Source organism: Pseudomonas sp. 2957 (genome assembly GCF_031456345.1).
Lineage (GTDB): Bacteria > Pseudomonadota > Gammaproteobacteria > Pseudomonadales > Pseudomonadaceae > Aquipseudomonas > Aquipseudomonas siliginis.
Window position 1 is genome coordinate 1 of the sequence record NZ_JAVDUL010000005.1, and the last position, 115,343, is coordinate 115,343.

The following is a 115,343-nucleotide window of genomic DNA, read 5'->3' on the forward strand; positions in this document are numbered from 1 at the left end:
AATTCTTCAACAACTTCAACCACTTGCGCTTCCGATCTCTCGTTAGCGGGAGGCGAATTCTACAGCGTTAATCGCTGCTGTCAACACCTCTTTTTTTCCGCTTTCGACCGAGAAGATCGAACCGTTAAAAGAACTACACATCACTGCCCTTTCAACTCCTTCCAGGCTTCGATGACCTGAAGCAAGCCGCTGTCGAAAACCGCATAACTCTTTGAATCTCAAGGAGTTTTCCGTTTCGACTGCGCCGGAAGTGGGGCGAATTATAGACCTCTGGAATCTGCCGTCAACACCTATTTTCATATTTCTGTCATATCGGTCAAAAAGCCCCGAAAACGCGAAGGCCGACCTGAAAGGTCGGCCTCCTGCGCACCCTGCTACTTATAAGCTAGGGAATGCGAACTGCGAAGCTTCATGGCTTGCACGCTGCGGCCAGCGCTGGGTGATCGCCTTGCGACGAGTGTAGAAGCGCACGCCATCCGGACCATACGCATGCAGGTCGCCAAACAGCGAACGCTTCCAGCCGCCGAAGCTGTGATAAGCCACCGGCACCGGCAACGGCACGTTGACGCCGACCATGCCGACTTCGATCTCGTCGCAGAACAGCCGCGCCGCTTCGCCGTCACGGGTGAAGATGCAGGTGCCGTTGCCGTATTCGTGATCATTGATCAGTTGCATCGCCTCTTCCAGGCTGTTCACCCGCACCACGCACAGCACCGGCCCGAAGATCTCTTCTTTATAGATGCGCATCTCAGGGGTGACGTTGTCGAACAGGCAGCCACCGAGGAAGAAGCCGTCTTCATGACCGGCGACGCTCAGACCGCGACCATCGACCACCAGGGTCGCGCCCGCCGCCACACCGTCATCCACATAACCGCTGACCTTGTCACGCGCCTGACCGGTAACCAACGGCCCCATGTCCAGACCGCACGAGGTGCCCGCGCCGATTTTCAGCGCTTTGATCTGTGGAACCAGTTTCGCCACCAGCGCGTCCGCGACCTGATCGCCAACACACACGGCCACCGAGATGGCCATGCAGCGTTCGCCGCAGGAACCGTAAGCCGCGCCCATCAGTGCACTTACCGCATTGTCCAGATCGGCATCCGGCATCAGTACCGCGTGGTTCTTCGCGCCGCCCAGTGCCTGTACGCGTTTGCCGCGCTTGGTGCCTTCGGCGTAGATGTACTCGGCAATCGGTGTCGAACCGACGAAACTCAGCGCTTTGACTTCCGGCGCTTCGATCAAAGCGTCCACCGCAGTCTTGTCTCCATGGACCACGCTCATCACGCCTTTCGGCAAACCCGCTTCCAGCAGCAACTGAGCGATCAGCAGCGTCGAGCTTGGATCGCGCTCGGATGGCTTGAGGATGAAGCAGTTGCCGCAGACGATCGCCAGCGGGTACATCCACAGCGGGACCATGGCCGGGAAGTTGAACGGAGTGATACCGGCAACAATCCCCAACGGCTGGAAGTCCGACCAGGCATCGATGTTCGGGCCGACGTTGCGGCTGTACTCGCCCTTGAGGATTTCCGGGGCGGCGCAGGCGAACTCGACGTTCTCGATACCGCGCTTCAATTCACCGGCAGCGTCTTCCAGGGTCTTGCCGTGCTCTTCGCTGATCAGTTGCGAGATGCGCGCTTCGTTCTGCTCCAGCAGTTGCTTGAAACGGAACATCACCTGGGCGCGCTTGGCCGGGGGCGTGTTGCGCCAAGCCGGAAACGCAGCCTTGGCGGCATCAATGGCTTTCTGAATGGTGGCCTGGCTGGCCAGTGGCAGTTTGTGAATTGCCTGACCGGTAGACGGGTTGAACACATCCACCGCGCGACCGTTCTCGGTCACCAGTTCGCCATTGATCAAATGCGGGATAACACTCATCGAACACTCCTGAATTCTTGTGCGCAGACGCCCGCTACAGACGCCTGCTAATTGCATAGCTATATAGAAGGAAAAATCAGTCGAGCTTGTTCAGCACTTCGCCGACCGCGTCGAACAGACGATCGAGGTCTTGCGGCTTGCTGTTGAAGGTTGGGCCGAACTGCAGGGTGTCGCCGCCGAAGCGTACGTAGAACCCGGCTTTCCACAAGGCCATGCCCGCTTCGAACGGACGCACGATGGCGTCGCCGTCACGCCCGGCAATCTGGATCGCGCCGGCAAGGCCGTAGTTGCGGATGTCGATGACGTTCTTCGAGCCTTTCAGGCCGTGCAGCGCGTTTTCGAAATGCGGCGCGACTTCGGCGACGCTCTGCACCAGGTTTTCCTTTTGCAGCAGGTCGAGTGCGGCAAGGCCAGCGGCACAGGCCACCGGGTGTGCCGAATAGGTGTAGCCGTGAGGGAATTCCACGGCGTATTCCGGCGTCGGCTGGTTCATGAAAGTCTGGTAGATCTCGGAGCTGGCAATCACCGCGCCCATCGGGATCGCGCCGTTGGTGACTTGCTTGGCGATACACATCAGGTCCGGGGTTACGCCGAAGCTCTCGGCGCCGAACATCGAACCGGTGCGGCCGAAACCGGTGATCACTTCATCGAACACCAGCAGGATGTTGTGCTGATCGCAGATTTCGCGCAAACGCTTGAGGTAACCCTGTGGCGGAACCAGTACCCCGGCGGACCCTGCCATCGGTTCAACGAACACCGCAGCGATATTGGAAGCGTCGTGCAGCTCGATCAACTTGAGCAGCTCATCGGCCAAAGCAATACCGCCCTGCTCCGGCATGCCGCGGGAAAACGCATTGCTCGCCAGCAGTGTGTGCGGCAGGTGATCGACATCCATCATCGCCTGACCGAACAGCTTGCGGTTGCCGTTGACGCCGCCGAGGCTGGTGCCGGCGATGTTCACGCCGTGATAGCCACGGGCGCGGCCGATCATTTTGGTCTTGGTCGCCTGACCTTTCAGGCGCCAATAGGCACGGACCATTTTCACCGCGGTATCGGCGCATTCGGAACCGGAGTCGGTGAAGAACACGTGGTTCAGATTGCCCGGGGTCAGTTCGGTGATTTTCTCTGCCAACTGGAAAGACAACGGATGGCCGTACTGGAAACCCGGCGAGTAATCGAGAGTGCCCAGCTGTTTCGAAACGGCTTCCTGAATTTCCTTGCGGGTGTGCCCGGCGCCGCAGGTCCACAGACCGGACAGCGAGTCGTAGATCTTGCGGCCCTTGTCGTCGAACAGCCAGCTGCCTTCAGCGCCGACGATCAGACGCGGGTCGCGCTGAAAGTTGCGGTTGGCGGTGTACGGCATCCAGTGCGCGTCCAGCTTCAGTTGACTGGCCAGTGGCGACGGCGCGTTTTCAGGCATGTTCATCGGGCAAAACCTCGCAGGGCATAAGCGTCAGGGAGATGGAAAGCGTTGTTGCAGCTAAATTGCCACGGCGATAAAGTCGGTGAAATCCAACTCTTCTAACCTTCAGTTAGATCATTGCTAAACAAAGAGAACAAAAAATGAGCAGCCGCCGCGCCGATCCATTGGCCCAGGTCAGTGACTTTGATATCCGTTTGCTGCGGATTTTTCGCAGTGTCGTGGAATGTGGCGGCTTCTCCGCAGCGGAAACCGTGCTCGGCATCGGGCGCTCGGCGATCAGCCAGCAGATGAGCGATCTGGAACAGCGCCTCGGCTTGCGCTTGTGTCAGCGTGGCCGGGCCGGATTTTCCCTGACCGAGGAAGGTCGTGAGGTGTATCAGTCGGCACTACAGCTGTTGAGTGCACTGGAGAGTTTTCGCACCGAGGTCAACGGTCTGCACCAACACCTGCGCGGCGAGCTGATCATCGGCCTGACCGATAACCTCGTTACCCTTCCGCACATGCGCATCACCCACGCCCTCGCGCAGTTGAAGGAACGCGGGCCGGATGTGCAGATCCAGATTCGCATGATTGCACCAAACGAAGTTGAACAAGGTGTGCTCGACGGGCGCCTGCACGTTGGCGTGGTGCCGCAGGCCAGCGCCTTGTCAGGACTGGAATATCAGCCGTTATACAGCGAGCGTTCGCTGCTGTATTGCGCGGTGGGTCATCCGCTGTTTTATGTCGACGACAAGCAACTCGATGATCAACGCCTCGACAGTCAGGACGCGATTGCGCCGACCTTTCGTTTGCCGGCGGAGATTCAGGCGCACTATCAGGCGCTCAATTGCACTGCCAGTGCCTCTGACCGTGAGGGCATGGCATTTCTGATTCTGACCGGGCGCTACATCGGTTATCTGCCGGATCACTACGCCAGCCTTTGGGTGCAGCAGGGGCGTTTGCGTGCGCTCAAGGCCGGCACGCGTTTTTACGATTTGAGTCTGGCATCGGTCACGCGCAAGGGGCGGCGCCCTCATTTGGTGCTGGAAAGTTTCCTGGAGAGTCTGGCCGCGACGCGATAGATAAGCGCGCAGAGCCCAGCCCGGCAGGGCCTCATCGACAGAATCCAGGAATAACCTGAGCAAGTGGACAGGTTTTTGCAGTGAAGGGCTGACTCGTCCTTCAACAAGAAGCCAAAACCATGCAGCCAGATTCCGATTCGTCCAGTGAACTGATCTACGGCCTCAACGATCGCCCCAAACCACTCGCCGCCATTCTCGCCGCACTGCAACACGTGCTCGCCAGTTTCGTCGGCATCATCACCCCGCCACTGGTGATCGGTTCCGCGCTCGGGCTGACCGCGCATCTACCGTACCTGATCAGCATGGCGCTGATGGTCTCGGGCGTCGGCACTTTTATCCAGGCGCGGCGACCGTTCGGCATCGGCGCGGGGATGATCTGTCTGCAAGGCACCAGTTTCGCGTTTCTCGGTGCGGTGCTGTCGGCCGGGTTTCTGGTCAAGCAGCGCGGCGGCAGCCCGGAAGATATTCTGGCGATGATTTTCGGCGTGTGCTTTTTCGGCGCAATCGTGCAGATCGTGCTCAGCCGTTTCATCGGTCAGTTGCGCCGAGTGGTCACACCGCTGGTGACCGGCATTGTCATCACGCTGATCGGCATCAGCCTGATCAAGGTCGGCATCACCGATCTGGGTGGCGGCTTCAATGCCCCGGACTTCGGCGCGCCGGGGAATCTGGCCTTGGGCGTGTTCGTGCTGCTGACGATCATTCTGCTCAACCGTTCGAACACGCCTTGGGTACGACTGTCGGCGATCATCATCGGACTGGTGCTAGGCAGTCTCGCTGCGTGGTTCAGCGGAAAATTAGTGCCACAGCCGTTGCCTGACTTGCCGCTGGTGAGTTTTCCTACGCCGTTCAAGTTCGGATTCAACTTCGACTGGACCGCTTTCCTGCCGGTCGCTCTGATTTACCTGATCAGCACCATCGAAACCGTCGGCGACCTCACCGCCAACTGCATGCTCGCCCGCCAACCGATCAGCGGCCCTTCTTATATAAGCCGCTTGCGCGGTGGCGTGCTTGGCGATGGCGTGAGCTGCATGATCGCGGCGACCTTCAGCGCCTTCCCCAACACGACGTTCGCGCAAAACAACGGCGTGATCCAATTGACCGGCGTTGCCAGCCGCTACGTCGGTCTGTACATCGGCGCGATCCTGTTCTGCCTCGGCCTGTTCCCGATGATCGGTGCGGTGCTGCAACAGATCCCGAAACCGGTGCTCGGCGGTGCGACGCTGGTGATGTTCGGCGCAGTGGCGGCGGCGGGCGTACGCATTCTCGCGCAGTCACCGCTGGACCGGCGCAGCATGTTGATCATCGCCACTTCGTTCGGCGTCGGCCTTGGCATCGCCGCGCAACCGAACCTGCTGCACCTGTTGCCGAAACTGGTGCAGAACCTGTTCGACTCGGCGATCACCAGCGGCGGGCTGACGGCAATCGTCCTGTGTCTTTTGTTGCCGGAAGGCAAAACCGCTGAGACAAAAAGCCCCGCGTCATTGAACAAGATCGAACAGGCGTAACTGTTTTTCCGCGCAAGGACTTGTCGGATGCCTGTGGGTGCGCTATCAACGCAACTGGTTGCACCCACAGACAATCCCGGAAGTGCCTATGACCTTTGAAGTCCCAGCCCACGGCGGCAAACCCGCCAGCCGCATTCGTCAGAAGAACGAAGAGACCATTCTCAAAGCCGCCGAAGACGAGTTCGCCCGTCACGGGTTCAAAGGCACCAGCATGAACACCATCGCGCAGAATGCCGGGCTGCCCAAGGCCAACCTGCATTACTACTTCACCAACAAGCTCGGTTTGTATGTGGCAGTGCTGAGCAACATCATCGAGTTGTGGGACAGCACCTTCAACACCCTCACTGCCGAGGATGACCCGGCCGAAGCGCTGACCCGCTACATCCGCGCGAAGATGGAATTCTCCCGGCGCCAGCCACAGGCTTCGCGAATCTTCGCCATGGAAGTGATCAGCGGCGGCGAATGCCTGAGCGAATATTTCAATCAGGATTACCGCACCTGGTTCACCGGGCGCGCGGCGGTGTTTCAGGCGTGGATCGATGCGGGCAAGATGGATCCGGTCGATCCGGTGCACCTGATCTTCCTGCTGTGGGGCAGCACCCAGCATTACGCCGACTTCGCCACGCAGATCTGCCGCGTCACCGGGCGCAGCAAGTTGACCAAGCAAGACATGGAAGACGCCGGCAACAACCTGATCCGCATCATTCTCAAAGGCTGCGGCCTCACTCCTTCTCTATAAGACGTTTATGCCTTTCACCCTCAGCGGTTTTTGCGAATACCGCGAAGAGATTCGCAAAAGCCGCTTCATCACTCTGGCGACGCCGATCAGCAGCCCTGCCGATGCACAGGCGTTTTTCGAGCAGCACAGCGATTTGAATGCCACGCACAATTGCTGGGCGTGGAAACTCGGCGCGCAATATCGCAGCACTGACGACGGCGAACCGGGCGGCACCGCAGGGCGCCCTATTCTGGCGGCGATCGAGGCGCAGGACTGCGATCAGGTCGCGGTGCTGGTGATCCGCTGGTACGGCGGCATTCAACTGGGCACCGGCGGCCTGGCCCGGGCCTACGGCGGTGGCGCCAACAAGTGCCTGCAAGCGGCGGACAAAATCGAGCTGATCACTCGCGTGCCGCTGAGTTGCGCCTGCGGATTTGCCGAGTTGGCGCTGGTGAAGTTGCGCGTGGCGGATCTCGGTGGATTGGTGGTGGAGGAAAACTTCACGGCCAATGGGGTTGAGTTGAAATTGGCGTTAGGAGAAGCGCAGATCGAAGTGCTGCAAAGTCAGTTGGCGGATCTGAGCCGTGGGCGGATTTTGTTGCAGCGTTGAGAGTGGAAGATCAAAAGATCGCAGCCTTCGGCAGCTCCTACAGGGTGATCGCATTCCAATTGTAGGAGCTGCGGAACGCTGCGATCTTTTTGGGGCATTACATGCATTCCATTTTCTGCCGACTTGCCCACATCGGCTGTGCACCCGACTGTGGATAACCTGAGCACACACGGCTGTAACCCTTCTGTCATGCGGCTTTGCGCGATTTGTTCACTTTTCGTTCAATTGATCCGACGAAACGGAAAATCAGCGTAAAAACAGATAGTTAACGTCGTTTATCACCATTAGAAGAAAACATCGCAGTGCTTATGCCCGACCTCGGCGCTTGCGCACAATTACTGTGGAACAACCTGTGGATAAGCCGTTCATGACCGTCGCTGTCGCTGGATCTGCCTAGGCCCCAAGTGATTGCTCGTTTTTTAACCAACGTAGCACGAGCAAAACTGGAGCCTGTTCAATGGCTTTGCGTTGAATTGGTGCTCGATAGAAAGACAAAACGCCCGCCGATGCGCTGCTGTCGGCACTTGCGGACCGGCTCCGCAAGCGTTCCTGACTCAATGGCCAGGAAATTGCTTTATCCACAGGCACAACTCCAAGTCAGTCGAGCCTGTCATGTCCATCGCCCCTTCCCCGCCGCGCCTGCAACTGCGCCAGATCAGCAAACGCTACCCCGGTTGTCTGGCCAACGACGCCATCGACCTGAGCATCGCGCCGGGTGAAATCCATGCCCTGCTCGGTGAAAACGGCGCGGGCAAAAGTACGTTGATGAAGATCATTTACGGGGTCACCCAGTGCGACAGCGGTGAAATGCTCTGGCAGGGGCAGCGCGTGCAGATCCGCAACCCGGCACAGGCGCGGCAGTTGGGCATTGGCATGGTGTTCCAGCATTTCTCGCTGTTCGAAACCCTCAGCGTCGCGCAGAACATTGCCCTAGCGATGGGCGCGGCGGCCGGCACGCCGAAGCAACTGGAACCGAAAATTCGCGAAGTATCGCGGCGTTACGGCATGGCGCTGGAGCCGGAGCGACTTGTCCACAGCCTGTCGATCGGCGAGCGGCAGCGGGTGGAAATCATTCGTTGCCTGATGCAGGACATCCGCCTGTTGATTCTCGACGAGCCGACCTCGGTGCTGACGCCGCAAGAGGCGGACGAATTGTTCATCACCCTGCGGCGCCTTGCCGACGAGGGCTGCAGCATTCTGTTTATCAGCCACAAGCTCGGTGAAGTGCGGGCCTTGTGCCACAGCGCCACGGTGCTGCGCGGCGGTCGGGTAGCCGGGCATTGCCTGCCGGCGCAATGTACGGATCAGCAACTGGCACAACTGATGGTCGGCGAAGCGGTGGCATTGATTGGCGAGTATCCGAAAGTCAGCGGTGGCGCGGCGTTTCTGCAGGTGCAGGGTTTGAGCTGGCACAACCCGGATCCGTTCGGCTGCTCGCTGACAGACATCGACCTGCAAGTGCGCAGCGGTGAAATCGTCGGCATCGCCGGGGTCGCGGGCAATGGTCAGGATGAGCTGCTCGCCCTGCTCAGCGGCGAGCAGCCCTTGCCTCGTGCGCAAGCGGCGACCCTGCGCTTCGCCGAGCGAAACGTCGCTGACCTGCGCCCGGACGCGCGGCGCAAACTCGGTCTGGCCTTCGTGCCGGCCGAACGCCTCGGCCACGGCGCGGTGCCGGAGTTGAGTCTGGCCGATAACGCCCTGCTCAGTGCTTTCCAGCAAGGACTGGTGAGCCACGGGTTGATCCAACGCGGCAAAGTCGAAACCCTCGCGCAGCAGATCATCCAGCGTTTCGGCGTGAAGACCCCGGACACGCAAACCGCTGCGCGCAGCCTGTCCGGCGGCAACCTGCAGAAATTCATCCTCGGCCGGGAAATTCTTCAGCAACCGAAACTGCTGATCGCCGCGCACCCGACCTGGGGCGTCGACGTCGGTGCCGCCGCCACCATCCATCGCGCCTTGATTGCCCTGCGCGATGCCGGCGCGGCGATTCTGGTGATTTCCGAAGACCTCGATGAGCTGTTCCAGATCAGCGATCGCCTCGGCGCGCTATGCGGCGGGCGTCTGTCGGCACTGCAAGACACCGGCCTTACACAACTGAGCGATGTCGGCGCGTGGATGGCCGGCCAGTTCGATCACTCACCTCGCGCCGCTTCGGTTTAACGGAGTTTCAACATGCTGCTTTCCCTCGAACCCCGTGGCCAGCAATCGCGCCTGATGCTGTGGTGCTCGCCGTTATTGGCGGCGGCGCTGACCCTCGGCTGCGGCTCGCTGTTGTTCATCGCACTGGGCCACGACCCATTGCAAACCTTGCACACACTGCTGATCGCGCCCGTCAGCGATTTGTATGGAGTGTCCGAATTGCTGGTCAAGGCGCTGCCGATTCTGCTCTGCGCACTCGGCCTGGCCGTGGCCTATCAGGCGCGGATCTGGAACATCGGCGCCGAAGGCCAACTTCTACTTGGCGCATTGGCCGGCAGTGCTCTGGCAGTGAACGTTATCGACATGCAAAGTCGCTGGGCGCTGGTGCTGATTCTGCTGACCGGCACGCTGGCGGGCGCCGCATGGGCCGGGCTCACCGCATGGCTGCGCACGCGCTTCAATGCCAATGAAATCCTTACCAGCATCATGCTCAATTACATCGCGCTGAACCTGCTGCTGTTCTGCGTGCACGGGCCGTTGAAGGATCCAGCGGGCTTCAATTTCCCGGAGTCGGCGATGTTCGGCGACGCCAGTCGTTTGCCGCTGCTGCTGGAGGACGGCCGCGTGCATGCCGGCGTGTATTTCGCCCTGCTCGCGCTGGTTGCGGTGTGGGTGCTGTTGCAGAAAAGCTTCATCGGCTTCCAGATCAAAGTGCTCGGGCTGGACAAACGTGCGGCAGGTTTTGTCGGCTTTCGCGAGAAGCGCCTGATCTGGCTGGCGCTGTTGATCAGCGGTGCTCTGGCCGGGCTCGCCGGGGTCTGCGAAGTGACCGGGCCAATCGGCCAACTGGTGCCGCAGGTGTCGCCGGGCTATGGCTACGCGGCGATCACCGTGGCGTTTCTGGGACGGTTGAATCCGCTCGGCATTCTGTTCTCCAGTCTGCTCATGGCGCTGCTGTACATCGGCGGCGAGAGCGCGCAGATGTCGCTCAATCTGCCGCAAGCGATCACCCAATTGTTCCAGGGCATGATGCTGTTTTTCCTGCTCGCCTGTGACGTGCTGATTCTCTATCGGCCACGCCTGAAACTGCGCTGGAGCCGGCGCGCCTCGACCCCTGCCGTAACCGCCGGAGCGCTGTGATGGATATCGATCTGTTGAGCAATATTTTCTATGCCATGGTCCGCTGCGGCACGCCGCTGTTGCTGGTGGCATTGGGTGAGTTGATCTGCGAGAAAAGCGGCGTCCTCAACCTCGGCCAGGAAGGCATGATGCTGTTCGGTGCGGTGATCGGTTTTATCGTCGCGCTGAACAGCGGCAACCTGTGGCTGGGTGTGCTGTTGGCGATGTTGGCCGGGATGTTGTTGTCGTCACTGTTTGCCTTGGTCGCGCTGGTGTTCAACGCCAATCAGGTCGCCACCGGTTTGGCCCTGACGATCTTTGGTGTCGGGCTTTCGACGTTTGTCGGCGCGGCATGGGTGGGTAAGCCGCTGGCGGGTTTCGAGCCTCTGGCGATTCCGTATCTGAGTGAGATCCCGCTGATCGGGCGGATGCTGTTTGCCCAGGATCTGCTGGTGTATCTGTCGTTCGCGCTATTTGCCTTGGTGGCGTGGGTAATCATCAAAAGTCGTGTCGGCCTGATCATTCAGGCGGTCGGTGAAAACCCGGATGCGGCCAGCGCAATGGGCTTGCCGGTGCTGACCGTACGCACCTTGGCGGTGTTGTTCGGCGGAGCAATGGCCGGGCTAGCCGGGGCCTATCTGTCGCTGGCCTACACGCCGATGTGGGCGGAAAACATGACCGCCGGGCGCGGCTGGATTGCCCTGGCGCTGGTGGTGTTTGCCAGTTGGCGGGTGTGGCGGTTGTTGCTCGGGTCGTATCTGTTTGGCCTCGCCAGCATCCTGCACCTGGTGGCACAGGGATTGGGACTGGCGATACCTTCGAGCCTGCTGGCGATGCTGCCGTATGTGGCAACGATTTTGGTGCTGGTGTTGCTGTCCCGCGATGCCGTACGCACTCGGTTGTATGCGCCGGTTTCGTTGGGGCAGCCGTGGCAATCGGGACATTAGTTGATGTCAGAGCGGGCCTCTTCGCGAGCAGGCTCGCTCCCACAGGGGATCTGAGTGAACGCGGGCATATGTGGGAGCGAGCCTGCTCGCGAAGGCCTCCGCACCGGCAACATCTGGAGCACGACCCACAACTATTTCTGATCAAACACCCTCGAGAAACTCAAGACGCCTGGAGTATGCTCCGGGAGCAAAGCCTGTTTTCGCCAAGCGCTGCAACTGTGGCCCGGTCAGGCGTGTCCATTGAATCCTGAATGCTGACTTTCAAGGAAACCCATCATGTCTCAGGCAAAAAACGCACTGATCATCGGCGCCTCCCGGGGCTTGGGCCTCGGTCTGGTGAAGACCCTGCTGGGCGATGGCTGGCAAGTGACCGCGACGGTGCGCAATCCGCAGAAGGCCGAGGCGCTGCAAGCGCTGGGTGACGTGCGCATCGAGAAGCTCGACATGGACGATCAGCAAGCGGTGATCGCTCTGAGCCAGAAGCTCAAGGGCGAAACCTTCGATCTGTTGTTCGTCAACGCCGGGGTCAAAGGCCCGGACGTGCAGACGCCGGGCGGCGCGACCCTGGCCGAGGTCGGGCAACTGTTTTTCACCAACGCGGTGGCGCCGATCAATCTGGCCCAGCGCTTCGTCGGGCAGATTCGCGACGGCAGCGGCGTGCTGGCGTTCATGAGTTCGGTACTCGGCAGCGTGACCATGCCCGATGCGCCGGAGCTGGCGCTGTACAAGGCGAGCAAGGCGGCGCTGAATTCGATGACCAACAGTTTTGTCACGCAACTGGGCGAGCAGAAACTCACCGTACTTTCGCTGCACCCGGGCTGGGTGAAGACCGACATGGGCGGCGAAGGCGCCGATCTCGACGTCGAGACCAGCACCCGTGGGCTGATTGACCAGGTCAATGCGTTCACCGGCAAGGGCGGGCATCACTTCGTCAATTACAAGGGTGAAACGATTGCCTGGTAAGCACTGAAAATCCCGATGTGGGAGCGAGCCTGCTCGCGAATACGAGCTGTCAGGTAAATCTGTATCGACTGGCATGACGCCTTCGCGAGCAGGCTCGCTCCCACAGGGGGATGATGGTGAATGGTCGGGTGGCGCTTGCCCGATGGGGCGATTTGTTTGAAACTGCGCGCCTCGTCCTTCGCGGCGACCCTGGATCAGCAGACAGGGCAACACTGAGCTGGCAACCCTGAACCCAACTTTCAGAGGAGCCGGCCACAATGCCTGCGACCCGTATCTGGTTAAAAAATCCCCTCGCCATTTTCACCTCCAACGAGCTTGATGCCCGTGGCGGCCTTGTCGTGCAAGACGGTGTCATCGTCGAAGTCCTCGCTGCCGGTCAGCAGCCGTCGGCGCCGTGCAATGAAGTGTTCGATGCCCGCGAGCATGTGATCCTGCCGGGCCTGATCAACACTCACCATCACTTCTATCAAACCCTGACCCGCGCCTGGGCGCCGGTGGTCAATCAGCCGCTGTTCCCGTGGCTGAAAACCCTGTACCCGGTATGGGCGCGGCTGACCCCGGAAAAACTCGCCCTCGCCACCAAAGTGGCGCTGGCCGAATTGCTGCTCTCGGGTTGCACCACGGCTGCCGACCATCACTATCTGTTCCCGGACGGTCTGGAAAACGCCATCGACGTGCAGGTCGAAACGGTGCGCGAACTGGGCATGCGCGCCATGCTCACACGCGGCTCGATGAGCCTTGGCGAGAAGGACGGCGGTCTGCCTCCACAACAAACGGTGCAGGAAGGTCAGGTGATTCTCGACGACAGCCAGCGGCTGATTCACGAGTATCACGAGCGTGGCGACGGCGCGCAGATCCAGATCGCTCTGGCGCCATGTTCGCCATTCTCGGTGACCCCGGAAATCATGTCGGCCAGTGCTGATCTGGCGAACAAGCTCGATGTGCGTCTGCACACCCACCTCGCTGAAACCCTCGATGAAGAAGACTTCTGTCTGCAACGCTTCGGTCTGCGCACCGTCGATTATCTGGACAGCGTCGGATGGCTCGGCCCGCGTACCTGGCTGGCCCACGGCATCCATTTCAACCCCGACGAAATCGCCCGCCTCGGCCAGGCCGGCACAGGCATCTGCCACTGCCCAAGCTCGAACATGCGCCTGGCGTCCGGCATCTGCCCGAGCATCGAGCTGACCGACGCCGGCGCGCTGTTCGGTCTTGGCGTCGACGGTTCGGCGTCCAACGATGCCTCGAACATGATCCTCGAAGCGCGTCAGGCTCTGTACATCCAGCGCCTGCGTTACGGCGCCGAAAAGATCACCCCGGAGCGCGTGCTGGGCTGGGCGACCAAAGGTTCGGCGAGCCTGCTCGGTCGCACTGACATCGGCGAAATCGCCGTGGGCAAACAGGCGGATCTCGCGTTGTTCAAGCTCGATGAACTGCGCTTCTCCGGTAGCCATGATCCGATTTCGGCGTTGCTGCTGTGCGGCGCCGATCGGGCAGATCGGATGATGATTGGCGGCAAGTGGCGTGTGGTTGATGGGCAGGTTGTAGGGTTGGATCTGAAAGGTTTGATTGCCGATCACAGCCAGGCGGCTCGGCAGTTGATTGCCGGCACCTGAGTCACCGCCGTTCAAAACTGTGGGAGCGAGCCTGCTCGCGAAGAGGGAGTGTCAGACAACATGTTTGTTGGATGACACACCGCTTTCGCGAGCAGGCTCGCTCCCACATGGGTATCAGCCAGCCCTAAAGGCCCAGTAGGGACAGCATGATGAATGTGGCAAACAGCACAAAGTGCGTCATGCCCTCAATGGCGTTGGTCTCGCCGTCATTGAGGTTGATTGCGCTGACGATCAGGGTGATGAAGATCATCACCGTTTGCACCGGGGTCATCGCCATTTGAAATGGCTGGCCGGTGTACAGCGCCATCGCTTCCATCACCGGTACGGTCAGAATCACCGTCGACAGCGACGCCCCCATCGCGATGTTGACCACCGACTGCATGCGATTGGCCAGTGCCGCACGCAGTGCAGTCAGAATCTCCGGCGCGGCGGAAATCGCTGCCACCAGAATCGCCGTGATCACCGGCGGCGCGCCCGTGCCTTCCAGGCCCAGATCGAGGGTCTTGGACATCACCTCGGCCAGTGCGCCGATGATCACCACCCCCGACACCAGAATGCCGACCGACAGCGCCAGGCTGACCGGTTTCGGCTCCTGCTCGACCGGCTCCTTTTTGCGACGTTTGTCCGGGTAGCTGTAGCTGAAAAAGTAACTGTGCGGGCCGACCTGCATGCGCAGGAACAGCGCGTAGAGCACCATCATTGCGCCAATGGTGAACGCCGAATACATCTTCCAGTTGGCCTCGGGAATGAATTCCGGGACCACCATCGACACCCCCATCGCGGTGAGGATCATGACGCTGTAGCTGCGCGCCGAATCGTCGTTGTAGGACTGTTCGCCGTGTTTGATCCCGCCCATCAAAGCGGCGAGGCCGAGGATGCCGTTGATGTCGAGCATGACCGCTGAATAGATCGTGTCGCGCACCAGCGTCGCCGAGGCCTCGTTGCTCATCATGATCGCCAGGATCACCACTTCGACCAGCACTGCCGAGAGTGTGAGGATCATCGTGCCGTAGGGGTCGCCGACTTTTTCCGCCAGCAATTCAGCGTGATGAGCGACGCGCATCGAGGCGGCGACAATAAAGGCGATCAGCAGCAGACCGCCGCCCAGCGCGACGATCTGGCCGCTGTGCAGCAGCCAGTGTTCCAGTGGATAAGCGACGCACGCGGCAAGGACTGCCAGCAGCAGGAAGCTTTCTTGTTTGAGGATCGAGAGCATGACGGGCCTTTTGCCGAAAAGAGCTGATGAAGCTACTGACTGCCGCGCGCCGCTAACGTTTCGTTACATCTTTACGCACCACGCGATGGCAGCTGGATTCAGGCATGCACTTTTATTGGCCTTGCCGGCCTCTTCGCGAGCAGGCTCGCTCCCACATTGAAATGCGTCCCTGTGGGAGCGAGCCTGCTCGCGAAGGCCGCGCCGCGTTTTCGAATGCGTTTGTTGTCCTTTTGGTCAGCAATTTGCATTGGCCCTGAGCACACACAACAAAATGGAGTTCGGGTTCATGCCAATACGTCCGCTGCACAAACTGCTGTACGCCGCCATCGGTCTGGGAATCAGCCTGAGCGCCAGCGCTGCCGATCCGCTGAAGGTCGGTTTCGTCTACATCGGCCCGATCGGTGACCACGGCTGGACGTATCAGCACGAACAGGGGCGCAAGGCCCTGGCGGAAAAACTCGGCACGCAGATCACCACCAACTACGTGGAAAACGTCGCCGAGGGCGCCGACGCCGAGCGGGTGATCCGCAACATGGCCAAGGACAAATATGACCTGATCTTCACCACGTCTTTCGGCTACATGAACCCGACAGTGAAAGTCGCCAAGCAATTTCCCAAGGTGACGTTCGAACACGCCACCGGTTACAAGCAGGAGAAGAACCTCGGCACCTACCTGGCGCGCACTTACGAGGGCCGTTACGTCGGCGGTTTCCTCGCGGCGAAGATGACCAAGACCAAGAAGATCGGCTACGTCGCCTCGTTCCCGATTCCGGAAGTGATCCGCGACATCAACGCCATCCAGCTGGCCCTGAACAAGTACAACCCTGGCACCGAAATCAAAGTGGTGTGGGTCAACTCCTGGTTCGATCCGGGCAAGGAAGCCGACGCCGCCAACGCGCTGATCGATCAGGGCGTCGACGTGGTGTTCCAGCACACCGACAGCCCGGCGCCGATCCAGGCTGCCGAACGGCGCGGCGTGTATGCCGTGGGCTACGCCTCGGACATGGCCCACTTCGGCCCGAAAGCGGTGCTGACCTCTATCGTCAACGACTGGGCGCCGCACTACATTCAGGCGACGCAGAGCGTGATCGATCACACCTGGAAATCCCAGGATTACTGGGGCGGGTTGAAGGAAGGCACGGTGGAACTGCCGATCAGCGACCTGGTGCCAGCGCCGGTGAAAGCCGAGGCCGAGCAGTTGATCGCCGACATAAAGAGCGGCGCATTGCAGCCGTTTACCGGGCCGATCAAGGATCAGGCCGGTGTGGAAAAAATCCCGGCGGGCGTGAGCGCCACCAACGCGGAACTGGCTTCGATGAATTATTACGTTGAGGGCATGAAGGCCGAGATGCCGAAGTAGTCCCCCGATTCACCACACAAAACCCTGTGGGAGCGAGCCTGCTCGCGAAAGCGGTGTGTCATTAAACAAAAATGTTGTCTGACACTCCCTCTTCGCGAGCAGGCTCGCTCCCACATTGGAAACACAGCGTATTCAAGGATTGTGTATGGATCAGCTTCCGATCATTGATATCAGCCCGCTCTATAGCGATGACGAAAACGCCTGGCCTGCGGTGGCCGAACAAATCGACCAAGCCTGCCGCGAGTGGGGCTTTTTCTACATCAAGGGCCATCCGATCTCGGCGCAACGCATCGACGCCCTGCTCGATCACGCCCAGCGCTTCTTCGCCTTGCCCGCCGCAGAAAAACTCAAGATCGACATCACCCAGACCCGCCACCATCGCGGCTACGGTGCGATTGCCACCGAGCAACTGGACCCGGACAAACCCAGCGATCTCAAAGAAACTTTCGACATGGGCCTGCATCTGCCGGACGAACATCCCGAGGTGCTCGCGGAAAAACCCTTGCGCGGCCCCAATCGGCACCCGGCGCAACCCGGCTGGGAAACGCTGATGGAGCAGCATTACCTCGACATGCAGGCGCTGGCGCAAACCCTGCTTCGAGCGATGACCGTTGCGCTGGGCATCGAGCGCGACTTCTTCGATACGCGTTTTGTCGAACCGGTCAGCGTGTTGCGCATGATCCATTATCCGCCGCGTCACACCGCCAGCTCCGTCGAGCAGCAAGGCGCAGGTGCCCATACCGATTACGGCTGCATCACCCTGCTCTATCAGGACAGCGCCGGCGGTTTGCAGGTGAAGAACGTCAATGGTGAATGGATCGACGCGCCACCGATTGACGGCACGTTCGTGGTCAACCTCGGCGACATGATGGCGCGCTGGAGCAACGACCGTTATCGCTCGACGCCGCACCGGGTGATCAGCCCGCTGGGCGTGGATCGCTATTCGATGCCGTTCTTCGCCGAACCGCACCCGGACACGCGCATCGAATGCCTGCCCGGCTGCCAGGACGCGCAGCATCCGGCGAAATATCCGACCACCACCTGCGCCGAATTCCTGCTGTCGCGTTTCGCCGATACCTACGCGTATCGACGTGAGCAAGAGGCGGTTTGATCGATCACCTGGTCAGGTTTTGCCAATTGTTGCGGCCAGCCTCTGTAGAATGCCGGCATTGCACCTGATGAGAAAAGACTATGTACGACTGGCTCAACGCCCTGCCCAAAGCCGAACTGCACCTGCATCTGGAAGGTTCGCTGGAGCCTGAACTGCTGTTCGCCCTGGCCGAACGCAACAAGATCGCCCTGCCGTGGAGCGACGTCGAAACCCTGCGCAAGGCCTACGCCTTCAACAATCTGCAGGAATTTCTCGACCTGTATTACCAGGGCGCCGATGTGCTGCGCACCTCGCAGGATTTCTACGACCTGACCTGGGCCTACCTGCTGCGCTGCAAAGCACAGAACGTGATCCACACCGAACCGTTCTTCGATCCACAGACCCACACCGACCGGGGCATCCCGTTCGAAGTGGTGCTCAACGGCATCGCCGCCGCACTCAAGGATGGCGAGACGCAACTGGGCATCAGCAGCGGTTTGATCCTCAGCTTCCTGCGCCACCTCAGCGAAGACGAAGCACAGAAAACCCTCGATCAGGCGCTGCCGTTCCGTGATGCGTTTGTCGCGGTCGGGCTCGACAGTTCCGAGATGGGCCACCCGCCGAGCAAGTTCAAACGCGTCTTCGATCGCGCCCGCGACGAAGGCTTCCTCACCGTCGCCCACGCCGGTGAAGAAGGCCCGCCGGAGTACATCTGGGAAGCCATTGACCTGCTGAAAATCCAGCGCATCGACCATGGCGTGCGCGCCATCGAAGACGAGCGCCTGATGCAGCGGATCATCGACGAGCAGATTCCTCTGACCGTATGCCCGCTGTCGAACACCAAGCTCTGCGTGTTCGATCACATGTCGCAGCACAACATCCTCGACATGCTCGAGCGCGGCGTTAAGGTCACGGTCAACTCCGATGACCCGGCGTATTTCGGCGGTTACGTGACCGAGAACTTCCATGCGCTGCACGAGCATCTGGGAATGACCCAGGATCAGGCCAAGCGTCTGGCGCAGAACAGCCTGGATGCGCGGTTGGTAAAACCGTAAGCAACACCGCAAAACCAATGTGGGAGCGAGCCTGCTCGCGAAGAGGGAGAGTCAGTCAACATTTACGTTGAATGACACACCGCTTTCGCGAGCAGGCTCGCTCCCACATTCATATCGATGTTCACTCGGTAAGCTCTTCCAGGGTCTTGCCCCGCGTCTCCATCCCGAACAGCCACACCACGCCCGCCGCAATCGCGAAGCACGCCGCGCCGAGCGCGAACACCCCGCCCTGCCCGGTAATCGGGAACACCAGCCCGGTCACCAATGGCCCGAGCAGAGAGCCGACGCGGCCGATGGCCGAGGCGAATCCCGAGCCGGTTGCCCGTGCGGACGTCGGGTACAGCTCCGGCGTGTAGGTGTAGAGCACCGCCCACATGCCGAACAGGAAAAACTGCATCAACAATCCGGTGCCGATCAGCAGCGCCACGTTACCGCCGAACACCGCGCTCTGCCCGTATAGAAACGCCATCACCCCGCCGCCGAGCAGGGTGACGATGCACACCGGTTTGCGCCCCCAACGCTCGACCAGCCACGCCGCCATGAGGAAGCCGGGAATCCCGCCGAGCGAGATCAGCACCGTGTAATACACCGATTGCGTCACGGCGAAACCCGACTGCTGCAGCAATGCGCTGAGCCAGGAAGTCAGCCCGTAGAAACCCAGCAATGCGAAGAACCACAGACTCCAGATCATCGTTGTACGCTGGCGATATTGCGGCGACCAGATCTGCTTGAGTGCCGAGAAGAAATTACCCGGTGGCGTCACCGTGCGTGGCAAACGAACCGGTTCCGGCAAGGCTGCACCGCAGAGCGAAGCACGCACTCGCGCTTCGATGCCGTTCAACACCTTGTCCGCGTCGACGTCGCGCCCGGCCTGTTCCAGCCAGCGCGGCGACTCAGGGATGAAAAAGCGGATCGCCAGAACGAACACCGCCGGCACCGCCAGTACCAGGAAGATATCGCGCCAGCCAATCAGCGGCAGCAGGAAGTACGAGAGTACGCCCGCCGCGACAAACCCCAGCGGCCAGAAGCCGTCCATCAGGGCGATGTAGCGCCCGCGCCGTTGTGCTGGAATCAGCTCCGAGAGCATCGACTGTGCGATGGGAAACTCCATGCCCATGCCAATTCCGAGCAGGATGCGAAACAGCGTCAGCGTCTCCACCGTTTGCGCCGTCGAACACAGGTAACTGGCCACGCCCCACAACACGATGCTCCACTGAAACACCGGTTTGCGCCCGAAGCGGTCGGCGAGCATCCCTGACAACGACGCCCCGAGCACCATGCCGAAAAAGCTCGAACTGGCCAGCAACCCCGCTTGCGCACTGCTCAGGCCGAACTCGGCTTTGATCGAGCCGAGCAGGAATGTCATCATCGCCAGATCCATGGAATCGAAGAAAAACGCCAAGGCGATGATGATGAAAATGACGCGGTGATAGCCGCTGAGCGGCAGCCGTTCCAGGCGTTCAGCCGCACTAAAGCGTTGTGTATTCATGTTGTGCTCCCCCATCCGGAAAATCCCCGGATCGAGTGTGCGCGATGGTCATACAGAGGTCGTACTGGATGCGACCTGTTCACAACCGTGGACGACGTCAGCCTTCAGCTCATCGCCGAGCAACGCTCTAGAACGCTGTTTCCAGCTCGGTTTCCTTGGCAAAGCGATGGATTTCGCGCTGGCCGGTGGCGGTCAACTGCAAGGCGCGGGAATCGTTGGGCAAGGTCAGCCAGCCGGACTGCATGAACAACTGCAACAGGGCCGCGCCCAGTGAGCCGCCCATGTGCGGACGGCGCTCGCTCCAGTCCGGGCAGGCGCAGGCGACCTGCACGTTGCGGTGGGCCAGGGCCTGGATGAACACTCCGCGCTGCGCCAGTCGGGTGGAGCCCTTGTGCGTCACCACCACCCGCTGCTCAAGCTGTTCGATCCAGCCGGCGTCGAGCAGGCGCTGATACAGGTCGGCCGCCAGGGTGCCGCCCAGATGATCGTCGCAGAACCGCGCGCGCAACAGCGAAGACGGCGCCGCCTGCGGCCTGACCATGGGAGTCGTGCGTTTCAGCGCATCAGGGATTTGCCGTGGCGCGCTGGCAATGGTGGCGCTGGCCAGTGCTTCGATCGCCGCGCCGATTTCCGGTGCCGCCAGGCGAAAGAAGCGTTTTCGCCCACGCATTTCAATGTTCAACAGCCCCCCTGCGGACAGGCGTCCCAGATGCGCACTGGCCGACGACGGCGAGAGCCCGGCCAGCAGCGCCAGCTCTTCGGCTTGCCGCGCCGAGCCATCCATCAACGCCCACATCATCGCGCTGCGCTTGGGGTCGGCCAGCAATGTCGCGATCTGGCTGATGCACGGTGCATGTTCCATATGTTCACTCCCTGTTGAATCGTATCGTCTACCGCTCGGAGACATCCTGGCCGGTTATGGGGCATCGGCCAACACGCGAAAATCGCCCGGGATCGGTGGCAAGGGATGCCATCGACACCAGCTGCTCCGGCACACAACCTGGCAGCAGAAGTAGCAACCGTCACCAAAAGCCGGCAACGCGTTACGGGGTCTGCGCGCCGGGTGTCAGTGCAGGCATGAGGCGGGCGCTAGTATAAGCGGGTTAAGCCAGACGTCCTGCGCCTGGGCCTGGGCAGGTGGCGATTGTTCCTGACAGAAATTTCTCTAATTGCCTGCGACTAATGATCAACTTTGAGGAAACCGGGAAATTGGCTACTCAATTCGGCGCATCGGCTGGCGAGCATCTCTCTCAGAAGGTTCACCGGCTTACTCAATTGTGCGCGATGGGCGCACAACAGATTCAGCGGTGCGCGCTCATACAGCAGTTCCGGCATCAGCACTTTCAGGCGCCCGGCCAATACATCGGTGCCGACGTCCAGCCAGGATTTGTAGGCAATGCCGGCACCGGCCAGCGCCCATAACCGTACTACGTCGGCGTCATCGCTGAAGCGGTCGCCGCTGACGGTCAGGCCGACTTCGCGCTTGCCATCGTGAAAACTCCAGTGGTCGTGGACGCGGCTGCCGAGCATGTACAAAAGGCAGTTGTGCTGGGCCAGTTGCTCGAGATGGCGCGGCTCGCCCTGCCGGGCCAGGTAATCGGGGGATGCGCACAACACCCGGCGATTGTGTGGGGCGATGGGCAAGGCGATCAGGCTGGAATCCTCCGGCTCGCCGTAGCGCAGGGCGATGTCCACCGGTTGCCGGAACAGATCGGCGATGCGGTCGCCAAGCAGCAGGCGCACCGTCAGCTTCGGGTGTTCACGCTGGAACGCGTCGAGCCACGGCAGCAGCAGATTGCGACCGAAGTCCGAGGGCGCCGAAAGCTGCAGAATTCCGCTGACCTGGTCCTGACCGCTGGCGAGCAGGCGACGCCCCTCGTCGAGATTGCTCAGGGCGGCGCGGGCATACTCAAGGAAGCCTTCGCCCTCGGCGGTCAGGCGCAGGCTGCGGGTCGACCGCGCCAGCAGCCGCGCACCGAGTTGCTGCTCGATGCGCTTCAACGCCGCGCTAGCCACCGCCGCAGACATGTCCATCACCCGTGCAGCCGCCGACAGGCTGCCCAGATCCGCCGCGCGGACAAACAACTGCAGGTCATCAAAACGCAGCATGTGCAGCCTCGATTATCAAAGAAATATTGAAAGAGCCTGCTCTTTTAACCGGTTTTATCGCGCAGAGAAATAGCCAATGATGGCCTCCATCGAATTCATCCCGATTCTGGAGTCCGCGCATGTCCCAGCCCTTTACCGCTATAGCCACCCTGACCGCTAAATCCGGCCAGCAGGACGTTCTCGAACAGGCGCTGCGCGCCCTCGTCGAACCGAGCCGCGCCGAGCCCGGTTGTGGCCAGTACGACCTGCACCGCGACCTTGCCGATCCGCAGGTTTTTTATGTCATCGAACAGTGGGCCAGTGACGAGATTCTTGAGGCGCACAACGCCAGCGCGCATTTTCAGAAGTTTCAGGCCAGCGCCGGCCACACCATCGAACACTTCCAGCTCAAACGCCTCGGCAAGATTGCCTGAATCCTTCTTCTATCAACTGTACGGAGCCATTTATGAAAGCCATTGCCTATTACGCTTCCCTGCCGATCAGCGACGCCAAGTCCCTGCAGGACATTGAACTGCCAGAGCCGGTCGCCGGCCCGCGCGACCTCTTGGTGGAGGTCAAAGCCATTTCGGTCAACCCGGTCGACACCAAAGTGCGGCAGAACATGGCGCCGGAAAACGGCGCGGCGAAAGTGCTGGGCTGGGACGTTGCCGGTGTGGTCAAGGCGGTCGGCAGCGAAGTCACCCTGTTCAAGGCGGGCGACAAGGTGTTCTACGCCGGTTCGATCGCCCGGGCCGGTGGCAACAGCGAGTTGCACGTGGTCGATGAGCGCATCGTCGGCCACATGCCCAAGTCCCTCGGTTTTGCCGAAGCCGCCGCGCTGCCGCTGACCGCGATCACTGCGTGGGAATTGCTCTTCGAGCGCCTGCAAATCAGCGAAGGCAGCAATGATGAGGGTCAGAGCCTGCTGATCGTTGGCGCGGCGGGCGGAGTGGGCTCGATCCTTACCCAATTGGCCAAGCAGTTGACCGGCCTGAAAGTGATCGGCACCGCTTCCCGCCCACAGACCCGTGACTGGGTCAGCGAACTCGGTGCCGATCTGGTCATCGATCACAGCCAGCCACTGAGCGAAGAATTGAAGCGCGCCGGCATCGACAGCGTGACCCACGTCGCCAGCCTGACCCAGACCGATCAGCATCTGGCGCAACTGGTCGAAGCCCTCGCGCCGCAAGGCAAGCTGGCGCTGATCGACGATCCGAAGTCCCTCGACATCAGCCTGCTCAAGCGCAAGAGCCTGTCGCTGCACTGGGAGTTCATGTACACCCGCTCGCTGTTCGAAACGCCGGACATGATCGAACAGCACAAGCTGCTCAACCGCGTCGCCGAACTGATCGACGCCGGCACTTTGAAGACGACTTTGGGCGAGCACTTCGGTGTGATCAACGCAGCCAACCTGCGACGTGCCCATGAGCTGCTGGAAAGCGGCAAGGCCAAGGGGAAAATTGTTTTAGAAGGTTTCTAAAAAAATAAAGCCTCGCAACCGCTCGTGATGCCAGAGCGGTTGCGGGGCTTTTTGCCGTCAGTCGGTTGCTTGACCCTTGTCACAATTACGCGGGTATCGAGGTCTACAATCGAAGCCTCTGCGATACATCTTTTACGCAAGGGAGGTCAGCAATGAAGATCCTGATAAAAGAAGTGGCAAAGTCTCAATGGCAGGTGCGCCTGGACCAGCACGTCGTAACCTTTCGCAGTGAAGCCGAGGCTCTGGCCTTCACTCGCACCCTCGAAGCGCGACTCTGCGCGCCCCACCGAATCCCCGAACCCAGCCAGCAGCGCGCCGCCGGCTGAGCTCCAAAGTCGAGCGTTCAGACCTGGGCTTGCGCCAACGCCCGGGCATTCTGCAAACGCCGGGTGAGCAGCGCGACGCTCACCACCAGCAAACCGCACAGGCTGATGACCATCGCCATCGGCACGGCGCTGCCATCGTGCAACACCCCCACCAACGCGGCGGCACCGGCGGCGATGCTGAATTGCAGGCAACCGAGCATTGCCGATGCACTGCCGGCACGGGCGCCCTGACCGTTCATTGCGCAAGCTGAGGCGTTGGGAATGATGCAGCCGAGGCTGGCAATGCAGATGAACAGCGGAATCAGCAACGGCCACAACGCCTCTGGACGCATCGCGCTGACCGCCAACAGCGTCAGCCCGGCGAGGAAATACACCCACACCGCGCGCACCAGCAAGAACGCCGGGCCACGCTTGGCCAGCAAACGCGCATTGACCTGCGCCACCAGAATGAACCCCGCCGCGTTGGTGCCGAACAGCCAGCCAAAATGCTCGGCGGGTACACCGTAGAGCTTGATGAACACAAACGGTGAGCCAGCGATGTAGGCGAACATGCCGGCGATGGCGACGCCACCGGTCAGGGCATGGCCCAGATAGACCGAGTCCTTGACCAGTCGCGCGTACTGGCGCAACGCACCGGACAACGGCTGGCGCGGCACGTGGGCCGGCATGCTTTCCGGCAGCCCCAACGCCACCGCCAGACCCGCCGCCGCACTGAACCCGGTCAGGACCAGAAAGATCGACTGCCAACCTGTAGTGTTGACCAGCAGCCCACCGAGCATCGGCGCCAGAATCGGCGCCAGGCCCATTACCAGCATCAACTGGGAAAACACCTTCGCCGAGCCAACCGCGTCGCACTTGTCGGCGACCACCGCACGGGAAATCACCATCCCCGCACAACCACCGAGTGCCTGGACGAAACGCGCGCCGATCAGCCATTCCAGGCTCGGCGCGTAGGCGCAGGCCAATGACGCCAGGGTGAACAGAGCAACGCCGCTGAGCAGCGGAAGTCGCCGGCCGAAACGATCGGAAATCGGCCCGTAAGCCAGTTGGCCCAGAGACAGGCCGAGGAAATACGCCGCCAGCGTCAGCTGGACATGCTGCTCATCGGTGCCGAAGGCCAGCGCCATGGCCGGGAACGCAGGTAAATAGAAGTCGATCGCCAAAGGACCGAAGGCGCTCAAGGCGCCGAGTATCAAAATCGTGCGGAAATTCATCAGGCATCCAGGTGGGCAAGTCGCAGCCCGACAGTCTAGCCGCGCCCGGACGCCTTGAACATTCCGATAGCTCGCTAACGATCAATTTCAGACGAGCTTCACCTCATAACCCTCTTCGCGAATCGCTGCGATGACCTGATCGGCACTCAGCGCGCTCTCGACGCCGACTTCCCTGGCCGCCAGATCGACGCGCACGCTGGCTGCCGGATCCAGCGCCTGCACCGCAGTGGTGATGGCTTTGACGCAATGACCGCAGGACATGCCTTGAACGTTGAACACTTGCATGGGAAGACTCCTTTGAGTGAGGTTGCCGGCAGTCTCAAGCTTGCCACGATGGCAAGGTCAAGTTCTGCGAAAAACTGCCGGGCTGGCATTCGGCGCCGCGCTCGGCCAAGCTGCATGCATCAATGACTGGAATTCAGGAGATTCAGCCATGCGCTGGTCAGCTTTGGGCCTGTTTGGCTTGCTCAGCCTTTTCGCCGCCGTCCCGCAGGTGCAAGCCGCCGGCGAGGATTACGCGGTACTGATCATTTCCCGCGAGCGCCTCGAAGTGGCGACCTCGTGCGAGATCGGCGTGTACATCCAGGACCAGCTCTCGGCGCGCCTGTTCCAGGAGCAGAGCACGTCGTTCAACCTGCCGCCGGGCAAGGTTTCGCTGCGCTTGAAACTGCTGCCGGGCCAGGCACCGGGTTGCAACCCCGGGATGCTCGCACCGGGCTCGCAGGAAGTCGTGCTGCACGCCGGGGATGTGCTGAAGTTCCGCCTGGCAATGAATGCCGAAGGCGTGTACCTGAAGCCGGCTGGCCTCGGTTACTGAGCCAAGCGCCGACCCGTTGCCGATCGTTCCCACGCTCTGCGTGGGAATGCAGCCATGGACGCTCTGCGTCCCGAAGCGTGACGCGGAGCGTCACAGGAGGCATTCCCACGCGGAGCGTGGGAACGATCAACATCTTGCGGAATGGTGCTTGACCTTGCCCGCATGGCAAGGTTGATCCTGTAGACATCCACTACAGGGAGCGCGACCGATGTCCGAATCCACCACTTTCGATCTGCCGATTGCCGGCATGACCTGTGCCAGTTGCGCCGGGCGTGTCGAGCGAGCGCTGCGCAAGGTCAGCGGCGCCAGTGCCGTCAGTGTCAACCTCGCCACCGAACAGGCGCGGGTACAGGCGCCCGGCGACAGCCTGCCGGCGCTGATGCAAGCCGTGGAGCGCGCCGGTTACAGCGTGCCCCGGCAAACCGTCGAATTGAGCATCGACGGCATGACCTGCGCGTCCTGCGTCGGTCGCGTCGAACGCGCCCTGAGCAAAGTCCCAGGCGTGAGCAGCGTCAGCGTCAATCTGGCCAACGAACGTGCGCACCTCGAATTGCTCGGCCAGGTCGATACGCAAACCCTGCTCGACGCGGTGAGCAAGGCCGGTTACTCGGCCAGCGTCTGGCAAGCTGAACGGCCACAGTCCGATGACCAGCAAAAACGCCTGCATCGCGAGCGCTGGGCATTGATCTGTGCGATCGCCCTCGCTCTGCCGCTGGTGTTGCCGATGTTGCTGCAGCCGTTCGGCATTCACTGGATGCTCCCGGCCTGGGCGCAATTCGCCCTCGCCACCCCCGTGCAATTCATCTTCGGCGCACGCTTTTATGTGGCGGCGTGGAAAGCCGTGCGCGCCGGCGCCGGCAACATGGACCTGCTCGTCGCCCTCGGCACCAGCGCCGGTTATGGCCTGAGCGTCTATGAATGGGCCAGCGCCGCCGGACGCATGCCGCATCTGTATTTCGAGGCCTCGGCGGTGGTCATCGCTTTGGTGTTGCTCGGCAAATATCTCGAAAGCCGCGCCAAACGCCAGACCGCCAGCGCCATCCGCACCCTCGAAGCGTTGCGGCCGGAGCGCGCGATTCAAGTCATCGACGGGCGTGAGCAGGACGTCGCGATCAGCGCCCTGCGCCTCGACGATCTGGTGCTGGTCAAACCCGGCGAACGCTTCCCGGTGGATGGCGAAGTCGTCGACGGCCAGAGCCACGCCGACGAAGCGCTGATCAGCGGCGAAAGCCTGCCAGTGCCAAAACAACCGGGCGACAAGGTCACCGGCGGCGCGATCAACGGCGAGGGTCGTTTGCTGGTGCGCACCCAGGCGCTCGGCGCGGAAACCGTGCTGGCGCGGATCATTCGTCTGGTCGAAGACGCGCAAGCGGCGAAAGCGCCGATCCAGAAATTGGTGGACAAGGTCAGCCAGATTTTCGTGCCGACCGTGTTGCTGATCGCCCTGGCCACGCTGATCGGCTGGTGGCTGTACGGCGCACCGCTGGAAACTGCAGTGATCAATGCCGTCGCCGTACTGGTGATCGCCTGCCCGTGCGCCCTCGGCCTCGCCACCCCGACGGCGATCATGGCCGGCACCGGCGTCGCCGCACGCCACGGCATTCTGATCAAGGACGCCGAAGCACTGGAGCGCGCCCATGAAGTCAGCAGTGTGGTGTTCGACAAGACCGGCACGCTGACCTCGGGTACGCCGCGTATCGCGCACTTCAGCGCGGTCGATGGTGACGAAAACAATCTGCTGACACTGGCCGGTGCCTTGCAGCGCGGCAGCGAGCATCCGTTGGCCAAAGCCGTGCTGGATGCAGCCGCCGAACGCGGCTTGAACGTGCCCGATGTCAGCGACAGCCAGTCGCTGGCCGGGCGCGGCATCGCTGGCACGCTGGATGGCCGGCGCCTGGCGCTGGGCAATCGGCGGATGCTCGACGAAAGCGGGTTGGGTGCCGGTGAATTGAGCTCATCCGCCGAGGCTTGGGAAAGTGAAGGCCGCACATTGTCGTGGTTGATTGAGCAAAGTCCCGAGCCGAAGGTGCTTGGTCTGTTCGCCTTCGGTGACACGCTGAAACCCGGCGCTCTGCAAGCGGTGCAACAACTCGCCGCACGGGATATCCAGAGCCACCTGCTGACCGGCGACAATCGTGGCAGCGCACGGGTGGTGGCCGAGGCTCTGGGCATCCAAAATGTCCACGCCGAAGTGCTGCCGGCCGACAAAGCCGCGACGGTGGCCGAGCTGAAGAAAACCGGCGTGGTTGCCATGGTCGGCGATGGTATCAACGATGCCCCGGCCCTCGCCGCCGCAGACATCGGCATCGCCATGGGCGGCGGCACCGACGTCGCCATGCACGCGGCCGGCATCACGTTGATGCGCGGCGATCCGCGACTGGTGCCGGCAGCGCTGGAGATCAGCCGCAAGACCTACGCGAAGATTCGCCAGAACCTGTTCTGGGCCTTTGTCTACAACCTGATCGGCATTCCGCTGGCGGTGTTCGGCTTCCTCAATCCGGTGCTGGCCGGCGCGGCGATGGCGCTGTCGAGCGTCAGCGTGGTGAGCAATGCGCTACTGTTGAAAACCTGGAAACCCAAGGACCTGGAGGAACACCGATGAACATCGGCCAAGCAGCCCGGCAGAGTGGCCTGAGTGCAAAAATGATCCGCTATTACGAATCGATCGGTCTGCTCAAAGCGGCCAATCGCACCGACAGCGGTTACCGCGTGTACGGCAGCGATGACCTGCACACGCTGGCGTTCATCAAGCGCTCGCGGGATCTGGGCTTTTCCCTGGAAGAGGTCGGCAAGCTGCTGACCCTCTGGCAGGATCGCCAGCGCGCCAGCGCCGATGTGAAAGCACTGGCGCGCCAGCACATCGACGAGCTGAACCAGAAGATCCGCGAGCTCGGCGAGTTGCGCGACACCCTGCAGGATCTGGTCGAGCATTGCAGCGGCGACCATCGCCCGGACTGCCCGATCCTCAAGGAACTGGCGTCGGGCTGCTGCGCGCAACCCGCCCGCGCCTGATCAGCGACAGCGTCACCACGCACAACGTACCGAGGGGAATGCCGTGGAACAGCATGACCACGGCCCCCGGCGTCCACCACGCATAGAACGGCGCAGCGACCAGCATGCCGATACCGAAACCGGTCATCTGCAGCAAGGTCAGCACGCTGAAAATCGGCAGGCGCAACGCCGCAGGTTCCCGTTGCAGCCGTGACATCAGGCTGACTTCGGAAACCCCGTCGCCAAGCCCGGCCGGCAAGGCGAACAGCAGCAGACCGTAGAGGCCGTGCTGCTGGAACATCAGAATGAAACCGCATGACATCAGCGCCACGCCGAAGAAAAATCTTCTTTCGAGGTGGCTGTTCTCCGAGCCCTTGAGGTGACTGGCGATGCGTGCGCCGAGCAGTTTGCCGCTGGCCCATACCGCAAGCGCCAGGCCCAAGGTCGTACTCGCCGCCTCCGGCGTGAGCAGTTTCGAAATGATCGGGAAGCCGACGTTATGCGCGGCACTGCCCAAGGTGTCGGCCATGGTCACCGCGAGCATGGCCGCGACCACTGGCGCCGAACGCAGGCCTTGCCGCAGCGCAAACCATTCACCGCGTTCCGGCTGTTCGCTGACGTGCGTTTTTTCGAAACGCAGCGGCACGATCAGCAGCGCCGCGAGCAAATAGGTCAGCGCGTTGAGGGCGAAGACCGTTTCAAAACCAAAAGCAGCCACCAGCAACCCCGACACCAGACTGCCGCCGACCATGGCGGCTGAAGAGGCTGAAGTGATCCAGGCGTTGGCCTTGAGCAACTGCGCCGGCGCGATCAAACGCGGCAACTGGCTGTTGAGGCCGATGGCGAACATCGAATTGCCCAAGCCGAGGCCGAAGGCAATCAACGGCAACAGCCACGCCTGCTGACTCGCCGGAGTGATCAACAGCAGCCCCAGCAGCGCCGCACGCAACAGATCGAACGCAATCAGCGGCGCGCGGCCCTGCCAGCGTCGGTAGAAGCGTGTGCCGATCAGGCTGGCAAAAATTCCGCCACCGACGCGGCTGGCGAGGAAAATCCCGACGCTCATGGCGCTGTTGCTTAACAGGTAAACGTAGGTGGCCAGCGCGACCATGTTGAGGAAGGCGCCGAAATCGGAGATCAGCCGGGCGGTTACGATCAGGTGGGTGTTGCGTGGGGTGGTCACATTCAGTCCTTGAGTGTGGTTGGAGCGCTGGACAGTAGACGCGAATAAGCCAGGATCCGAAAGCCCCCTCACCCTAGCCCTCTCCCAAAGGGAGAGGGGACCGATTGGGGGATATTTGGGAGATACACCGACCTGAACGTTTTTCTTTGAATCCATAATCGACTCGGTTTTTTCAGGTCGATGTATGGCTAAAGACACCTCGGTCGGCCCCCTCTCCCTCCGGGAGAGGGACCGATTGGGGGATATTTGGGAAATACACCGACCTGAACGTTTTTCTTTGAATCCATAATCGACTCGGTTTTTTCAGGTCGATGTATGGCTAAAGACACCTCGGTCGGCCCCCTCTCCCTCCGGGAGAGGGCTGGGGTGAGGGTGCTTTTTGACTCAAACAAAAAACCCGGCCGAAGCCGGGTTTTTCATCACGCGATCACTGCATCCACGGCGGTGGAGGCGGTTCTTCGGGTTTGCCTTTGGGCGCGTCGTCCGCCGCGCGAATGGCTTGCTTGCGTTCCTCGTCGAGGCGCGCCGCTTCGATTTCGCGCAGCACCCCGCCGACATCCGCCAGGTCCTCCGGATCGTCGAACTCGCCGGTCAGCACACTGTTCGGGTGCAAGGTGCCGGCTTCGTACAACGCCCACATTTCCTTGGCATATTTGGTCTTCTTCAATTCCGGCGCGAAGCGACCGAAGTACGAAGCCATGTTGCCAACATCACGCTCGAGCATGCTGAACGCGTGGTTGTTGCCCGCAGCGTCGACTGCCTGGGGCAAGTCGATGATGACCGGACCGGTCGGGGTCAGCAGCACGTTGAACTCGGAGAGGTCACCGTGCACCAGACCGGTACACAACATCAGCACGATCTGCGAAATCAGGAACGCGTGATACTCGCGCGCCTGATCAGGCTCCAGCACCACATCGTTCAGACGCGGCGCGGCGTCGCCGAATTCGTCGGCCACCAGCTCCATCAACAGCACGCCGTCGAGGAAGTCGTAGGGTTTGGGCACTCGCACGCCGGCACCGGCCAGGCGGAACAGCGCCGCCACTTCGGCGTTCTGCCAGGCGTCTTCGGTCTCTTTGCGACCGAACTTGGACCCCTTCGCCATGGCCCGCGCCTGACGACTGTTACGAACCTTGCGGCCTTCCTGATACTCGGCCGCCTGGCGGAAACTGCGTTTATTCGCCTCCTTGTAGACCTTGGCGCAACGTAACTGATTGCCGCAGCGCACTACATAAACAGCTGCCTCTTTGCCACTCATCAGTGGACGCAGCACTTCGTCGACCAGACCGTCCTCGATCAGGGGTTCAATGCGTTTTGGAGTCTTCATCAGCTTTTATTGTGGGTCCTTTATTACCAAACACGCGAATGTCACTCGTTATACGGCAATCCTCGCCCGACGGGGAGGGGTTGCCGACCTGTGAACCTTGAGGATGCACACACTGTGCCGGATCAATCGCAGCGACCCGGGCGAATCATAGCCGAGACCGTGGCATTGATTGGTATCGCTCGGCAAGGGCATTTGCGACAGAATCTGACATGGTCGGTGAACTTCAGTTGCCCTCACCCCAGCCCTCTCCCAGAGGGAGAGGGGGCCGACCGAGGTGTCTCCCGTAATGCATCGACCTGAGAGACCGCAGCGCTTATGGTTTGAATCGCATCTCTGGATTCGGTGAAGGGCGCTCAGGTCGGCGTCGATTTCAAGCATCCCCCGATCAGTCCCCTCTCCCTTTGGGAGAGGGTTAGGGTGAGGGGCTTTTTCAGCGTTCAATGATCGCGGTGACACCCTGCCCGCCCGCCGCACAGATCGAAATCAACCCTCGCCCCTTACCCGCCGCATCCAGCAGCTTGGCCAGATTCGCGACAATGCGCCCGCCCGTCGCGGCAAACGGATGCCCCGCCGCCAGCGAACTGCCCTTCACATTGAGCCGACCGCGATCAATCGAACCCAGCGGTGCCTCGAGACCCAGGCGGGTTTGGCAATATTCGGGATCTTCCCAGGCCTTGAGCGTGCACAAGACCTGCGCGGCGAAGGCTTCGTGAATTTCGTAGTAATCAAAATCCTGCAAGGTCAGGCCGTTGCGCGCCAGCAAGCGTGGCACGGCATACACCGGCGCCATCAGCAGGCCCTCGGCACCGTTGACGAAATCCACTGCCGCCGCTTCGCCGTCGCGCAGATAAGCAAGGATCGGCAAGCCGCGCTCTCTGGCCCATTCTTCACTGCCGAGCAACACCACCGAAGCGCCATCGGTGAGCGGCGTGGAATTGCCCGCCGTCAGCGTGCCCTTGGCGCTTTTCTCGAAGGCCGGTTTCAGCGCGGCGAGTTTTTCCAGGGTCAGGTCCGGGCGCAGATTGTTATCGCGGGTCAGGCCGAGGAACGGCGTCATCAGATCGTTGTGCCAGCCTTCGCTGTAGGACGCGGCGAGTTTGTGGTGGCTTTCGAGGGCCAGTTGATCTTGTTCTTCACGGGGAATATTCCAGGTCTGCGCCATCAGTTCGCAGTGCTCGCCCATCGACAGGCCAGTGCGTGGCTCGCCGTTGCGCGGGAATTCGGGGATCAGGTGCTGGGGGCGCAACTGCAAAAGGGTTTTCAGTTTGTCGCCGGTGCTCTTGGCGCGGTTGGCCTGCAGAAGAATTCTGCGCAGGCCTTCGCTGACGCTGATCGGCGCATCGGAAGTAGTGTCGACGCCGCCGGCAATGCCGCAGTCGATCTGGCCGAGGGCGATCTTGTTCGCCACCAGCAACGCCGCTTCCAGACCGGTGCCGCAGGCTTGCTGAATGTCATATGCCGGTGTCGTCGGAGACAAGCGCGAGCCGAGCACGCATTCGCGAGTCAGGTTCATATCCCGTGACAATTTAAGCACCGCGCCTGCCACCACCTCGCCGATGCGCTGGCCGTGCAGGTTGTAGCGCTCGATCAGGCCTTCCAGCGCGGCGGTGAGCATCGCCTGATTGCTGGCCGTGGCGTACGGCCCGTTGGAGCGGGCGAAAGGGATGCGGTTACCGCCGATGATCGCGACGCGGCGCAGCTGGGTCATGGATAACTCCTGTGGAATTTGCGGATTCACATGGAAACCTGTGGGAGCTGGCTTGCCAGCGATGGGGGCGGCACTCCCAACCCTTCAGCGGCTGACACTCCGCCATCGCGGGCAAGCCCGCTCCCACAGGGTCAGTGGTCTACTCTGCTAAACCAGCGTAGGCCTTATTGCGCCGATCGAACGATTGATTGCCGTAGGCAGTCCACACTTTGAACCCCAACTTCTGGAGAGCGTTCCATGTCTGACCGCTATATCGACTTCGCCAACTCATCCTTCGGCCATCGTCTGGTCGGGGCCTTGGGCCTGCCGTCGCCGGTGCGGCTGGAACGCTGGCAGGCGGGGCGTCTGCGGCCGATCGAGGGCGCCCTGTTGATCGGTGGCGGGCCGCTGGCCGAACGGATCAGCGTGTTTGCCAATCGCTTGACCGACGCGATCTACAGCTACGGCACCGAGCCCTCGCTGGCCACTGCATGGATCCCCGGCCACGGGCCGAAACTCAAAGCGGTGGTGTTCGACGCCAGCGATCTGCAACACACCGACCAACTCAAGCAGTTGCGCGAATTCTTCCAGCCATTGATGAAGAACCTCGACCATAGCGCGCATCTGGTGATTCTCGGCCGCGCGCCGGAAACCCTGCCTGATCCGTTCGCCTCCAGTGCGCAGCGAGCACTCGAAGGCTTCTCGCGCTCGCTGGCCAAAGAGCTGCGCGGCGGTGGCACCTTGCAGCTGATTTACGTCGGCGAAGGTGCCGAAGATCAACTGGAAGGCCCGCTGCGATTCTTCCTCTCGCCGAAAAGTGCATTCGTTTCCGGCCAGGTGATTCGCCTGACCGCGTGCGCCACGCCAGTGACCGACTGGACCCGTCCGCTGGCCGGGCGCAAGGCGCTGGTCACCGGTGCTGCGCGCGGCATCGGCGCGTCGATTGCCGAAACCCTCGCCCGCGATGGCGCCGAGGTTATCCTCCTCGATGTGCCGCCGGCCAAGACCGACCTCGAAGCCCTCGCCGCCCGCCTCGGCGGCCGTGCGATCACACTCGATATCTGCGCCGATGACGCCGCCGCGCACTTGATCGAACAGCTGCCCGACGGGCTCGACATCCTCGTGCACAACGCCGGCATCACCCGCGACAAAACCTTGGCCAACATGACCCCGGAATTCTGGGACGCGGTGCTGGCCGTCAATCTCAACGCGCCGCAAGTGCTGACCAAGGCGCTGCTCGACAGCGGCACCCTGCGCGACAACGCACGGGTGGTCCTGCTCGCCTCGATCAGCGGCATCGCCGGCAATCGCGGGCAGACCAACTACGCAGCGAGCAAGGCTGGCCTGATCGGTCTGGCCCAGGCCTGGGCGCCAACGCTGCTGGAACGCGGCATCAGCATCAACGCCGTAGCCCCCGGTTTTATCGAAACCCAGATGACCGCGCACATCCCGTTCGGCCTGCGCGAGGCCGGGCGGCGCATGAGTTCGCTGGGCCAGGGCGGCTTGCCGCAGGACGTCGCCGAAGCCGTGGCGTGGCTGGCGCAACCGGGCACGGGCGCGTTCACCGGGCAAGCGTTGCGGGTCTGTGGGCAAAGTGTTCTGGGGGCTTGAGCATGAGCATCGAATGGCACACGCTGGATCGCGAACCGAGTCTGCCCGCGCTGTACTCGCGGGCGGCGACGCGACGCAAAATCACCGGTACGCAACTGCCCGACAGCGGCCTGCGCTGCTGGGTTGATATCGACGGCAAGCGGCTGGCGGCTTATCGCAAGGTCTGCGGTTTCGTCGATGACGGCCTGCTGCCGCCGACCTATCCACACATCCTCGCCTTTGCCTTGCAGATGCAATTGCTCACGGCCAGGGATTTTCCCTTCCCGCTGCTCGGGCTGATTCACCTGAGCAACCGCATCCGCGTGCTGCGGCCGATGGGCGCGATGAGCCGCGCGCAAGTCAGCGTGCATGTGCACAATCTGCAACCGCACGCCAAAGGCGCGACGTTCGATCTGCTCACTACCCTGGACGATCAACTCGGGCCGCTGTGGGAAGCCGAAAGCCGGATGCTCTGTCGCGGGGTGAAACTCGAGGGCGAGGCGCTGGCACAGGACTGGCAGCCGTCGCAGGATTTGCTTGAGGTGACGCGTTGGACTGCGCCGGCCGATATCGGTCGCCAGTATGCGAAAGTCTCCGGCGACTACAACCCGATTCACCTGAGTGCAGCGAGCGCCAAGCTGTTCGGTTTTCCCACCGCGATCGCCCACGGACTGTGGAACAAGGCACGCACACTGGCGGCACTCTCTGATCACCTGCCCAAAGCCAACCTGGAAATCGCCGTGCACTTTCGCAAACCGGTGCGCCTGCCCAGTGAAGTGACATTGCTGGCCAGTGCCGCGGGCTCCAGCGGTGAGTTGCGTCTGATCGGCGCCGGCGACCTGGAACATATGGTCGGTCAGTGGCAACCGATCGCCTGATCTGGCGGGGCGGAAAAACCCGTTAATTGTGTATATATCACTTAAGTTTTTCCGCGCCCTGCCCGCTGCTTTGCAAAAAACCGAGCCTTGAATTTCAAGGCTTTTTTTTGCCCGTTTATTACCTGGGTATTAGTCCTTCGGCATAGCGCCGAGCCCTCTATATAAAGGGGTTAATACCAACTTGAGAATGGTGAAAAACCTGCCCTCGACTGAGATTACAGCCACGGACGAGGCATCGCCGACGACAGATCGGCGAGCCATCGAAGGCAACGTAACGTTGTGACAGGTGCAGGAATCTCAATCATGAAAACTCAAGTGATGTGGTCCAAATCGGCAATCGCGCTGGCACTGATTCTTTCGGTCGGCCTCGTCGGCTGCAGCAGCGGCGGTGGCGGTCATCGCAGCAGTTCGGGCAGCTCGACGGCGGACGGCACGGCGGGTACCGATGGCAGCGGTGGCGCGGGCGGCGGAACCGGCGGCGATACTGCCGGCACTGGTGGCACAGGTGGCACCGGCGGCGATACCGCAGGCACTGGTGGAACCGGTAGCACTGGCGGTACTGGCGGAACCGGCGGCGGCACCGATCCGACCAATCCGACAGACCCGACCGATCCCACCAACCCGACCAATCCCGCTGCACCTTCGCTGGTGACCACAACACTTGTTCAGGATGTCGGCAAAACCGTCAGCGGTGTCGGCGATGGCGTCGGCCAGATCGGCGATTCGCTGAGCACTGTTCCGGTCGCTGGCGGCATCGTCCAAAGCCTGGCCAACACCACCGGCAACGTGGTCAGCACCTTGGGCGATGGCGTCACTGATGGCATCGGCAAACTGGCCACTGACCCCAATGGCCTGACCACCACCGTCGCCTCGGTTGGCGGCGTGGTTTCCGATGTTGGCGGCGGCGTGTCAGACCTCAGCGTCAAACTCAACACAGCGACCCGTAGCGTTCCTGTCGTTGGCGGTGTAGTCACCCGTGTGGCGCCGCTGGTCGATGGCATCGGCGAAAAAGTCACCATGCTTGGCGACACCCTCAACACCTCAATGACCAGCGGCCCGACCAGCCAGTTGACCGACAAGGTCGGCAGCGGCCTGGTACCGGTGATCGCCATGGTCGAAAGCACCACCGACAAACTCGGCGATGCCACCGGTCTGGGTGATCCGCTCAAAGGGGTGATCTCGAAAGTGGGCGGCACGGTGAACAGTCTTGGCGGCAAAGTTACCGACGCAGGCAGTGGCAATGCCCTGACCAACACCCTCGGCGGCGCCCTGAGCAACACCGGCACGGCGGTCGGCAAAGCGGGTGGTCTGGTGTCCAATGGCACTGGCTCGGGCAGTGGCGGCATCGGTGGCGGGCTGGGCGGCACCGGTCTGCTGCAAACTGTCGGTGGTGCGGTGGTCAACGTCGGCAGCGGTCTGAATGCCGGCAGCACCAGCGGCGTGGTCAGTGCCGGCGGCGTCACCGCCGGCGGGCTGGGCAACACGATTGCTTCGATCAACACCGTACTCGGTGGTTCGGGCACACCGATTACTGCATCCACCTCGCCGCTGGCCAGCGTCGGCGCCGCTGTCGGTGCGGGACTCAATCCGGTCACCAGCGCGGTCACCACTGTCACTCAACAGGTCGGCGCCGCTACCGGTCTCGGCACTCCGGTCGCTGGTCTTACAAATCAGGTGGGCGCCGCAGTCGGCAATCTCGGCGGAGCGATTGCCGCCACCAACAACCCGGTCACCACTGCTGTCGGCGGTCTGGTTACCAACGTCGGCGGCACCGTGGCAGCGGTCGGTGGTCTGGTCAACAGCGGCACTGCCACTGGTGGCGGCACGGCAACCGGTGGTCTGGGCGGGGTACTCGGTGGCCTGACCGGCGCGTTGAGCGGCACTCAACGCTGAATTGCACCTGGCCGATTCGACGGCCTTACCTACAGCGCCTACGCTTGGTTGAGGGCGGAAGATTCCCACGAGTCTTCCGCCTTTTTTCTACGGAAAAATCTGCCCTGTGCTGTGTTCTGACCATGGAGTGTCCTATGCGCGTACTGGCATCCCTGCTGTGCCTGAGCCTCAGTTCCGCTGCCCTCGCCGACACCTTGCCCAGCTTTCTCAACAGCAACGAAACCATCCGCAACCTGCCCGTTCCCAACCTGCCCGCCGACGCCTATCGCCCGAGCGCGGCGCCGCTGCAAGTGCCGGACCCGGGTGCGACCGCCGCGCAGCCACTGCTGATGGAAACCAAGGTCAACCTGAAGACCGTGCAGATCGAAGGCGGCACGATCTACCCGCTCAACGAACTCGCGGAAATCTACAAGCCCCTGATCGGCCGTCAGGCCAGCCTTGCCGAACTGATCGAAGCCACGCGCAACATCACCCGTCGCTATCAGCAGGACGGCTATCTGTTGTCCTACGCGTTCCTGCCGCAACAGAACTTCGATGACGGCGTGGCCCGCGTGGTGCTGGTCGAGGGCTATGTGCGCGATATCCAGATGCAGGGCGACATCGGTCGGGTCAAAGGCCTGCTCGATAAACTCGCCGCGAAAATCCAGGCCGAACGCCCGCTGACGCGCAAGACCTTCGAGCGCTACACCACGCTGATGAGCCGTATTCCTGGCGTGACCATCCAAGCGCAAGTGCCGCCACCGGGCACCACCGATGGCGCGACCACCCTGGTTGCCCAGGCCAGTCGCAAACCGTTCACCAGCACCCTGAGCACCACAGAAGACAACCGTAACGGCCCGCAGGCGTTGCTCGGTGTCAGCAGCAATTCGCAGACTTCGATGGGCGAACAGTTGAGCCTCAGCGGCCTGTTCCCACCGGGTGACGACAAAGAGCATTACTACCGTCTCGACTACAGCCAGTTCCTCGATACCGAAGGCACGCAACTCAACGTCTCGGCCTCGCGTTACCGCGCCGACCCGGACACCGAAGTGCTGGTCGGCGGTGGCGGACGCCTGAGTACCCACCGCGAGAACGATCGCTACTCGATCGGCTTCAGCACGCCCTTGATCGCCTCCGCCAACGAACTGCTGACCGCCGGCTCACGCCTGTATGCGGTCGACGACAAGACGCGCTACGACGGCATCAACTTTCCCTTCAGCACCGAACTGCGCACCGACGTCCGCGCCCTGGCTTTCGAAGGCGACTGGCGCAAGGCCGACGCCCGCCAACTGCGCATCCTCAGTGCCGGCGTCTACCAGGGCTTCGACAGCCTCGGCGCACACACCAACTACGACGACATCGACCTGGATTTTTTCCGCGTGCGCTTGTCCGGCGTGCAGAGCGACAAGTTCCTCGACAACTGGCAAGGCGTGCTCTCGGCGGCGCTGTACTGGAGCGACGACACCTTGCCCGACAGCGAACGCGCCGTGTTCGGCGGGCAGAACTTCGGCCGTGGCTACCCCGACGACCAGGCCTCGGGCGACAAGGGTTGGGGCGTGGCCTACGAGGTCAACTACAGCTTCAACCGCGACGGCAACTGGGTGCGCATCCTGCAACCCTACGTAGTTGTCGACCGCTCGCGCAGCTGGTTCAACCAACTGCCGGTGCAGGCCAACAACCTGTCATCGACCGCCGTCGGGCTGCGCTTTGGTGATGCCAAGTATTACAACGTGGCGCTGGAAGTGGCGAAGGCGATGTCGGATGAAGCACTGGATACGTTCAATCGCAAGCCTCGGTACAGCATCAGTTTCAGTTATCAGTTGTGATGGTCGAGCGGTGTGTCAGTCAGGATTTTTTTGACTGACGCACCGCCTTCGCGAGCAGGCTCGCTCCCACAGATTCGGCGGTGTTCATGGTTGCTGAGTACAACCGCCGTCCCTGTGTGAACGAGCCTGCTCGCGAAAGGGTTCGGCTATTCAACTGATTTATCGCAGCGCTTAAACCAGCCGTTTAAACACACGCCCCGTTACCTCGCAACAGCCCACAAATCCTTGCGCCGTTGCCTACGGCTACGCCAGAATCCGCCGGCTTGTGCGCCTGGGGCGCGGGTTCTATCGTTTGCCTGCCACTGCTCATCAGTGGTCGGGTTTAGTCGCCCGCTTGTCCACGACGCACAGGTTCCTGTCAGCCAGGTATTGCATACCTGCACTTGATGGTGGCTGTGCGCAGGGCGCCTTCGGGCGCGCCGATTTCGTGGCTCATCGGTCGACTAACCTGCGTGCAGCTGCCTCCCTTTCGTTTAGTCGCGAACCGGTTGCGGCCCTACTCCATCAGGAGACTGAGCCCGTGAAGAAGATAACGCCCGATCCACCCCTTGCCGATCCAACCTTCGCCGACCCGCTCGTCGAAGCGCAAAAACTCAAGGAAGCCGCCGACCGCGCCATCGATTACTACCTCAACCCCCGCCTCATCAAAGACCCCGCTGCACCGCGCAAACCCAGCACCCTGTTCATCGTCGACCCGGCTGCGGACAACGAAACCCTGCTGGTGCATGCCTGCGAATCACTGGCCTCGGCGAGCATCATGGCCAGCGACCTCGCCGGATTTATCGATGGACCGCAACGCAGCTCCCTGTTGGGGATACAACAGGTGATCATGCTGGGCGAACTGGCGGTCAACCGCGTACTGGACAGGCTTGTGCCGGAGTGACAAGAGCAAGGGGCTGGTTGCGAAGGTGGTGAGACAGGCAGAGCGTTGTTGGCTGACTGGCCGCCTTCGCTGGCAAGCCAGCTCCCACAGGATTGATGTACATCAGGCAGGAATGGGTTGGCTGGCAGGCCGCCTTCGCGAGCAGGCTCGCTCCCACAGTTTGAATCGAGTACATCAGCGAGAAACAGGTCGGCTGGCAGGCCGCCTTCGCGAGCAGGCTCGCTCCCACAAAAGCAAAAGCAAAAGCAAAGCAGCGCAGCTGCCCGCGGCGAAGCCGCACCACTCAACAATGAGCGCAAGCTCGAGTGCTCTTGATCTTGATCCACCGGCGACGTCGGAAGGCTGAGTGGAGGGATTGATCCGGGCGTGGGAGCGCAGCGACCGTTCGACGAAGTCGAACACAGCGAGTGTAGGTGCAGCGAAGCAAACCGGAGCCGCTGCGCCCGGATCAGTCCCGGAGCGAAGGAACCCGAGCCTGCGAGGGCCGGACGCAGGAGCTAGCGTTTTTTGCTTACTTTTTTAGGCGCTTGTAAAAAAGTAAGTCGCCGTCAGGCGAAACCGCCAGCCGCAGCACCCGAAGCAACGGATATTCACCCAAAACCCCACCAACACGGTCGGCCCAAAGGCCGCCGAGTTCACCCACCCTGAACCTTAGGCTTGGGAAAAAGATTATCGAGAGTCTCCAACAACCTCACGTGATAAATCGGCTTGCGAAACAGATCCAGCACCTGCAACCGCAACATATCGCTGACATCCTCCATATCCGCATGCCCCGACATCACAATCACCGGCAAATGCGCCCGCGACGTATGCTCACGCAACCGCCTGATCAACGACATGCCCGACTCCTCGGGCATACGCAGATCAGTAATCACCAAAGCAATATCCGGATGCTGGGTCAACAGATGCAACGCCAGCTTCACCGACGTCGCGGTATGACAGGTAAAGCCCTCCCCCTCCAGCAACTCCGCCAACTCCAGCAACGCGTCTTCTTCATCATCAACCAGAAGCAGTTGTTGGCGGGGCGACGAAGACGCGTTCATAGGCAATACCTGAATACTGAAAGGTAAATCCAGTGTAGTGCGATATCAGCCAGGTGCAGTGTTCACAAGATCAAGGCGTTGGCCGAGTCACAGCCGTACCATCGAGCGAGGTCAGAATATTGTTGAAGATCGCCAATACCCTGTCTCCAAGCGGAGTGACGAACGCCACGACCACCACAGCCACCATCGCCACCACAATCGCATACTCGATCGCCGAAGCACCCTCTTCACTGCGGGCAAACGCGCGAGCCTTGGCGATCACATAATCAAAAGTCATACGAAACATAGGTCCACTCCTTCGCGCCTCTGGCGCCGACATCACCACCGCGGCAAGGTTCCACCGTGCCACCTGAGCATTGTCAACAAACCCCCGCCCAACAACTGTAAGAACGCATTAATCACAAAGCATTAATCCCATCGGTTTTCCGCCGTTTCCGGCTGTTAACTGGCCAACGTCATACTTTGGTACGGTTATTTCGCCTGTCACTAATGGCGCTTTTGCTTGGATCAGCTAGCTTGGAAATAGCGAAATAGTTGCATGTTCATAGCTGCCGATTCAGTCCGCCTTTCGCAAGCAAATGCAGTCGGTTGTGCAGCAGGAAAGGGAGAGCCGTCATGAACAGTCGCGTCACCATGGGCCTAGCCGCGTTGCTGTTGCTCGGCGCGGTTGTTGTCGGTTACTGGGGGCTGGTGCTCAGTCGTCAGCCCGCCCCGATTGCCGAGGCGCCCGTCGCGCCCGCGGTCAGCGTTGAACAGACTGTCGCGATTGCCGAAGACCAGACCCGCCACCCGGTGGTGGTACTGCTCCACGATGTACCGCCGTTCACGCCGTTGACCGCCGCCGATGTGACTGTGGAAAAACTGCGCAGCGCACCGGCCGGCAGCCTGACCAGCATCGAACAAGCAGTCGGCCGCACGCCTTGGCGCCACCTCAGCGCTGGCACCTGGCTGAATGACGAAAGCTTCCAGGCCGGCGGCGCGCTGGCGCGGATGATTCGCCGCGACGAGCGCGCGCTCACCGTGGCCGTCGATGAAGTGATCGGTGGCGCCGGACAGTTGCTGCCAGGCGATTACGTCGATGTGCTGCTGTATCTGCGCGAGGACGCGAGCAATCTGCAGCAGTCGGCGCAGATCGCCGTTCCGGCCTTGCGCGTGCTCGGGGTCGGCGATCAGTACGGCCTGACCAACGACGGCCAACCGGCGACGCCCAGCCTCAGCGCCGAAGAAAAACTCAAACAGGACCAACGCCGCATCGCCGCGCGGACTGCGGTGCTGGCGGTGCCGGAACAACTGCTCAGCCGCCTGATGCTCGCCACTCAAGTCGGCACGTTGCGTCTCGCGGTGCGCAGCAGCGAAGAACAGCGGCTGGCCAAATATTGGGCCGGCGAAGCGCAATCGCCCGCGCACCTGGATCGGGCCAACAGCCAGCTCTTCCAGTTCACTCAACTCGCCCTGGGCAGCGCGCAAAAAGCACCTGCCACCGCCAGTGCCGGCGCGGCGCCCAGGCCTGCGGTGGAAATCATTCGCGGCAACCAGATCAGCCAACAAACCCCATGACTGCGCAAGGATTCACGTGCATGCAGAGTCGACTCAGACCGACATTAAAACCGGCGCTCCGGGCCTTGCTGTTGTTGGGATTGACGATGGATACCGCCGTCGCGGCGGTGGGCAATTGCTCGGCACTGCCGCGCCTGCCCTCGGTGATCGAGATCGGTGAAGGCTTCCAGCAGGATATGCAGTCACCGGTGGCAATCACTCGGCTGGCAGTGGGCGACCCGAAAATTGCCGACGTGCATGCCAATGGCGGTTCGTCCTTTCTGCTCACGGGTGTCGGCCCCGGCGCGACCAGCCTGATGGTCTGGACGGCCTGCTCGGCGCAGCCGCAGCAAGCCATGGTCTTCGTCCAGGGCGCGGCGACCACGGCGCTGACCAGCAGCGTGCCGTCGGACGATCCGACCCTGCCGTCGCAAGTGCAGACCGACATCCGCTTCGTCGAAGTCAGCCGCACCAAACTCAAGGAAGCCACGGCGTCGCTGATCGGCACGCGCGGCAATTTCCTGTTCGGTTCGCCCGGCACGCTGCCACCGATCGACGGCGTGCCGCAGCCGCGCCTGCCGGTGGATAACTCGCTGTTCAATTTTTCCTGGGTCGGCGGCAAGACCATGGCGATCATCAACGCCCTGGAAACCAGCGGCTTCGCCTACACCCTGGCGCGGCCGAGTCTGGTGGCGTTGAACGGGCAGAGTGCGAGCTTCCTGGCCGGCGGAGAAATCCCGATTCCAGTGCCCAGTTCCGGCAGCGACAGCGTGTCGATTGAGTACAAGGAATTCGGCATCCGCCTGACCCTGACGCCAACCATCATCGGCCGCGACCGCATCGCCTTGAAAGTCGCCCCGGAGGTCAGCGAACTGGATTTCGCCAACGCGGTGAACATCGCCGGCACCACCGTTCCGGCGCTGACCATCCGCCGGACCGACACCAGCGTGTCGCTGGGTGATGGCGAAAGTTTCGTCATCAGCGGTTTGATCAGCACCACCAACAGCTCGCAAGTGAACAAGTTTCCAGGCCTGGGCGACATTCCCATCCTCGGGGCGTTTTTCAAGGGTTCGCAAATCAAACGCGAAGAGCGCGAACTGCTGATGATCGTCACCCCGCACCTGGTCCAGCCATTGGCGGCGGACGCGCGACTGCCGTCGTTGCCGGGGGAGAAACTGCGCAATTACGACCCGAATTTCTATCGCATGTTCTTCCTCGAGAACGGTAACTTCGACAAGCGCAGCGGGTTGTCGCAATGAGCCAGAACCTCAGTCAGACCTTCCTCGCCATCACCCGCAACAGCACCGATCTGGAATGGCTGCAAAGCGCACTCGCGCCCCTGGGCCAGGTGGTCAGCGCCGGTGGCGGCAGCCTCGACGAACTGCTCGCACTGGTCGATGTGACGTTCGCCAATCTGGTCTTCGTCGGTCTCGATCGCGAGCATGTCGTGGCGCAGAGCGCGCTGATCGAAGGTGCGCTGGAAGCCAAGCCGATGCTGGCAATCGTCGCCCTCGGCGACGGCATGGACAATCAACTGGTGCTCAATGCGATGCGCGCCGGCGCGCGGGATTTCGTCGCCTATGGCTCACGTTCAAGCGAAGTCGCCGGGCTGGTGCGGCGCCTGGGCAAACGCCTGCCCGCCGTCACTCCCAACACGCAGCTGGGCGGGCTTACCGTGATGTACGGCGTGCAGAGCAGTTCCGACGGTGCCTTGCTCGCCAATCACATGGCCATGGTGGTGCAGAAGAGCGGCCAGCAAACCTTGCTGCTCGACCTTGGCCTGCCCCGTGGCGACAGCCTCGCGCTGTTGGGGCTGGAGAGCTCGTTTCACTTCGGCGACGCCCTGCGCCATCTGCGCCGGCTCGACGCTACGCTGATCGACAGCGCTTTCACCAGCGCCGACCACGGCCTGCGCATTCTTGCCTACGCCAACACTGACGAGCCGCTGGAAACCACCAGTGCCGCCGAGCTGTACATGCTCCTCAGCGCCCTGCGCCAGCACTTTCAGCACATTGTCGTGAACCTCACCGGGCAGGCCGACAGTGAGGCATTGCGCACCTTCGTCAGCCATTGCGACAAACTGCTGTGGTACACCGACCAGAACGTACTCAACTGCCGACGCAACCTCGCCGTGCTTAACCAGTGGCGCGAGAAAGGCATGAAACTCGAGCATGGGCGCTTGCTGATCGATCGCTACCTGAGCAACGTCGCGCCGGATGCCGAGACCTTGGGCAAGACCTTCAATCTGGAAGTCATCGCCGTGCTGGCGTTCAGTCCCGACGTGCGCCTGAACGCGAAAAACCAGGGCGTCAGCCTGTTCGAACTGGCGCCCAGGGAGAAACTCACCCAGAGCCTGCGCACCCTCGGCGAGCGCTTGGCGAAACGCTCCGAAGGCCTGAGCAAACCGAAAGTCACCTGGTTCGACCGTCTGCGAGGCCACTCATGAGCGCAGAAAAACTCTTTGGCGCAACGTCGCACGGAGCGATCGGCAACAGCGACCACGAAGGCCTGAAACTGGTCCTGCACCGCTACATCATCGACGCCATCGAGGAGTCGGGGAAAAACCTGCTGGAAGGTTCGCGCCAGCAACTGGCGCAGTTCGTCACCGACAAGGTCGCCGAATACATCGCGCGTTTGCACTTGGCGATCTCGCGCTACGAAATGGAGCGCCTCGGCGAAGAAATCGTCGACGAACTCACCGGATTCGGCCCACTGGAAGTCCTGCTGCGTGACCCGTCGGTGACGGAAATTCTGGTCAACGGCCCGCACCGGGTGTTCATCGAGCGCGACGGCGTATTGCATCAAAGCGATCTGCGTTTTATCGATGCGCATCACGTCGAGCGGGTCATGCAACGCATCCTTGCGCCGCTCGGGCGCCGCCTCGATGAGTCCTCGCCGATGGTCGATGCGCGCCTGCCGGACGGCAGCCGGGTCAACGCGATCATCCCGCCGATTGCCCTCGACGGCCCGTGCCTGTCGATCCGCAAGTTCCGCAAGGACATGCTCAAGAGCACCGACCTGATGGCGATGCAGACCATCGATCTGGCGATTTTCGAATTCCTGCAGAACGCCGTGGGCAAGCGCTGCAACATCCTGATCAGCGGCGGCACCGGCACCGGCAAGACCACGCTGCTGAACATCCTCAGCCAGTTGATCAACCCGCACGAACGGCTGGTGACCATCGAAGACGTCGCCGAACTGCAACTCGGCCACCCGCACGTGGTGCGCCTGGAAACCCGCCCGCCGAATGCCGAGGGCCATGGCGAGGTCAAGGCCAGCGACCTGATTCGCAACGCCCTGCGCATGCGTCCCGACCGGATCATTCTCGGCGAGATCCGGGGCGTCGAAGTGGTCGACGTCCTCACCGCGATGAACACCGGCCACGACGGCTCGATGAGCACCGTGCACGCCAACAATGCCCAGGACGCGCTGCTGCGACTGGAGACGCTGGTCGGCCTGACCGGGCGCTCGATTGCCGAACGCACCCTGCGTCAGATGATCTGCGCCGCCCTCGACGTGATCATTCAACTGACACGCATGCCCGATGGCCGGCGCTGCGTCAGTGAAGTGGTGGAAGTGGTCGGCATTCGCGAGGAGGTCTACGTCACCAACACCCTGTTCCGCCTCGACCGCCGCACGGGGTTCGGCTTTGTGCGCGAAGCGGTCAACCCGGCCGGCGACAAGCTGCGCCACGACGCTCACCTGGGCTGACGGCGAGGAGCACGCAGATGCTGGGACCGATCATTCTCATCGCCATTTGCCTGATGCTGCTGGGGCTGTCGATCTATCTGTTCCTGCAAGGGCTGCGCAAGACCGCGAAGGAAAAAGTCCTCAATCGACTCGCCGCCGGACAACCGCAGCTGGCCGTCGAGCAGGCCAGGTGGGTTGGACTGGAACGGATGTTTTTACGTGCCGGACTGGGTCGGCCGAGCGAGCGTTTCGGCCTGTGGCTGAGCCTGTGGGCGGCGGCGATGGGCCTGGGATTTTTACTCGGGAGCTGGGTTGGTTTGCTGATCATGTTGCTCGTCCCGCCCGTGGCGTTGCGGTTGTACATCGCCATTCGCTACCGGCAACGGATCCGTCGCATGATCGAACAACTGCCGCAACTGCTCGACCACACCGTGCGCAGCCTCAAGTCCGGCCGCACCCTCAGCGACGCAGTCCTGGGCGCCATCGAAGCCAGTGAAGACCCCTTGAAAGCGGCCATGGGCCGGGTGCAGCGCAACGTGCAACTGGGGGTGAACTTGCCTGACGCCGTCAGCGATTTTGCCGAACTCTACGAGCAGGACGAACTGCGTATGTTCGCCCTCGGCCTGAAGGTCAACCACCGCTACGGCGGCAACGCCAGTGAGCTGCTGGAGAACCTGATCAAACTGATCCGCGAGAGCGACCAGGGCGCGCGGCAGTTGCGCGCGCTGACCGGGGAAACTCGCATGACTGCTTGGGTTTTGGGTTTGCTGCCGCTGATTCTGGTGAGCTATTTCATGCTGACCAACCCCGGCTACATGCTCGGCATGTGGCACGACGAAAGCGGCCAGACCATGCTGCTCAGCGCCGCCGTGTTGCAGGTGTTGGGCAGTATGGCGCTGTGGCGCATGTTGCGGAGCGTTTGAGATGGTCTGGCTCGCGGCGTTGCTGTTGCTCCTCGGTTCGCTGTTATTGCTGGGCAATCACCTGCTCACCGAGCGCCGCCGCGTGCGTCAGGTGCATCAGCGCTTGCACGGTCAATTGGTCCGGGAGAACCGTTTCGGCCACTGGCTGCGCGCGCTGGGCAACAGCCGTTTCGGCCGGGGCTCGGTGAGCATCGACAGCGAAACCCAGACCCTGCTCGGCCGCCTCGGTTGGCGCCGCGCCAACGAACGCGCGCTCTTCGCCGCCTGCCAGATCGGCACGCCGCTGCTCGCTCTGGGGCTGGCGATCTTTTTGCAGGAAGTGTTTTTCCCGCAGACCAGCCACCGCTGGATGGCGCCGATGTTCGCTGCGGGCGGCGGCTATCTACTGCCCAAACGCCTGCTCGCCTACGCCGCCGCCCGTCGACAGAAAACCATCGCCGTGGAAATCTCCACGTTCATTCCGCTGCTGCGCATCCTCTTTGAATCCGGCATGGCCGTGGAACAAGCGCTGCGCGTGCTCAGCGTCGAAGCGCAGAAACTGCTGCCGGAGCTGACCAGCGAACTGCGCCTGATCCTCAGCCGCGTCGACTCGGGTCTGGAGCTGGGTCAGGAGCTGAACAAGACGGCGGTGATGCTCGCGGTGGACGAATTCACCGACACCTGCGTGATCCTCCAGCAACTGATCCACCAGGGCGGCGGTGCGATGAAATCACTGCTGGCGCTCAAGCAATTACTGGACGACCGACGCCTGACCCGGCTGCAGGAATACATCTCGAAAATGTCGGCGAAGATGTCGGTGGTGATGATGCTGTTTCTGTTTCCGGCCCTGCTGATCGTACTGGCCGGCCCGGGCTTCACCGCCATTGCCCGCGCGTTCGCAAACTGACCTTGGCTCATGGAGAGCGTTTGATGAAAGTACTGATAGTCATGGCAAGTCTGTTGCTGCTCAGCGGCTGCGCCACGGATGGCCAGGCGCCGTGGACCTCGCTGCTGTCGCCGTCCAGCTGCAGCAAACTCACGTCGGAGCAGGAACTGTCGCTGAACCTCGCCGATGACCTGGCCAGCGACGGCAAGCTCCACGCCAGCCTCGCCAACCTGCAAAGCCTGCCGGACAACCTCAGCGAAGTGCGCCTGCGCAAAGCCAAGGTTTATCGCCTGCTCGGCCGCAGCGAAGCCGAGCCGCTTTACCGCAGCCTGCTCGGCGGCTGCCTCACCGCCCAGGCCGAACATGGCCTGGGCCAGGTCTACGCCGCCCGTGGCGACAACGGCCAGGCCCAGGCCCACCTGCAACGCGCCGCACGCCTAGCGCCCACCGACGAAAAAATCCGCAATGATCTCGGCGTGGTCTACCTCAACCAACTGCGCCTCAACGAAGCGAAATTCGAATTCCTCACCGCCATCGAACTGAGCCAGAACAATCAACTGGCGACGCTGAACATGGTCACCCTGCTGCTCTACCAGAACGACTGGCCACAAGCCGCGGAAATCGTCAGCCGCTCGAAACTGACCCCGGAACAATTCACCGAAGCGCAGCAACGCGCAGAAAAACTCAAAGCCCCGGCCAACGCCAAAGCCACACCCGGCGACCGCGTCGCCGCCTTCATCGACCCGCTACCGCCGACGCTCGAATAGGAGACAGCCATGACCATCCGCAAAGGCCTGTGCTACCTGACCCTGCTCACCCTGCCCCTCGGCGCCCACGCCATCGACACCGGCCCTGCTTCTGCGCAGCAGCAGGAAACCGAAGGCTGGCTGGTTCTGCAAAGCCGCAACAAAGCCGCCTCCCCCAAACCTCAGAGTGCAACAGCCACCGAACGCGAACTGGCGATGCGGCGCTGGCTGAAGAAATACCAGTACGAGATCCCGGATTTTTATGATCCGGATGCGGGCGGGAAGATCGAGAGCAAGAATTAGTTTGGTGGTGCCCTTGAAGGCCCCTTCGCGAGCAGGCTCGCTCCCACAGTCGACCGCGTGCTTTCGGTGGGAGCGAGCCTGCTCGCGAAGAACGATAACGCGGTTTCAACGCTGCGGATCAACCCGATCCAGCGCCCGATTCACGGCTAGCTCGGCCAGCATGACAATCTGCTGAATCGCCAACGCCGTGCTGCGCTGAAACCCGCTCAACTCGCCAGCGAAATTACTCGCCATCGCACTCGCTGACGCCAGCGACTCACAGGCATGCGCCAACAAGCTTTCGGTATCGACATTGGGCACCACCATGAACAGCGCGCTGGGCGGGTGCGGTTTTGCGGGTTCGGGGCAGAGATAGAAATCGAGCGCGCGTTTTATCGCTTCGCGGTTTTTCACCAGATCGTCGGCGCGCATGGCGTCTTCGAGCGGGGTGGTGGGGGATGGCGGTGGGTCTGGGATCAGTTTGTCCATTGAAACGGCTCTCCAAAATCTGCGGTGCGACCCAATGCCATTCTCACGGGGCAAAAGGTGGCAACTGTATGCGGGGTGAGAATACCGGTTATGGACACCCGGCCAGACCGAAGTCTGCCCGCACACAGCCGCCATGACACATTGCAGACAGCGGACAAGCTGGCGGCGATTATGCGTGCACAGATACTGGATGACCATAAGTAGCAGGGTTCTCACACCCGATCGCCGAAGATTCGACGACAGCCAGAGACTAGTGACCCGACGTCCGACGGACAACCTGAAAACCTTGTGGGAAGGTTCTGGCAAATCAGACACAGATTTAAACAATCAAAACCAAAAGCACCCTCACCCTAGCCCTCTCCCAGAGGGAGAGGGGACCGACCGAGTTGTTTGGGCGAAGTACACCGACCTGAAAAACCGAGTCGAACACAAATTTTGAACAACCCACAAATCGGCTCCCTCTCCCTCGGGAGAGGGCTGGGGTGAGGGGCGAATCCAGCGCAAAACAAAAGCCAGACACCGCATGCTTTTCACCACTCAAAACAATGAGCGCAAGCTCGAGTAGCTTTTGATCTTGATCTGGGAGCCCGTCGGCAGGCTGAGTGGAGGGATTGATCCGGGTGTGGGAGCGCAGCGACCGTACGACGCAGTCGTACACAGCGAGTGTAGGTGCAGCGAAGCAAACCGGAGCCGCTGCGCCAGGATCGATCCCGGAGCGAAGGAACCCCGAGCCCCAGCGAGCGGGCCGAACGTCAGGGCGAAGACCTTTTGGTTACTTTTGGGGCGTTTGCCAAAAGTGACCCGCCGTAAGGGCGGAACCGTAATCAGCGACACCAAAAAAAACGGATATTCACCCCAACCACCCAAAGCATGGTCGGCCCAAAGGCCGCCAAGTCAATGCGCAGTAACCCGCTGCCGCCCAGCAGATCCAACGGGCGAAAGGGCCAAAGCCAACTGCGTCCGATTATGCATATGCGTCAACCGCAACACCTGCGACACATACAGCTTCACCGTGTTCTCGGTAATCCCCAACTCACAGGCAATCTGATAATTGGTCTGCCCCTTGCCCACCAGCCGCGCCACATCCAACTGCCGGGGCGACAACTGACTGAACACCGCCGGCATCTCCACGGACTCAGGCTCACCATCACTCACCACCGGCACGGGCGAGCGCCGCACCTTGTCCAGATCCTGATAAAGGTCATCGATCGACTCGGACAAAAACTGCAACTTCTGATTCAGATGACCCAGATGCAAATTCTTCTGCCGTTCCTGCAAAGCCAGCTCCTGACGCTGCACACCCTCGAGCAACTCAGCCAGATCAATCGGCTTCTGATAGTAATCGGCAATCCCCGCACGCAACGCCTTGATCACATCCTGCTTGTCAGCGCGCCCGGTGAGCATGATCGCCTCGAACACCCGCTGCTTGCCGGCCAGCCGCTGCAACGCCTGGATCAACTCGATGCCGTCCATGTCCGGCATGTGCAAATCACTCAGCACCAGACCGATGTCCGGGTCCGCCCTGAACAGCTCGATGGCTTCAAGACTCGAGTCGCACGGCACGCAACGGTAGCCACTGCTCTCGAGAAACTCACAGAGTTCTTCGACGATCAGCGGCTGATCATCGACCACGAGGATTTTTACCGAATTAGGCTTGTTCACGAACCACTCCATTTGCTCGGCCAACGCTGACGATTCCTGCACTTTGGTGGCGTATTCGCCTGAATTGAAAGTAGACCCACTTTCCGACTATGTACATAGGACTAGTGGCACCCCGCGATCAGGTGATCCAGTACAGCGAAAGCCCTACCCCTACCCACACGAACGGCGCAAATGGCAGCTTTTTTGACTTGTCCGGGGCCAGATGACGCAGATGCGCTCTAAGCCCTTGAGCCATATGAGGCCAGACTTTTGGCGCGAGCAGCAGCCACAGCACGCTGGCCAGGCCTGCGCCGATAAACGCGCCAAGAACGAATATGCCGTTCGTCGCAAGACCCAGGGCTGTCATTAATTTCACATCACCAGCGCCCATGCGGCCGAGGAAACAACCCGGCAACGTCAGCAGCAAGGCGATCAGGCAGGCCCAGCCACCTTGCGCTGCGTCGGCGCCCAGCCAAGTGCTGCCGGTCGCCAATAACCAGACCAGCGCCAGCGCACCTACGCCCAAGGTCAACATGTTGGAAATGCGCCGCTGTCGGGCATCTTGCGCGGCGCAGATCGCCAGCCAGATCAGAACAAGGGAAATCTGCATCCGCTGAAAGCCGTCCGTTTTGCCTGATTGATTCTATGCTGATACTACGCAGTGACTGTCAGGGTAGACGCACGCATGAAAAACGGCTTTCGCAGGTCGCAAAAAGGTGCGGTGGCGATCGAATTCGCCTTGGTGTTCATCATCTTTTTCGCAGTGTTTTACGGGCTGGTCAGCTACGGCCTGCCCTTCGTAATGATGCAATCGTTCAACCAGGCCACCGCTGAGGCGGTGCGCCGCAGCGTTGCGGTGGACCCGACCACGCCGAACTATTCGACGGTGGTGGTCAACACCGCCAATGCTGCGCTGACCCAACAACTGCAATGGCTGCCCTCGGCCTTGAATCTGGTGGTCGGCACCGACACCAGTGCGGCGTACGACGCGGGGACTGGCACCCTGACCGTCAGCGTCAATTACCCGGTGAGCAAGCTCAATCAGATCATGCCGTTTCTGGTGCTGCCCGGGATCGGCACGGTGCCTAATCTGCCCACGCATCTCACCGCCCGCTCGAGCCTGCAATTTTGACCGCCGGCGATAAGCTTTTCGGACGCTTGCTCAAGCGCGCCCCCGTCGCAGCCCACGACTTGCCGGACCACCTCGGCGCGCCGCCGATCGGCCTGCATTTTTATCTGGATGGCAACGGCGATGTGTTGCAGATCGCCGGCCCGCTGCGGCATTTGCTCGCCCAGCACAAACCTCAGGGTCAGCCGCTGCCGCTTCGCGCCTATCTGCTGCCGCATAGCCTGCTGAGCGTCGAAGGCCAGCCGCGGGACTGGCACGGGCAATTGCTCGATCTGGATTTCACCGGCCTGAATGATCAGCCGCTGCACCTGCGCGGCTGGGTGCAGCCGCTGGAGGATGGCTGGCGATTGCAGCTGCTCGACATCGCCGACCTGTTGCTCGAACGTCAGCAAGCGCGCGACCGCGACGCCTGCCAGGCCCTCGCCGCGCAAGTCAGCGATCGTCTGCGCACCTGCAGCCTGACGCGTTTGCCGATGGTGCTCGGCGAACAATTGCAGGCCATCGCCCAGCGCTGGCACATCCCCTGCCTCGCCGTGGCGCTGCTCGATGAACAGGCCCAGGGCTGGCAGATTCATCAACAGTTTCGTGCCCACGACGCCCCGCAACTGTGGGAGGACGGCCAGCCATTGGGCACGCCGCTGGACAGCCTCAACGGCAGCGCGCCGCAACGCCTCGCCGGCCCGCAGGGCCGCTATGAACATTCGCGATTGCAGGCCACGTTCGGCAACGCCAACGGTTTCGCCGTGCCCTACAGCAATGACCAGGGCGTGGTCGCGTGGCTGCTCTGTGGGTTTTATACGGTCGACAACGTGGCGCCATGGCTGACCGATCGCGACTGGCTGACTCTGGCCGGTGCGCTGGCCGGACCGCTGCTCAGCCGCTTGCGCGAGCAGCGCCATGTGCAATCGATGGAGCGTCTTGATTCCCTGCAAAACCTGCTCGGCACTGGCTGGTGGGAGATCACTGCCGAAGAGCAGATTGCACTGGCGCCGACGCTGGCCTCGGCACTGAATCTCAGCGATCGCCTGCTGCCGGTAGGAGACTGGCTGTCGCTGTTTCATCCCGCCGATCGCGCCGAGTTGCGCAGCCGTTTGCGCGCCCTGCAACTGCAAGGAGAAGCGCTGACCCTGAGCGTACGTCTGCACCGCGCGGAGGTCGGCGCAGCAGCGACGTGGTATCGGATTCAGGGTCAGGTCAGCGGCACCGGTGAGCATCGGCGTCTGGTCGGATTCATGCTCGACATCAGCGACATCCAGAATCAACAACAGCGCGCCGCTGCCGCCCATGCGCGGCTGGATAATCTGATTGCCAGTTCACCGGCGGTGATCTACGTGCAGCGCTATGCAGAAGGTGCACTGATCCCGGCGTTTTTCAGCGCCAGCCTGCAACCCTTGCTGGGCTGGACGCTGGAAGATTGCGACACGACAGCGCTGGTCGAGCGCGTGCATCCCGACGACCGCGAACTGTATTTCCAGCGCAACCGCCAGTTGCTGCGCGAAGGCTCGGTGCGTGCGCGTTATCGCCTGCGCGACAACCGTGGCGAGTATCACTGGCTGCTCGATGAGGCGAAACTGCTGCGCAATGATCTCGGGCTGCCGGTCGAGGCGGTGGGCCTGTGGCTGGATGTCACCGACGCGACGCTTGCCGCCGAGCAGGTGCGGCAGAGCGAGGAGCGCTACCGGATTCTGGTAGAGGATTCGCCGGCGATGATCTGCCGTTATCGCCCGGACCTGACGCTGATCTTTGGCAACCGACCCTTGGCGACTTATCTGGAATGCACCCCGGAACAACTGCCCGGGGTTGATCTGGGTGGCTGGATGTCCGAAGAACAGCGCGCAGCGTTCGTTCAGCGCTTGAGCCAACTGACGCCGCAACAGCCAGTGAGTACAGCGGAAATCAGCCTGCAATTGCCCGGACGCGAACACGCCTGGTGGGTCTGGTCGGATCGCGGCGTGTTCGATGAGCAGGGACAGTTGATCGAAGTGCAAGCGGTGGGCCGCGACAACACCGAGGTGCGGCGCTCGCAACAACAACTCACGCAAAGCGCGAAAATGGCTACCCTCGGCGAAATGGCCACCGGCCTCGCCCACGAAATCAACCAGCCGCTCAACGTGATGCGCATGGCCATCGTCAACGTGCTCAAGCGCCTCGGCAACGGTGATGTGCAGGTCGATTATCTGACCGGCAAACTCAACCGTATCGACGCTCAGGTTCAACGCGCAGCGAAGGTGGTCGACCACATGCGTGTGTTCGGTCGCCGCTCGGAAATCGAACAACAGTTGTTCAACCCGGCCCAAGCCATCGAAGGCACCCTGTCACTGCTGGCCGAGGGCATGCGCGGCAAAGGTGTCGATCTGCGCATCAGCGAAACTGCCTTCGAGGCGCAGGTGCGCGGCTACGTCGATCAGCTGGAGCAGGTGCTGATCAACCTGATGGTCAACGCCCGCGACGCGCTGCTCGGCAAGCGCGAGCACGACCCGGCATTCAAACCGTGGATTTCAATCTACGCCGAGCGTGACGAGGAAAGCGTGCGGCTGTGGGTCGAGGACAATGGCGGCGGCATCGATCCGCGTTTGCTGGAGCGGATCTTCGAGCCGTTCTTCACCACCAAGCCGATTGGCGTCGGCACCGGCCTGGGCCTGTCGGTGAGCTACGGCATCATCGCCAACATGGGCGGCCAGTTGAGCGTGCGCAACTCCACGGAGGGCGCACGGTTCTGCATCGAATTGCCGATTGCCACGGATGATCAGATCACCAGATAGGCCTTGCCGGTCTGCCCGCAGGTCATGTTGGCGCCCACCTCGGTGTTCATCAGATTGATGCCCAGGCCTTTGAGCAAATTGTTCAACAACGGGTCGAGCAAGGGACTGATCAATCCGGTGACCACTGGCAACAAGCGGTTGCTGACGTCGCTGATCAACGAAGCCACACCGGTGACGACAGCGCCCAGCGGGTTGCTGCCCACGGGTTTGTAGACGATCAGGTTGATGCCCGACAGGGTGTTCGCCAGGCTGCCGACGATGTTGCTGGTCGGCGCGGCCGGCAGCAGGCTCGGCGGCAGTTTCAGATTGGCCGGGGTGGCGAAGGGTGTGGTGCTGGAGAACAGCAGATTCTGCGTGGTCTGCGCGACGCTGGTGTCGAGTTTGAGGGCGATGCCGCCCGCGCCGTATTGCACGTGGGAGGCGGCATCGCAACTGCCGATGCCGAGAATCTTGTGGCAGGTGATGATGCCGAGATCGACCAGCGGCAACGGCGTCACGGTTGGTTCGGCGACTGAAGAGAACGCGGCGACGGGATCGATCTTGCCGAGTTTGAGATCAGCCAGAGAAGTCGTGGTGGCGGCAGTCAGGCTTTTGCTGTCGGTATCGCCGGTCGGGCAGCGGTAATCGGTGACATAGCTTTTCGCCCCGCCGGCATCCAGCGCGATGTCGATCTGCGGTGAGGGCAGCAGCTTCGGATCGAGCTGTTGGCAGCCGGCACCCAACAGGCAGAACACTGAATTGAGCGTGTCCACCAGATTCAGGCTCAACAGTGCATTGAGCGTCGGCGTCAGCGTACCGACCAGGCCCAGCACCGCATTGGTCAGCCCCGTCACCCCCGAGAGCACCGGCAGATTCACCGACAGCAGCGTGCGCACCTGCGCGGTGCGCACATAAATCCGGTCCGGTCCCAACGGATCGGCCTTGGCCCGCGCCGGGTCGCCAATCGCCGAGAACTGCGGCGGCTCGATCACCTTGACCCGCACCGTGACACCGGCCAGCCCCAGCACGTTGACCGGCAAGGTCGCCGCCACCGCGCTCTTGCTGTTGGCCAGTTGCACCACGCCTTGCACCAGTTGCAGCAATTGCAGATTGGCATCCAGCCCCGCCGCCGTAGTGCCGGTCTGCAGTTGCAGGATCTCGCCGAGTCTGACCGGCGCCGCGTTGATCGCGGCGACCTGCAACTGGCCCAGCGCGGTGACCACTTGCGCGGTTGCGCCGTTGAGTTGCACCACCGTCGCTGCGGCCTGAATCAACTGCGTCACCGTCGCTTGGGTGTTGAGCAACTGCGAGTAGTTGCCGGCGCCGACGTTGAGGTCGATGGCCAGTTGATCGAGGTATTTGAGCAGGTTGATATCGGTGTGCAGCAAACCGTCCCAGCCCAACGCCGTGAGGTTGACGTTGCCGCCGAGCAACCCGGAAAACAGCGGATTGAGGATGTTCGACTGCGCCGTGTCGATGCTGGCGAGGGTGCTGCGGATATTCAGTTGGGCGATGGTCGGCTGCGGTTTGGCCGCGACTGCCGAAGCATTGAGCGTGGTATTGAGGCTGACCGGCGTGGCGCTGAACAGCGCCTGCACACCGCCAGCAAAACTGCTGGTGACCGTACGACTGGCGGCGACTTTGACTGCGCTTGATTGCGTGGCATCGACGGTGAAACTGCGCACACCACTGGCGGCGGTGGCCAGCGTGCCGCAGGTGGTCGCGAGCGTATTGGCGGCATCGACCACGTAACCATTGCGCAGCGCACTTTGCCCGGCATAACTGGCGGCGGTCAGCCCGGGCAGGCAATTGCCGCCGCGACTGACCGCTTCGAGGGCGGCGGTATCGACCACCCGCTGCAATTTGCGCTGTTCCATGTACAAGCGACCGCTGTCGACCACCAGCAACATCATCACCAGCGCCAGACTCAGGGTGGCGGCCGCCATCAAGCCGATCGCCCCGCGTTGCCGGGCCGGGCCGTTGCCTTGCGATCCTCGCGACATGGCGCACTCCTTTGCCGGCGCAGTGCCGAGCGCTACCTCCGTTAATGAAAAAGAGTGTAGACGCGGTCGGTCGAGAGTGCTGGCGTGGCGCCATTCCTGTCACCACCGCCACGGTGGGAGCGAGCCTGCTCGCGAAAGCGTCGTGCCAGAGGATTCAATGCTGAATGACACACCGCCTTCGCGAGCAGGCTCGCTCCCACAGGGACGGTTCAGAGCGGTTCAACGCGGTGGATAGTTGGCCAGAATCCGTGCGACGGTCTCGCGAATGGCATTGCTGCGGTCAGCCGGATTCGGGCGGTTGCTGAGCATTTGCTCATCGCTGCCGCGCCAGACCAGTTTGCCGTCCTTGCCGTCGAGCAGGTCGATCTGAATGGTCGCGACCTTGTAGGTGATGTTGCGCGTTTCGTTGTACATCGGCGCGCCCCAGTAGCCGTTCCACGGGCCACCCCAACCGCCGCCGTAATTGGTCGTCACTTGCTGCTGCCGGTCCTCGACGATCAGGTAGGTCTGCACGCTCAGATCACCCTTGCCACCGCCAGCGGCCGGGCGCAAACCGCGCTGATCGAGTTGATCGGACACCGCCTGGCGGATGCGCTGTTCGGTCAGGTCACTTTTGATGCGCGGATCATCGGGGCGATATTGCAGGGCCGGGTCTTTCCAGCTCCAGCTGCGATAAGCGGCAAAGTCGCGGCTGGCGTCGAAATCGTGATTGACCTGGTTGGCAGCGCAGGCACTGAGCAGCGCGGCAACAGCCAGTAGAGCGAGACGGCGGAACATGATTTTTCTCCGGGTGAAGACATGAACCTGCTGACACGACGTCAGCTGGGAGGATACGCCGCCATGGCTTTTTCCACAGCCTCGCGGATCGCATCGGCGCGTTCGATCTGATTGCCTTGGGTGCCGGTCTCGGCGCTGGCGCTCCACACTGGCTGACCATTGCCGGCATCGAACAGATCGACCCGCACCACTACGACCTGCTCTTGATAGGTGCGCACGATCGGCACGCTGTTGTACATGCCGTAACCACGACCATAACGATCATAGCCGCCGTATCCACCGTAGTAGCCGTAATCATCGCGCACCTGACGCAAACGGGTTTCCAGACGCAGATCGGCGCTGACCAGCAGGTCGGCCAGGCGGTTGTCGCGCATCGGCCGCAAGCCGCGCTGGTCGAGGGCGTTGGTGACCGCCTCGGCCACCTGCGCCGAGTCAGCCCACGCCGTGCCCGGCGGCAACTGCCCGTTGCGCCAGGCCCAGTTGCGGTAGCGCCCGTAATCACGCGGCGGCGCCGGGTAGGCGCTGCGGTCGAAGGTGGCGGCGGCTTGCGGCGGTGCCGGCGGCAACGGCCGTGACTGAGCCACGTAGGGGTTGCTGCCTTGGCAAGCGGCCAACCCCAGACTTATCAGCAATAACCCGCATTGAGCTTTCATGTCGCGCTCCGCTCAGATCGGCCGGCAGATCCAGTGCAAGTAACGCCCAAGCCCGGCGAAGCCTGGGTGACGACGGTGCGCGAGTTCCATTTCCAGCAAATCCGCCAGTTCGGCGCGGGCCTGGAATTCCACCGGCATGTAATCGTGAAATACCCGTACGCCGCTCTGACTTTCGACCTGCCACATACCGGCGAGTTGCGTTGCCAATTCCCGTGGGTCGAGAGGCTGCTGCGGGGTCAGGCTCTGCTTCTCGCCGGCCATGACGTTCTTGCGCATTTTCTTGAAATGGCCCTTGAGCAGATTGCGATAAATCAGCGCATCACGGTTGTAGAAGGCCAGCGACAGCCAGCCGCCGGGCTTGGTCAACTGGTGCAGCACCGGCAGGATCGCGTGGGGCTCGGCGAGCCATTCCAGCACGGCGTGGCAGATCACCAGATCGTAGGTCTCGGTGAGCTGACCGGGCAGTTCCTGCCACGGCGCCTGAATGAATGTCGCGGTGTGTCCGGCTTCGGCAAAACGCTGGCGCGCGCCTTCGAGCATCGGTTCCGCCGGCTCGGTGAAGGTGACGTCATGGCCGCGCTCGGCCAGCCACAGCGACATATGCCCCAGGCCCCCGCCGATATCCAGCACGCGCAGCGGCCGATCCGGCAAGGCCTCGGTCAGATCGGCCTGCAACACGGCGAGGCGAATCGCGCCTTTGGCGCCGCCGTAGATTTTTTCGGCGAAGCGCGTGGCCAACTGGTCGAAATGACGGTCGCTCATCAGCTGAACCGCCGTTCGCTGTCGGCGAGCTTGGCGCGCACCACTTCATTCATGTCCAGACCCAGTTCGCTGCACAGCAGCAACAGATACAGGACGATATCGCCGACTTCCTGCCCGGCGTGGGCGAGCTTGTCCGCCGGCAACTGGCGCGACTGGTCTTCTGTCAGCCACTGGAAGATTTCCACCAGCTCGGCCATTTCCACGCTGGCGGCCATGGCGAGGTTTTTCGGGCTGTGAAATTGCCGCCAGTCATTGCGGTCGCGAATGGCATGCAGGCGTTCGGTCAGTTCAACAAGGTTCATCGGGCTCTCCTGAAGACGCATAGCTTCGGGGGGATGCGGGCTGAAGGCAAGCAGCGCAGATGATCTATTGTGGGAGCGAGCCTGCTCGCGAAAGCGATGGATCATCCAGACCGGATTTGCCTGACACGCCCCCTTCGCGAGCAGGCTCGCTCCCACACATGATCCGGGCAAACCTTCTATCATGCAGGGAACTCGGCCGCCCTCGGCGTGGCCCAAGGCTCAGCTCTTTCATCAGGGATGCACACATGCGTGTAGAAAGCTTTTTCGAATGGCTCGGCCAGGCACTCGGTTCGATCATCCGCTTTATCGTCGACGGCCTCAGTGGCCTGTTCAATATGCTCAGCAACGCCGGCGGCAACTTTGTCGACGGCCTGGCGCAAACGCTGGGGATGGACACCTCGATCATCAGCATCATCGCCCTGATCGTTGGCCTGATGCTGCTGTGGTCGGCGATCCGGGCGTTCATGAACGCGTCGATCATTGCCGGGATCATCTGGTTGCTGCTGGGGTTGTGGTTGTTGAGCTGGATTATTCACTAGCGCTTCAAAAGCCCCTCACCCCAGCCCTCTCCCAGAGGGAGAGGGAGCTGACCGCGTTGCTTTGAAATTCTCCACCGACCTGCAATATCGAGTCGAACTCACGCTTGAGAGCGACGAAGATCGGCCCCCTCTCCCTCTGGGAGAGGGCTGGGGTGAGGGTGTTTCTGCCGCTACAATCCCCGCTCCCCCAAGGAGCCTGCATGTCCTCTCTGATTACCGACTGGCGCGACCGCCCGACTCACCGCAAGGTCTGGGCGCTCGCCGCGCCGATGATTCTTTCCAATATTTCCGTGCCGCTGGTGGCGCTGGTCGACAGCACTGTCATCGGTCACTTGCCCCATGCCCATCAATTGGGCGCGGTGGCGGTCGGCGCCAGTCTGTACACGTTTCTTGCCTGGGCGATGGGTTTTCTGCGCATGGGCACCACCGGATTTGCCGCCCAGGCTGCCGGGCGCAGCGATGGCGCGGCGTTGCGGCAGATTCTCTTGCAGGGCCTGCTGCTGGCAATGGGGCTGGCCGTCGTGCTCGGCACTCTTGGCGTGCCGCTCAGCGGCGTCGCTCTGCACTTCATGCAGCCGTCGGCGGAGCTGGATCAGCTGACCCGGGAGTTTTTCCACACGCGCCTGTTTGGCCTGCCCGCCGCGCTGGCGACGTATGCGCTGGTCGGCTGGTTCCTCGGCACGCAGAACGCCCGAGCGCCGCTGGCGATTCTGCTGAGCACCAACCTGATCAACATCGTGCTCAACCTGTGGTTTGTGATTGGCCTGGACTGGGGCGTGGTCGGCTCGGCGCGGGCTTCGGTAATCGCCGAATGGAGCGGCGCCCTGCTCGGCCTGTGGCTGACGCGCACGGCATTGCGCGCCTATCCGGGGCAGATCATCTGGTCGGCGCTGAGAGTCTGGCAGAGCTGGCGGCCGCTGCTGGCTGTCAACCGTGACATTTTCATCCGCAGCCTCGCCCTGCAATCGGTGTTTTTCCTGATCACCGTGCAGGGCGCACGGCTCGGCGATGCGACCGTAGCGGCCAACGCGCTGCTGCTCAACGGCCTGCTGCTGACGGCCCACGCACTGGATGGCCTGGCCCACGCAGTCGAAGCCTTGTGCGGCCATGCCATTGGCGCACGGGATCGCCTGGCATTGCGTCGATCGCTGGTGGTGGCCGGCGGCTGGTCGCTGATCGCCAGCCTCGGGTTTGCCGTGCTGTTTCTGCTGGCGGGGCACCTGTTCATCGAGATGCAGACCGATATTCAGAGCGTGCGCGACACCGCATTCATCTACCTGCCCTACCTCGCCGTGCTGCCGCTGATTGCGGTGTGGAGTTACCTGCTCGACGGCCTGTTCATCGGCGCCACCCGTGCGCGGGAAATGCGCAACGGCATGCTGCTGACGGTGCTGCTGTTGCTGCCGTTCGCCTGGTTCTTGCAAGCGCTGGGCAATCACGGCCTGTGGATATCTTTTCTGCTGTTCATGGTCTTGCGCAGCGTGACCCTTGGCGCGCAAGCCCTGTGGCTGAAACGCCGCGATGGCTGGTTCAGCGGCAAGGCTCACTGACGGACAGTCAGCCCGCGCCCCACTGCCGACGCAGGAAGTCGAGCCGTTCCGGCTGCGTCAATCCGGCCGGCGGCACAACCAGCACGGCGCGCGGATTGAGCAGGCGCAGCCACAGCCAGCCATCCAGCACAGCACGATCGCTGAAACCCAGCGCCAGACCTTGTTGCACATGCACAGCGATCGTCTGGTAATCAACGCTCAGAGACTGGCACCAGCGCCAGATGTGCTGCTCCAGCAGACAGGTTTGCAAGCGCTCGCGCTGGCGCCGGGTCAGGCTTTCTTCGATGCCCAAAGGTTCGACGAGCAGGCCGGGATTGCGCAGCTGTTGCCAGCCCTGACTGCCAATGGCGCGGTCGGCCCAGGTGCCGCCAAACCAGCGCAACTGGCGGATTGGCCCGAGCCAGCGACTCAGTTGCGCGGCGTCGCAGGCGTCGAAGAAGTAGCTGGCGGTCTGACGGTTGTAATAGCTGAGCAAGGCCCGGTGATTCAAACCGAACGAGACGGTAAGCATGCGCTGCAAGTGGCTGAGCAGCTGCTGCGCCGGTATCTCGCAGCTCAGCAACAGGCCGCGCCAGGTGTCCGGGTCGCGTAGACACAGGGCGGTCAATGCCGGACTCTCGCGCAAATCGACGAGAATCGGACCGTGCTCACTGACCGGCTGAAATTCGGTGCCGTCGAACAAGCGGTGCCGCTGCACATCGGCAAAGCCCTGGCGCAAGGTCAGCAGGGCGCGTGCCGCGTCCGGGGTGTCGAGCAACAGCCATTGCGCCATGGGCTCAAGCGCCGCGCCGCTCATCGTGCGCTGCTCTGATCGAGCGCGGTGAGCAGCCGGCAACTGCACACGGACTCGGCGCAGTGGTTGAAGCTGCCACCGCCCGGCATCAGGCACAGCAGCAGCAACGGCTCGCCAGACTGCAACAGTTGCTGCAACCCATCGCTCACCAGCAGTTCTGGGAGCGATACCGGTTCATCGTCCTCGACCGCAGCCTCTGGCAACACTGAGGGCTGGAGCACGCCACTGACCACCGGCTGATCGGGGTCGCCCTCAAGAAAACTCACCACCACTTCCACACCATCAGCGAGTGCCGCCGAGGGCAGCTCGTTCAAGTCAGGCGCGAGGGGCAGCCAGCAATGACTCGGCGAAGCCCCTTCGCCCTGATAAAGCCAGTCGAATTGCACCGCCACCGGCCGCGAGCAATCCGGCTGCGGCTCATCGACGGTGACCACCCAGGCTCGCTGCAGGCTGTGCATGCGCTGCTTGGACTGCGCAGCGGCAGGCGCACAGACGGGTACCCGCGCGGCCGCGAACAGGCGATTGCAATAGGGCGGTTCGAGAGACTGATCGGCACGGTGCTCGATGCGGGTCAGCAACCATGGGCGGTTGCATTCGATGAAAGGATGGTCGTCCAGGGGCAACCACTGACCGCTGCGCAAGGCGGGCAGATCGCTGTGGCCTTCGGCACTGGGGCCTCGCTGGCTGGCCTGCGAGTCTTCGTGCAGTTGCCATTGGCGGACGGCTGGAGCGACGCCACGCTGGTCATGCTCGGCCTGATAGGGCGCGACGTCTGCATGGGGCATTCGCGTCGGATCGTCGCCGAACACCAGGCAGTGCCTGTCGCGGTGATGCTCGAAGTAATAGTGAATGCGCGCCTCTGCGCACAGGCGCTGGAGCAGTTGCAGATCGGATTCGCGGTATTGCGTGCAGAAGGTGCGGGTCGGGTAGTCGCTATGCAGGTCGAAACGTCGTTGCAAGCCGACGATGCCATGCTCGCGCAGAACCTGTTCGATGATCTGCGGCACGCAGCGGCCACTGAAGATGCGCTGGCTCAAACGCAGGTCGAGGCAGTCGAGCCTCGGCCCGAGACGCACTCGACACAAACGCAAGCCATGGCCATGCTCGTGCTGGACAAGGCTGTGCAACTGCCCGTGCACACCCTGGCCGGGCGAGCCGAAGCACAGGAACGCAGAACGATGCAGCAGGCTGGCAAGATCCAGATGCGGATCGTCGATCACCACATCGATCTCGAAGGCAAAGGGTTCGCTGAGCGCTTCCCTTCCGGTAAAGGCGAGAACTTCGAAGGGGTCGGACAGGCCCGCTACATCGAGACGAAACGACGGCTCGTTGACTGGATCGAACATGGGCGGATCTCTACAGGAGGGGCGGCCGGGGATTCTCGCCGAGAGGCATGGCCGAGTAGAGAGGCGAAGTACAACTTAGGAAATGACCTACGCGAAAAGCAGACCAGATGAGTTTGCTGACCGTGATCGCACAGGTTTTCGTGAAAAAATCAGGAGATGTCCCACCGGGTTATCCGAATTTTCCACAGCTTGCGGAAAAAAATCGGACAACCCGGGCGGAACGCTATCGGGTCTCAGGAAGACAGATAGGAGGAGCGGGTCAGGCCCAGACGCAAGGCATCGAGGAACTGCGTGCGCTCGCTGGCACTGATGCGGGCACTGGCGCACTTGTCGCGGTAGTGCGTCATCAGTTCTTCCGGCGACAAGTGCACGTAACGCAGCATGTCTTCGATGGTGTCGTGGGTCTCGATACCAGCGTGGTACACGCTGCCATCGGCGTTCTGGTAGATGTTCACCGAGTCGGTGTCACCGAACAGGTTGTGCATGTCGCCGAGGATTTCCTGATAGGCGCCGACCAGGAACACGCCCAGCAGGTAATCTTCACCTTCATTCAACGCGTGCACCGGCAGGCTGGTTTCGATGCTCTGCTCGTCGACGTACTGGTTGATCTTGCCATCGGAGTCGCAGGTCAGATCCTGCAGCACCGCGCGGCGCAGCGGCTCTTCGTCGAGGCGATGCAGCGGGATGATCGGCAACACCTGATCGATCGCCCAGGTGTCCGGCAGGCTCTGGAACACCGAGAAGTTGCAGATGTACTTGTCGGCCAGCTTGTCGTTGAGTTCGTCGAGCACCTGGCGGTGCGAACGCTGACGCGCTTTCAGCGAGTTGTGCAAGCGACGGCACACGGCGAAGTAGCACTGCTCGGCGAGGGCTTTTTCCGCCAGGGTCAGCTTGCCGTCGGCGTACTGCGCGGCCACGTCGCTCATGTAGTGGGTGGCGCGCCAGTAGGTTTCGGTGACCATTTCGATGTCGGTCGGGCCGAGCAGATCGACCAGCCACTGCACGGTTTCCGGCAGGCTTTCCTTGTTTTCGATCAGCGGGATTTCGTCGTTGTGTTTCTCGACGTCGGTGACCTGCACAACCAGCATTGCGTGGTGCGCAGTCAGCGAACGGCCACTCTCGGAGAAGATGTGCGGATGCGGCAGACTCTGCGCGTCGCAGAATTCCTTGAGCATGCCGACCACCACACCGGCGTAATCGTCCATGTCGTAGTTGATCGAACTGGCGTTGCGCGAATGCGTGCCGTCGTAGTCGACACCGAGGCCGCCGCCGACGTCGATGTGATCGACCGGCAGACCGAGGTTGCGCAATTCGCCGTAGTAACGGATCGCTTCCTTGAAGCCGTGCTGGTAGTCAGCGAGGTTGGCGATCTGCGAACCCATGTGGAAGTGCAGCAGGCGGATGCCCTGATCGAGGCCGGCGCCACGGAAGCGCTCAACCACCGACAGCAGTTGCGCCGCCGACAGGCCGAATTTGGACTTCTCGCCACCGGTGTCGGCCCACTTCGACGAGGCCAGCGACGACAGGCGCACGCGCAGACCCACCTGCGGCTTGACCTTCAGCGAGGCGGCTTCTTCGATCACCAGGCCGACTTCGGATTCTTTCTCGATGACGATGAACACGTTGTGGCCGAGCTTCTGGCCCATCAGCGCCAGACGGATGAACTCGCGGTCCTTGTAACCGTTGCAGACGATGGTGCCGCCCTTCGGCGCCAGCGCCAGCACCGCCAGCAGCTCAGGCTTGGAGCCGGCTTCCAGACCGATGGAAACGTTCTGCGTGGCGATGATGTTCTCGATCACCGCTTCTTGCTGGTTGACCTTGATCGGGTACAGCGCGGTGTATTTGCTCTGGTATTCCAGGCGCTCGATGTTTGAATCGAAAGCACCGGTCAACTGACGGACACGGTCTTGCAGGATGTCGGGGAACCGCACCAGCAGCGGCAAGGACAAACCGCTCTTGCGCAGTTGGTCGACTTGCTCGAACAGATCGATAGGCGAGCTGCTCGGGCCGTTCGGACGTACTTCGACGCGACCGGCTTCATTGATCGCGAAATACCCGGCCCCCCAATGGCGAATCCCGTAAACGCTGCGGCTGTCCGCAACTGTCCATTGGCTGCCATCGTCTTTACGTGTGCGTCGTACGGACATCGAAGTCCCCTATAAAGAAGTCAGAGTGCGTCGCCTGAAGTGCAGGCCGGCGCAGTCTAAAGAATGAAAATGACGGTTCGTCAGTGCGGCGGTAGACCGCACTGACTGCGTGGAGTTTAGAAACCGGTCATGAACAGGCTCTGTGAAAACCATGGCGACGACGCCGGATCCGAGAACACTCGAAGCCGGATCAAGCCGCCGGAGGGTTTCACAGAGGCTGCTAGCCGCCGGATTTCTTCGCTTTGAAACCGTGCTTGATCAGCTCTGCCAAGAGTAGCTCGACGTGATCGCCCTGGATTTCGATGATGCCGTCCTTCAACGCCCCGCCGGTGCCACAACGTTTCTTCAACGTCGTCGCCAGCTCCTTGAGCGCGTCTTCGGCCAGAGGCACGCCGGTGATGGTGGTCACCGTCTTGCCGCCACGCCCTTTGCTTTCGCGACGCACGCGGGCAATGCCGTCACCGGCCGGGATCACGGTTTGTTTGCAGATACAGGCGTCCACCGGCTTGCTGCATTCCGGGCAATGACGACCTGCGTCGGTGGAAAATACCAGGCCGCCCAGGGCGGCGAAGGATGCGGCTTTCTTGGCCACCGGCAATCCTCTCGGGAGGACAAAGACTGATCGCAACCTTGGGCAAGGTCAGCGACCGCGAAGCCCCACTCAGGCAGGGGCAGCGCTACTGCATCGGCGCTTTTGGGAAGCGTTCGGTGCAGTTTGAAAAGGTCGCGCAGTGTAACGGCAAAAATCGCGATTGCTAAGTGCCAATCGGCGCCAATTCATGTGTTCTTTGCGACGTTGCTTTGCTGCGCCTTGAGATAGCGCTTCAGCGCGGCCAGAGAGTCCGGGCAATAAGGCTTTTCGCTGATTTCGCGCATGACCTGTTCGACGGGGATGAATCGCGCTTCGAGGACTTCTTCCGGCTGCAATTTCAGCGGCCCGTCCCACACGGCGGAAAACGCCGAACACCACAGGCGGTTGCCGGTGTCTTCGAAGTAGAAGTGATCGTGAGCGATGAGTTCGACGCCGCTGACGCCCAGCTCTTCTGCAAGCTCGCGCGCCGCCGACTCGGCGTAGCTTTCGTCAGCCTGGACCATGCCGCCTGCGGCAACATCCCAGTAACCGGGGTAAATCGCCTTGCTCAACGTGCGCCGGTGCACGCACAGCTCACCGGCGGAATTGAACAGCATGATGTAGGTGCCACGGCCAATCAGCCCACGCTCGCGCAAGTCGGAGCGCACCAGCGCGCCGAGCAAGTTGTCCTGCTCGTCGACCCAAGCGATCTGTTCGGCGTCCGAGGCGGCGCGATGGGCCGCCTCTCTTGTGCTCTGGCTCACGTATCAGCCCTGATTGAGCAGTTGACGCAAATCGATCACTGCAGCGTTGGCCCGGGAAATGTAGTTGGCCATGACCAGCGAGTGGTTGGCCAATACGCCAAAACCGCTGCCATTGAGGATCATCGGGCTCCACACCGGCTCTTGCGAAGCCTCCAGCTCACGGATGATCTGGCGCACGCTGACGGTGGCGTTCTTCTTCGCCAGCACATCGGCGAAGTCGACTTCGATGGCGCGCAGCAGATGCGACAGCGCCCAGGCCTGACCGCGTGCTTCGTAGAACACGTTGTCGATCTGCATCCACGGGGTTTCCACGACTTCTTCGTCAACCTGCGGCACTTCGCCGACCGCCGGAACTTCGGTCTTCAGCGCAGTATTGAGCTTGACCCGGCCGACACTGGCCGACAGGCGTTGCGACAACGAACCGAGACGGGTGCCGACATCGCCCAGCCAGTTGTTGAGGTTGTCGGCGCGGGCGTAGAACAGCGCGTTTTTCTGATTCGGATCCGACAAGCGCGACTGATAACGGCTCAGGGAGTTGATGCCTTCCTGGTATTCCGACTCGCTGGACGGCAGCACCCAGCTCTTGTTATCGAAGTTGAAGCGTGGTTCGGCCTTGGCCAGATCGGCGTCTTCGGCGGACTGTGATTGCGAACGGGCAAAATCCTTGCGCAGGGCGCGGGTCAGGTCACGCACCTGCACCAGCACGCCATATTCCCAGCTCGGCGTGTTGTCCATCCACAGGCCCGGCGGGAAACGGTCATTGGAAATGTAACCGCCCGGCTTGTTGAGCAAGGTGCCGGCAACGGTCTTCAGGGTCTCGACCGTGGTGTAGCCGACCACCATTTGCTTACCCTCTTTCTCGGCAGCGACCTGGGCGTTCTGCGCCACCGGAAACAGCTCCGGTTCCTGGCTCCAGTACCAGCCCAGCGCGATGGTGACCAGCAAATACAGACCGACCACTGTGGCCAGCGCCCGGCTGAACAGCAGCCCGCCGACATAGCTGCGGGTGGCCGACTTGGGCTCGGCGGCACGTTCAGGCGCGCTGCCCGCGCGGTTTTTCCAGTCCAGCATGGCGATATCCTTTCAATCACTTGGGTTCAACGGTTCGACCACAACCATACAACAACGTGCCAAGGCCTAGCACCCGCTATCGCGGCACTGGCGCAAAACAAGCGAAGGACGTCGCGAACGAAAGGATAGACGCAGCTTTCAGACGTTGAAGATGCGCAGCGAAAGCTGCCGCACTTGGTCGTCGGTAAACAGATGTGCAATGCCTTGGGCGTCAGTTCGGCGCTGACTGGGTATTCCATCAATCGTGGCGATGTAGGCCTGCGCAGGCAAAGGCTCACCAGTCACACTGTCGACCAGACGAAAGATTCGCGCGGTGCGGGTTGGCTGCTCGGGAGGGTTGTTCATAAGCTCGAGCACGGCCTGTTGGAACACCGCTTCGGCGCCCTGCCAGTAGCCATAGTCGGCTTCGGCTTTGATCAGGCACCATTCACCCTGTTTGATCTGCGCCAGGACTTCGCTGTCCAGATTGATCATCAAACCGGCCCGCAGTTGATCCAGACCTTCGAGCGGTTGGCGCATGCTCAACAGACTGCTGACGTGCTCCAGCGCCTCTTCCACGCAACAGACATGCTGGCGCTCGTGGTCGGTCAGGCTCAGTTCACGGACCAGCCTCACCGAAGTCCCTCGCCTTGCCACTCGTCCGAACCCATCGTCCGGCTGATTTCGTGGCGCCAGTAGATGCGCCGATAGCTGAAGTGGACTTTCTCCAGCTGGGTGAGATGCGACGTGGCCGTGTCGAGACAGTTCGGCATCAATAGTTCGCTGCCGACGACCAACGCATCCTCCAGCTCCACCGTGTAGAAGTGCTCCTGCACGCCGCTGGCCGACGTGCGATAAAACTCCACGCGGCATTCGCTCAGCAACTCGCCGCTGGACAGCGCCATATTCAGCAAGGGCGAAGCCTTGTCGAGGGTTTTGGTGATGATCAAGGGCCTGTGCATCCGCCGCCCGGCGCCCTGATCCTTGGGTATGTACATGCCATGACTGAGGGCCTGAACCATGATCTTGTCTTCGCGCCCGCTCTGGTAGGTATTGCCCACCGAGGCTTCAGTGAAAGCGCCGGCGGTGATCAGGCCCTGGCGGCTGCCGTGGATGGTCATGAAGGCTGGGATGGGCATGGAATGGCTCCTTTTTCGGGTAGGGGTGGGAGGAAGTGATGGGATTCGAGGCGGCGATCTTCGATTTCGTCGAAAGGAATCCAGGGTTTCGCCACGGCGAGAGTGATGAGGTAGCGCTCCTGATCGAGATGTCTGGAATCTCTGAAGCGTCCTAGAATCAGCATTGCCTGGTATTTGTCGCCGGCCTGCCAAAATGACCGCCCAGAAAGCACTCCTTGTCTGACGTATGCGCGCCAATCGGGGGTGTCCGTAATTGTCGGGTCGCCCTGCGTACCCATCGGTTTCCAGCCTTTTGCGCACCATTGGCTCTGCAGATCGGTAACAACCTTCATGGCGTCCTCAATCAGCAGAGGTTCGATTTGCGGAGACATGCGGATGCTCACGGTCAGATTATTGACGAACGTCACGGTGAAAAACCGAGCCAGCGGCGTCTCGAACCCGTACTGCGGATCAACGAAGCGCAGACGTGCATCCGTCTTCGGAATGCCACCGGAAACAGTCTTGCTGCCGCGATCCCACACACTGAACGGAGCGGTTGAATGTGCCTCCATGTACTCGTAGGTTTCGCCGATCCTCAAGGTAATGACTGGATCATTCCATAGCGGCTGCATCAATTGCCGCAAGGCGGCCAGTGCAGCAGCCACACAAACAATCATCCACACCCAGCGACGTCGGCTGATTTGCCGAAGGCGCAAGCTCATCAGCCCTCCTCCCTGAGCGCAATCTCGCGGATTGACTGCGCCAACAACGCCTTGTTGCTGTCGTTGAGCAACAGATCAAAACGACTTGCCGCCCGCAGCACAAACTTCATTCGCTGGTCGATATCGGACAAATCCGCCAGCGGGCTGCTATCAAAATCAATGGTCCGGCCATCATCGACACGCTGGCATTGGCTGGTCAGCGTCAGCTCGATGGCCTGAGCGACGCCGGAAGGGAAGTTGGTGATATAAGAAAAATGATTGCCGCGCAAAAGCGCAACCAGGTGGCTGTTTTCGTAAATGGTCGGCTGGAGAATATTTTGCTGCTCGTGCCACGCCAAATGCTTCACGCTTTCGGCGATTTTCCCAGCCTCTATTGCTTCAAAGGCCACCTCTATCTCGGGATATGCATCCCCGAACCTGAGGGTGTCTTGCCCGACCGGCCAAAGCACCGGCCACTTCGCATGCCCTTGAATCTTCTCCCGGTCGCGAAGACATTTCTTCAACTCCGCCAATCCCCGCACCGCATAGAACTGATGCAACGGATAAACATCCAGAAACAGCGTGGTATTACCCATCGCCATCATTTCGTAGACATGCCGGAACTGTTGCTCGGCCACCGACAGCTCTTCACCTGGCACCCGGGCATCCATGACAGACAGCGGATTACGCGCCTGAGCCTGTTGATATTCACGCAGGTCTTCGGCCTGTCCCGGCATTTTTTCCGGCGTGAGCAATCCGGATTCGCGTCGGCTGTCTCGCAGCCGCTGCCGCGCTTCGTATTCCTCGCGGATGCGTTCGATACTCTGTGCCGCATGCAGCAAGCCACAGCCGACCTGCTTGGAGGCAAACGCCGCCAGGCCCGCCCATTGAAAACGTGAGTCGTGCAACCACAACCGGGCATAAGCCGCGTTGATCGCCCGGTTGCGCGCGACCGGATCGGCAATCAGCACGCCGTTCGGGGCGACAATTGCCTCGGCGGCGCGCTGATAGCGCCGCCAGAGGCATTGGCAGGTCAGCACTGGCACCTCTGTCACCTGCACCCGCTCGCCGTACAACAGCTCTTCGTCGCAAGCGCAGTCATCGATGGGCCTGATGTTGTGATTGAGGCGCTGGGCATCACTGGCGAGTTCGGTGAAACATTGGCTCATGGCGGATGGACGGCAGCTAGGGGAATCCCTGAACCGTACCAGCCAACCGGGCCGGTGAAAGCGCGTAGAAGAAAAATCAGAAAGCGCTGTCAGACGCCGCCTATCAAGGCCGCTGAAATGTCGACAGCGCTGGCAGGATTGCTCGCTAAGCCCCAGCATGCGGGCACTTGGTCAAAATCAGAGGTAAAAACAAAACCACCCGGTCAGAAACTGAATCGTGTCGTCCAGCAGATTATTGACGTACGACACTCGTCTAAGGGAAAAGAGGTGCTAGCATAGAGCCACCAGTCGATCTCAGCATGCACCCTAACTAGTAGTCAGGATATGACCGAGCCAGAAGACCCCAGCCGTGAGCGTCTCAAGCACCACTTTGCCCAGCGGGTAATTCATCAGGCACGTCAGATTCTTGAGATATGGCAGCGCCTGCAACGCAGTGAGTGGTCCACCGTCGATCTCGCCGAACTGAGCGAGGCGAATCTGCGTCTGCTGCGTTTTGCCGAGCGCTTCGAACAGCCGGAACACACTCAGTTGGCGCATCACATCAGCCAGTCGTTGCAAGCGGTGGATGCCAATCGTGGACGCCTCAGCAGCGGCCTGATCACCGATCTCAATCGTTTGATGCAGCGCCTGTCGCGCACTGGCCTGCGCCATGGCGATCAGCTCGACCAGACGTTCCTGCCGCCGCTGCGCAAGCCGATCTACGTGATGTTGCAGGATCACGACCGCGCTGAACGCCTGGCCAAGCAACTGGAATTTTTCGGCTTGAGCGCGCAGGCACTGGACAGCGTGGCCGCGTTTCGTTCGTCGATGGTCGAGCGCTTGCCCGCGGCGATTGTCATGGACGTGGATTTCAGTGGCCCCGGCATCGGCCTGAAACTCGCCGCCGAAGCTCAGGTCGGCCTCGAAGAACCCCTGCCGCTGCTGTTCTTCAGCCTGCACGAAACCGACACCCCGACCCGCCTAGCCGCCGTGCGCGCCGGTGGCCAGGAATTCCTCACCGGCACCCTTGAAGCATCGAGCCTGCTGGAAAAAATCGAAGTGCTGACCTGCGTCGCCCAGTACGAGCCTTATAAAGTGCTGATCATTGACGACTCGCGCGCCCAGGCCCTGCACACCGAGCGCCTGCTCAACAGCGCCGGGATTGTCACACGCACCCTGATCGAACCGATTCAGGCAATGGCCGAGCTGGCGGATTTCCAGCCGGACCTGATCATCCTCGACATGTACATGCCAGCCTGCACCGGCACCGAGCTGGCCAAAGTCATCCGTCACAACGACCGCTATGTCAGCGTGCCGATCATTTACCTGTCGGCCGAGGATGATCTGGACAAGCAGCTCGACGCCATGAGCGAGGGCGGCGATGACTTCTTGACCAAGCCGATCAAACCGCGGCACCTGATCACCACTGTGCGCAACCGGGCGGCGCGGGCGCGCAATCTGAAAGCGCGGATGGTCCGCGACAGTCTTACCGGCCTGTACAACCACACGCACATCCTGCAATTGCTCGAAGACTGCTCGTTCCGCGCGCGCCGCGAGAACAAGCCACTGAGCTTTGCCATGCTCGACATCGATCACTTCAAGCGGGTCAACGACAGCCACGGCCACCCGATGGGCGACCGGGTGATCAAGAGCCTCGCGCTGTTTCTCAAGCAGCGTTTGCGCAAGACCGATTTCATTGGCCGATACGGCGGCGAAGAGTTCGCCATCGTCATGCCCGACACCGATATCGACGCGGCGCACAAAGTCCTCGACGAGATTCGCCAGCGCTTCGCCGAGATTCATTACCCGGCGCAGCCGCAGGACCTCTGGTGCACGTTCAGCGCCGGCGTAGTAGAAATGTGCGATGACTCCGACAGCCTGATGATGGCCAGCCAGGCCGATGAGGCGCTGTATCGCGCCAAGGGTGCAGGACGCAATCGGGTGCAGACCGCGCGCCAGTCAAAGCAAAGTGCCACTTTTTCATCGGAATCCACTGATTCGGTCATAACCTTGTAATGGATCCGCAATAAATTCAGGCGCTTACCATTTCTGCCGTTGGTAGCCGTCATGCGCCTGAAGTTGCTCACCAATCTCAACACTCTGCTGCTGGTCGCCGTCTGCGTGGCCCTTGGCGCCACGCTGTGGTGGTCGCAAAAAGCCCTCGAACGTCCGTATCTGTTGATGGAGCGTTACCTCGGGCTGTCGCAACAATTTCAGAACGAGGTGGCGCGCAACGTTGAGGATTATCTCGCCAGCGGTGACGCGCTGCGTTTGAGCAGCGCCGCCCAGGCCATCGACAGCGTGCACAAGCAACTGGGTGAGCTGCCCCCGACGCTGGCCGACACCGTGCAGCCAAGTCTGTCGAGCCTTGATGAATTCAGCAAAACCGACCTGCTCGCCGCCGGCAAACTGGCTGGCGATCCGCAGGCGCTGCTGTTGCAGGCCGAACGCGAACTCAGCGCCAGCCTCGACCAGCTCAACACCTACGCCAATGGCAACGCCGCCTACCTCGCACCACTGCTCGCCGCATCGCAGCATCTGGGCAGACTGTCGCTGGCGCGGGACAAACTGGTCAGCAGCGGGCGCAGTGAACTGGCTGCCGATGTCGAGCGCGAAGTGAGCAACATGCGCGCCCAGGCCGAGGCCATCGATGCCCTGCCCTTGCTCGGCGTGGTCGCCAGCAACGAATCGAGCAGTGACGATTTCGCCGCGTTGATGGGCATCGAAACCACCGACGAAGCCGCCGCTGAAGATGCCGGTGTCGGCCTCAAACGCGAACTCAACAGCTTGCTCGGCCGCTATCCGGCGGAACTGGCGCGCACTCGCGAGCAGATCCAGAAACGCGCCGAGCTCAGCGCCGCCACCCACGAAAAAATCGCCAGCGTGCAACACGCCATCGCCGGCCTTGAACCGGTGGTACGCGCGCAACATGGGCAGATCCAGGGCGAAGTGCGCCTGATGCAAGGCGTGATGATCGGCCTGATTCTGCTGATCGCCCTGCTCATCGATACCTTGCAGCGGCGCCTGGCCCGCACCCTGACCAACCTCGCCCCGGCATTGTCGACCTGGGCCGAGGGCGATTTCAGTCGCGACATCCAACTGGGCAAGACCAATCGCGAATTGCATGACATCGAAGCGTCGCTCAACCGCTTGCGCGCCTATCTGGTGGATCTGGTCGGCACCATTCGCGGCAACGCCGAGCAGGTCGCGGGCAGCAGCCGCACCCTCGCCGAACTGAGCAATGACCTGCACAGCGGCGCCGAACATCAGGCCGGCGATACCGCGCTGATTCGCGATTCGCTGGGAGAACTCGAGGCGACCATTCAGCAAGTGGCCGGCGATGCCCGTCAGGCTGCCGACGCCAGTCGTCATGCCGGACTGGCCGTCGAGCATGGGCAGGCTGTAATCGGCCAGAGCCTGACCGGACTGCATGCGCTGGTCGGTGAGGTTCAAGGCAATGCGCAGATGATCGAACATCTGGCAGAAGAATCAGCAACCATTGGCGGCGTGCTGACGGTGATTCGTTCGATTGCGGATCAGACCAATCTGCTCGCCCTGAACGCCGCGATCGAGGCGGCCCGCGCCGGGGAGATGGGCCGTGGTTTCGCCGTAGTCGCCGAGGAAGTGCGCTCGCTGGCACAACGCACCGCCGGGGCCACGGCGGAAATCCAGACGCTGATCGCCGGCCTGCAGACCGCCGCGCGACAATCGGTCGAAGGCATGCGCGCGCAGGTCGAACACGCCGAAGCCACGGCCAGTCAGGCGCAAGCGGCGGACGGTGCACTGGACAAAATCGTCGGCGCGATCCAGACCATCGCCGACACCGCCGTGCGCATCGCCGATGTCACCGCGCAGCAAAGTGGCGCGGTCAGCGAAATCCGCGATCACAGCGAGCGCATTCATCAATTGGGTGGGGATAACCTGCTGCGCATCGGCCAAGGGCGCGAACAGGGCGAGAATCTGTTGGTTCTCGGCGGCCAACTGCATACGGCCGTTCAGGCCTTCCGCGTCTGACGTACCACCTTCGCGAGCAGGCTCGCTCCCACATTGGAATGCATACCCCTGTGGGAGCGAGCCTGCTCGCGAAGAGGCTCTTGCCGACACCACGAATGACCGGATCAGCTCACTCGGTCACAAATTTCGCGCAAACATCGCCCATCGTGCCGCCTATTGCATGGAACTGGACAGTCACAAAGGCTTTGCGGCATAGTCGCCGGGTTCTGACGACTGCACATTGATAACAAGGACAACGCAGATGGCGACGCTACTGGTGCTGCACGGCCCCAACCTGAACCTGCTCGGCACCCGGGAACCGGGGACCTACGGGTCGACGACCCTGGCGCAGATCAATCAGGATCTGGAGCGGCGCGCCCGTGAAGCCGGCCATCATCTGCTGCATCTGCAAAGCAACGCCGAGTACGAATTGATCGATCGCATCCACGCTGCACGCGGTGAAGGCGTGGACTTCATTCTGATCAATCCGGCGGCTTTTACGCACACAAGTGTCGCATTACGTGACGCGCTGCTGGGAGTGAGCATCCCATTCATCGAAGTGCATTTGTCCAACGTGCACAAGCGCGAACCTTTCCGCCATCACTCCTACTTCTCCGATGTAGCGGTAGGAGTGATCTGCGGCCTTGGCGCCAGCGGTTACCGACTGGCCCTGGAGGCCGCACTAGAGCAGCTTGAACACCAAGCTATACGCCCCTGACCGACCCTTGGGAGTTGATGATTCATGGATATCCGTAAAGTTAAGAAACTGATCGAATTGCTGGAAGAGTCCGGCATCGACGAGCTCGAGATCAAGGAAGGCGAAGAGTCCGTACGCATCAGCCGTCACAGCAAGACCCCGGCGCAGCAGTACTACGCGCCAGCCCCGATGCAGGCTCCGGCCGCTGCCCCTGCTGCCGCGCCAGTCGCCGCCGCTGCTCCGGCTGCCGCTGCTGCACCCGCGCTGAACGGCACCGTTGCCCGTTCGCCGATGGTCGGCACCTTCTACCGCAAATCTTCGCCAACCTCGCCAGCCTTCGTTGAAGTCGGCCAGACCGTGAAGAAAGGCGACACCCTGTGCATCGTCGAAGCCATGAAGATGATGAACCACATCGAAGCTGAAACCAGCGGTGTGATCGAATCCATCCTCGTCGAAGACGGCCAGCCGGTTGAGTACGACCAACCGCTGTTCACCATCGTTTGAACCGCGGAGAGCCTTTGATGACTGCGAAGTTGGAAAAAGTTCTGATCGCTAACCGCGGTGAGATCGCCCTGCGGATTCTGCGTGCCTGCAAAGAGATGGGCATCAAGACCGTCGCCGTTTACTCCAAGGCCGACAAAGAGCTGATGCACCTGGGTCTGGCAGACGAATCCGTCTGCATCGGCCCGGCGTCCGCCGCTCAGTCTTACCTGCACATTCCGGCCATCATCGCTGCCGCTGAAGTGACCGGCGCTACCGCCATTCACCCAGGCTACGGTTTCCTCGCGGAAAACGCCGATTTTGCCGAGCAGGTCGAGAACTCCGGCTTCGCCTTCATCGGCCCGAAAGCCGACACCATCCGCCTGATGGGCGACAAGGTATCGGCCAAGCACGCGATGATCGAAGCCGGCGTACCGACCGTTCCTGGCTCTGACGGCCCGCTGCCGGAAGACGAAGAAACGGCGCTGCGCATCGGTCGTGAAGTCGGCTACCCGGTGATCATCAAGGCCGCCGGTGGCGGTGGTGGTCGCGGCATGCGCGTGGTGCACAAGGAAGAAGACCTGATCGCCTCGGCGAAACTGACCCGCTCCGAAGCAGGCGCGGCGTTCGGCAACCCGATGGTCTATCTGGAAAAATTCCTCACCAACCCGCGCCACGTCGAAGTGCAGGTTCTGTCCGACGGCCAGGGCCACGCCATCCACCTGGGCGACCGCGACTGCTCGCTGCAGCGTCGTCACCAGAAGGTTCTCGAAGAAGCGCCGGCACCGGGCATCGACGAGAAAGCGCGCCAGGAAGTATTGGCTCGCTGCGTCAAGGCATGCATCGACATCGGCTACCGTGGCGCCGGTACTTTCGAGTTCCTCTACGAGAACGGCCGTTTCTACTTCATCGAAATGAACACCCGTGTTCAGGTGGAGCACCCGGTTTCGGAGATGGTCACCGGTATCGACATCGTCAAGGAGATGCTCAGCATCGCCGCTGGCAACAAGCTGTCGTTCACTCAGGATGACGTGGTCATCCGCGGTCACTCGCTGGAGTGCCGGATCAACGCTGAAGATCCGAAGACCTTCATGCCGAGCCCGGGCACGGTCAAGCATTTCCACGCTCCAGGCGGCAACGGCGTTCGCGTCGACTCGCACCTGTACAGCGGTTATGCCGTGCCACCGAACTACGACTCGCTGATCGGCAAGCTGATCACTTACGGCGCAACCCGCGACGAAGCCATGGCACGCATGCGCAATGCCCTGGACGAAATCGTGGTCGACGGGATCAAGACCAACATCCCGCTGCACCGTGATCTGGTTCGTGACGAAGGCTTCTGCAAGGGCGGTGTGAACATTCACTACCTCGAGCACAAGCTGGCCAAACAGTCGTAAGGCTGAAGCGGCATGAAAAACCCGATCCCTGCGGATCGGGTTTTTTTATGCCTGCAACAAACCCATCAGACCATCACTGTGGAGAAGGCCTGCTGCTCGACCATTGCGGCAGATGCCCCCAGGCCAGCCTCATCGACCACCGCTCCTGCTGCGTTTTCATGTAACGGTCTGCGGGTGAACCGCCTCGTAAAGTTTCGGGCACGTATCGAGAGCCCGTCCGTGGCATAGCTCGATCTGGCGATAAGCGGGTTGTACAACCTGCCAATCTGACCAGCGGAATGCTTGAACACTCTCGAGACTCCATTGTTCAGATTCAGCACCACGCCATAGCTGTTGCCCAGGCAGGACGAGTATGACCAGTAATCCCATGTCGGCTGCAGGCCCTGTTCGCGCAACACTCGCCTGACCGGACCGCCGATGTCAGCACCCGCCGACAGCCAGTCGCCACCCACCAGCGTGGCGCGAATGTTCTGCGGTGTTCCCCCCAGACGCTCCAGCACCTGCGTGACACTTCGCTCGATCAACGGGCGAATATTGTGATCAAAATGAATGACCGCACCCACTCTCGTCGTCGGGTTATACAGCGAGGCGATGACGCAACTCTGCGCATTCAACGAAAACAGGTAGTTATCCTGCGATCCGGGACGGAAAGCCGCCACTACGGCTTCGCCCTGCAGCGCGCCGCGGTTCAGCACGGGCTCGACACCTCCAGGAAAAGCATCATTCAAATTGTTCACGCGCCCAAGGTTGCGCACGTTGCCTCCTGTGAGTCCGACCCTGGCATGTGTCCACTTGCCCCCCGGAGCAAGCTGAATCGGTTGCTGATAGATGGCGCTCGGGCGACGGGCATCGACCAGGCTCAGGCCACCGAAATGCGGATTTTCCCTGACCAGAAAGTACTTGCCTCTGTTGCGAATGTAATAGGCCGGTTGCGGCTGTGCAGCGCTGGACGGGCTGCGCCAGGTGCCGAAAAAGACGCCTTCTTCGCTCACCCTTTGCAAATGTTCGGGCGTCTTGCTGACGGCCTGCCTGGCATGAAAGCGTACTTCCCGGATCGCCGGCAGCGCGTCCCTGCGTAGCGGAGCCACGGTATTCAGACGCTCTGACAACAACGAGACAGGCCTCATGGTGTGCTTCAGACTTCTGGCCGCACCGCCCAGCCACTTGATCGCACTGCCTGCGCCGACCATGGCAAACAGCGCCCCCCACGACGCCTCCAGCCAGTGGCCGAGAGCGCCATCGATGTCGCCCTCCAGATGCGCCGCGACCGCCTGACCAGCGCTGACGGCAATGAACACGACATCGAGCAGCAAGGCAAACGGAGGGAACACCATGCAAAACGGTGCGGCTGCAAACATCAGCCCCTTGACCACTTGGCGTTCGATCATTTGCGCGCGGCTGGTGGTGATGTCCTGCACATCCGTGACCGCGCGCTCGATGTACGCGTTGAACTCGCTGCGCGCGTCAATCAGGCGCTGCGCTTCGTACAGCGTATCGACGCGTTGTTTTTTGGCCGCAATCGCATACAGGGTGCGCGACACGATGCTGCGCGCGGCAACCGGCGTACGCGCCATCAAGTAGTCATGCAAAGCGCCCGCGATGTCGCCGAACAGTGACTGATACGCACGCACCGCAATTCCGTCGGGGGCATCAGGCGTGTACAGCCACCAGGACGGCTCGGGGTTGAACGAGGTCAGGACATAAACCCCAAGCACGACGTGATGGCGCACGGTGAACCTGAACACGCCGTCACTTTCAACCATGCTCGCGCCCGGAAAATGCGTACCCGGTGCTGGTACCTCGCTCAACAGAGAGACCTGACGGACCAGCGCTGAATACACCGCGTCGCTCAATCGCGCCTGACTTCTGGCCACGCGTAAATCACGGTCCATCTTTGACAGCAGCACGTTGCGGTAGGCAAAGCGACGCGGTTCGTAGGCAGCATCACGCGGGTCGAGATATTTGCCACGAATCTCGCTGGCGTATTTTTCACCCAGCCAGGCCCGACGCAGATACAGCGCCAGATCGGCGCTGCGCACCTGGCTCAAATCCTGGCCAACCGACGATCGCACGCCTTTTTTCGGATGCTCGATGCCGGAGTTGTCATCGTAGCCGTGAATGGCCAGGTCGAGCAGCGTGGCCACCTGCTGCTTCCTGCGGTCGGCGACGCCAGGGTTGTAATCGATCAACACAGTGGCCGGATCGACCGGTTCCAGCACGTTCTTGCTGCGCATATAGGGCGTGATCGCTGCGGCAACCGAGCGCCTGGCGAAATCGACAAAAACCTCGAAACCGCCCAGCAGCTCGTTGAACACCTGCTGATGAACGATCAGTTCCTGATTCAGACTGCTGATGCGCCGGCGAGCCTCGAGCGCGAGCGTCGTGTACCAGCGCAGCGAGTTGTCCTGCTCGACCCGCTGCAGGTTGTTTGCCAGGGCCATTTTTGCAGCGGCTTCGACGCACTCGTCGAACGGCAAGGGCGTTCGTCGAAGGTCACTCTGCATGCCCCAGAGAGCAGGACTGGCCGCCGCAGCCACAAGATAATCACGTGCCGGGTGATGTGCCGTCGGCGAAAGCTGCTGCAACAGATACTCGCGACCGGATTCGCTCTGCGTCCAGCTCCATACTTCGCCGGTCAACGCCGCAATCGAAGGCAACCGGACCCACTCCTGACCGTCCGGTTTGTTGGGCGCGTACAGCACCAGGTTATTCACCGCTTGCTCAGTCTCTGCCTGGTAGAACACCAGAAGATCGGCGCATTGCATGCCGTTGGGCAGCGTCAATGCGGCCACTTGCAACGGTTTCATTGCCGCTTGCCCAGACCACATCTGCTCCAGACGCTCATGGTCGGAATCCGCCAGATGAGCTGCGCAGCGCGCGACGAATGCGCTCTGCCTGAGCCGTACGGTGAACCAGTCGATGAGTGCCTTTTGCACGTCGGTGCGCTGGTACTGCTCGGCGAGGGCGCGCAGGTAGTCCGCCGGATAATCCTGTTCCGCCAGCATGTCGGCAATGAATGCCGGCTTGAGTGACTGGTTGCGCAATGGCGCAGGACTGGTGATCTCCAATACCGCTGCGAAGTCCTGACCGATCGGCCCGCATGCCAGCAGGTCACTGAGGCTGCGATTGTGGGTCGGCTCACCGACCGCCGAGCGCCATCTGAGCCGCACGTCGATCCGGTCTGGTTCAACCGCCATGTCGAGCTTGAGCTGAATGTATTCGATGGCCTGCTGGCGGGCAAAGTCGCGCAACGAGCCGTGGCCCTGCAGCAGGTCATCGAGAGCTGCCTGCGCCAGTGACGTCTGCTCCTGATAATCGCGCAACAGGGCGCGATCCGGCTCCTTCAGCGCTTTGATCCATGACGGCAGTTGCGCGAAGGAATGCGCCTCGAGAATCTTTTTCTCTGCGCCGGTTGCCAGGGCAGTCAACCGGTACCGACGCGTGCTGCGGGCGTGAACCCGGTCGATTTTGCTGCGCAATTGATCCAGTGTCAGGCCCGCCAGTTGGTCACGGCGCAACAGTAACTCGATATCCTTGATATAGCGCCGCAGCTTGCGCTTGATCAGGCGATCAAACAGCGCTTCCTGCCCTTTTGTCGTCCAATGTTCTCGCAGGTATTTTTTGTACTGGTCGAGGAAGTGCAGCGAAACGCTATCCACCGTCCGGATCACATGCTCATGACGGCTGGACGGTAAACCGGGGTCAGCGCCCCCAGGCCAGCGAAATGGCGCGTCCTGGAGCGCCAGGAACATGACTGGCCGGCCGTCGATAAGCTTTTGCAGAATGGCGTCAAGCAGCGCAACCACAAAGCCCGGGGCGAAATGGCCGTCCGGGTAATGCCTGCGCAGTTCAGTCAAAGCGAAATGCTCCAGCGCCTCGAGCAACGTCATCTGGCTGTTCAAGCGCTTGTCGATCATCACCTGCCAGCGCGTGATGCGCAGGAGGATCTCCTGCACCGACCCCGTAGACGCAGCGGCTATCGGTGGTTTTTCTTCTACAGTCCCTTGTTGATCCGCCATGTCGTCCAGCCTTTTGTTGCGTAGAGATGAGCGCTCACTCTATTTGCCGACAAAAGTGCTCAGGCCATACATATGTATATCGCGGCCGCGAATGTGTAACAGCCAAGCGGTGTGTCCACTTTGCCGGCGACCTGGCGTAAACTGCGCGCTTTTGCAGCTTCGGGCTGCCCCACAGATTTTCAAAGGTGCCCGCCATGCCTTGGCTGCAAGTCCGTCTCGCCATCACCCCGGAACAAGCCGAAACCTACGAGGACGCATTCCTCGAAGTCGGCGCCGTGTCGGTGACTTTCATGGACGCCGAAGACCAGCCGATCTTCGAACCGGAACTCAACACCACGCCGCTGTGGTCGCACACCCACTTGCTGGCGCTGTTCGAAGGCGGTACCGAACCGGAGCCGGTTCTGGCCCATCTGGAATTGCTGACCGGCAGCCCGTTGCCCGAACATCACAGCGAAGTCATCGAAGACCAGGACTGGGAACGCAGCTGGATGGACGGTTTCGAGCCGATGCGTTTCGGCCAGCGTCTGTGGATCGTGCCGAGCTGGCACGCCGCGCCCGAGCCTGGCGCGGTCAACCTGCTGCTGGACCCGGGCCTGGCGTTCGGCACCGGCACCCACCCGACCACCGCACTGTGCCTGGAATGGCTCGACGGTCAGGATCTGAAAGGCTGCAACGTGCTCGACTTCGGCTGTGGCTCGGGGATTCTGGCGATTGCCGCCCTGCTGCTCGGCGCCAAACAAGCTGTGGGCACCGACATCGACGTACAGGCACTGGAAGCCTCGCGCGACAACGCTGGGCGCAACAATATTGCCGATGAGCTGTTCCCGCTGTACCTGCCCGAGGATCTGCCGCAAGTTCAGGCCGACGTGCTGGTCGCCAACATTCTCGCCGGCCCGCTGGTGTCGCTGGCGCCGCAACTGTCCGGTCTGGTCAAGAGCGGCGGGCGCCTGGCGCTGTCGGGCATTCTCGCCGAGCAGGGCGAAGAAGTAGCGGCAGCTTATGCGCAGGACTTCGAGCTCGACCCGATCGCCAATCGCGACGGCTGGGTGCGCATCACCGGGCGTCGGCGCTAAAATGACCGCTTGCCTGAACCGGATCGCCGCATGACCGACAGTTTCGTCACCCAATGCCCGCATTGCCAGACCAGTTTCCGCGTCAACCATGCTCAATTGAGCGTGGCGCGCGGGGTGGTTCGTTGCGGCTCCTGCCTGCAAGTGTTCAATGCCGCCAAGCAGCTGCTCGAGCAACATTCCGGCAAGGACACGGTGACGCCGCTCGCACCAGCGCTGCCTGAAGCGCCCGCGCCTGTCAGCGATTCTGCGGTCGTCGAACAGATCCCCGCACCGCGCGCCATCAGCCAGAAGCAATGGAGCGCGTCGGAACTGGATCTGGACAGCCTCGATCTGGACGAAGAACTCGCCCGCCTCGAACAGCGCGAAATCCAGCCGGCCGCCGAATTCGGCCGTACCCGCGAAGAATCCTTGAGCGCCCGACGCGACAGCCCGGAGCCGGACGAAGGCACATGGCCCGACAGCCTGTTCAGCGAGCCTGCGGATGAGCGCAGCGTAGCGCCGGATATCGAGCCGGATATCGACGGCATCGAAACCCTCGAACCCGAGCGCACCGAACCTTCGCTGTCGCTGGAGCCGGTGGATCTGGATGACGAGCCGCCGATTCCGCAATTGCGCCTGCATGACCCGATCGACCCCAACGCCCGCCGCGAACGACTGTCGGCTAGCGACGACAACGATGACGACGATCTGCCATTGATCACTTCGCCGCGCAAAAAACGCGAACGGGCCGAGCCCGGGGTGCGCGCCGAGGTCCTGCAGGATCTGACCGACGACCCGCTGCAACTGGACTGGCAGCAGCGCCGCTCGCCCTGGGGCCGGCGCCTGCTCTGGCTGGTGCTGGTGGTGTTGGCGGCCGGCGGCCTTGCCGCCCAGTACATCGCCTATCACTTCGAGGAACTGGCGCGGCAGGATCAATACCGACCGTGGTTCCAGCAGATCTGCCCGCAGATCGGCTGCACCGTGCCGTCGAAAGTCGATATCGGCAAAATCAAGAGCAGCAATCTGGTGGTGCGCAGCCATCCCGATTTCAGCGGGGCGCTGGTGGTCGACGCGATCATTTACAACCGGGCGACGTTTTCCCAGCCGTTCCCTTTGCTCGAACTGCGCTTCGCCGACCTCAACGGTCATCTGATCGCCAGTCGTCGCTTCAAACCCGGCGAGTATCTGAGCGGCGATCTCGAAGGCCTCGCGGAAATGCCGCCGCAGACGCCGATCCACATCGCCCTGGATATTCTCGATCCGGGGCCGAAAGCGGTGAATTACAGCCTGAACTTCCACTCACCGGAGTGAACCGCTTCAGCGTTTCTCGATTGACGGCATTTTTCTGACTGGATCGCGGCCAACCAAACCGTTGGCGATAACAGAATAACTGTTCAGATTTTGTTCAATTCAGCCTTTAACCAGTCATCGAGAGCGGGTATCATGCCCACCCTTTTTCGAACTCTCATGATCCGGCCCCACTTCAGGGAAGTCCTATGTCGGCGGTACGCATCGGCCCATATACATTGCAGAACGGTTTGATTCTCGCCCCGATGGCGGGCGTCACCGACCAGCCTTTTCGTCAGCTGTGCAAGCGTCTGGGCGCAGGGCTTGTAGTCTCGGAAATGGTCACCAGTGACATGAGCCTGTGGAATACCCGCAAGTCGCGCATGCGCATGATCCACGAAGGCGATCCCGAGCCGCGCTCGGTACAGATCGCCGGTGGCGACGCGCAGATGCTGGCCGATGCGGCACGGGCCAACGTCGAACTGGGCGCACAGATTATCGATATCAACATGGGCTGTCCGGCCAAAAAGGTCTGCAACAAGGCCGCCGGCTCCGCGTTGCTGAAAGACGAAGCACTGGTGACCGAGATCCTGCAGGCCGTAGTGGCCGCGGTTGATGTGCCGGTCACCCTGAAGATCCGCACCGGCTGGGATCGCGAAAACAAGAACGGTCTGAACGTGGCGAAGATCGCCGAACAGGCCGGGATCACAGCGCTGGCCGTGCATGGCCGCACCCGCGCCGATCTGTACACAGGGGAAGCCGAGTACGACACGATTGCCGCGATCAAGCAGGCCGTGTCGATCCCGGTGTTTGCCAACGGCGATATCGATTCGCCGGAAAAGGCCCGATACGTGCTTGATGCGACCGGTGCCGATGGCCTGCTGATAGGCCGGGCCGCTCAAGGGCGGCCATGGATTTTTCGCGAGATCGATCATTTCCTGCGTACCGGCGAGAAATTGCCGGCGCCGGAACTGAGCGAAGTGGAACGCATCCTGCTGGAGCATCTGGCTGCCCTTCACGCCTTTTATGGTGACGTGATGGGCGTGCGCATTGCCCGCAAGCATGTGGGCTGGTATCTCGCAACCTTGCCGGGCGCCAGGGAGTTTCGCGCCCGTTTCAATCGTTTGGATGGTACGGAAACACAATGCGCCGACGTTCGGGAGTTCTTCGCCGAGCGTTACAAGAGCCTGACAGGGGACGAAGAAGGGGTGGCCGCATGACGATGATGACCGAGACTTTAGTGAGTGGAACAACACCCGTGAGCGACAACGTGAATTTGAAACAGCACCTCAACACGCCGAGCGAAGAAGGCCAGACCCTTCGCGGGAGTGTCGAGAAGGCGCTGCACAATTATTTCGCCCACCTTGAGGGCGCGTCCGTCACGGATGTGTACAACCTGGTGCTGTCCGAAGTCGAGGCGCCCCTGCTCGAAAGCGTGATGAACTACGTCAAGGGCAACCAGACCAAGGCCAGTGAGCTGCTGGGACTGAACCGCGGCACGCTGCGCAAGAAACTCAAGCAGTACGATCTGCTGTAAGCATTCAATCAAACCAGAAAGGCGCCCGCGTAAAAAACGGTCGCCTTTTTTGCTGACTTCCTTTGCTTTTGATGGAAATTGAGATGACCGACCAGACTACCCGCCTGCCGATTCGCCGCGCCTTGATCAGCGTTTCCGACAAGACCGGGATCCTCGAATTCGCCAAGGAGCTCGAAGCTCTGGGCGTCGAGATCCTCTCCACCGGCGGAACGTTCAAGCTGCTGCGTGACAACGGCGTTGCCGCAGTGGAAGTCGCGGATTACACCGGTTTCGCCGAGATGATGGACGGTCGGGTGAAAACCCTGCACCCGAAAATCCACGGCGGCATCCTCGGTCGTCGCGGTACTGACGATGCGATCATGAACGAGCACGGCATCAAGCCGATCGATCTGGTAGCGGTCAACCTGTACCCGTTCGAAGCAACCATCAACAAGCCAGGCTGCGACCTGCCGACCGCCATCGAGAACATCGATATCGGCGGCCCGACCATGGTCCGTTCGGCAGCGAAAAACCACAAAGACGTGGCCATCGTGGTGAATGCCAGCGATTACGCCAACGTACTGGAAAATCTCAAGGCCGGCGGCCTGACCTACGCTCAGCGTTTCGACCTGATGCTCAAGGCCTTCGAACACACCGCCGCCTACGACGGCATGATCGCCAACTACATGGGCACCGTGAACCAGGCCGCTGAAACCCTGAGCACTGAAGGTCGCAGCGAATTCCCGCGCACGTTCAACAGCCAGTTCATCAAGGCTCAGGAAATGCGCTACGGCGAGAACCCGCACCAGAGCGCGGCGTTCTACGTGGAAGCCAGGCCTGCCGAAGTCGGCATCGCCACCGCGACCCAGCTGCAAGGCAAAGAACTGTCGTACAACAACGTCGCCGACACCGACGCTGCGCTGGAATGCGTGAAGAGTTTCGTCAAGCCAGCCTGCGTGATCGTCAAGCACGCCAACCCGTGCGGCGTGGCGGTCAGCCCGGATGCCGAAGGCGGCATCCGCCAGGCTTACGAACTGGCCTACGCCACCGACACCGAGTCGGCGTTCGGCGGCATCATCGCCTTCAACCGTGAACTGGATGCCGAGACCGCCAAAGCGATCGTCGAGCGCCAGTTCGTTGAAGTGATCATCGCCCCATCGGTCAGCGAAGAAGCCCGCGCCATCGTCGCGGCCAAAGCCAACGTACGCCTGCTGGCCTGCGGCGAGTGGTCGGCTGAGCGCGCCGCTGCCTGGGATTACAAGCGCGTCAACGGTGGCCTGCTGGTGCAGAGCCGTGATATCGGCATGATCAGCGCCGATGACCTGAAAGTGGTGACCAAGCGCGCGCCGACCGAACAGGAAGTCCACGACCTGATCTTCGCCTGGAAAGTCGCCAAGTACGTCAAATCCAACGCCATCGTTTACGCCAAGAACCGCCAGACCATCGGTGTCGGCGCCGGCCAGATGAGCCGCGTCAACTCGGCACGCATCGCCGCGATCAAGGCTGAGCACGCCGGTTTGCAGGTGGCCGGTTCGGTCATGGCGTCCGATGCATTCTTCCCGTTCCGCGACGGTCTGGACAACGCGGCCAAGGTCGGCATCACTGCGGTGATCCAGCCGGGCGGCTCGATGCGTGATGCTGAAGTGATTGCCGCTGCCGACGAAGCCGGCATCGCGATGGTATTCACCGGCATGCGCCACTTCCGTCACTGATACACCGATTCAAATGTGGGAGCGAGCCTGCTCGCGAATGCAATCTGCCAGCGACGTTGACGTTGACTGACACACCGCTTTCGCGAGCAGGCTCGCTCCCACATAAAGCGCTCCAGCAGCGCCTGATAGATTTTTGAGGTTTTTGAAATGAATGTTTTGATCATTGGCAGCGGTGGCCGTGAACACGCTCTGGCCTGGAAAGTGGCTCAGGATCCGCGTGTGCAGAAGGTTTTCGTTGCACCGGGCAACGCTGGCACCGCCATTGAAGCCAAGTGCGAGAACGTCGCCATCGACGTGCTGGCCCTGGAGCAACTGGCTGACTTCGCGGAAAAGAACGTTTCCCTGACCATCGTCGGCCCGGAAGTGCCGCTGGTGGCTGGCGTGGTCGATCTGTTCCGCTCCCGTGGCCTGGACTGCTTCGGTCCGACCGCCGGTGCTGCGCAACTGGAAGGTTCGAAAGCCTTCACCAAGGATTTCCTCGCCCGCCACAAGATTCCGACCGCCGATTACCAGAACTTCACCGAGATCGAGCCGGCCCTGGCTTATCTGCGTGAGAAAGGCGCGCCGATCGTGATCAAGGCCGATGGCCTGGCTGCCGGCAAAGGCGTGATCGTCGCCATGACCCTGGCCGAAGCCGAAGACGCCGTGCGTGACATGCTCGCTGGCAACTCGTTTGGCGACGCCGGTTCACGCGTGGTGATCGAAGAATTCCTCGACGGCGAAGAAGCTTCGTTCATCGTCATGGTCGACGGCAAGAACGTGCTGCCGATGGCCACCAGCCAGGATCACAAACGCGTCGGCGACGGCGACAGCGGCCCGAACACCGGCGGCATGGGTGCCTACTCCCCTGCCCCGGTGGTTACCGCCGACGTACATCAGCGCGTGATGGATCAGGTGATCTGGCCGACCGTGCGCGGCATGGCCGAGGAAGGCAACGTCTACACTGGCTTCCTTTATGCCGGTCTGATGATCGACAAGGCCGGTAACCCGAAAGTCATCGAGTTCAACTGCCGCTTCGGCGATCCGGAAACCCAACCGGTGATGCTGCGTCTGCAATCGAGCCTGGTGCTGCTGGTTGAAGCCGCATTGGCGCAGGCACTGGACAAAATTGAAGCACAGTGGGATCCGCGTCCGAGCGTTGGCATCGTTCTGGCTGCTGGCGGCTACCCGGGCGACTACGCCAAAGGCGCAGCGATCAACGGTCTGGACGCAGCGTCAGGTCTGGAAGGCAAAGTCTTCCACGCCGGCACCGCGTTGAAGGACGGTCAGGTCGTTACTGCCGGTGGTCGTGTACTGTGTGCCACTGCCATGGGCGCCACCGTGGGTGAAGCTCAGCAGCAGGCCTACAAACTGGCCGCTGCCATCGACTGGGAAGGCTGCTTCTACCGCAAGGACATCGGCTACCGCGCCATTGCCCGTGAACGCGGCGAAACCCAGGAGTAAGCGATCCATCAGGCCCGGCGCGGGATGCCATTCCTCGCCGGGCTGTTCGGTCGTCGCGCATCGTTATATTCTGGCATCAACCTACGAAGGGATTTCGCCGTGCGCTGGCTCAGGATTGCCATAAGCTTCACCGTCACGCTGATGACCTTGCTCTGCATGCTCCCGGCCCAGGCCGCGCAAGGCAGTGGCTGGTCGGTATTGCTTGACGATCAGGGCATCCTGCAACTGAGCGACATCCGCTCCGCTCGCTACACCAATCAATTCAGCCCCATCGAGCTTGACCGTCTGACCGCGGCCGAACCCGAGGGCGCCCTGTGGCTGCGCTTCAAACTGGCGCCGGGCAAGCACGAACAAGTGCTGCGCATCTTTGCCCCCGACCTGTCACAACTCAATCTCTACGTGCTCGACGGCGACCGGCTGATCGAGCAACGCAATACCGGCAACGAACGGCCGCAGGCCGAACATCCTTTGCCAAGCAGCGATTTCATGCTGCCCCTGCCCCAGGCCGACAAGCCGCTGGACGTCTACGTACGCATGGTCTCCGGCCATCAGCTGCGCCCGCACATCACCCTGCAAGCGGCAATCGAGGGCGCAGCCGATCAGAAGCAGACGCTGATTTTCGGCCTGCTGTTCGGCTGCCTCGCCATGCTCCTGCTGCACAACCTGGTGCGCTACGCCTACTCGCGCTCGCGCAGCAGTCTGTGGCTGGCGATCTGTGAAGGCCTGCTCGGACTGAGTCTGTTCCTGTTGCTCAATCTCGCCGGTCCGTGGTTGCCGAACTGGCAAGCCATTCAGACGCCGGGCGCTTATCTGGCATTGCTGCTGACGGCTCCAGCCGGATTGATGTACGCCCTGCGCTTCTTTGCACCACTGGGCCAGCATCCGCTGAACAAACTGCTGTGGGGCGACATTCTGTTGATCGTCACGTGCAGCCTGTTGCTGCTGTTCGTCAACACCTTGCCGCTGAACATCATCACCTACGCATTGGTCGCATTGGCCGGTCTGAGCATGTTGCTGGTGGGTTTCTATCACTGGCAGAAGGGCTATCGCCCGGCGCGTCTGTTCGTCGCCGCCATGATCGTGTTCAACATCGGCACCCTGGTTATCCTGCCGGCGCTACTGGGGCTGACACTGGTCACGCCGCAAGGCCTGATCATGACGCTGATGGTGTTCATCTGCATCAGCGGTCTGCTGATGAGCGTCGCCTTGGGCGAGCGACAGCGCAGCATCACTGAAAGTCGTTTCAGCATCAGCCGCGACCTGGCGGCAAGCAACGCCGAAATCAACGCCAAAGCCGAATTCCTCGCCAAGATCAGCCACGAAATCCGCACACCGATGAACGGCGTACTGGGCATGACCGAGCTGCTGCTGGGCACGCCGCTGTCGGTCAAGCAACGCGATTACGTGCAAACCATCCACAGCGCCGGCAACGAACTGCTGACGCTGATCAACGAGATCCTCGACATCTCCAAGCTCGAATCCGGGCAGATCGAACTCGATGACGTGCAGTTCGACCTCAACGCGCTGATCGATGATTGCCTGAGCATCTACCGGGCCAAGGCCGAGCAACAGAACGTCGAGCTGATCAGCTTCATCCAGCCGCAAGTGCCACGGGTGATCAGCGGCGATCCGACGCGCCTGCGCCAGACCTTGCTGAGCCTGCTGGAAAACGCCCTGAAGAAAACCGAAGAAGGCGAAGTGCTGATCGTCGTTGCACTGGATGAGCGCAGCAGCAAGCCGCGCCTGCGCATTGCCGTGCAGGACAGCGGCGTGCCGATGGAGCCGGAAGAGCGCGAAGCGCTGTTGCACGCCGAATTGCACAGCAAGCACTTCCTCTCGGCCAATCGCCTGGGCGGCAATCTCGGCCTGGTGATCGCGCGCCAACTGATCCGCCTGATGCAAGGCGAGTTCGGCATCAAGAGCGGCGCCACCCAGGGCAGCACTTTGTGGCTGACCTTGCCACTGGACCCGGATCGCCTCGAACATCCGACCTCCGACCTCGACAGCCCGCTGCAGGGCGCGCGGGTGCTGGTGGTCGACGATAACGACACCTGCCGCAAGGTACTGGTGCAGCAGTGCAGCGCCTGGGGCCTGAATGTCAGCGCCGTGCCGTCGGGCAAGGAGGCGCTGGCGCTGCTGCGCACCAAGGCGCATCTGCGCGATTACTTCGACGTGGTCCTGCTCGACCAGAACATGCCCGGCATGACCGGCATGCAACTGGCAGCGAAGATCAAGGAAGACCCGAGCCTGAACCACGACATTCTGCTGATCATGCTCACCGGCATCAGCAACGCGCCGAGCAAGATCATTGCGCGCAATTCGGGGATCAAACGAATACTGGCCAAACCGGTGGCCGGCTATACGCTCAAGACCACGCTGGCTGACGAGCTCAATCAACGCAACAAGGGCCAGGTCGCGTTCCAGCCGCAGGTCGTTACGGCGGCCACAGCGGCCAAAGTGCCGAGCGACTTCCGCATCCTCGTCGCCGAAGACAACACCATCTCGACCAAAGTGATCCGTGGCATGCTCGGCAAGCTCAACCTGCAACCGGACACCGCGAGCAACGGCGAAGAAGCGCTGCAAGCGATGAAGGCCCAGCGTTACGACCTGGTGCTGATGGATTGTGAAATGCCGATCCTTGATGGCTTCTCCGCCACTCAGCAACTGCGCGCCTGGGAAGTCAGCAATCAGCGCATCCGCACACCGGTTGTAGCCCTCACCGCGCACATTCTTGCCGAACACAAGGAGCGCGCCCGGCAGGCCGGCATGGACGGGCACATGTCCAAACCGGTCGAGCTCTCCCAGTTGCGCGAGTTGATCGAACACTGGGTTGCCCAGCGCGATCAGCAGAACCGGGCCACGACCCAGCCGTCGTAAACCGACAGAATCTGCGGTGCCTGATAGACTCCCCCCCGACTCCATCGCCAGTGAGCTTGCATCATGCTCCATGTGTTGTTCAGCGTTTATCTGAAGATGCTGGTGCTCTACAGCCCGTTCTTCGTGTTGTCGTGCTTTATCAGCCTGACCCGTGGCTATTCGCGCAAGGAACAGCGGCGTCTGGCGTGGAAGGTCGCCCTCGCCACACTGATTTCCAGTGTGCTGCTCTATTTGTTCGGGCGGGTGATTTTCGATGTCTTCGGCATCACCGTGGACGCCTTCCGCATTGGCGCCGGCAGCGTGCTGTTCATTTCCGCGCTGGGCATGGCTCAGGGCAAACCGGCGGTGCAGGCCGACAATGTGCAGCAGGACGTGACCATCGTGCCGCTGACCATTCCGCTGACGGTCGGCCCCGGCACCATCGGCGCCTTGCTGGTAATGGGCGTCAGCCAGCCGCACTGGGACGACAAGCTCACTGCAATCATGAGCATCGCCCTGGCCAGTTTTACTGTCGGAGTGGTGCTGTATCTGTCCAATCGCATCGAGCGGATTCTCGGCGATCAGGGCTTGCAGATTGTCAGCCGCTTGATGGGATTGTTTGTTTGCGCACTGGCCGCGCAAATCATCTTTACCGGTGTGAAAGGCTATCTGGTGCCTTGAGTGTTGTTGCGGCGCAACCGCCACAACGAAACGCCGCGTACGGTCACCGTTCGCGGCGTTTTGCTGTGCGGAGCGACCTCAGCGCAGCGCTGCGATCACCGCTGTCAGGCTGACCGTTGCTTCTGCGCCGCGCACAGTGGCAAACGCTTCCAGCCCTTGAGCCAGCGTGAACGTGTGTGGCCGCCCGGCAATGGGCAGCATCAGTAGCAGTGGGCGTTGTCCGTCGAAATTACGCAAGATCAGACTGTGCCCGGAGTCCGGATCGGTCAGTACCACACCGTCATCGACCCGTGACATCCACCAATGCCCGCACTCGTCCAGATCCAGATCCAGCAGGCAAGGTTCTGCCGTTTCAGCATCCGAAGCCTGTCGTCCATCGACCACGATGCAGTCCAACCGCTGGAAGGACGCTTGCGCCAGCCGATAACCCGAGGTCTGCGCACCGAAAGTCAGCAGCAGCCTGGCAACGCCATCGGGCAACAATGTTTCGATCTCTGTGATGTCATCACCTACCTCAAGCACCATGACCTCGGCGTCGCGATGGGCAAAACTGTCGGGCAGCCAGACGCCGTCGTTCGGGCCGGCGCTGAAAATCAACTGGTCGACCGGGTCGAACAGCATCGGCTGCTTCGACCCGCGCGTACCGAGGAATGCCGACCACTGTCCGTCACTGCGCCCGGACAGATCAAACAGCCGGTCAAGTTGCGGCAGGTAATACAGATAGCGTCCGGTTGCACTTGCCACTTGTATGACAGGCGCGTGGGCATGCCCTTGCAACAATGCTCGCAGGCGTGCACGTAACTGTTGATCGCTCTGCCCCGGCACATGAGACCAGCGATTTTCCACGCCAACGATCATTGCCGGCTGGTTATCCAGCAATTGCAGATGCACCCCGTCGAGGGTCTGCGCCTTCAGCCCTTCACCCTCGCGCCGCACCTCGCTAAAGGCCCATGACGTCCAGACTTTTTCCGCCTTGGCCAGCAACTGCGGTTTCACCAGACGATGCTCGGCTGAAAAAGCTCCCCGCAATGCTTCGATCGCCATCAGCGGCTGGCGATAAAGTTGTCCGGCGCTGACCTCAAGCAACCAGACAGCGCTTTGATCCGGGGTCAGACCGAGCAGCGCCAGCTCCTTGCCCTGACCGATATCGGCCACAGCGACTTTGCCATCGACACACCATGCCGTCAGGAAAGCCTGACCTGCCCCATCACGTAAACCGAAGACCGGGAACGGCAGCAACGCTGCGACCGTGGCCAGCGAATGCAATGTGCTCAACCAATCGGGATTTCGCTGCAGCCAGCGCAGCCCAACGCCGGCGAACCGGAGAATCGAGGGTTTATCGGCCTGATCGAGCCATGCCTCATCGCTTCTGTGCGCAAGGGAAGGTACCCCGTACTGAAACACAATCGCGTCGTCGATCGCTGCCGCTGCCGGCACGTCGACGATATCGACCTCGAACAGACGGCCGTCGTCCTTGGTGGCGATGAAGCGCTGATTTGTCTGAGTGACCTCCACCACATCGCGCTCGATCACCACATTCTGCCAATGACCGACACGGGGTTCGATGCCGCGGCTGATCGTCCGCTCCTGCTGGCTATAGAACAGCACCGCGTTGTTTTCAGGGCTGGACGGCATCAGCATCAACAAGTCTTCGGGCCAGGACAGGTCTTGCCTGGCCTGAATGCACTTGCCCGTCGTCTTGTTCAGCCAAGCCCTGTCGCGCAACTGCGACCCGGCATAGCCCTCGACAACAATGAACGGAGCACAAGACCAATCATTGCCGCTGGCGGCCATGTCTGACGAGACGCTCATGTCCGGGGCATCGGTTTGTCGAAGCGCTTCACGCGGCTCGAACCGATAGTCCTCGGCGGCAAAAGCGATCTGGCAAGCGGTCAGTTCTACATGCTGCCCGCTGATCCGGTACTCGACCGTGGTGGTGCCATGCAACGCTTCTGCCGTCAGCTTCTGCGCAATCCGCAGCGCTCCATCGGCTTGTTGTCGGCAGCCGATGATGGTCGAACCTGTACGTGGATTTTTCAGACGGTAGCGATGCTGGACAGTGCCGGTCAGCACATCGACCCGCCATACCGATGGATGATCGGGATGGTAGAACCACGCATGGCGGGCGTTGACGCCTGCCAGAACCACACCCTCGTTCACCTCCTGCGGCAGGTTACGCGCGAACAGCACCCGATCCCGCGCAGTGTCGTAATAGCCGGTGGTCACCACTGGCTGGCCCGGCGAATCGAACGGCACTCTGAAGTTACGCAACGGCAAATAGGCTGCGGTCAGTTGCCCGCTTGCGACCTGAGCGCGCAAATAACGCTGCACCGGCGCAGGGATGCCGCTGGCGGTCATGGTTGCGCTACGCAGTTGAGTTGCAGCGTTGTTTTCGTAGTCGAGGACAACGGCGATCAGATGCAGGCTGCGGCCCGTCCAGTCGATCCGGAACAGCCCCTCGGCCAGCTCGATGACGCCGTCAAAACGATTCAACACGAGGCCATCGACCAGCATGTCAGGTGCGCTATCGATGCTGTCCCGTGGTTTTGCACGAAAGCTGACCTGCTCGACCCGTACCCAGGACGCCTGCACCGTCCAGGTCACCTGTTCCCAGCCTTGGGCTTGCTCGAAATTCACCGCCAGCAGGCCTGGCACCAACCGAATTCGGTATTGCCCCTGCGGCGCGGTGATCCAGTAGGCAATCTTCTTGCGCCACTCTGGTGGCAGGTCCGGAACCACCAGTTGGCTGACCTCAGCGCTCAACTGCAGCTTGATCGTCGTGGCCATGAATACCGGATGCAGCTTGTAGAGGATGTGTGGCGCAAATGGCGTACTGAACAGGTAAAACACCCGGTTACCGAGCGCGTCATATTCCAGCTGATGTGCCAGGCGGTCATGCAACCGCGGATAGCGGGTCGTGGAAAAAGGCACGGCCCCGACGCTGCCGAGTTGATATTCGTAGCCGTAGTAACAGATTGGCGAACAAGGCAGCACCACCATCGTGGGCAAAGTACCCCAGACGCTGCCGACAGCAGGGCGTTGAAAGGCTCTGGGGATGTTGATCGCAGCATGCCGCCTGGCCGGATCATCGTCGTATTGCGGCAATTCCAGTGCACTGCCCTTCCAGGGGTAAAACTTCTGCCCTTCGAACGCCACCCTTCTGTTGTGCAGATCCAGCTCGGTAATCACTGCCAGTGCGGGGAACTGCAAGACCGCACCAACGCTTTCGTAAGACTGCTGATAAGCGTCGTGAATCTGCGAGAGGTGCTCGCCGATGGCCGCAGCCTTGTCCATGATCTGCCCGAGATTGCTGGCAATCGCGGTCACCCCGATACCGACGCCCAGTAGCGGCACGGACAGCGCTGCGGCGAACGCGCCCACCGTTCCGCCCGCCGCCAGGGCGACAATATCCAGACCCAGCGCCGCCGTATTGAACGCCAGAGACGTAGAGAATCGCGCTCGCTGCTCATGATTCTCTGCCTGCGTCAGGTTGTAGATGTCGAAACCGATATTGGCCACGGAAAATGCCACCCCGATACCCGTGGCGGCCTGCCCGGCCAGACGTGCGGAGAACGAGGCCTGCTGCAACGCCCGCTCGGCCACCGCTAAATGGCGCACCAACTGGATGACCTGCACCGCATCGCTGGCCACACCAAAGCCCAGCTGTGCATAACTGACGTACACCTGAAGTTGCAGGGCGACGGTCAGTGTCGGCGCTGTATCGCCAGCGCGGTACTCGCGCTGGCGCATTTCACTGATCAGCGTCTGGATCGCAAAGGCGAAACTGAGTCGGCTGCCACCGTCGTGATCAGCCGTCTGACCGGGCCTGGCCGCACCGCCCTGCACGAGTCGTTCGACGTATTGCCTGATTTTCTGAAAGCGCGAATCCCGGGTGCTGACCGTCCGGGCATTTTGCGCATTGCGCAGATCCATCAGCGTAATGCTGTGGCCGCCGTCGGCGTTTTTGCTGTGGGTATCGAGCAACGGCACGTAATCACGCGCCAGGTTGTGCTCACGGCGCAAACGCTCGGTCGCCTGCTCAAGCTCGCTGGCCCAGTAGCGCGCATCCAGTTGCGCAAGGCTGGTGCCCAGCCGAGCGTTTTCCCCCAGAGATCGGGTACGGGCCAGCGCTTGCTTGTGCCAGATCGAGGCTCCCTGTGGATCGGCCAGCGCAACGTTGTGCAAAAAACTGTCCACGCGCAGATCCGATGACAGCCTGCGTTCGGCGATCGCCGCAATGTCCAGCTCAGTGACGGTGAACTGCGCCGTGGCCATCTCACCCAGACCATAAAGCTTCGCCAGCGCGTTATCGTCTGCGCTCAGATAACGCTCTACGCCACGTTGCAACTGCGCGCCATCGGCAAATCCGTAGAGGGCGAAGTTGGGATCGTAGAAGCGATAGGCCGCGTGCTCACCGGTTCGCACTTTGGCCAGCAGCAGGGCGTGGTCGCCAGTGTCGAGCAGCAGCACCGCAGGCGCCGCACTGGCGTCCAGCGCGGCGATGATGCTGTCCAGGCGTTGCACGCCGCGAACGCTGCCGACCTCGCCGGTGGGCAAGGCGCGCAGTTCGTCCAGCGCACTGCGCAACGCCCGCGAGCCAAGTTCGTCCGGACTCGCGCTGGCGCTGGCGACATGCCCGACCAACGCCCGTTCCGCCGGCTCGCCGGCTGCCACTGCGGCGCCCATCAGCAGCGCCAGCGGATAACAGCGGCGCCCCGGGTCGCCCGCGTTGCGCTGCAACAGATCCTGCGGCAACTGCTTGACCGACACCGCGCCAGCCTTGAAAAAGACGTCACGCACTTGCCCGCTGCGCTGCAGGATCTGCGTGCGAAACTCCCGCTGCGCGCTGTGCTTGATCTGGCCGATACGTTCGCCCCACTGGCGCAGCGTCAGCGGCTCGGACATGGCTTGAACCTTGAGTTCGCGGGTCGTCGATGTGGCCGTCGGCAGGTCGCGTTCCAGTCCGTTCTCGAACGCCGCCGAGCGGCGCTGGCGCACGGCTTTTTCAATCGCATCGTAGCGCGCGAAAGTGCCGTCACGGTCGGTGGCGATGGCCAGGTCGCGCACCTGTTGCCAGGTATCGGCGAACCCGACATCGTCCACGCTCGTTGCGCCGAAAATCCCCCCGAGCACGACTCGCATCGCGGGGCTCAGTTGTTCCAGCGGCAGCGTACCGTGGGCGATCCGGCTGAACAGTTCGTTGAGATGGCTGACCGATTCCGCACCATGGGAGGTCGGCACAACCACAGGTCCCTGCGCCAGCACTTGCTGACGGGCGTCGAAGTCGATGACCACGGCTTGAGCGAAATTGACCTCCCCGCTCAACTTGTCTCGCATCGCTCGAATGAACGGCTCGCCCAGATCATCCATCAAGCGTTGCAGCACTGAGGTCAACAGCACCGGTTTGCCCTCGACAACGGGCCAGCCGCGCTCGAAGGTCAGGCTTCGATCGCTGAGCAGGTTGGACAAGCGTCCGGCATAACGAGACTTGAGCTTTCCCTCGGCCCACCGGGCGTGTTCCTTCTCCAGCCAGTCTTTTTCCGTGCCCCTGACGATCCAGCCGGAAATGGTTTCCTCTTCGGTATTGACGTTGTAGCCCTCGCGCAGACGCTGTTGCGCCAGCACCTGACGACTGAAAAACGGATCGCAATTGGCTTCGATATATTCATGTAATCCAGCGAGTGCCGCGCCCGGGCCGGTGAGCGTTACCGTACCCGCCGCGTCATTGCGGATACCGTCCCGATAATAGGTGACAACCGCTTTAAGCAATTGGTAGGCATAAGCTTCATTCCAGCTGGTGAAGTTCGACCTGACCAACATCTCTTCAATGACTGTCGCCGCGACCGTGGTCAGGGTCTCACCGTCGGCCCATCCAGTTGCCGAGTTGGCCATGCGCTTTTCAACTTCAGCGAGCACGTCGTAATTGAGCCGAATGACTTGCATGATCGACATCGTCATGCCGCTGCCCGGCTGGGCGATGAAATGAGCATTCATTTCTTCATTGATTTGCAGCCCCATGCGAAAGCCGTTCTCCGCAGCCTCCACGACTTTTGGCGCTATGAACAGTTCAAGGACGTCGGGTTTGCTGCGAGCAAAATCCTCGAGAAGTTGTTTGTGTTGCTCTGGAAGACTGTCGGTCCTGTCGGGGTAATGCTGCGGATCGCGCCCCGGCATCAACTGCGGATTGTTGTTCAACAGAAGTTGCAAAACCGCGATTTTCTGCGTCTGGCTGTAATCGCTGATATCGACACCGCCCAACTTGTCGAGCAGCGGCGGCAGATAATCCATGTCGGTATAACGCCCGCCTTCACGAAGCTCGGCCTGCAAACGCACCACATCGCTCGCCGCAGCGAAATTGCCGCGCATCGACACTTCGCGGCGGTAGACGTCCGCCAACAAGTCATCGGCAAAGGCGTGAGTGACATCGCGCAATTGCAGATCCGGACCCACCATCGCCAGATGGCTGTCGAGGCAGCGCTGACGAAAAGCCTGCAGCGACGCGCGGTCCTTGCCATAAGCACGCACCATCAGATCGATGCGTGCTTCATCGGTCCGCCCCTTCCACCTCGGCTGGCTGAGGTAGTCGACCATCTGCTGTTTCAACACCCGTGCACGCTCTTCAATCATCGTCGCCAGTTGCCCGGCATGCTTGAGGGCTGCACCACCGGATGCCATCGCATCAGCCCTGGCGCTGTCGAGAATGATCCGGTTCATCTCGAAAGCCAGTAACGCATCGCTGTCGTACCAGAGATTGAAGCGGTAACCCTCCGCCGCCATCACCTGGCGCCAGATATTCATGTAATCGCGCTGATTGACCCCGACTTCGCTTCCGCCAACCCAGACGAAATGGATGACTTTCGGAACCGGCCGGGTCGGCCCCGACAACATTTCCACGGTCGTCGAAAGCCGTGACAGATAACGTTGCAGCCCTCGCACAATGTCATCGACAGCCACCGGAACAGGGGTTTTATTGCGTTTCAACAACGCTGCAAGTTGCTCTTGAAACAGGCTCGCCAGGGTCAACAACGACACCGGGTCAGTCGTTTGACCGGCTTGCTGGTAATAGTCGTTCAGCGCTTGATATTGGGGTGTAGCAGAAAGCTCCCGCAATGCTTTTGAGAGTACGGAATACTCTTGCGCAGAAATGAATGCTCGCCCGAACGAGTAATCGTTTTTTAAAGCCATCACACACTCCTTGTTTACTTAATGGCCCATTGACGCGCGCACTTTCGCGCCGCTGCAGAGCGGTAAATTGATTTGAACGACACTCGACAAGTGCTATGAACACAGCACCCTAGTGGGCGAATACGCGCCACACAAACAACAAGGAATACAAAGCTTGTCCCCGGCAATATCTGATAACACCGGGAGCAGTTCGCTGTAACGGCAGCGTAATAATTATCGGACTGGCGCGCCCGTCGGCCATAAAAAATGGCCCTGCCCTGTGGGACATGACCATTGTTTATTGCTGGTGGAAAACAATTGAAACTTCAATCGGACTTACAACCGCTCAAACTTTCCAGTCGCTGAGAATTGCATGAGCGGAGGGTTTTTCAGGACAGCGGTTTTTCACCATACCAACGCGGCGTGTAAACCCACTCACCGCCTCCGGCACGGGCGAAGGTGCAGGTGGTCGAAGAACCGATCAGCACCATGGTGCGCATGTCCACCTGTTCCGGTGTCAATGCGCCCAGGGTCGTGGTGCGCAGCGTCTGCCCCGGCCGGCCGATGTCCCGACCGAGCACCACCGGTGTTTCAGGCAAGCGGTGCTGCGCAACGATCTCCAGCGCCCGGCCCAGTTGCCACGGGCGCGCCCGGGAAATCGGGTTGTAGAACGCCAGGGCCAGATCCGCTTGGGCGGCCAGATCCAGACGTTTCTCGATGATCGCCCAGGGCTTGAGGTTGTCCGACAGGGACATCACGCAGAAGTCGTGGCCCAGCGGCGCACCGGCCTGAGCCGCAGTGGCCAACGAGGCGGAGACGCCGGGGAGGATTTCCAGATCAACGCTGTGCCACGCCGGATCGTCCGATTCGTGCAGGGCTTCGAGCACCGCAGCGGCCATGGCGAATACGCCCGGGTCGCCCGAGGAAACCACGATCACCGAGCGGCCTTCGGCGGCGAGCCTGAAGGCATGGCGGGCACGCTGCATTTCTTCACGATTGTCGGTGCAGTGCTGCACCTGATCGTCGCGGAACGGGCCAGCCATGCGCACGTAGGTTTCGTAGCCCAGCACATCGGTGGCGCGGGCCAGTTCGGTTTTCACCGCTGGCACCATCAGTTCTGCGGCGCCGGGGCCAAGGCCAATGACCGCGAGGCGACCGCGCGGGCGGCCGATCTGCGCGACGTCCAGCGGTTGCTCGGCAATCGCGATCGCCAGATGTTCTGCGCTGATCACCTTCGCCGCAGGCACTGCCACGCGGGCCAACGTCTGAAGATCGCTTTGTGCTGCCACGAAGCGCAGTGGCACGCCCAACTCGAGCGCAGCCTCGCGCAAACTCGATGAGGCCATTTCAGCGTCTGCTGCCACCAGACACGCCAGTGCCGGCACGGCGACACTGGCCTGTTGCAACGCAGCGCGAACGGCGTTCGACAGATCTGCCACGTCAGCGCTCACTGCCACCGCCACGCTGCGCGGGTAAATCAGTAATTCATCGGCGCTGGCCACCCGCTGCACACTGCTCACATGAATCGACCGCTGCGCCTGCGGATCCTGCGGCAACTGCGCCTGATCGAGCCATGGCGCCGCGCCTTCGATGCGCACGCTGTGCCCGGCGAGCAGGTCGGAAACGAAGCGTTTGCCCGATTCCAGATCCGCCAGTGCGTAGCCGCTTGGCGGATTGAGCAGGCAGGTACCAAAGCGCAATTCGCCGCTGGTGGTGATCGCCGGCGCCACTTGCAACGCCGCCGCGATCTCCCGGGCCATGACGTTGACCCCGCCGAGTCCACCCAGCAATGGCACCACCGCGCTGCCGTCTTCGGCCACCGCCAGCACCGCCGGTTCGGCGCCTTTCTCCAGCAACAGCGGCGCCAAGGTGCGAATGACAATCCCCGCCGCGCACAGGGCAATGATCGGCGTGTCCTGTTGATACAACGCGCGCAGGGTCGCGCCGAATTCCTGATAGCTGCTGTCGGCGCCTTCGACCCGTCCGGCAAGGCCATGAACCTGCGCCGCCGGATAGACCTGCTGAATGCGCCGCGCCGTCGCGAGGCTGCCCTGGCCGAGAATGACGATGGCGGGAGTCGCTTGGCTCATCAACCTTGCCACCGTTCGCCCGGGACGATGATCAGCGAGAAGTACGGCGAGGACATCGGCTCGACCTGATCCATCGGCACGATCTTCTGGTTGGCCATGGTCGCGCGCTCGACATACAACGCACGCTCGGCGAGGCCGAGTTCTTCCAGCACCTGACGGACCTTGGGAAAGTTGCGCCCCAGTTTCATGATCACCGCCGCATCGGCATCGGCCAGACGCCGTTTCAGTTCTTCGTGGGGCAGCACGCCGGAAAGCACCGACAGGCTCTGATTGCGATACACCAGCGGCGCGCCGAGCACCGAAGCGCCGCCGAGCATCGAGCACACCCCGGGCACGACTTCGGCCTCGTAACGGCTGGCGAGACGATCATGCAAATACATGTAGGAGCCGTAGAAGAACGGGTCGCCTTCGCAGATCACCGCCACGTCGCGGCCAGCGTCCAGATGCTCGGCGACCGCCACAGCGGCTTCGTCGTAGAAATCGCTGATCACCTGCTCATACGACAGCGGCGCCGGCAACGCCTCGGTGGTCACCGGGTACACCAGCGGCAGCAGGTTCTGCGCCTCGACCAGATGCGCCTCGATGATGCCGAACGCATTGCCCTTCTTGCCCTTGGCCACGAAATACGCGACCACCGGCGATTCGCGCAGCAGGCGCAAGGCTTTGACAGTGATCAGTTCCGGATCACCGGGGCCGACACCGAGGCCGATCAGACGTCCTTTGGCCTGCATCATTCGATCTCCGTGGCGAGGGCATTGACGGCGGCCGCGGCCATGGCGCTGCCGCCCAGCCGGCCTTGCATGATCACGAACGGCACGCCACGACTGTCGGCGGCCAGTGCCGCTTTCGATTCGGCAGCACCGACGAAGCCGACCGGGAAGCCGAGGATCAGTGCCGGTTTCGGCGCGCCGGCGTCGAGCATTTCCAGCAAGTAAAACAGCGCGGTCGGTGCGTTGCCGATCACCACCACACTGCCTTCGAGGTGCGGGCGCCACAGCTCCAGCGCGGCGGCCGAGCGGGTGTTGCCCAACTCGCGGGCGAGGTCCGGCACGCTGTCGTCGCGCAAAGTGCAGATCACTTGGTTATTGGCCGGCAGGCGCGTGCGGGTCACGCCTTCGGAGACCATCCGCGCGTCGCAGAGAATCGGCGCACCGGCCGCCAGAGCATCGCGCCCGGCCTTGCCCGCGCCCTCGGAGAATTGCAGACCGTCGATGGCCTCGACCATGCCGCAGGCGTGGATCACTCGCACCGCAAGTTTTTCCAGATCGGCTGGAATGCGCGCCAGATTGGCCTCGCGGCGAATGATCGCGAAGGAGTTGCGATAGATCTCCTGACCGTCGCGGATGTAATCAAGCATCAAGGGGGCTCCGGGAGCGGGCGTCGAGCAGGGTCGCGGCCGCTTCAATAGTAAGGTTGCAGGCGTGCAGCGTGCCGAATCCGGGCTGTGCTGCATCGCGAAAATAGAGGTCGTAATGACCGGGGGCAACGGCCAGCAGCGTGGCTGGCGCGCAGTGGGCGGCGGCGCAGGAGCGCGAGCAACCCGACAGGTGCACGCTGAGGCCTGCGGGCAGCAGAGGTGCAAGTTGCCGGGCATCCTGTTTGGTGTCGGCAAGGCCTTTGCCGCAGCCATCGGCGCCGGTGCAGGCGATCAGTCGAGCCAGTGGCTCGGCCTCGGTCGTCAACAGGCCCAACGCCCGCAACTGCTCAAGCACGTTGTCGGTATCAGTGGCTTTCACGTTCGGCAGCAGCAGGCTCTGCCACGGCGTGAAGCGCAGACTGCCATCGCCAAATTGACGGGCCAGTTGTGCCGCGCCACGCAGCATCGCCGGATCAAGTCGGCCCAGTGGCGGCACCGCGCCGACGTAGCAGAGACCTTGCGTGTTTTGCTGATGAGCGCCGATGTGCAGCGCGTCTGCCGACGTCGGGCGCTGCCAATTGCTGATCGCCTTGAGCGATACGCGCTCGCGCAACGATTCAAGAAATGCGAGCCTGGGCAACTCGTCGAGCAGATGGCGCATCCGTGTTTGCTCTGGCCGGGCCAGGTCGAGGAACAACTCCAGCGCGGCGACCACCAGCGCGTGAGCGTTGTCCAGGCTCACAGCGCCGAGAGGGCGATCGGTCGGGCAACCGGCCAGACCGAATGCCCAGAGGATTTCGCCGTCACGCTCGAATGCCGACAGCCACAGATCATGCGGATGTTCGAGCATCACCAGGGCTTCGCCACCATCGAGCTGCACGGCGAACTTGGCGCTCAACTCATGGAAGCGCGGATGACTTTGCAAGGTGTCGAGGATTTGACCTGCGAGCGGGCGCGTGTCGAACAGCATCTGCCGATCAATGCCGGCGGCCGGGCTGAGCATCAGATTGCGCACATCGTCGCCGGCGGCGTGCTTCGGCCCAAGGCCGGCGGCCAGCAAACACTCGATCAGCGCTGCCGATTGCGCACCGATGCCGCGAATCTGCAGGTTGCCGCGATTGGTCGCTTCGATCGCTCCGCTCGCAAACGCTTCGGCGGCAGCGGCCACCGCATCGGCCTGATCGGCACTGATCGAACCGCCATCAAGCTTGATCCGGCAGATACCGCCGTCCAGTGCCTGGACGATACGCAGCAACCCCGGGCAGGCCGAGGGGCGTAAGGCAGTGGACATCGGGCGTTCGTTCAAGGGGCTGACCGGTTGTGTGGCAGAAGCGCTTCGCGGGCGAAGGCGCGGTATTATGCCTGCTTTGCCCACCGGTATGAAAAGTCTGCCCTCTGTCTCGACCGGTGGGGCAGGCAGGCTTCAGTTGTTGCCTCTGCCGCGCGCTCAGGTCAGGGCGATAATCTGCTTTTCGCGCCGCTCACCCAATAACGCAATAATCCTGGCTCTCGAGAAACAGTAATCATCGGCATCTATAAGAGCCTTGTAGCAATCAACAGCAACGTTGCCCACTATCTGCTCGGCATTGAAGCGTCGCTCAAGCACATTGCCCGGAACAGGCTCTTTGACGGCAAACGAAATGACGACCATCGTAATTGTTGATCCCTTAGATACGCTGCCAAGCATGAAGCGAATCGACTTGCCCTCTTGCAGAATATTTCGCTGAAGCAACTCAAGGGCCGCACCGTTGCTCTCCAGTTGCGAGGTCAGATTGGCAATTACCTGTTGGTTCAAAACTGCCGGCGCCCAACCTTGCAAGAGTTCTTGAGTCAACTCCAGCAGAGTAAAAGTATCGGGCGTAGTGACCGGCGCGCTGATAACCGGATCGTCGAAAAACAAAGCACCGGTGACTTTCAAAGCCGTTTTATTGGCGTCATTCCATGCCTCGCATTCAACAGCATCGGGAACTTTATGCGAGGCGACCGTTTGCGAATAAAGCAGCGCATCGAGACTGTCGTCAATGTCAGATGCCGACAGCTCTTTACTCACCAGCACTAATGCCCCTGCGCATACGAAAACCTTCGAAATCGCGAACATTTGCATCTCCCACAAAAAAACCAGAGGCTTGCGCCTCTGGCATTAATCACTTTCAGACCGACTGGCCAAATTCGTAGCTGAGCGCTTTCTCACGTTGCTCCGTCAGAGCCTTGACAATCAACGGTTCAACCATTGCATAGTCTTCCTCATCCATATACATAGTGGCGCCAGCGTTATAAATCTCCACAGCAGATGTTGCCCATTCTACAAACAGTACTTTGGTAGGTTGAGCCGAAGCCAGATATTGCACAGCAGCGATTGCCAAGGTGATACCACCCTCATCATCCTGCGAAGCCGCACTCATGCAAAAGTTGCCACCTTCGGCTTTCTTCGAGTTGTTCTCGAACAGCGTCAGGGCCTGTGGTTCATTTTTCAGTGCATCCATGGTCGCATCTGCCACAGAGGACAATACTTTAAGGGCTGCCTGGCCCTGTCCTACTGCTGCACCAACAGCGGTATGCAGAACAGACAGGACAACATTATCCATGGTCAATTTTTGCGAAGTAGCGGTATATCGATTATAAGGCTGGCTGAAAGCAAACCAGCCAGCCAGTTTCATCAATCGCATAAACTCGTTATAGCGCTGTTCCTTTTGGTTGGACGCCGGATATTTGAGCAAGGCAACCAGATCGGCATACATGTAGGTGTTTTTAACGATTCGCTTGCTGCGCTTGGACATGCTTGCATCAAAGCCTGCAATACCCGAGCCCATGACTGCAGCATTCAGTTCATCTTTATCAACCGGCAAGCTACTGCCAACACTTGCCGAACGCGAGCGCAGCACTGGCTGCGCAGCGATAAACTCATTGGTTTGTGCAATCAAACTAAACCGTTCAACAGCGGAGATTACATCTTTATTCAGCTCAGTCATAAATGGATTCCTTTCTTGGTTAAAACACCGACTTGGTGTGGAAAACAAACTAACCACAGCACCGGAGTTAATCAAATCGAAAATCCATGCATTTAATTTCAGACCGTCATACAAACCATCAAACAAAGCTGAACAACTAACATCAAGCGCCCCGAGCCAACTCAATTTCACGCGTGCGCATATCAAGCACTGCAGCAGCCAACTGAAGCCGATTTTCATTTATCGCGGCAGACCTGATCAAAAAGCGCCTGGAGCGGATATCAAGCTCCGAACCCGTATGCTGAATAGTCCAGAACAGATAGGTAGAGGACCACTTCGCATCAAGCAAGCGAACATTACTGACGACAATCTCCAACTCCCTATTGAAATTGTACTGAGCAGGAGAAAAACGAAAATCGCTCCATTCCCGAGCGCTGCCTCTAAATACGTCTATGGCATCCGAATGTGTCTCAAGCATATGGAACGCTTCCTTCATTAGCCCGACTTTCTCCCGACTTAGTTGTTGCGACAAGGATCGCGCCCAGACGTCCAGCGCATTGCCGGTAAAGTTCTTGTCAACATGGATTACCGGAGCTTGCTCCAGGCTCCAGCCGACAGACCAGAGCACCCCGGAATAATATTCGAACCAAGCAGCTGGCTCACTGTTTCTGTCATGACGCAAATCGGCTCTGTATTCTGCCCAGCGCATACTGTCCTTGACGAATCGTTTGTCTTCCGCAGTCAACCCGGAAAAGTAGGACAACAGATTATTCCCCATCACCGTCGCACTGCCTTGGTAGGGAAGTGCTGAGATACTGTTCAAAACATCGCTCATTTCAATTATCCATTCGATTATTCAATTTACTAAAAAAGTACCTTCCGGATAGTCACAAGCACTTTCAGCGGAACGCCAATTCAATACTTGCGAAGAACTCGAAAAATCACAAAAGACAATGTAAACATTCAATGTCGGCGTTCCTGAAAAAAGGACAGCAGCCAGTTATCGATTGTCGCGTTATCATGTCGCCCGCTTCGCTGGACGCAGGATCTGGAGTATGAAATGGGCGATTGGCTGACCGTTGTGGGTATTGGTGAAGACGGCTTCAAAGGCCTGGGCAAGAACGCCCGGCGTGCTCTGATGGGCGCTTCGCGGATCGTCGGCGGCCAGCGTCAGCTGGATCTGCTGCCGCCGTGCATCGGCGGCGAGCGGCAATTGTGGCCGAGTCCGTTTTCCCTCGCGCCGGTGCTCGAGTCGCGTGGCGAGCCGGTCTGCGTGCTGGCCAGCGGTGATCCGATGTTTTACGGCGTCGGTGCCAGTCTGGCGCGTCAGGTGCCGAGCGCCGAGATGGCGATCATTCCCGCCCCTTCGTCCTGCGCACTGGCCGCGGCGCGCCTGGGCTGGCCGTTGCAGGAGGTGACGGTTGTGTCGCTGGTGGCGCGTCCGTTGGCGGCGCTCAATGCGCATCTGTTCAGCGGCGTGCGTCTGTTGTTGCTGAGCAATGACGGCAGCAGCCCGGCCGCCGTTGCGCAATTGCTCTGCGAACGTGGTTTCGGCCCAAGTCGCATGACTGTTCTGGAGCATCTGGGCGGCGACGCCGAGCGACGTATCGAACGCAGCGCCAGCAAATGGAGCGATGCGGCGGTCGCCGACCTCAACGTCGTCGCTGTCGAGTGCCTGGCCGAACCCGGTGTTACCGGCCTGTCACGCCTCGCCGGTTTACCCGATTCGGCGTTCCGTCACGACGGCCAACTGACCAAGCGCGACGTACGCGCCATCACCCTCGCCCGCCTGGCGCCGAAGCCCGGCGAACTGCTCTGGGATGTCGGCGCCGGCAGCGGTTCGATCGGCATCGAGTGGATGCGTGCGCACCCGAGCTGTCGTGCCATCGCGGTCGAGGCCGACGAGGGCCGTCAGCAATTGATCGAACACAACCGCGATGCGCTGGGCGTACCCGGCTTGCACCTGATTCGCGGCAAGGCGCCGCAAGCGCTCAATGGCCTTGAACGTCCAGACGCTGTTTTCATCGGCGGCGGCGTCACCCGTGAGGGTGTATTCGAAACCTGCTGGGACCAGCTCAAGCCCGGCGGCCGATTGGTGGCCAACGCCGTGACCCTGCAAAGCGAAGTCACCCTGATGCACTGGCGCGAACAATACGGCGGTGAGCTGACGCGCATTCATGTCGCCCAGGCGCAACCGCTCGGCGAGTTCGACACCTGGCGTCAGGCCTTGCCGATCACCCTGCTGGAATTGGTCAAACCCCTCGATGCGTGACGAAACCGCCGAACAGCCCGCGCCCCTGCGCAGCGGCCTCACCACCGGCAGCTGCGCCACCGCCACCAGCCTCGCCGCCGCGCGCCTGTTGCTCACCGGCATCAGCGCCGACGCGGTGCAGATCACGCTGCCCAAGGGCAAACAGGTGCAGATGCGCCTGGAGTTCTGCCGCTTGAGCGAGGGCGGCGCCGAGGCCGGTACGATCAAGGATGCCGGCGATGACCCTGACGTCACACACGGCGCCCTGCTCTATTCACTGGTGCGACTGTCCGCCGAACCGGGAATTCGCTTCAACGCCGGTGTCGGCGTCGGCACGGTGACCCGACCCGGTCTGGTATTGGCCGTCGGCGAACCGGCGATCAATCCGGTGCCGCGCAAAATGATCAGCGATCACTTGACCTTGCTCGCCGCCGAAACCGATTACGGCGGCGGCTTCGAAGTCACAGTCAATGTCGAGGGCGGCGCAGAACTGGCGCTGAAAACCATGAACCCACGGCTGGGCATTCTTGGCGGCCTGTCGATCCTCGGCACCAGCGGCATCGTCCGGCCATTTTCCTGCGCCGCTTACATCGCCTCTATTCATCAGGGCATCGACGTGGCGAAAACCAATGGTTATCTGCACATCGCCGCGTGCACCGGCAACGCCAGCGAAGACACCATGCGCCGGGTCTATGAGCTGCCGGAAATCGCCCTGATCGAAATGGGTGACTTTGTCGGTGCGGTGCTAAAGCATCTGCGCAAAGTGCCTGTGGATAAACTCAGCCTGTGCGGCGGCTTCGGCAAGATCAGCAAACTCGCCGCCGGGCATATGGATCTGCACTCACGGCATTCGAGCATCGACTTGCCGCAACTGGCCGAGTGGGCGGCGGTGATTGGCGCGGATGCGGCATTGCAACAAGGCATTCGCGAAGCCAATACCAGCCAACAAGCCCTGGCCATGGCCAGTGCGGCGGGCATCGCTTTAGGGGATGAGGTTTGTCGCCATGCGCTGAATTTCGCCCGTAGCGTGGTGCCGGCACAGGTGCAGGTCGAGGTGTTTGCCATTGATCGTCAGGGCGGGATTGTCGGGCATGCCGGAGGTTTTGTATGAAGCGGATCTTGTTGCTCGGCGGCGTGACTGAAGCGCTGGCGATTGCCCGCACGCTCGGCCCACAACATATCTACAGCCTCGCTGGCGTTGGCCGGGTGCCGAGCGATTTGCGCTGCCAGGTTCGGGTCGGCGGCTATGGCGGCGCTGAGGGTCTGGCGCAGTTCATCGCCGATGAAGGCGTCGATCTGCTGCTCGACGCCACGCATCCGTACGCCGCACAAATCAGCGCCAACGCCGCCCGCGCGGCACAGCTCGCCGGCATTCCCTGCTGGGCCTTGCGCCGCCCCACCTGGCAGCCGCAAGCAGGCGATGACTGGCGCGAGGTCAGTGACTGGGCCGAACTGATCACAGCCCTGGAACCGTTCCACCGCCCGTTGTTCACCCTCGGCCGTGAACCGCTGCAACACCTCGACGAAATCCCCGCCCACCAGTTCTGGACCCTGCGCGCCCTCGACGTTTATCCCGGCAACGCGCGCTGCGAAGTGATCGGCGCCCGTGGGCCGTTTCTGCTGGAAGACGAGCGCGCGCTGTTCGAGCGCCGGCAGATCGACGTATTGATCAGCAAGAACAGCGGCAGCAGCGCCACCGAGCCGAAGCTCGAAGTGGCGCGTGAGCGTGGCGTGCCGGTGCTGGTGTTGAAGCGGCCGGAGTTGCCGGGGGCTGATCGGGAGTTTGAATCAGTCGCTGAAGTCCTCGCTGCCCTTTCCCACTGAATCGGCACCGCCCTATGTGGGAGCGAGCCTGCTCGCGAAGACGTCCGCACCGGCAGCCCATCAGTGCCTGACAAATCGCTTTCGCGAGCAGGCTCGCTCCCACAGGAACCGTGGATGTTGCTGATATCTGTGCACACTCACAAAATTTGTGGGAGCGGGCTTGCCCGCGAAGGCGTCAGGTCTGGCACTGCAAATTCAAGTAGCTACACTCCTTTAACAGCTCAATGCGACACCAAACCGCACGACGCTTTTTTACTTATCGGCCCTGATCAGGCTAAATGGGCCGCGCCTGATCGCCCACCCAACGGACCTGTCCCATGAACCGACGCCGGTTAGCATTTGCCTGGATCGCCTGCTTTGCAGTGCTGTTCAACATGCTCGCCATGCCGCTGAGCGGGGCGATGGCGCAGGCGGCCAGTTCACCGGCCGAGCAGATACTCTGGAGCAGTTTCTGCACCGGCAGCGGCATGAAGATGGTGGCGGTCGACATCGGTGCCACGGATCAGAAGGCCCCGCAAAACGACAACCATTCGAACATGCAGCACTGCTGGTGTTGCTCAGGTGGGGCGCCATTGCTGGCGCTGCCAGGGCATTCGCCGCAGCTGTATTTCGCGCAATTTGAAAGCAACCGCAGCGTTGCGCCCGTCTCCCTGCAAGCCCCGACGCCGCGCCAGCAATGGCCGAGTCTCAATCCCCGTGCCTCCCCTCTGGTCTGATTGGTTCGCGCCCTGAATCCGCGTTTCAAATCGTTCTGGAGAACTGCCATGTTGAAGAAACTCTTCGTCCTCGCTGCGCTGTTGTTGCCGGCGTTCTTTGCCCATGCCCACGAATACAAGGTGGGTGCGCTGGAAATCGCCCATCCGTGGTCGCAGGAACTGCCGCCGAATGCGCCGACCGTCGCCGCCTATTTCATCATTCACAACACCGGCAAAAGCGCCGATCGCCTGCTCAGCGTCGACTCGCCCATCGCTGCACAAGCGCAGTTGCATGAGCACGTCATGCAGGGCGATCTGATGAAGATGCAGCAGGTGCCAAGCGTGCAAATCCCCGCCGGCGGCACCGTGACCTTCGCGCCGATGGCCTACCACGTGATGCTGCTCAACCCGAGCGATCGCAGCCTGCTCAGTGACGGCAAGCGTTTCCCGATGACCCTGCATTTCGAAAAGGCAGGTGACGTCAGCGTTGAAGTTGCCGTGCAGAAGAAACCGCCGGAATCGGCCCAGGGCCACGTGCACGCTCAGTAACTGTTTCGGCTGACTTCGCCCATGCGTCCGTTGCGCGCCAGGCCCGTCCCGCATCACCGTCAGACTCAAGCGCTGACGCGTGGCAGCTGGATCGCCCTGTTCGCCATGTTGATGATCTTCATCGGTCCACTGATTTCTCAGTCGATGCCGATGGATCAGCACGCCTCGACGTCGATGCCAATGAGCATGGACATGTCGATGGACATGCCCGGCATGGATCACAGCGGCCATGACGCCCAGCCTGCTGCCGAGCATTGCCCGCCGCAATCTTCGCATCACGTGCTGTGGGAAAAGTGCGGCTATTGCAGCCTGCTGTTCAATTGCCCGGCGCTGACCGGCGGCGGCGATTTCGTCGCTTTCAACATCCCGCCACCCAACACCTTCACCCCACCCTCCCCGCGTCTGGGCCATGCCCGCCAACCCTTCTTCCCCGGCGCCCGCACCCGCGCCCCGCCCATCGCCACGTAAACACGCACCTCTGATTGCACACGGTTGAGAAGACAGCGCCAGGCTGCCGACCGTGGTGTTTACGACTGTTCGATGGAAATTGTCATGTCCAGGTTTACTGCTGTCCCCTGCGCGGAATCTGCCCGCGCGCACTTTGCCCTGAACGAATCGCGGATTCGTTGCAGGCACGCTATTGCCGTCCTTTGCGGCGTACTGCTGACACCGCTGGCGCTGGCCGACGCTCACGCCGGCCATGAACATGAACTGAGCCCGACGGTGATCACTGCCATCGCCCCGAGCTCGCCACTGACGATCGTCACCAACCCCAAGGATCCGCGCCAACCGGTGCCGGCCAGTGACGGCGGCGATTACCTGAAGACCATTCCCGGCTTCGCTCTGGTGCGCAATGGCGGCACCAACGGCGATCCGGTGCTGCGCGGCATGTTTGGTTCGCGGCTGAACATCCTCACCAACGGCAGCATGATGCTCGGCGCTTGCCCTGGACGGATGGACGCGCCGACCTCGTACATCTCGCCGGAAACCTACGACAGCCTCACGGTGATCAAAGGCCCGCAAACCGTCCTGTGGGGTCCGGGCGCATCGGCCGGTACGGTGCTGTTCGACCGTGAGCCGGAGAACTTCGGCGAACTCGGCACGCGCGTCAACGCCAGCCTCCTGGCCGGCTCGCATGGGCGTTTCGACAAGGTTGTCGACGCCGCTGCCGGCGGTCCTCTGGGTTACGTGCGGGTGATCGGCAACACTGCGCATTCCGATGACTATCGCGACGGCAACAACGACATCGTCGCCTCGCGCTACGACAAGTGGAACGGCGATGTCGCACTGGGCTGGACGCCGGATGCCGACACCCTGATCGAACTCACCGCCGGCAAGGGCGATGGCGAGGCGCGGTATGCCGGGCGCGGCATGGACGGTTCGCAATTCCTGCGCGAGAGCCTCGGTCTGCGCTTGGAAAAATCCAACATCAGCGAGGTGCTGGAAAAACTGGAAGCGCAGGTCTACTACAACTACGCCGACCATGTGATGGACAACTACACCCTGCGCACCCCGTCCGGCACCGGCATGATGGCGGGACCGATGGCGTCAAACGTCGACCGTCGTACCCTCGGTGCACGGATCAAAGCAACCTGGCGCTGGGCTGATGTTCAGCTGATCACCGGCCTCGACGCACAGACCAACGAGCACCGTCAGCGCAGCTCAATGGGCATCGATACCTACAAGGACCTGCCGTACAGCAAGGACGCCGATTTCCACAATTACGGCGTGTTCAGCGAAATGACCTGGTACGCCGCCGAGCGTGATCGCTTGATCACTGGCGCCCGTGTCGACCGTGCTTCGGCGAAGGATTACCGGCAAACCACAGGGTCGGGGATGATGTCCCGCCCCAACCCGACCGCCGACGACACCCGCGCCGACACCCTGCCCAGCGGCTTCATCCGTTACGAGCATGACCTCGCCGATAGCCCGACCACGCTTTATGCAGGCCTCGGCCACGCGCAACGCTTCCCGGATTACTGGGAGTTGTTTTCGCCCAAGTCCGGCCCGGCAGGATCGGTCAATGCGTTCGACTCGATCAAACCGGAAAAGACCACGCAGTTCGACTTCGGCGTGAACTACAAGAGCGCCGACCTCGAAGCCTGGGCCTCGGGTTACATCGGTGTGGTACGCGATTACATCCTGTTCGACTACACGCCGGGAATGATGGGCATGAGCACCTCGCGCGCCGAGAACATCGACGCGCGGATCATGGGTGGCGAACTCGGAGCTGCCTACAACCTGACCGACCACTGGAAAGCCGATGCGACCCTGGCCTATGCCTGGGGCAAGAACAGCAGTGACGGCTCGGCATTACCGCAGATGCCGCCGCTGGATGCGCGCTTCGGCCTGACCTACAGCGAGGCCAAGTGGAGCGCCGGCGCATTGTGGCGAGTGGTCGCCGCGCAGCACCGCATCGACGCGAACAAGGGCAACGTGGTCGGCAAGGATTACGCCCAGAGCTCGGGCTTCGGCGTGTTCTCGCTCAACGGCGCGTACCGCATCAACCAGCACTGGAAGGTCAGCAGCGGCGTCGACAACCTGTTCGGCAAAGCCTACGCCGAACACCTGAATCTGGCCGGCAATGCCGGGTTCGGCTATCCGGCCAACGACCCGCAAGCGCTCAATGAACCGGGGCGCACGCTCTGGACCAAAGTGGATATGAGTTTCTGACACCCACCCATGTAGGAGCGAGCCTGCTCGCGAAGACGGCGCCACGGTCGGCATTGATATCGACTGAACAACCGCTTCGCGAGCAGGCTCGCTCCCACAGGTAAACAGACAACGAAAAGAACCAAGCCAAGCGGAGCACACGTGATGCAAAAGCCTCAATCCAATTTCTACAACCTGGCCTGGCGCTGGCATTTCTATGCCGGGCTGTTCGTCGCGCCGTTCATGGTGATGCTGGCCCTGACCGGGATCATTTATCTGTTCAAACCGCAGCTCGATTCGCTGATGTACAGCAGCCTGCTCGAAGTACCGGCCGGGCACCACACGGTGCCGGCCGATGACTTGCTGCAACGGGTGACAAGCGCTTACCCGCAAGGTCAGGTCACTCAGTATCTGCCGCCGGTAAATGCCGAGCGCAGCGCGCAATTCGTGGTGAAGAACGCCGGTCATGAACTCAACGTGTTCGTCGATCCGTACCACGGCGACATCCTCGGCGAGCAGGATGCCAAGCAGAATCTGCAAGCCATCGCCCGTGCGATTCACGGCGAATTGATGATCGGCACGGTCGGCGATCGCCTGATCGAAATGGCCGCCGGGTGGGGCGTGGTGCTGGTGGTGTCGGGGCTGTTTCTGTGGTGGCCGCGCGGTCAGGCGGCGGGGATTCTGTGGCCGCGCCTGAGCAGACGCGGTCGGGTGTTGTGGCGCGACCTGCATGCGGTCACCGGTTTCTGGGGCGCGACATTGTTGCTGGTGATGTTGCTCAGTGGCATGACCTGGACCGGTTTCTGGGGCAAGCAATACGCGCAAGTGTGGAATGTGTTTCCGGCAGCGATGTGGGACAACGTACCGACCTCCGACATCGAGGCACGCAGCCTCAACAGCGCCACCCGCCAGACCGTGCCATGGGCGATGGAAAATACGCCGATGCCGATGTCCGGCGACCACGCCGAACACATGAATCACGGCAATGCCCATGCCGGCCCCGCAGCACCCGCCATCAGCCTGCAG

Annotated in this window: 96 protein-coding genes (1 of these 96 running past the window's edge); 56 read left to right on the forward strand and 40 right to left on the reverse strand. The window is 61.5% G+C overall.

The window, feature by feature from the left end:
* Positions 1-378: 378 nt before the first annotated feature.
* Entirely contained in the window at positions 379-1,872 is a 1,494-nt protein-coding gene (locus tag J2Y39_RS18365; RefSeq protein WP_041479657.1) for a CoA-acylating methylmalonate-semialdehyde dehydrogenase, read from the reverse strand.
* A 76-nt stretch (positions 1,873-1,948) separates the two neighbouring features.
* Positions 1,949-3,298, reverse strand: a complete 1,350-nt coding sequence (locus J2Y39_RS18370) for an aspartate aminotransferase family protein (protein WP_064362892.1) — start codon at positions 3,296-3,298, stop codon at positions 1,949-1,951.
* Positions 3,299-3,435: 137 nt separating this feature from the next.
* Here J2Y39_RS18370 and J2Y39_RS18375 point away from each other — a divergent pair, with 137 nt between their 5' ends.
* The 9 genes from J2Y39_RS18375 (at position 3,436) to J2Y39_RS18415 (ending at position 13,976) form a co-directional block, all read left to right on the forward strand.
* On the forward strand, positions 3,436-4,356 hold the full coding sequence (locus J2Y39_RS18375; protein WP_056787796.1) for a LysR family transcriptional regulator: 921 nt from the start codon (positions 3,436-3,438) through the stop codon (positions 4,354-4,356).
* A gap of 119 nt (positions 4,357-4,475) precedes the next feature.
* Entirely contained in the window at positions 4,476-5,864 is a 1,389-nt protein-coding gene (locus J2Y39_RS18380) for a uracil-xanthine permease family protein (RefSeq protein ID WP_041479656.1), read from the forward strand.
* An 88-nt stretch (positions 5,865-5,952) separates the two neighbouring features.
* On the forward strand, positions 5,953-6,603 hold the full coding sequence (locus J2Y39_RS18385; protein ID WP_016771809.1) for a TetR/AcrR family transcriptional regulator: 651 nt from the start codon (positions 5,953-5,955) through the stop codon (positions 6,601-6,603).
* A gap of 7 nt (positions 6,604-6,610) precedes the next feature.
* Positions 6,611-7,192 (forward strand): YigZ family protein, encoded by a 582-nt coding sequence (locus tag J2Y39_RS18390; RefSeq protein WP_310219065.1) that lies wholly within the window; start codon positions 6,611-6,613, stop codon positions 7,190-7,192.
* Positions 7,193-7,804: 612 nt separating this feature from the next.
* The gene (locus J2Y39_RS18395) at positions 7,805-9,352 is read left to right on the forward strand and encodes an ABC transporter ATP-binding protein (protein WP_310219067.1); all 1,548 of its coding nucleotides are present in this window, start codon (positions 7,805-7,807) and stop codon (positions 9,350-9,352) included.
* 12 nt (positions 9,353-9,364) lie between these two features.
* Complete coding sequence (locus tag J2Y39_RS18400) at positions 9,365-10,471, forward strand: ABC transporter permease (protein WP_056787784.1); 1,107 nt, start codon at positions 9,365-9,367, stop codon at positions 10,469-10,471.
* Positions 10,471-11,397 (forward strand): ABC transporter permease, encoded by a 927-nt coding sequence (locus tag J2Y39_RS18405; protein WP_310219070.1) that lies wholly within the window; start codon positions 10,471-10,473, stop codon positions 11,395-11,397. Before J2Y39_RS18400 ends, J2Y39_RS18405 begins: the two co-directional genes overlap by 1 nt.
* Positions 11,398-11,673: 276 nt before the next feature.
* Positions 11,674-12,360, forward strand: coding sequence for an SDR family oxidoreductase (locus J2Y39_RS18410; protein WP_039764086.1), 687 nt, complete (start codon positions 11,674-11,676; stop codon positions 12,358-12,360).
* A gap of 257 nt (positions 12,361-12,617) precedes the next feature.
* Positions 12,618-13,976, forward strand: coding sequence for an 8-oxoguanine deaminase (locus J2Y39_RS18415; protein WP_310219072.1), 1,359 nt, complete (start codon positions 12,618-12,620; stop codon positions 13,974-13,976).
* 124 nt (positions 13,977-14,100) lie between these two features.
* On the opposite strand, the gene J2Y39_RS18420 is transcribed toward J2Y39_RS18415, so the two are convergent.
* Entirely contained in the window at positions 14,101-15,192 is a 1,092-nt protein-coding gene (locus tag J2Y39_RS18420; protein ID WP_041479650.1) for a calcium:proton antiporter, read from the reverse strand.
* Between the two features lie 286 nt (positions 15,193-15,478).
* On the opposite strand from J2Y39_RS18420, the gene J2Y39_RS18425 reads away from it, so the two are divergent.
* From J2Y39_RS18425 to J2Y39_RS18435, 3 genes are all read left to right on the forward strand, one after another.
* A complete protein-coding gene (locus J2Y39_RS18425) occupies positions 15,479-16,552 on the forward strand; it encodes a BMP family ABC transporter substrate-binding protein (RefSeq protein WP_095180882.1) in 1,074 nt (357 codons plus the stop codon).
* Between the two features lie 145 nt (positions 16,553-16,697).
* Positions 16,698-17,663: a 2-oxoglutarate and iron-dependent oxygenase domain-containing protein gene (locus J2Y39_RS18430; RefSeq protein WP_310219077.1), complete on the forward strand. Its 966-nt coding sequence runs from the start codon at positions 16,698-16,700 to the stop codon at positions 17,661-17,663.
* Positions 17,664-17,743: 80 nt separating this feature from the next.
* Positions 17,744-18,697 (forward strand): adenosine deaminase, encoded by a 954-nt coding sequence (locus J2Y39_RS18435; protein ID WP_024011466.1) that lies wholly within the window; start codon positions 17,744-17,746, stop codon positions 18,695-18,697.
* Between the two features lie 121 nt (positions 18,698-18,818).
* Here the strand turns inward: J2Y39_RS18435 and J2Y39_RS18440 are convergent, their stop codons facing one another.
* The 3 genes from J2Y39_RS18440 to J2Y39_RS18450 all read right to left on the reverse strand — a co-directional run bounded on the left by J2Y39_RS18440 (position 18,819) and on the right by J2Y39_RS18450 (position 22,295).
* Positions 18,819-20,186 carry an MFS transporter gene (locus J2Y39_RS18440; protein WP_056787772.1) on the reverse strand — a complete coding sequence of 456 codons (1,368 nt, stop codon included), beginning with the start codon at positions 20,184-20,186 and terminating at the stop codon, positions 18,819-18,821.
* A 127-nt stretch (positions 20,187-20,313) separates the two neighbouring features.
* Positions 20,314-21,048, reverse strand: coding sequence for a helix-turn-helix transcriptional regulator (locus J2Y39_RS18445; RefSeq protein WP_041479646.1), 735 nt, complete (start codon positions 21,046-21,048; stop codon positions 20,314-20,316).
* Between the two features lie 317 nt (positions 21,049-21,365).
* Entirely contained in the window at positions 21,366-22,295 is a 930-nt protein-coding gene (locus tag J2Y39_RS18450) for a LysR family transcriptional regulator (RefSeq protein ID WP_310219079.1), read from the reverse strand.
* A 119-nt stretch (positions 22,296-22,414) separates the two neighbouring features.
* On the opposite strand from J2Y39_RS18450, the gene J2Y39_RS18455 reads away from it, so the two are divergent.
* The 3 genes from J2Y39_RS18455 to J2Y39_RS18465 all read left to right on the forward strand — a co-directional run bounded on the left by J2Y39_RS18455 (position 22,415) and on the right by J2Y39_RS18465 (position 24,080).
* Positions 22,415-22,708, forward strand: coding sequence for a putative quinol monooxygenase (locus J2Y39_RS18455; protein WP_016771821.1), 294 nt, complete (start codon positions 22,415-22,417; stop codon positions 22,706-22,708).
* A gap of 32 nt (positions 22,709-22,740) precedes the next feature.
* Complete coding sequence (locus J2Y39_RS18460; RefSeq protein ID WP_252887275.1) at positions 22,741-23,754, forward strand: zinc-binding alcohol dehydrogenase family protein; 1,014 nt, start codon at positions 22,741-22,743, stop codon at positions 23,752-23,754.
* A gap of 152 nt (positions 23,755-23,906) precedes the next feature.
* Positions 23,907-24,080 (forward strand): hypothetical protein, encoded by a 174-nt coding sequence (locus J2Y39_RS18465; protein ID WP_016771823.1) that lies wholly within the window; start codon positions 23,907-23,909, stop codon positions 24,078-24,080.
* A 17-nt stretch (positions 24,081-24,097) separates the two neighbouring features.
* Here the strand turns inward: J2Y39_RS18465 and J2Y39_RS18470 are convergent, their stop codons facing one another.
* On the reverse strand, positions 24,098-25,294 hold the full coding sequence (locus tag J2Y39_RS18470) for a multidrug effflux MFS transporter (protein ID WP_310219081.1): 1,197 nt from the start codon (positions 25,292-25,294) through the stop codon (positions 24,098-24,100).
* Between the two features lie 87 nt (positions 25,295-25,381).
* A complete protein-coding gene (locus J2Y39_RS18475; protein ID WP_150638131.1) occupies positions 25,382-25,579 on the reverse strand; it encodes a cation transporter in 198 nt (65 codons plus the stop codon).
* 148 nt (positions 25,580-25,727) lie between these two features.
* On the opposite strand from J2Y39_RS18475, the gene J2Y39_RS18480 reads away from it, so the two are divergent.
* From J2Y39_RS18480 to cueR, 3 genes are all read left to right on the forward strand, one after another.
* Positions 25,728-26,111, forward strand: coding sequence for a hypothetical protein (locus J2Y39_RS18480; protein WP_024011458.1), 384 nt, complete (start codon positions 25,728-25,730; stop codon positions 26,109-26,111).
* A 208-nt stretch (positions 26,112-26,319) separates the two neighbouring features.
* Complete coding sequence (cueA, locus tag J2Y39_RS18485; protein ID WP_310219086.1) at positions 26,320-28,713, forward strand: copper resistance metal-translocating P1-type ATPase CueA; 2,394 nt, start codon at positions 26,320-26,322, stop codon at positions 28,711-28,713.
* A complete protein-coding gene (gene cueR / locus J2Y39_RS18490; protein ID WP_016771827.1) occupies positions 28,710-29,123 on the forward strand; it encodes a Cu(I)-responsive transcriptional regulator in 414 nt (137 codons plus the stop codon). Before cueA ends, cueR begins: the two co-directional genes overlap by 4 nt.
* Here the strand turns inward: cueR and J2Y39_RS18495 are convergent.
* The 3 genes from J2Y39_RS18495 to J2Y39_RS18505 all read right to left on the reverse strand — a co-directional run bounded on the left by J2Y39_RS18495 (position 29,077) and on the right by J2Y39_RS18505 (position 33,317).
* On the reverse strand, positions 29,077-30,285 hold the full coding sequence (locus J2Y39_RS18495; RefSeq protein ID WP_310219088.1) for an MFS transporter: 1,209 nt from the start codon (positions 30,283-30,285) through the stop codon (positions 29,077-29,079). The genes cueR and J2Y39_RS18495 overlap by 47 nt on opposite strands.
* 427 nt (positions 30,286-30,712) lie before the next feature.
* Entirely contained in the window at positions 30,713-31,609 is an 897-nt protein-coding gene (locus tag J2Y39_RS18500) for a PA4780 family RIO1-like protein kinase (protein ID WP_016771829.1), read from the reverse strand.
* Positions 31,610-32,039: 430 nt separating this feature from the next.
* The gene (locus J2Y39_RS18505) at positions 32,040-33,317 is read right to left on the reverse strand and encodes an acetyl-CoA C-acetyltransferase (protein WP_310219090.1); all 1,278 of its coding nucleotides are present in this window, start codon (positions 33,315-33,317) and stop codon (positions 32,040-32,042) included.
* Between the two features lie 237 nt (positions 33,318-33,554).
* On the opposite strand from J2Y39_RS18505, the gene J2Y39_RS18510 reads away from it, so the two are divergent.
* The 5 genes from J2Y39_RS18510 (at position 33,555) to J2Y39_RS18530 (ending at position 40,345) form a co-directional block, all read left to right on the forward strand.
* A complete protein-coding gene (locus tag J2Y39_RS18510; protein WP_310219091.1) occupies positions 33,555-34,907 on the forward strand; it encodes a 3-oxoacyl-ACP reductase in 1,353 nt (450 codons plus the stop codon).
* Between the two features lie 2 nt (positions 34,908-34,909).
* Positions 34,910-35,764 (forward strand): MaoC/PaaZ C-terminal domain-containing protein, encoded by an 855-nt coding sequence (locus J2Y39_RS18515; protein ID WP_310219093.1) that lies wholly within the window; start codon positions 34,910-34,912, stop codon positions 35,762-35,764.
* Between the two features lie 303 nt (positions 35,765-36,067).
* On the forward strand, positions 36,068-37,657 hold the full coding sequence (locus tag J2Y39_RS18520; RefSeq protein ID WP_056787746.1) for a collagen-like triple helix repeat-containing protein: 1,590 nt from the start codon (positions 36,068-36,070) through the stop codon (positions 37,655-37,657).
* Positions 37,658-37,791: 134 nt separating this feature from the next.
* Positions 37,792-39,462, forward strand: coding sequence for a ShlB/FhaC/HecB family hemolysin secretion/activation protein (locus tag J2Y39_RS18525; protein ID WP_056787743.1), 1,671 nt, complete (start codon positions 37,792-37,794; stop codon positions 39,460-39,462).
* A 520-nt stretch (positions 39,463-39,982) separates the two neighbouring features.
* Positions 39,983-40,345, forward strand: coding sequence for a DUF6124 family protein (locus J2Y39_RS18530; RefSeq protein WP_041479635.1), 363 nt, complete (start codon positions 39,983-39,985; stop codon positions 40,343-40,345).
* Between the two features lie 635 nt (positions 40,346-40,980).
* Here the strand turns inward: J2Y39_RS18530 and J2Y39_RS18535 are convergent.
* Together J2Y39_RS18535 and J2Y39_RS18540 are read right to left on the reverse strand one after the other, a co-directional pair.
* Positions 40,981-41,388: a response regulator gene (locus tag J2Y39_RS18535; protein ID WP_236169688.1), complete on the reverse strand. Its 408-nt coding sequence runs from the start codon at positions 41,386-41,388 to the stop codon at positions 40,981-40,983.
* 70 nt (positions 41,389-41,458) lie between these two features.
* On the reverse strand, positions 41,459-41,674 hold the full coding sequence (locus J2Y39_RS18540) for a Flp family type IVb pilin (RefSeq protein WP_370593582.1): 216 nt from the start codon (positions 41,672-41,674) through the stop codon (positions 41,459-41,461).
* Positions 41,675-42,003: 329 nt separating this feature from the next.
* On the opposite strand from J2Y39_RS18540, the gene cpaB reads away from it, so the two are divergent.
* From cpaB to J2Y39_RS18580, 8 genes are read left to right on the forward strand one after another with little or no spacing between them, the layout of a single operon-like run.
* Complete coding sequence (gene cpaB / locus J2Y39_RS18545; protein WP_310219098.1) at positions 42,004-42,945, forward strand: Flp pilus assembly protein CpaB; 942 nt, start codon at positions 42,004-42,006, stop codon at positions 42,943-42,945.
* Between the two features lie 20 nt (positions 42,946-42,965).
* On the forward strand, positions 42,966-44,183 hold the full coding sequence (locus tag J2Y39_RS18550) for a type II and III secretion system protein family protein (protein ID WP_122699975.1): 1,218 nt from the start codon (positions 42,966-42,968) through the stop codon (positions 44,181-44,183).
* Complete coding sequence (locus J2Y39_RS18555; RefSeq protein ID WP_041480647.1) at positions 44,180-45,370, forward strand: pilus assembly protein; 1,191 nt, start codon at positions 44,180-44,182, stop codon at positions 45,368-45,370. Before J2Y39_RS18550 ends, J2Y39_RS18555 begins: the two co-directional genes overlap by 4 nt.
* The gene (locus J2Y39_RS18560; RefSeq protein WP_310219102.1) at positions 45,367-46,635 is read left to right on the forward strand and encodes a CpaF family protein; all 1,269 of its coding nucleotides are present in this window, start codon (positions 45,367-45,369) and stop codon (positions 46,633-46,635) included. The genes J2Y39_RS18555 and J2Y39_RS18560 overlap by 4 nt, the downstream gene beginning before the upstream one ends.
* Positions 46,636-46,652: 17 nt before the next feature.
* Positions 46,653-47,537 (forward strand): type II secretion system F family protein, encoded by an 885-nt coding sequence (locus tag J2Y39_RS18565; protein WP_310219105.1) that lies wholly within the window; start codon positions 46,653-46,655, stop codon positions 47,535-47,537.
* A gap of 1 nt (position 47,538) precedes the next feature.
* Positions 47,539-48,423 carry a type II secretion system F family protein gene (locus J2Y39_RS18570; RefSeq protein ID WP_110647081.1) on the forward strand — a complete coding sequence of 295 codons (885 nt, stop codon included), beginning with the start codon at positions 47,539-47,541 and terminating at the stop codon, positions 48,421-48,423.
* Positions 48,424-48,446: 23 nt separating this feature from the next.
* Positions 48,447-49,169: a lipopolysaccharide assembly protein LapB gene (locus J2Y39_RS18575; protein WP_150741613.1), complete on the forward strand. Its 723-nt coding sequence runs from the start codon at positions 48,447-48,449 to the stop codon at positions 49,167-49,169.
* A 9-nt stretch (positions 49,170-49,178) separates the two neighbouring features.
* Positions 49,179-49,451 carry a DUF3613 domain-containing protein gene (locus J2Y39_RS18580; RefSeq protein WP_150741614.1) on the forward strand — a complete coding sequence of 91 codons (273 nt, stop codon included), beginning with the start codon at positions 49,179-49,181 and terminating at the stop codon, positions 49,449-49,451.
* A 105-nt stretch (positions 49,452-49,556) separates the two neighbouring features.
* On the opposite strand, the gene J2Y39_RS18585 is transcribed toward J2Y39_RS18580, so the two are convergent.
* The 3 genes from J2Y39_RS18585 to J2Y39_RS18595 all read right to left on the reverse strand — a co-directional run bounded on the left by J2Y39_RS18585 (position 49,557) and on the right by J2Y39_RS18595 (position 52,170).
* Positions 49,557-49,919: a DUF6124 family protein gene (locus J2Y39_RS18585; protein ID WP_150741615.1), complete on the reverse strand. Its 363-nt coding sequence runs from the start codon at positions 49,917-49,919 to the stop codon at positions 49,557-49,559.
* A gap of 894 nt (positions 49,920-50,813) precedes the next feature.
* Positions 50,814-51,593, reverse strand: coding sequence for a response regulator (locus J2Y39_RS18590; protein ID WP_370695132.1), 780 nt, complete (start codon positions 51,591-51,593; stop codon positions 50,814-50,816).
* A 106-nt stretch (positions 51,594-51,699) separates the two neighbouring features.
* Positions 51,700-52,170, reverse strand: a complete 471-nt coding sequence (locus J2Y39_RS18595; RefSeq protein WP_256808176.1) for a prepilin peptidase — start codon at positions 52,168-52,170, stop codon at positions 51,700-51,702.
* Positions 52,171-52,245: 75 nt separating this feature from the next.
* On the opposite strand from J2Y39_RS18595, the gene J2Y39_RS18600 reads away from it, so the two are divergent.
* Positions 52,246-52,692 (forward strand): TadE/TadG family type IV pilus assembly protein, encoded by a 447-nt coding sequence (locus J2Y39_RS18600; RefSeq protein WP_024011435.1) that lies wholly within the window; start codon positions 52,246-52,248, stop codon positions 52,690-52,692.
* Positions 52,689-55,451 carry an ATP-binding protein gene (locus J2Y39_RS18605; RefSeq protein ID WP_310219116.1) on the forward strand — a complete coding sequence of 921 codons (2,763 nt, stop codon included), beginning with the start codon at positions 52,689-52,691 and terminating at the stop codon, positions 55,449-55,451. The genes J2Y39_RS18600 and J2Y39_RS18605 overlap by 4 nt, the downstream gene beginning before the upstream one ends.
* On the opposite strand, the gene J2Y39_RS18610 is transcribed toward J2Y39_RS18605, so the two are convergent.
* The 5 genes from J2Y39_RS18610 to J2Y39_RS18630 all read right to left on the reverse strand — a co-directional run bounded on the left by J2Y39_RS18610 (position 55,436) and on the right by J2Y39_RS18630 (position 59,927).
* On the reverse strand, positions 55,436-57,433 hold the full coding sequence (locus tag J2Y39_RS18610; RefSeq protein WP_310219118.1) for a pilus assembly protein TadG-related protein: 1,998 nt from the start codon (positions 57,431-57,433) through the stop codon (positions 55,436-55,438). The two genes, J2Y39_RS18605 and J2Y39_RS18610, sit on opposite strands and share 16 nt — an antisense overlap.
* Positions 57,434-57,652: 219 nt before the next feature.
* Positions 57,653-58,210 (reverse strand): DUF4136 domain-containing protein, encoded by a 558-nt coding sequence (locus J2Y39_RS18615; RefSeq protein ID WP_041480657.1) that lies wholly within the window; start codon positions 58,208-58,210, stop codon positions 57,653-57,655.
* A gap of 41 nt (positions 58,211-58,251) precedes the next feature.
* Positions 58,252-58,863, reverse strand: coding sequence for a DUF4136 domain-containing protein (locus J2Y39_RS18620; protein WP_310219120.1), 612 nt, complete (start codon positions 58,861-58,863; stop codon positions 58,252-58,254).
* A gap of 12 nt (positions 58,864-58,875) precedes the next feature.
* Positions 58,876-59,625, reverse strand: a complete 750-nt coding sequence (locus tag J2Y39_RS18625) for a methyltransferase domain-containing protein (protein WP_217851275.1) — start codon at positions 59,623-59,625, stop codon at positions 58,876-58,878.
* Positions 59,625-59,927, reverse strand: a complete 303-nt coding sequence (locus tag J2Y39_RS18630) for a MazG-like family protein (protein WP_016771852.1) — start codon at positions 59,925-59,927, stop codon at positions 59,625-59,627. The genes J2Y39_RS18625 and J2Y39_RS18630 overlap by 1 nt, the downstream gene beginning before the upstream one ends.
* 245 nt (positions 59,928-60,172) lie before the next feature.
* Here J2Y39_RS18630 and J2Y39_RS18635 point away from each other — a divergent pair, with 245 nt between their 5' ends.
* Positions 60,173-60,466 carry a hypothetical protein gene (locus J2Y39_RS18635; RefSeq protein ID WP_073471796.1) on the forward strand — a complete coding sequence of 98 codons (294 nt, stop codon included), beginning with the start codon at positions 60,173-60,175 and terminating at the stop codon, positions 60,464-60,466.
* Between the two features lie 200 nt (positions 60,467-60,666).
* A complete protein-coding gene (locus J2Y39_RS18640; protein WP_310219125.1) occupies positions 60,667-62,016 on the forward strand; it encodes an MATE family efflux transporter in 1,350 nt (449 codons plus the stop codon).
* A 7-nt stretch (positions 62,017-62,023) separates the two neighbouring features.
* Here the strand turns inward: J2Y39_RS18640 and J2Y39_RS18645 are convergent, their stop codons facing one another.
* The 10 genes from J2Y39_RS18645 to J2Y39_RS18690 all read right to left on the reverse strand — a co-directional run bounded on the left by J2Y39_RS18645 (position 62,024) and on the right by J2Y39_RS18690 (position 71,675).
* Positions 62,024-62,812: a DUF4123 domain-containing protein gene (locus tag J2Y39_RS18645; RefSeq protein ID WP_056787711.1), complete on the reverse strand. Its 789-nt coding sequence runs from the start codon at positions 62,810-62,812 to the stop codon at positions 62,024-62,026.
* Entirely contained in the window at positions 62,809-64,155 is a 1,347-nt protein-coding gene (locus J2Y39_RS18650) for a contractile injection system protein, VgrG/Pvc8 family (protein ID WP_310219127.1), read from the reverse strand. Before J2Y39_RS18650 ends, J2Y39_RS18645 begins: the two co-directional genes overlap by 4 nt.
* A gap of 233 nt (positions 64,156-64,388) precedes the next feature.
* Positions 64,389-66,302, reverse strand: a complete 1,914-nt coding sequence (gene speA, locus J2Y39_RS18655; protein ID WP_016771856.1) for an arginine decarboxylase — start codon at positions 66,300-66,302, stop codon at positions 64,389-64,391.
* 220 nt (positions 66,303-66,522) lie between these two features.
* On the reverse strand, positions 66,523-66,894 hold the full coding sequence (locus tag J2Y39_RS18660) for a translation initiation factor Sui1 (RefSeq protein ID WP_007914613.1): 372 nt from the start codon (positions 66,892-66,894) through the stop codon (positions 66,523-66,525).
* Positions 66,895-67,079: 185 nt separating this feature from the next.
* Complete coding sequence (locus J2Y39_RS18665; protein WP_122508639.1) at positions 67,080-67,637, reverse strand: NUDIX hydrolase; 558 nt, start codon at positions 67,635-67,637, stop codon at positions 67,080-67,082.
* 3 nt (positions 67,638-67,640) lie between these two features.
* Positions 67,641-68,708 (reverse strand): DUF2333 family protein, encoded by a 1,068-nt coding sequence (locus J2Y39_RS18670; protein ID WP_016771859.1) that lies wholly within the window; start codon positions 68,706-68,708, stop codon positions 67,641-67,643.
* A 138-nt stretch (positions 68,709-68,846) separates the two neighbouring features.
* On the reverse strand, positions 68,847-69,323 hold the full coding sequence (locus J2Y39_RS18675) for a hypothetical protein (RefSeq protein ID WP_122601518.1): 477 nt from the start codon (positions 69,321-69,323) through the stop codon (positions 68,847-68,849).
* Complete coding sequence (locus J2Y39_RS18680) at positions 69,320-69,826, reverse strand: Hcp family type VI secretion system effector (protein ID WP_095180910.1); 507 nt, start codon at positions 69,824-69,826, stop codon at positions 69,320-69,322. The genes J2Y39_RS18675 and J2Y39_RS18680 overlap by 4 nt, the downstream gene beginning before the upstream one ends.
* Positions 69,805-70,527 (reverse strand): hypothetical protein, encoded by a 723-nt coding sequence (locus J2Y39_RS18685; RefSeq protein WP_177434211.1) that lies wholly within the window; start codon positions 70,525-70,527, stop codon positions 69,805-69,807. The genes J2Y39_RS18680 and J2Y39_RS18685 overlap by 22 nt, the downstream gene beginning before the upstream one ends.
* Positions 70,527-71,675 (reverse strand): DUF2515 family protein, encoded by a 1,149-nt coding sequence (locus J2Y39_RS18690; protein WP_095180911.1) that lies wholly within the window; start codon positions 71,673-71,675, stop codon positions 70,527-70,529. The genes J2Y39_RS18685 and J2Y39_RS18690 overlap by 1 nt, the downstream gene beginning before the upstream one ends.
* Before the next feature lie 324 nt (positions 71,676-71,999).
* On the opposite strand from J2Y39_RS18690, the gene gcbA reads away from it, so the two are divergent.
* The 5 genes from gcbA (at position 72,000) to accC (ending at position 78,221) form a co-directional block, all read left to right on the forward strand.
* Positions 72,000-73,670 (forward strand): diguanylate cyclase GcbA, encoded by a 1,671-nt coding sequence (gcbA, locus tag J2Y39_RS18695; protein ID WP_016771860.1) that lies wholly within the window; start codon positions 72,000-72,002, stop codon positions 73,668-73,670.
* A gap of 954 nt (positions 73,671-74,624) precedes the next feature.
* Complete coding sequence (locus tag J2Y39_RS26555; protein WP_409037437.1) at positions 74,625-75,668, forward strand: methyl-accepting chemotaxis protein; 1,044 nt, start codon at positions 74,625-74,627, stop codon at positions 75,666-75,668.
* A gap of 241 nt (positions 75,669-75,909) precedes the next feature.
* Entirely contained in the window at positions 75,910-76,365 is a 456-nt protein-coding gene (aroQ, locus tag J2Y39_RS18705; protein WP_016771861.1) for a type II 3-dehydroquinate dehydratase, read from the forward strand.
* A 24-nt stretch (positions 76,366-76,389) separates the two neighbouring features.
* The gene (gene accB / locus J2Y39_RS18710; RefSeq protein WP_016771862.1) at positions 76,390-76,848 is read left to right on the forward strand and encodes an acetyl-CoA carboxylase biotin carboxyl carrier protein; all 459 of its coding nucleotides are present in this window, start codon (positions 76,390-76,392) and stop codon (positions 76,846-76,848) included.
* A 17-nt stretch (positions 76,849-76,865) separates the two neighbouring features.
* A complete protein-coding gene (accC, locus tag J2Y39_RS18715) occupies positions 76,866-78,221 on the forward strand; it encodes an acetyl-CoA carboxylase biotin carboxylase subunit (RefSeq protein ID WP_024011424.1) in 1,356 nt (451 codons plus the stop codon).
* A gap of 65 nt (positions 78,222-78,286) precedes the next feature.
* Here accC and J2Y39_RS18720 read toward each other — a convergent pair whose 3' ends face one another.
* Positions 78,287-82,240 carry a type III effector 1 gene (locus tag J2Y39_RS18720; protein ID WP_310219135.1) on the reverse strand — a complete coding sequence of 1,318 codons (3,954 nt, stop codon included), beginning with the start codon at positions 82,238-82,240 and terminating at the stop codon, positions 78,287-78,289.
* Between the two features lie 194 nt (positions 82,241-82,434).
* Between J2Y39_RS18720 and prmA the strand changes: the two genes are divergently transcribed.
* The 8 genes from prmA to J2Y39_RS18760 all read left to right on the forward strand — a co-directional run bounded on the left by prmA (position 82,435) and on the right by J2Y39_RS18760 (position 92,787).
* On the forward strand, positions 82,435-83,313 hold the full coding sequence (gene prmA / locus J2Y39_RS18725) for a 50S ribosomal protein L11 methyltransferase (protein ID WP_310219136.1): 879 nt from the start codon (positions 82,435-82,437) through the stop codon (positions 83,311-83,313).
* A gap of 30 nt (positions 83,314-83,343) precedes the next feature.
* On the forward strand, positions 83,344-84,603 hold the full coding sequence (locus J2Y39_RS18730; protein WP_095180915.1) for a DUF3426 domain-containing protein: 1,260 nt from the start codon (positions 83,344-83,346) through the stop codon (positions 84,601-84,603).
* A 185-nt stretch (positions 84,604-84,788) separates the two neighbouring features.
* Positions 84,789-85,799, forward strand: a complete 1,011-nt coding sequence (gene dusB / locus J2Y39_RS18735; RefSeq protein WP_016771866.1) for a tRNA dihydrouridine synthase DusB — start codon at positions 84,789-84,791, stop codon at positions 85,797-85,799.
* Entirely contained in the window at positions 85,796-86,116 is a 321-nt protein-coding gene (fis, locus tag J2Y39_RS18740; RefSeq protein ID WP_002555375.1) for a DNA-binding transcriptional regulator Fis, read from the forward strand. The genes dusB and fis overlap by 4 nt, the downstream gene beginning before the upstream one ends.
* A gap of 83 nt (positions 86,117-86,199) precedes the next feature.
* Positions 86,200-87,807, forward strand: coding sequence for a bifunctional phosphoribosylaminoimidazolecarboxamide formyltransferase/IMP cyclohydrolase (purH, locus tag J2Y39_RS18745; RefSeq protein ID WP_310219140.1), 1,608 nt, complete (start codon positions 86,200-86,202; stop codon positions 87,805-87,807).
* 147 nt (positions 87,808-87,954) lie between these two features.
* Positions 87,955-89,250 (forward strand): phosphoribosylamine--glycine ligase, encoded by a 1,296-nt coding sequence (gene purD / locus J2Y39_RS18750; RefSeq protein WP_041480674.1) that lies wholly within the window; start codon positions 87,955-87,957, stop codon positions 89,248-89,250.
* A gap of 99 nt (positions 89,251-89,349) precedes the next feature.
* Entirely contained in the window at positions 89,350-92,127 is a 2,778-nt protein-coding gene (locus J2Y39_RS18755) for a hybrid sensor histidine kinase/response regulator (protein ID WP_095181162.1), read from the forward strand.
* Positions 92,128-92,190: 63 nt separating this feature from the next.
* Positions 92,191-92,787 carry a MarC family protein gene (locus J2Y39_RS18760; protein ID WP_016771870.1) on the forward strand — a complete coding sequence of 199 codons (597 nt, stop codon included), beginning with the start codon at positions 92,191-92,193 and terminating at the stop codon, positions 92,785-92,787.
* A gap of 78 nt (positions 92,788-92,865) precedes the next feature.
* On the opposite strand, the gene J2Y39_RS18765 is transcribed toward J2Y39_RS18760, so the two are convergent.
* The 8 genes from J2Y39_RS18765 to J2Y39_RS18800 form a co-directional block, all read right to left on the reverse strand.
* Positions 92,866-99,972, reverse strand: coding sequence for a TcdA/TcdB pore-forming domain-containing protein (locus J2Y39_RS18765; protein ID WP_310219141.1), 7,107 nt, complete (start codon positions 99,970-99,972; stop codon positions 92,866-92,868).
* A gap of 368 nt (positions 99,973-100,340) precedes the next feature.
* Entirely contained in the window at positions 100,341-102,041 is a 1,701-nt protein-coding gene (cobJ, locus tag J2Y39_RS18770; protein ID WP_310219142.1) for a precorrin-3B C(17)-methyltransferase, read from the reverse strand.
* Positions 102,041-102,775 carry a precorrin-2 C(20)-methyltransferase gene (locus J2Y39_RS18775; RefSeq protein WP_370695113.1) on the reverse strand — a complete coding sequence of 245 codons (735 nt, stop codon included), beginning with the start codon at positions 102,773-102,775 and terminating at the stop codon, positions 102,041-102,043. The genes cobJ and J2Y39_RS18775 overlap by 1 nt, the downstream gene beginning before the upstream one ends.
* Entirely contained in the window at positions 102,772-103,398 is a 627-nt protein-coding gene (locus J2Y39_RS18780; RefSeq protein ID WP_041480676.1) for a precorrin-8X methylmutase, read from the reverse strand. The genes J2Y39_RS18775 and J2Y39_RS18780 overlap by 4 nt, the downstream gene beginning before the upstream one ends.
* Positions 103,391-104,689, reverse strand: a complete 1,299-nt coding sequence (gene cobG / locus J2Y39_RS18785; protein WP_150638208.1) for a precorrin-3B synthase — start codon at positions 104,687-104,689, stop codon at positions 103,391-103,393. Before cobG ends, J2Y39_RS18780 begins: the two co-directional genes overlap by 8 nt.
* 156 nt (positions 104,690-104,845) lie before the next feature.
* On the reverse strand, positions 104,846-105,496 hold the full coding sequence (locus J2Y39_RS18790) for a hypothetical protein (protein WP_252883105.1): 651 nt from the start codon (positions 105,494-105,496) through the stop codon (positions 104,846-104,848).
* A gap of 52 nt (positions 105,497-105,548) precedes the next feature.
* Positions 105,549-106,586: a hypothetical protein gene (locus tag J2Y39_RS18795; protein WP_258707537.1), complete on the reverse strand. Its 1,038-nt coding sequence runs from the start codon at positions 106,584-106,586 to the stop codon at positions 105,549-105,551.
* Positions 106,510-107,181 (reverse strand): hypothetical protein, encoded by a 672-nt coding sequence (locus tag J2Y39_RS18800; RefSeq protein WP_150741633.1) that lies wholly within the window; start codon positions 107,179-107,181, stop codon positions 106,510-106,512. Before J2Y39_RS18800 ends, J2Y39_RS18795 begins: the two co-directional genes overlap by 77 nt.
* A gap of 225 nt (positions 107,182-107,406) precedes the next feature.
* On the opposite strand from J2Y39_RS18800, the gene cbiE reads away from it, so the two are divergent.
* The 8 genes from cbiE to J2Y39_RS18840 form a co-directional block, all read left to right on the forward strand.
* Positions 107,407-108,618, forward strand: a complete 1,212-nt coding sequence (gene cbiE, locus J2Y39_RS18805; protein WP_310219143.1) for a precorrin-6y C5,15-methyltransferase (decarboxylating) subunit CbiE — start codon at positions 107,407-107,409, stop codon at positions 108,616-108,618.
* On the forward strand, positions 108,611-109,708 hold the full coding sequence (locus tag J2Y39_RS18810) for a cobalt-precorrin-5B (C(1))-methyltransferase (RefSeq protein ID WP_310219145.1): 1,098 nt from the start codon (positions 108,611-108,613) through the stop codon (positions 109,706-109,708). Before cbiE ends, J2Y39_RS18810 begins: the two co-directional genes overlap by 8 nt.
* A complete protein-coding gene (locus tag J2Y39_RS18815; RefSeq protein ID WP_310219147.1) occupies positions 109,705-110,421 on the forward strand; it encodes a cobalt-precorrin-6A reductase in 717 nt (238 codons plus the stop codon). Before J2Y39_RS18810 ends, J2Y39_RS18815 begins: the two co-directional genes overlap by 4 nt.
* A gap of 317 nt (positions 110,422-110,738) precedes the next feature.
* Positions 110,739-111,137, forward strand: coding sequence for a DUF2946 domain-containing protein (locus J2Y39_RS18820; RefSeq protein WP_310219149.1), 399 nt, complete (start codon positions 110,739-110,741; stop codon positions 111,135-111,137).
* A gap of 48 nt (positions 111,138-111,185) precedes the next feature.
* Positions 111,186-111,665, forward strand: coding sequence for a copper chaperone PCu(A)C (locus J2Y39_RS18825; RefSeq protein WP_310219151.1), 480 nt, complete (start codon positions 111,186-111,188; stop codon positions 111,663-111,665).
* A 21-nt stretch (positions 111,666-111,686) separates the two neighbouring features.
* Positions 111,687-112,133, forward strand: a complete 447-nt coding sequence (locus J2Y39_RS18830) for a DUF2946 domain-containing protein (RefSeq protein WP_076565498.1) — start codon at positions 111,687-111,689, stop codon at positions 112,131-112,133.
* A gap of 84 nt (positions 112,134-112,217) precedes the next feature.
* Entirely contained in the window at positions 112,218-114,338 is a 2,121-nt protein-coding gene (locus J2Y39_RS18835) for a TonB-dependent copper receptor (RefSeq protein ID WP_310219152.1), read from the forward strand.
* Positions 114,339-114,482: 144 nt separating this feature from the next.
* Positions 114,483-115,343, forward strand: partial view of a PepSY domain-containing protein gene (locus J2Y39_RS18840; protein ID WP_310219155.1) — the 5' portion only. The gene runs 513 nt beyond the window's last position; only the first 861 of its 1,374 coding nucleotides appear in the window; the start codon lies at positions 114,483-114,485; its stop codon lies beyond the right edge, outside the window.

Excerpts from the sequence above, each read along its gene's own strand:
- J2Y39_RS18365 (WP_041479657.1), bottom strand. The coding sequence starts at position 1,872 with ATGAGTGTTATCCCGCATTTGATCAATGGCGAACTGGTGACCGAGAAC.
- J2Y39_RS18370 (WP_064362892.1), bottom strand. The coding sequence starts at position 3,298 with ATGAACATGCCTGAAAACGCGCCGTCGCCACTGGCCAGTCAACTGAAG.
- J2Y39_RS18375 (WP_056787796.1), top strand. The coding sequence starts at position 3,436 with ATGAGCAGCCGCCGCGCCGATCCATTGGCCCAGGTCAGTGACTTTGAT.
- J2Y39_RS18380 (WP_041479656.1), top strand. The coding sequence starts at position 4,476 with ATGCAGCCAGATTCCGATTCGTCCAGTGAACTGATCTACGGCCTCAAC.
- J2Y39_RS18385 (WP_016771809.1), top strand. The coding sequence starts at position 5,953 with ATGACCTTTGAAGTCCCAGCCCACGGCGGCAAACCCGCCAGCCGCATT.
- J2Y39_RS18390 (WP_310219065.1), top strand. The coding sequence starts at position 6,611 with ATGCCTTTCACCCTCAGCGGTTTTTGCGAATACCGCGAAGAGATTCGC.
- J2Y39_RS18395 (WP_310219067.1), top strand. The coding sequence starts at position 7,805 with ATGTCCATCGCCCCTTCCCCGCCGCGCCTGCAACTGCGCCAGATCAGC.
- J2Y39_RS18400 (WP_056787784.1), top strand. The coding sequence starts at position 9,365 with ATGCTGCTTTCCCTCGAACCCCGTGGCCAGCAATCGCGCCTGATGCTG.
- J2Y39_RS18405 (WP_310219070.1), top strand. The coding sequence starts at position 10,471 with ATGGATATCGATCTGTTGAGCAATATTTTCTATGCCATGGTCCGCTGC.
- J2Y39_RS18410 (WP_039764086.1), top strand. The coding sequence starts at position 11,674 with ATGTCTCAGGCAAAAAACGCACTGATCATCGGCGCCTCCCGGGGCTTG.
- J2Y39_RS18415 (WP_310219072.1), top strand. The coding sequence starts at position 12,618 with ATGCCTGCGACCCGTATCTGGTTAAAAAATCCCCTCGCCATTTTCACC.
- J2Y39_RS18420 (WP_041479650.1), bottom strand. The coding sequence starts at position 15,192 with ATGCTCTCGATCCTCAAACAAGAAAGCTTCCTGCTGCTGGCAGTCCTT.
- J2Y39_RS18425 (WP_095180882.1), top strand. The coding sequence starts at position 15,479 with ATGCCAATACGTCCGCTGCACAAACTGCTGTACGCCGCCATCGGTCTG.
- J2Y39_RS18430 (WP_310219077.1), top strand. The coding sequence starts at position 16,698 with ATGGATCAGCTTCCGATCATTGATATCAGCCCGCTCTATAGCGATGAC.
- J2Y39_RS18435 (WP_024011466.1), top strand. The coding sequence starts at position 17,744 with ATGTACGACTGGCTCAACGCCCTGCCCAAAGCCGAACTGCACCTGCAT.
- J2Y39_RS18440 (WP_056787772.1), bottom strand. The coding sequence starts at position 20,186 with ATGAATACACAACGCTTTAGTGCGGCTGAACGCCTGGAACGGCTGCCG.
- J2Y39_RS18445 (WP_041479646.1), bottom strand. The coding sequence starts at position 21,048 with ATGGAACATGCACCGTGCATCAGCCAGATCGCGACATTGCTGGCCGAC.
- J2Y39_RS18450 (WP_310219079.1), bottom strand. The coding sequence starts at position 22,295 with ATGCTGCGTTTTGATGACCTGCAGTTGTTTGTCCGCGCGGCGGATCTG.
- J2Y39_RS18455 (WP_016771821.1), top strand. The coding sequence starts at position 22,415 with ATGTCCCAGCCCTTTACCGCTATAGCCACCCTGACCGCTAAATCCGGC.
- J2Y39_RS18460 (WP_252887275.1), top strand. The coding sequence starts at position 22,741 with ATGAAAGCCATTGCCTATTACGCTTCCCTGCCGATCAGCGACGCCAAG.
- J2Y39_RS18465 (WP_016771823.1), top strand. The coding sequence starts at position 23,907 with ATGAAGATCCTGATAAAAGAAGTGGCAAAGTCTCAATGGCAGGTGCGC.
- J2Y39_RS18470 (WP_310219081.1), bottom strand. The coding sequence starts at position 25,294 with ATGAATTTCCGCACGATTTTGATACTCGGCGCCTTGAGCGCCTTCGGT.
- J2Y39_RS18475 (WP_150638131.1), bottom strand. The coding sequence starts at position 25,579 with ATGCAAGTGTTCAACGTTCAAGGCATGTCCTGCGGTCATTGCGTCAAA.
- J2Y39_RS18480 (WP_024011458.1), top strand. The coding sequence starts at position 25,728 with ATGCGCTGGTCAGCTTTGGGCCTGTTTGGCTTGCTCAGCCTTTTCGCC.
- cueA (WP_310219086.1), top strand. The coding sequence starts at position 26,320 with ATGTCCGAATCCACCACTTTCGATCTGCCGATTGCCGGCATGACCTGT.
- cueR (WP_016771827.1), top strand. The coding sequence starts at position 28,710 with ATGAACATCGGCCAAGCAGCCCGGCAGAGTGGCCTGAGTGCAAAAATG.
- J2Y39_RS18500 (WP_016771829.1), bottom strand. The coding sequence starts at position 31,609 with ATGAAGACTCCAAAACGCATTGAACCCCTGATCGAGGACGGTCTGGTC.
- J2Y39_RS18505 (WP_310219090.1), bottom strand. The coding sequence starts at position 33,317 with ATGACCCAGCTGCGCCGCGTCGCGATCATCGGCGGTAACCGCATCCCT.
- J2Y39_RS18510 (WP_310219091.1), top strand. The coding sequence starts at position 33,555 with ATGTCTGACCGCTATATCGACTTCGCCAACTCATCCTTCGGCCATCGT.
- J2Y39_RS18515 (WP_310219093.1), top strand. The coding sequence starts at position 34,910 with ATGAGCATCGAATGGCACACGCTGGATCGCGAACCGAGTCTGCCCGCG.
- J2Y39_RS18520 (WP_056787746.1), top strand. The coding sequence starts at position 36,068 with ATGAAAACTCAAGTGATGTGGTCCAAATCGGCAATCGCGCTGGCACTG.
- J2Y39_RS18525 (WP_056787743.1), top strand. The coding sequence starts at position 37,792 with ATGCGCGTACTGGCATCCCTGCTGTGCCTGAGCCTCAGTTCCGCTGCC.
- J2Y39_RS18535 (WP_236169688.1), bottom strand. The coding sequence starts at position 41,388 with ATGAACGCGTCTTCGTCGCCCCGCCAACAACTGCTTCTGGTTGATGAT.
- J2Y39_RS18540 (WP_370593582.1), bottom strand. The coding sequence starts at position 41,674 with ATGTTTCGTATGACTTTTGATTATGTGATCGCCAAGGCTCGCGCGTTT.
- cpaB (WP_310219098.1), top strand. The coding sequence starts at position 42,004 with ATGAACAGTCGCGTCACCATGGGCCTAGCCGCGTTGCTGTTGCTCGGC.
- J2Y39_RS18550 (WP_122699975.1), top strand. The coding sequence starts at position 42,966 with ATGCAGAGTCGACTCAGACCGACATTAAAACCGGCGCTCCGGGCCTTG.
- J2Y39_RS18555 (WP_041480647.1), top strand. The coding sequence starts at position 44,180 with ATGAGCCAGAACCTCAGTCAGACCTTCCTCGCCATCACCCGCAACAGC.
- J2Y39_RS18560 (WP_310219102.1), top strand. The coding sequence starts at position 45,367 with ATGAGCGCAGAAAAACTCTTTGGCGCAACGTCGCACGGAGCGATCGGC.
- J2Y39_RS18565 (WP_310219105.1), top strand. The coding sequence starts at position 46,653 with ATGCTGGGACCGATCATTCTCATCGCCATTTGCCTGATGCTGCTGGGG.
- J2Y39_RS18570 (WP_110647081.1), top strand. The coding sequence starts at position 47,539 with ATGGTCTGGCTCGCGGCGTTGCTGTTGCTCCTCGGTTCGCTGTTATTG.
- J2Y39_RS18575 (WP_150741613.1), top strand. The coding sequence starts at position 48,447 with ATGAAAGTACTGATAGTCATGGCAAGTCTGTTGCTGCTCAGCGGCTGC.
- J2Y39_RS18580 (WP_150741614.1), top strand. The coding sequence starts at position 49,179 with ATGACCATCCGCAAAGGCCTGTGCTACCTGACCCTGCTCACCCTGCCC.
- J2Y39_RS18585 (WP_150741615.1), bottom strand. The coding sequence starts at position 49,919 with ATGGACAAACTGATCCCAGACCCACCGCCATCCCCCACCACCCCGCTC.
- J2Y39_RS18590 (WP_370695132.1), bottom strand. The coding sequence starts at position 51,593 with ATGGAGTGGTTCGTGAACAAGCCTAATTCGGTAAAAATCCTCGTGGTC.
- J2Y39_RS18595 (WP_256808176.1), bottom strand. The coding sequence starts at position 52,170 with ATGCAGATTTCCCTTGTTCTGATCTGGCTGGCGATCTGCGCCGCGCAA.
- J2Y39_RS18600 (WP_024011435.1), top strand. The coding sequence starts at position 52,246 with ATGAAAAACGGCTTTCGCAGGTCGCAAAAAGGTGCGGTGGCGATCGAA.
- J2Y39_RS18610 (WP_310219118.1), bottom strand. The coding sequence starts at position 57,433 with ATGTCGCGAGGATCGCAAGGCAACGGCCCGGCCCGGCAACGCGGGGCG.
- J2Y39_RS18615 (WP_041480657.1), bottom strand. The coding sequence starts at position 58,210 with ATGTTCCGCCGTCTCGCTCTACTGGCTGTTGCCGCGCTGCTCAGTGCC.
- J2Y39_RS18620 (WP_310219120.1), bottom strand. The coding sequence starts at position 58,863 with ATGAAAGCTCAATGCGGGTTATTGCTGATAAGTCTGGGGTTGGCCGCT.
- J2Y39_RS18625 (WP_217851275.1), bottom strand. The coding sequence starts at position 59,625 with ATGAGCGACCGTCATTTCGACCAGTTGGCCACGCGCTTCGCCGAAAAA.
- J2Y39_RS18630 (WP_016771852.1), bottom strand. The coding sequence starts at position 59,927 with ATGAACCTTGTTGAACTGACCGAACGCCTGCATGCCATTCGCGACCGC.
- J2Y39_RS18635 (WP_073471796.1), top strand. The coding sequence starts at position 60,173 with ATGCGTGTAGAAAGCTTTTTCGAATGGCTCGGCCAGGCACTCGGTTCG.
- J2Y39_RS18640 (WP_310219125.1), top strand. The coding sequence starts at position 60,667 with ATGTCCTCTCTGATTACCGACTGGCGCGACCGCCCGACTCACCGCAAG.
- J2Y39_RS18645 (WP_056787711.1), bottom strand. The coding sequence starts at position 62,812 with ATGAGCGGCGCGGCGCTTGAGCCCATGGCGCAATGGCTGTTGCTCGAC.
- J2Y39_RS18650 (WP_310219127.1), bottom strand. The coding sequence starts at position 64,155 with ATGTTCGATCCAGTCAACGAGCCGTCGTTTCGTCTCGATGTAGCGGGC.
- speA (WP_016771856.1), bottom strand. The coding sequence starts at position 66,302 with ATGTCCGTACGACGCACACGTAAAGACGATGGCAGCCAATGGACAGTT.
- J2Y39_RS18670 (WP_016771859.1), bottom strand. The coding sequence starts at position 68,708 with ATGCTGGACTGGAAAAACCGCGCGGGCAGCGCGCCTGAACGTGCCGCC.
- J2Y39_RS18680 (WP_095180910.1), bottom strand. The coding sequence starts at position 69,826 with ATGCCCATCCCAGCCTTCATGACCATCCACGGCAGCCGCCAGGGCCTG.
- J2Y39_RS18685 (WP_177434211.1), bottom strand. The coding sequence starts at position 70,527 with ATGAGCTTGCGCCTTCGGCAAATCAGCCGACGTCGCTGGGTGTGGATG.
- J2Y39_RS18690 (WP_095180911.1), bottom strand. The coding sequence starts at position 71,675 with ATGAGCCAATGTTTCACCGAACTCGCCAGTGATGCCCAGCGCCTCAAT.
- gcbA (WP_016771860.1), top strand. The coding sequence starts at position 72,000 with ATGACCGAGCCAGAAGACCCCAGCCGTGAGCGTCTCAAGCACCACTTT.
- J2Y39_RS26555 (WP_409037437.1), top strand. The coding sequence starts at position 74,625 with ATGATCGGCCTGATTCTGCTGATCGCCCTGCTCATCGATACCTTGCAG.
- aroQ (WP_016771861.1), top strand. The coding sequence starts at position 75,910 with ATGGCGACGCTACTGGTGCTGCACGGCCCCAACCTGAACCTGCTCGGC.
- accB (WP_016771862.1), top strand. The coding sequence starts at position 76,390 with ATGGATATCCGTAAAGTTAAGAAACTGATCGAATTGCTGGAAGAGTCC.
- accC (WP_024011424.1), top strand. The coding sequence starts at position 76,866 with ATGACTGCGAAGTTGGAAAAAGTTCTGATCGCTAACCGCGGTGAGATC.
- J2Y39_RS18720 (WP_310219135.1), bottom strand. The coding sequence starts at position 82,240 with ATGGCGGATCAACAAGGGACTGTAGAAGAAAAACCACCGATAGCCGCT.
- prmA (WP_310219136.1), top strand. The coding sequence starts at position 82,435 with ATGCCTTGGCTGCAAGTCCGTCTCGCCATCACCCCGGAACAAGCCGAA.
- J2Y39_RS18730 (WP_095180915.1), top strand. The coding sequence starts at position 83,344 with ATGACCGACAGTTTCGTCACCCAATGCCCGCATTGCCAGACCAGTTTC.
- dusB (WP_016771866.1), top strand. The coding sequence starts at position 84,789 with ATGTCGGCGGTACGCATCGGCCCATATACATTGCAGAACGGTTTGATT.
- fis (WP_002555375.1), top strand. The coding sequence starts at position 85,796 with ATGACGATGATGACCGAGACTTTAGTGAGTGGAACAACACCCGTGAGC.
- purH (WP_310219140.1), top strand. The coding sequence starts at position 86,200 with ATGACCGACCAGACTACCCGCCTGCCGATTCGCCGCGCCTTGATCAGC.
- purD (WP_041480674.1), top strand. The coding sequence starts at position 87,955 with ATGAATGTTTTGATCATTGGCAGCGGTGGCCGTGAACACGCTCTGGCC.
- J2Y39_RS18760 (WP_016771870.1), top strand. The coding sequence starts at position 92,191 with ATGCTCCATGTGTTGTTCAGCGTTTATCTGAAGATGCTGGTGCTCTAC.
- J2Y39_RS18765 (WP_310219141.1), bottom strand. The coding sequence starts at position 99,972 with ATGGCTTTAAAAAACGATTACTCGTTCGGGCGAGCATTCATTTCTGCG.
- cobJ (WP_310219142.1), bottom strand. The coding sequence starts at position 102,041 with ATGAGCCAAGCGACTCCCGCCATCGTCATTCTCGGCCAGGGCAGCCTC.
- J2Y39_RS18775 (WP_370695113.1), bottom strand. The coding sequence starts at position 102,775 with ATGATGCAGGCCAAAGGACGTCTGATCGGCCTCGGTGTCGGCCCCGGT.
- J2Y39_RS18780 (WP_041480676.1), bottom strand. The coding sequence starts at position 103,398 with ATGCTTGATTACATCCGCGACGGTCAGGAGATCTATCGCAACTCCTTC.
- cobG (WP_150638208.1), bottom strand. The coding sequence starts at position 104,689 with ATGTCCACTGCCTTACGCCCCTCGGCCTGCCCGGGGTTGCTGCGTATC.
- J2Y39_RS18790 (WP_252883105.1), bottom strand. The coding sequence starts at position 105,496 with ATGTTCGCGATTTCGAAGGTTTTCGTATGCGCAGGGGCATTAGTGCTG.
- J2Y39_RS18795 (WP_258707537.1), bottom strand. The coding sequence starts at position 106,586 with ATGAAAATCGGCTTCAGTTGGCTGCTGCAGTGCTTGATATGCGCACGC.
- J2Y39_RS18800 (WP_150741633.1), bottom strand. The coding sequence starts at position 107,181 with ATGAGCGATGTTTTGAACAGTATCTCAGCACTTCCCTACCAAGGCAGT.
- cbiE (WP_310219143.1), top strand. The coding sequence starts at position 107,407 with ATGGGCGATTGGCTGACCGTTGTGGGTATTGGTGAAGACGGCTTCAAA.
- J2Y39_RS18810 (WP_310219145.1), top strand. The coding sequence starts at position 108,611 with ATGCGTGACGAAACCGCCGAACAGCCCGCGCCCCTGCGCAGCGGCCTC.
- J2Y39_RS18815 (WP_310219147.1), top strand. The coding sequence starts at position 109,705 with ATGAAGCGGATCTTGTTGCTCGGCGGCGTGACTGAAGCGCTGGCGATT.
- J2Y39_RS18820 (WP_310219149.1), top strand. The coding sequence starts at position 110,739 with ATGAACCGACGCCGGTTAGCATTTGCCTGGATCGCCTGCTTTGCAGTG.
- J2Y39_RS18825 (WP_310219151.1), top strand. The coding sequence starts at position 111,186 with ATGTTGAAGAAACTCTTCGTCCTCGCTGCGCTGTTGTTGCCGGCGTTC.
- J2Y39_RS18830 (WP_076565498.1), top strand. The coding sequence starts at position 111,687 with ATGCGTCCGTTGCGCGCCAGGCCCGTCCCGCATCACCGTCAGACTCAA.
- J2Y39_RS18835 (WP_310219152.1), top strand. The coding sequence starts at position 112,218 with ATGTCCAGGTTTACTGCTGTCCCCTGCGCGGAATCTGCCCGCGCGCAC.